Below are 88,317 nucleotides of genomic sequence, written 5' to 3' on the forward strand. Positions count from 1 at the left end.
ATTTAGCGCCGCTCTGGCTCGGCGCCGCCGCCAACGGCAAGCTCGACAGCAGGAGCAGCGCGGCGGCAGTGTGGATCAACAACGTCATGTGAGAGTCCCCGAAAACTGGCGGGCACTCTAGCATGCGGTCAGGTTTACATCCCTTTAACCGCATAAATGCCGGCAGCGTTGCGCCAGTAGCCTTTGTAATCCATGCCGTAACCGAAAATATAGCGATCAATGCACGGCAAGCCTACGAAGTCGGCCTTGAGGTCAGGTCGAGCTTTGCGGTCGTGGTCTTTGTCGATCAGCACGGCGGTGTGTACCGCGCGAGCGCCAGCATGTTTGCAGAAATCGATGATCGCGCCGAGGGTATGACCTTCGTCGAGGATGTCATCAATGATCAACACGTCGCGGTCGATAAAGGAGACTTCCGGTTTAGCTTTCCAGAACAGGTCGCCGCCGGTGGTCTCGTTGCGATAGCGGGTGGCGTGCAAGTAGGACGCTTCCAACGGGAAGTTGAGGTGCGTCAGTAGTTTTCCGGTGAAGATCAGGCCACCATTCATGACGCAAAACACCACAGGGTTGGTGTCGGCCAGCGTGGCATTGATCTCGGCGCCAAGACGAGCGATGGCCGCTTCGACTTCAGCTTCGGTGTACAGGCAATCAGCTTCGCGCATGATTTGACGGATATGGTCGAGATCAGCAGACATGGCGCTCTCCATTGGGTGCGGTGGAAGAAAAGCGGGCAAAGGTACGCATCCGCTTCGGTCAGAGCAAGCATTTCTGGACTAACGTTTCGGACAGTAACAGTTGAATAGATTAATCTAGGCCGTTTTTTTGCCCCCCGTCGGAGTCTTTCCTTATGCCTATCCGTGAGATCCGCCATCCGCTGATCCGCCACAAGCTCGGCCTGATGCGCCGTGCTGACATCAGCACCAAGAATTTTCGTGAACTGGCTCAGGAAGTCGGTGCGCTGCTGACCTATGAAGCGACCGCCGATCTGCCCTTGGAAAGCTACGAAATCCAAGGCTGGGCGGGCACGGTGCAAGTCGAAAAAATCGCTGGCAAAAAGATCACTGTTGTCCCTATTTTGCGCGCAGGTATCGGCATGCTCGACGGCGTGCTCAGCCTAATCCCCGGCGCCAAGGTCAGCGCAGTTGGCTTGGCTCGCAATGAAGCGACACTGCAAGCCCACACCTACCTGGAAAAACTGGTTCCTGAGATCAATGAGCGGTTGGCGATGATCATTGATCCAATGCTTGCGACCGGCAACTCAATGGTTGCGGCTATTGACCTGCTGAAGCGAGCGGGTTGCAAGGAAATCCGCGCCATGGTGCTGGTTGCAGCGCCGGAAGGCATTGCCGCCGTGGAGAAGGCTCACCCCGACGTAATGATCTACACCGCCTCCATCGACGAGCGTTTGAACGAACACGGTTACATCATTCCGGGCTTGGGCGATGCCGGCGACAAGATATTCGGCACCAAGCAGAAGGAAGGCTAATGAAGCCGGATGAATTCAACGATCCACTCTGGCGCACCGTATTGTCCGGCGCGCAGATGCTTTTCGTGGCCTTTGGCGCCTTGGTCTTGATGCCATTGATCACCGGCCTCGACCCAAACGTTGCACTGTTCACCGCTGGGCTTGGCACCTTGTGTTTTCAGGTGGTAACGGGGCGTCAGGTGCCGGTATTCCTGGCCTCGAGTTTCGCGTTTATTACGCCGATCATTCTCGCTAAGGGCCAGTTCGGTCTGGCGGCGACCATGGGCGGGATCATGGCGGCGGGGTTTGTTTATACCTTTCTCGGCCTTGCGGTGAAGATCAAAGGTACGGGTTTCATTGACCGCTTGCTGCCGCCGGTGGTCATTGGGCCGGTGATCATCTCTATCGGTCTCGCCATGGCGCCGATTGCCGCCAACATGGCCATGGGCAAGGGCGGAGACGGTGCGGAGTTGATTCCGTACCACATCGCCATGTGGATCTCGATGCCAGCGCTGCTGACAACGGTGATCGTCGCGGTGTTTGGTCGCGGGATTTTCCGTCTGGTGCCGATTATTTCCGGTGTGCTGGTCGGTTTCGCCCTGGCGTTTTATTTCGGCGTGGTCGATGTCGTAAAAATCGCCGCTGCGCCTTGGCTGGCCCTGCCGAAATTCACGGCCCCTGAATTCAACTGGCAGGCAATTTTGTTCATCGTCCCAGTCGCGTTGGCGCCCGCCATTGAACACATCGGCGGCGTGATTGCAGTGGGCAGCGTGACCGGTCGAGATTATTTGAAAAAGCCAGGGCTGCATCGCACCTTGCTGGGTGATGGGATAGCCACCACTGTGGCGGGCCTGTTTGGTGGACCGCCGAACACCACCTACGCCGAAGTAACTGGCGCGGTGATGCTGACCAAAAACTACAACCCGAAAATCATGACGTGGGCGGCGATATTCGCCATCAGCCTGGCGTTCATTGGCAAGTTCGGCGCGCTGCTGCAAAGCATCCCGATTCCAGTCATGGGCGGGATTTTGTGCCTGTTGTTCGGCTCGATTGCTGCGGTGGGGATGAACACGCTAATCCGTCATAAAGTCGACCTCGCCGAGGCACGCAACCTGGTGATTGTGTCGGTGACGTTGGTCTTCGGGATTGGTGGCGTGCTGATCGGCACCGGCACTGGCCCTAATGACTTCGGTCTCAAGGGCATTGCGCTATGCGCAGTCGTGGCGATTGGCTTGAACCTGTTGCTGCCAGGGAATGACAGCTGGAAGCACAAGAAAAAGCTGGAAGAGATGCTGTAGAGCGCGATGGCGAGTGCTCTTCTGGAGCGCCTCGCCAACAAGAGTATCTACAGAGATTGGCGCCAAGGTCGCACCAACCCCGCCGGACCGAATTTATTCGGGAATGGACTTCACATTCAACATCGTCTGCGTCTGACCCGTCGCCTTCCCGAATGAATTCGGTCCCACCCACCCCTTCAAGTTTAAACATACAAGTTGGCTTGCCAACGAAAGCGTCATTGCAAGCGCCCCAGGGTTTCAGGTCGACATCAGCGACGCGATTACCGGCCTCTTCGCAGGCAAGCCTGCTCCCACACTATGGAAAGCGCTCACGAATCCGTGTGGAACCGAATTTATTCGGGATTGGACTTCACATTCAACATCGTCTGCGTCTGACCCGTCGCCTTCCCGAATGAATTCGGTCCCACAGATTTCGGCGTTGCACAGACGTCTGTGGGAGTTGGCCTGCCAACGAAAGCGTCATTGCAAGCGCACCGGGCATCAGGTCGACATCAGCGACGCGATTACCGGCCTCTTCGCAGGCAAGCCTGCTCCCACACTATGGAAAGCGCTCACGAATCCGGTGGAACCGAATTTATTCGGGATTGGACTTCACATTCAACATCGTCTGCGTCTGACCCGTCGCCTTCCCGAATGAATTCGGTCCCACAGATTTCGGCATTGCACAGACGTCTGTGGGGCTTGCCAACGAAAGCGTCATTGCAAGCGCCCCAGGTTTCCGGTCGACATCAGCGACGCGATTACCGGCCTCTTCGCAGGCAAGCCTGCTCCCACACTATGGGAAGCGCCCACGAATCCGTGTGGAACCGAATTTATTCGGGAATGGACTTCACATTCAACATCGTCTGCGTCTGACCCGTCGCCTTCCCGAATGAATTCGGTCCCACAGATTTCGGCGTTGCACAGACGTCTGTGGGAGTTGGCTTGCCAACGAAAGCGTCATTGCAGGCGCACCGGGTATCAGGTCGACATCAGCGGCGCGCTTACCGGCCTCTTCGCAGGCAAGCCTGCTCCCACACTATGGAAATCGCTCACGAATCCGGTGGGACCGAATTTATTCGGGAATGGACTTCACATTCAACCCGGCGCCGTCCCGTCTCTCAAGGAGCCAACTTGTTGGCGAAGCGGCATAGAAAACTACAACATCAGCGGTGCTCGCTCACACAAGGTCTTCAGCGCGGCAGCCCAATTCGGGTCGTCGTTCAGGCATGGAATCAGCACCAACTCCTCCCCTCCCGCTTCGCGAAATTGCTCTTTGCCCCGGTCGCCGATTTCCTCCAGCGTCTCGATGCAATCGGCGACAAACGCCGGGCACATCACCAGAATTTTTTTCGCGCCGTTCTTCGCCAGCTCGGCAAGGCGCGCTTCGGTGTAAGGCTCGATCCATTTAGCGCGCCCCAACCGTGACTGGAAAGACACCGACCAAGTGCCGTCGGCCAAACCCAGGCGCTCAGCAAATAAAGCCGCCGTGCGCAGGCACTGAGCGCGATAACAGGTCGCTATCACTTGTGCAGAAGCCGTCTGGCAACAATCAGCGCCTTTGAAGCAGTGGCTACCCGTGGGGTCTAGCTTGTGAAGATGTCGTTCGGGCAAGCCGTGAAAGCTCAGCAATAAATGGTCGTGTGCCTGCTCAAGCTGTGGCCGAGCGTTTTCTACCAATGCATCAAGGTATTCAGCCTGATCGTAAAAAGGCTGCAACAGCGAAAACTGGATATTCAACGATTTAGCCTTCACCGCACGTTTCGCTTCCTCAATTACCGTCGTCACGGTGCTGTCGGCAAATTGCGGATATAGCGGAGCGAGGGTCACTTTCTCAATCCCTTGGGCAGACAAACGGGTCAGCACCGTCTCGATAGACGGCTCGCCGTAGCGCATTGCCAGCTCGACCGGGCCCTGAGTCCATTCCTTGACCATCGCTTTCTGCAAACGCTGACTCAGCACCACCAGCGGCGAACCCTCATCCCACCAGATCGAGGCGTAAGCGTGGGCCGACTGCTCGGGACGTTTGACCAGGATCAGCGATACCAGCAAGCGCCGAACCGGCCACGGTACGTCAATAACATAGGGGTCCATCAGAAACTGATTCAGGTAGCTTCGGACATCCGCCACCTTGGTCGAAGCCGGTGAACCTAGGTTGACCAGTAACAGCGCGTGATCGGTCATGCAACATCCTTTGTCAGTGGCGGCCAAGCACATCATTCAGGGCCGCGTTCAAATCGGTAAATCGAAAGGTAAAACCTGCTTCTTGCAGTCGAGCCGGATACGCACGCTGACCGCCTAGTAACAACACGGACATCTCACCTAACAGCGCCCTCAACACCAACGTCGGCAATGGCATGAACGCAGGACGGTGCAGAACAGTGCCCAGCGTTTTAGCAAACTCGCGATTGCGCACGGGGTAAGGCGCGCAGGCATTATAAGGACCTTGGGCTTCGGTTCGATTCAACAGAAAATCAATCAGGGCGATTTGATCCTGAAGATGAATCCACGGCATCCATTGTCGACCGCTGCCAATTGGCCCGCCGAGACCCAGTTTGAAGGGCAATAAAAGACGCTGCAAAAAACCGCCATCATCCGCCAGGACCAAACCCGTACGCACGATGACGACACGTATTCCCAATGCCTCAGCGCGTTGTGCAGTTTCCTCCCACGCATCGCATAGACGACTGGCGAAATCCAAGGCGACCGGCACGGTTTCTTCGTTCAGTTCACGCTCTCCGCCGTCGCCATACCAGCCTACGGCGGACCCGGAGATCAGCACCGACGGTTTCTGCTCACGACGCTCTAGCCACGCCAACAAGTGCTCAGTCAGGCCGATACGACTTTCCCATAGCAGTGCTTTGCGCTTGCGCGTCCAAGGCCTGTCTGCGATAGGTGCGCCTGCCAGATTGATAACCGCATCGACAGGGCCGGCACCCACTTCATCCAGCGTGGCGATACCCCTTACAGAATCGCCGCACAGCCTACGAACCTCTTCGGGCCTGCGGCTCCAAACCGTGAGCTGATGACCCTGTGCCTGCCAGTTTTTGCACAGTTGACGTCCTATCAGACCAGTACCGCCGGTCAGCAATATGTGCATGACGTGCTCCTCGCGTGGCGTTCATCGCAAATCGTTAGTCTATTGATTACCGCCCTCCACCTTCGTGCCGCAGTGGGATGCCCGATGGCGATGGCTCTTGCGCCCTGACTCAACCATAGGTCATAGCGGCCCTCATCGACCTTTTTCCTAGCCGCACGCAACACGTACGGGTAGTTGAGTAATCCTGATCAAGGGCCAGACTCAAACAAGCGAGCGGCATCATTAGCACGAGCCAGCAAGTTATACCGAAAAACAAGATTGTACAGGTTTTAACTACGGCGTAGTCTGTACAAACAAGGTAACGAGGCCCCTATGACTGTACCCATCGCAATCATCGGTACCGGCATCGCCGGACTCTCAGCTGCCCAGGCGCTCCACAGCGCAGGGCATCCCGTCCATCTTTTCGATAAAAGCCACGGCAGTGGCGGCCGAATGTCGAGTAAACGCAGCGATGCGGGTGCTCTGGATTTGGGCGCTCAATACTTTACTGCCCGTGATCGGCGCTTCGTTGAAGTCGTGCAGCAATGGCAAGCCAACGGCCACGTCGTGGTATGGACGCCTCAGCTCTATAACTACCACTCAGGCAAGCTCAGCCCCTCGCCGGATGAACAGACGCGCTGGGTGGGTAGCCCCCGCATGAGTGCAATCACTCGCGCTATGCGCGGCGATCTTCCTGTGACCTTCTCCTGCCGGATCACCGAGGTGTATCGCGGCAAACACCATTGGAGTTTGCAGGATGCTGACGGCGTCACCCATGGTCCCTTCAGCCATGTCGTGATTGCCTTGCCCGCCCCGCAAGCAACGACTCTGCTCGCCGCCGCACCGAAGCTCGCCAGCGTCGCTGCTGGCGTTCAGATGGAACCGACTTGGGCGGTAGCGCTGGCCTTCGATACCCCCCTGCAAACACCAATGGAAGGCTGCTTCGTGCAAGACAGCCCCCTTGACTGGCTGGCCCGAAACCGAAGTAAACCGGGACGTTCAAGCACCCTCGACACGTGGGTTCTGCATGCCACCAGTGCTTGGAGCAAGCAGCATTTGGACCTGCCCAAGGAAGCAGTCATCGAACAACTGCACGGCGCTTTCGCTGAGTTGGTCGGTTGTGCCATGCCTGCCCCCGCGTTCACCCTTGCCCACCGCTGGCTCTATGCACGGCCGGCCGGGGCCCATGAATGGGGCTCCTTGTCCGATTCGGATTTAGGCGTTTATGTGTGTGGCGACTGGTGCCTGTCTGGCCGCGTTGAAGGTGCTTGGCTTAGCGGCCAAGAAGCTGCTCGCCGCCTGCTTGAGCACTTGGAATGAACCACGTTAATCCTCGCAAGTTGCTGCTGTCGAAATGGACAGCAGCCCATCCACTCAATCGTGAAAAACACTTTATGGTGACCGAACTGTTCTGCGACGAAGAAGGCACCGTGCTGGAGATTGAATTGCAGGCGGTTCTCACTCGGCGCACCGAGCGCTTACCTTGGCTCAGCCTGCAAAACGCCGACACCTGGCGCATGGGCTGGAAGTAGTCCATCGCATCATCCCCACTGCGACTCACCCTAAAACCCTTACCCATCCAGCCCCGCTCTGAATCCGTGACAAATATTGTACAAATTAATTGACTTGTACAGCACCGAACCTATGATGCTTTAAAGTTGTACAGAAACTTATACCTGTACAACGCAAGATCAGAGGTTTGTCATGTCCAGTATTACCGCCGTCAGCAAACCAAAAATCGGCATCAGCGCTTGCTTGATGGGAGTCGAAGTGCGCTTTAACGGCGGGCACAAGGAATCCCACCTGTGCACCGAAACGCTGAATGAATATTTTGATTTCGTGCCCGCATGCCCTGAAGTCGCCATCGGCATGGGCATTCCCCGAGAAGCCATTCGACTGATCGGTGATCCAGAGGCACCCCAAGCGATTGGCAGCGTCCACAGTGAGTTAAACGTAACCCAGGCGCTGGCTGACTACGGCGTACACATGGCCACGCAAATGAACGATATTTGCGGCTACATCTTTATGCAGAAGTCACCGTCTTGCGGCCTCGAACGGGTCAAGGTTTATCAGGACAACGGCCTCCCGAGTCCTCGCGGCCGTGGCATCTACGCCCGAGCGTTTTGCGCACTTCAGCCGAACCTGCCGGTTGAGGAAGATGGCCGACTGAATGACCCCGTATTACGAGAAAACTTCGTCACTCGGGTATTTGCTTACGCGGACTGGCAAGCCCTGCTGAGCAGCGGATTAAGCCGTCGCGGGCTGACCGAATTCCACTCGCGCTACAAATACCAGCTCATGGCCAACAACCCGGCGCAGTACCGGGTACTCGGGAAAATGCTCGGTTCCATGGCGAAAACCGACCCCCAGGATATCGCCCCGCTTTATTTCAGCGAATTGATGGCCGCCCTTAAAAAATGCGCCACACGAGGCACCCACACCAATGTCCTGCAACACCTCAATGGTTATTTCAAAAAGACCATGAGTCAGGACGACCGTGAAGAGATGCAGCGCCTGATCAGTCAGTACCGACGTGGTGTGGTGCCCTTAGTGGTGCCGCTCACCCTGCTCAAACATCACTTGCGCCAGCACCCGGACGCCTACTTGGCACAGCAGGTTTACCTCCAACCGCATCCGGAAAATCTCGGTTTGCGCAATGCGATCTAACCCATGAAAAAACTCACTGACGAGGCGCTCGACGCCCAGCCTGACTCGATGCGCGCCGATTACCTTTTGGCCTTGAAACAAGGCTGGCTGCCCATTCGCGAAGTCGCCCGGCAAACCGGGGTCAACGCCGTTACCCTGCGGGCGTGGGAACGGCGCTACGGGTTGGTGGTGCCACAACGCACGCCAAAGGGTCATCGTCTGTATTGCGCCGAGCACGTACAACGGATTTTGTTGATTCTCACTTGGCTCAATCGTGGGGTGTCAGTCAGTCAGGTCAAGCAACTGATTGATGCGCCGCAACCCATCACCAATGACCCGGCGAACGATTGGGACAATCTGCGTCAATCATTGCTGCTTGCCATCAGCCAGCTGGCTGAACGCAAAGTCGATGAAACCTTCAATCAGGCAATGGCGCTGTACCCGCCACGCACCCTGTGTGAACAGCTTCTATTGCCCTTGCTGGCGGAGCTGGAGCGCCGCTGGCAAGGCCAGTTCGGCGCACAACTGGAGCGGGTGTTTTTCTATTCCTGGCTGCGCAGCAAGCTCGGCGCACGGATCTACTACAACAATCGCCAACTGCAGGGCGCGCCTGTGTTGTTGGTCAATCAGTCGGACTTACCCCTGGAACCGCATCTGTGGCTGACCGCCTGGTTGGTCAGTAGCAGCGACTGCCCGGTAGAAGTGTTTGATTGGCCGCTGCCCATTGGTGAGCTGGCGTTGGCGGTGGAATACCTGCAAGCCAGGGGACTGCTGCTGTATTCCAGTAAAGCATTGAGCGTGAGCTTGCTGCCCAAACTCTTGGCCAACATTGCCTGCCCCAAGCTGATTGCCGGACCAACGGTATGCATCCATTCCACCGAGCTGTCCGTATCTATCACTGAGATCCACGGACTGACGCTTGCCGAAGATCCCCTTGCCGCCCAAACCGCGCTGCACGAACTCGGGCTTATTTAAGGAGTGACTATGCAACTGGTTTGGCTGCGCAGCGACCTGCGCCTACATGACAACACCGCATTGAGCGCTGCGATGGAGCGCGGCCCGACCATGGCTGTCTACCTGATCAGCGCCGAACAATGGCTCGCCCATGATGATGCGGCCTCCAAGGTCGATTTCTGGCTGCGCAATCTGTCGCAACTGAGTCATGCGCTAGGGGAAATAAACGTCCCACTGTTGATCCGCCACGCGGACACCTGGGATCAAGCGCCGGGCGTGCTGCTTAAGCTGTGCAACCAACACAACGTGAAAGCGCTGCACCTCAACGACGAATACGGCGTTAACGAGATGACCCGTGACCGGGCCGTTGGCGAAACCCTGCAAGATGCGGGCGTTCATTTTCACAACTATCTGGATCAACTGTTCTTCAAACCCGGAAGCGTGCTGACCAAGTCGGGTAATTATTTCCAGGTTTTTAGCCAATTCCGCAAAGTCTGTTATGCACGCCTGAACCTGTCCATTCCGCCGTTGGTTCAGCGCCCGACAGCTCAAGCGGGCCTGCCCATTTCCAGCGACCCGGTGCCGTCTACCGTGAATGGTTTCACGCCGCCGACTAAAACGGTGCGCGAGTTGTGGCCCGCAGGCGAAGAAGAAGCGCGCCGCCGGCTAGAAGCTTTCACCGACCAACAGATCAATTATTACGAAAGCGAACGCGACTTTCCGGCAAAACCCGGCACCAGCCAATTGTCGGCTTACCTCGCAGCAGGCGTCATTTCACCTCGCCAATGCCTGCATGCGGCACTGCGAAGCAATCATGGCGAATTCGACACCGGCAGCCCTGGTGCAGTTACCTGGATCAACGAGCTACTGTGGCGGGAGTTTTACAAACATATTCTGGTCGGCTACCCACGGGTTTCGCGGCACTGCGCGTTTCGCCCCGAAACCGATTCAGTGCAATGGCGTCACGCGCCTGCGGACTTAGCGGCCTGGCAAGAGGCGCGCACCGGCCTGCCAATCATCGACGCCGCCATGCGCCAACTGCTCGATACCGGCTGGATGCATAACCGTCTGCGGATGGTCGTTGCGATGTTTTTGACCAAAAACTTATTGATCGACTGGCGCTTGGGCGAACGGTTTTTCATGCAGCACCTGATCGACGGCGACTTGGCAGCCAACAACGGCGGCTGGCAGTGGAGCTCGTCGACCGGTACCGACTCCGCGCCGTACTTTCGGATTTTCAACCCGCTCAGTCAGTCAGAACGATTCGACGGCGAGGGACTATTTCTCAAGCAGTGGCTGCCCGAGTTAGCTGATCTCAACAAAAAAGAAGTTCACAACCCGTCCGCTACGGGCGGCCTGTTTGGCCTCGCCGACTACCCCAAGCCCATCGTGGACTTGGCCCTCAGTCGCCGACGAGCGCTGGCCGCCTTCAAAAACCTGCCCCACCGTCAGCCAGGGGGAACATTCCATGAGTGATTACCTACGCCGCTTCGCTCAGAGCTTTGCTGCGCTGGACAAGCATTCGCTGGACCAACTCGGCGAGCTTTACACCGATGACGTGGTGTTTACCGACCCACTGCACGAAGTCACTGGCCTTGGTAACGTTCGGCGCTACTTCGACGAGCTGTACGGCAACGTCAGCCAACTGCGCTTCGAGTTTTACGCATTCGATCAGGTGCGTGAAGGCAAAGGTTACCTGCGCTGGACCATGAGCTTTCGTCATCCACGGCTAAACGCTGGGCACCTGATCCACGTCGAGGGTTGCTCTCATTTGTTATGGAAAGACAAGGTCTATCAGCACCGCGACTTCTTTGATGCGGGCGCCATGCTTTACGAACACGTGCCAATCATGGGCCGAGCCATATCCTGGTTGAAGAGGAGAGTTGCATGACGCCCAATCCAAACGGTCGCAGAATTTGGCTGACTGGCGCCAGCAGTGGCATCGGTCTGGCGCTGGCAGAAGAGTTGCTCAAGGCCGGCCATCGCCTTGCGTTGACCGCACGCTCCCTTGGGCCACTGGAAACGCTGGATCAACTCTACCCCCAGCAAGTCCTGCTGGCACCGGGCGACCTCACTGACAGCGAGCAAATCAAACAGATTGGTGAGCGCATCGCTCAAGTCTGGGGTGCACTGGACACCGCAATTTTGAATGCTGGTACCTGCGAATACGTCGACACCGACACTTTCGATGCGGCCATGATCGAGCGGGTGGTGCGGACCAATCTAATCGCCAGCAGTTATTGCGTTCAGGCAGCATTGCCGTTGCTGCGCCGGGGGAAAAAACCGCACTTGGTGGCCGTCGCCAGCTCGGTGACCTATTTGCCCCTGACCCGAGCAGAAGCCTATGGCGCCTCCAAAGCCGGTCTGCGCTATCTGTTCGAAGCGTTGCGCATCGACCTGGCCCATGAAGGCATTGACGTCACCATTGTCAGCCCTGGTTTCGTCGACACGCCGCTGACGGCCAACAACGATTTTCCGATGCCGATGCGCTGGCCGGTGGACAAAGCCGCCCGGCACATTGCCGAGCGTTTGCAGCGCCCCAATCGTCCGTTGGAAATAGCCTTCCCTGCCGCCTTTATTCTGAGCCTGCGACTGATGGCGATGCTGCCCAAACGTCTGCAACTTGCGGTCGGCAAACGCATGGTTCGCCCGCCGAGCACGGAAAAGGTCATCCCATGAAAATTGCAATCGTTGGTAGTGGCATCTCCGGGTTGACCGCCGCGTATCTGCTCAACCGGCGCAACGACATCAGTGTATTTGAAGCCGCTGATTGGGTGGGTGGTCACACGCACACAGTGGACGTCACCGTAGACGGCGCGCAGCATGCCATCGATACCGGTTTTATCGTCTTCAACGACTGGACTTACCCCAATTTCATTCGATTGCTGAGCACGTTGGGCGTCCCTTTCAAAGCAACAGAGATGAGCTTCTCGGTCTGCGACCCACGCTCCGGCGTCGAGTACAACGGGAATTCACTGAACAGCTTGTTCGCCCAGCGCAGCAACCTTTGCTCACCCTCGTTTTGGCTGATGTTGCGCGACATCTTGCGCTTCAATCGCGAGGCGCTGAATGACCTCCACATGCAGCGCATCGCCGCCGACACCACCTTGGGCGCTTACCTGAAAAGCGGCGGCTACGGCCAACGGTTTACCGAGCACTACATCGTGCCCATGGGCGCGGCGATCTGGTCGATGTCCCTCGCGGACATGCTGAGCTTCCCCCTACAGTTCTTTGTGCGTTTCTTCAAAAACCACGGCTTGCTCTCGGTGAACCATCGGCCGCAATGGTGTGTGGTCGAAGGCGGCTCCAGCCGCTATATCGAACCGTTGATCGCGTCGTTCCGAGACAAAATCCGCCTGAACTGCCCTGTGCATCGGGTCGAGCGCGATGAGCAAGGTGTAGTGATTCACAGCGCAGCTGGCAGTGAGCGCTTCGATAAAGTCGTGTTTGCCTGTCACAGCGACCAAGCCTTGCAGATGCTGGCGAAACCGAGAGCAGTCGAGCAGGAAATCCTGGGCGCCCTGCTCTATGCCGACAACGATGTGGTGCTGCATACCGACATCCAGTTATTGCCGAAACGTCCCTTGGCCTGGGCCAGTTGGAACTATCGCCTCGGCGGTGACGAACAGCATTTGGCGGCCGTGACCTACGACATGAACATCCTGCAAGGGCTGAAGTCCGACACCCGCTTTTGCGTCAGTCTGAACCAGACGGCGGCCATCGACCCGAGCAAAATTCTCGCTCGCTACCGCTATTCCCATCCGCAATACAGCCTGACGGCCGTCGCGGCTCAAGCACGCTGGGAAGAACTGTTTGGCGCGCAGCACACCTATTATTGCGGCGCTTATTGGGCCAACGGTTTTCATGAAGACGGCGTTGTCAGTGGCCTGCGGGTGGCTCAGGCATTTGGGGAACTGCTGTGAACAGCGCCCTTTACAGTGGCTGGATCGCTCATCGGCGGTTCTCGCCAAAAGCCCATGACTTTCGGTACCGGATTGGCCTGTTGTATCTGGACCTGGCAGAACAAGACGGGGTACTCGCGCTGTCGCCGTTGGCCGGTAGCAGCCGATTCGCGCCGTTTTCATTTCGACAAACTGATTATTTGAAGACCTACACCGGGCGCGGCGTGCCGCTGATCGACGCTGTGCGCGAGCTGGTGGGCGCAGCGTTAGGCCATACCCCGCTGGGTAAAATCTGTCTGTTAACCCAAGCCCGCAGTTGGGGCCTGTCGTTCAACCCGGTGAGTTTTTTTTACTGCCATGAGGGCGACGGGCAACTGGCAGCCATTGTGTGCGAAGTCACCAATACCCCTTGGGGCGAGCATTACCACTACGTGTTACCCGCCGACGGCGATGGGCATCAGCACTTCGCAGTGGCCAAGGCATTTCACGTTTCGCCGTTTCTGCCCCGGGATCTGGAGTACCGCATGAGCTTCAGCCCCCCGGCTGAAAAACTGGGTGTGCACATGGCTGACTGGCAAGGCGAACTCAAGGTGTTCGACGCGACGCTCAACCTGCAACGCCGAGCCCTGAACCGCGCCAGCCTGCACCGTTATTTGCTCGAATTCCCCTGGATGACGGCCAAGACCTGTCTGGCGATTTATTGGCAAGCATTACGTTTGCTCATAAAACGAATGCCGATTTTTTCCCATCAGGCTGCTGACGCTGCCTTTCGTATTGCCGCCGCGCAACCCAAGGATCCTCGCCATGAAAAGTAGCAGCATAACGGCTAATTTCAGCACCAACAGCCTGACGGCGAGCCTCCTCCGGCGCGGCGTCTTGCGTCAACTTGCACGGCTGCAACGCGGGCAATTAGTGGTCACTGAAGGCAATGATCGCTACGTCTTCGGCGCAGTCGGTGCGCTGCTGCAAGGGCAAATCACGGTGGTTGATCCCGCCACCTGGGGCATGGTCGCCAGCAACGGCTCGATTGGTGCGGGGGAAGCGTTTATCCATGGCTATTGGACGACTCCGGACCTGACTGCAGTCATTCGCGTGTTAGTCAGCAACCTGGAAGTGCTCGATGCAATGGAAGGAGGCCTGGCCAAACTGAGTCGACCGTTCATTCACGGTTTGCATTGGCTTAATCGCAACACCCGCAAAGGCTCGCAAAAAAACATCGCGGCGCACTACGACCTTGGCAACGAGCTGTTCGAGCAGTTTCTCGACCCGACCATGATGTACTCCGCCGCGCAGTTCCTTAGCGCCGATGACACCCTGGAGCAGGCCCAGTTGAACAAGCTGGAGCGGATCTGCCAGAAACTCGCGCTCAAACCGTCGGATCATTTATTGGAAATTGGCACGGGCTGGGGCAGCATGGCGATTTACGCTGCGCAGCACTACGGTTGCCGGGTGACCACCACCACGCTGTCAAAAGAACAATTCGCCCACACCGAAAAACGCCTCCTGAAGCTCGGGCTGCAAGATCGAGTGACGCTGCTGCTGGAGGATTACCGCGACCTCACGGGTGAATACGACAAGCTGGTGTCCATCGAAATGATCGAGGCCGTCGGTCACCAGTTTTTACCGACCTATTTCAAACAGTGCGCGCAACTGCTCAAGAGCAACGGATTGATGCTGATCCAAGCCATCACGATTCGCGAGCAACGTTACGAACAAGCAAAAAAAACCGTCGACTTTATCCAACGCTATATCTTTCCGGGCGGCGCCCTGCCCTCTGTACAGCGGATGCTGGAGGTGGTGGGTCGCGATACCGACATGAACCTGATGCACATGGAAGACTTCGGCTTGCATTACGCGCGGACGCTGCGGATGTGGCACGAGAACTTTCGTCATGCCCACGGCTATTTGATGGAACTGGGTTACGACGATTATTTCCTGCGGCTGTGGGAGTTTTACCTGTGCTACTGCGAAGGCGGCTTTCTCGAACGCACCATCGGCACTGCGCAATTGCTGCTAGCCAAGCCCAACGCCATGCCGCAACCACTGCTGGGCCGCTTCGATGCCTAAACGCTTAGCCAACGCGCTGCTGTTCCAAATCGGTTGGTTTGCCTGCGTACTGGGCGCAGACAGTCTTTGGCTGTTGCTGGCAGGGGGCGTGCTGGCGGTGCATCTGCTGTGGATAAGTTCGTGGCGGGCGGAAGGTCCGTTGATACTCGGCGTGGCGCTGATCGGCACATTAATCGACAGCCTGCTGCTGAAGGCCGGAGTATTCAGTTTTGCCACTGACGGGCCGTTGATTCCCCCCTGGCTGATGGTGCTATGGGCTGTTTTGGCCATCACACTCAACCACTGCCTGAATTGGACCGCCAAACCTTGGTGGCGCGCCAGTGTCCTAGGCGCTATCGGCGGGCCGATGTCGTATTACGCCGGCTCACAGATGGCCGGCGTTGAACTGCCGCTGGGGCTTTGGCCAAGCATGTTGTTGCTGGGGATTGTCTGGGCGGTGTTGTTTCCGCTTTTGCAGAAGTTGGCAAAAATCTGTAAGCATCGAGTCTGGCTATAGAGGAGGTGTTTTGTCGCGGCGGTCACACGAGTGCTGCGCAACGGCATACACTGCGCGCCTATGACAACCACTAACATCCCACTGACTCAAATCCCAACAGAACCGGCCATCACGTGCTCGACCTGTGCGGCTTGCTGCTGCCAACTGGAAGTGATGCTGATCACCGACACTGGCGTGCCTGACCGTTACATCGATAACGACGATTGGGGTGGCGAGGTCATGTTGCGCCTGGATGACGGTTGGTGCGCAGCCCTGGATCGCAACACCATGCTGTGCACCATCTACGAAAAGCGCCCACTGATTTGCCGCGAATTCGAGGCCGGGGCCGATGATTGCCTGAACGAACGCCGCGGAATAGCCACAGCATATCGGTAAGTATTTCGACCTGCCTCCCACCCCTGTAGAGCCAATTCTGTGCAGGGGTGGGGTTATTTCCCGCCATCGTTCAAACCTAGAACGGCACCGTGTAGTGCAGCGCGTAACTTTCTACACCGCCGTTCGGCTCTTTGATACCGCCGTTGGAATAATGTGTCGCGCGAATGCCCACTTCATTGCCACCGGCGAAACGCAAACCAAACCCGACGCGGTCTTCGAACAAAAACGCGGTACTCAGCTTCTGATCTTCTATGCGGGTACTGGAGAAAACCGCCACGCCAATACCTGCTTCCACATACGGTTTAATGCTTGCCGAACCGAACTCATAAACAAATACCGGCGAGAACGACAGGCTGTTATTACCCGAAGTCTTGTCCCCGGTCCAGTAGGTATAAGCACCGTTCCAATACCCCGTCAGGCGCCCGACGTCGGACTGGAACCAGCTTTTGTCCCAATCAAACTGCACGCCCAGTCGGTATGTCTGCGTCGACTCCCCCGTCTCTCCGACTGACAATTCAAGACCCGCGGCTTGAGCAATAACACTTTGCCCCATTAATGAGGCCGCAATCGCAGCCAAACAAAACAGTCGCTTCATCAGAAACACCCTATTTGCATAACGTTTCAGGAATTTTTTTAATACACAGACTTTTTATAGAAATCCCGGCGCACGCTTAAGTTCCAGCTCAACTCCGCGCCCTTGACACATTTTTTACATTGCGAAGAATCGCACATCGCCAGATTTATTCCATAGCAATGGCAATATGTTTCTAAACAACTCAGGAGAGGCGCTGGTCCAGAAGTGAGTTTCTTGAGCGGGGCCTTGCGCCAATAAGTTGCGCTGACCAAGCAAACGTTGAAGCTGACGCGCTACAGCGCCGCCGGTGTCGATCAAACTGATGGACTCCGGGATCATTTCGCGCAGCAGCGGCTTGAGGAAGGGATAGTGCGTACAACCGAGAATAATAGTGTCACACCCCGCAGCCAATAAGGGCTCGACGTAACTGCGTAGCAAGTTGCGGAGGGTCGGACTGACCAGATCGCCGATTTCGATCAACTCGACCAAGCCCGGACACGGCTGGGTAATCACTTGCACATCGATGGCAAATCGGTCGAGCAATGCGGCGAATTTAGCGCTCTGTAGCGTGCCGGTGGTCGCTAATACACCGACCACACCGCTTCGGGTTGCCGCCGCAGCCGGTTTGACGGCGGGCTCCATGCCAACGATGGGCCAGTCCGGATAACGCTGGCGCAGGTCGGCGACACCGGCCACCGTGGCGGTATTGCACGCCAAGACCAACGCTTTGGCGCCTTTTTCATGGAAAAAATCAGCCATGACCACACAGCGTTGCCGAATGAATTCCGGGGTTTTCTCGCCGTAGGGAATGTGACCGCAATCGGCCACGTACAGCAGCGATTCATTGGGCAACAGGCTGCGTATCTCACCTAATACCGACAAACCACCCACCCCGGAATCGAAAACCCCTATGGGTGCTTCAGGCGTTTTAGTCATGCGCGGAGCCACAGACACTGCACGCCGGATCGCGCTTGACCCTGAGTTCACGAAAACGACTGGTCAAGGCATCAATCAACAACAAGCGCCCCACCATGGGTTCACCGAAACCAGCCAGCAATTTCAACGCTTCCAGCGCTTGCAAGCTGCCGACCAACCCCACCAAAGGGCCAATGACACCGGCTTCGCTGCACGTCAGTTCGTCTTCGTTGCCGTGGCCATAAAGGCAGTGGTAGCACGGGCTTTCGGCGCGCCGCGGATCGAACACCGACAGTTGGCCTTCCAGGCGAATCGCCGCACCGCTCACCAGTGGTTTACGGGCCGCGACGCTGGCCGCGTTCACCGCTTCGCGAGTGCCAAAGTTGTCGGAGCAATCGAGCACCAGATCCACTGACGCAACCACAGCCGCCAAGGTGTCAGCGTCCAATGCGCTGCGATGAGCGATCAGTTTCACTTCGGGGTTGATGGCGGTGAGCCGCTCGATGGCTGAATCGACTTTGCTCATCCCGACGCTGTGACTGTCGTGGATGATCTGCCGCTGCAAATTGGTCAGGTCCACGGTGTCGAAGTCAGCCAAATGCAGCTCGCCGACCCCGGCCGCCGCCAGATACAACGCCACCGGCGACCCAAGGCCACCGAGGCCGACAATGAGTGCGCGGCTGTTTTTGAGGCGTAATTGGCCGTCGATATCAACGTGCTGCAACAGGATCTGTCGGCTGTAACGCAACAGTTCCGCGTCAGTCAGCATGGACGACGGCCAAGGGTGATGCGTTCGTGAGCGCCCAAATCCATGCGACTGTGAATACGTTCAAACCCTTCGCTGGCCATCAGGTCGCGTACGGCAGCGGCCTGATCGTAACCATGCTCCAGCAGCAACCAACCACCCGCTTCGAGGTGTTGCGGCGCCTGCGCAATGATCAGCCGTATGTCATCTAGGCCGTCAACGCCGGCCACCAGCGCACTGCTCGGCTCAAACCGCACATCGCCTGCTGACAGGTGCGGATCGGCGGCCGCGATATAAGGCGGGTTACTAATGATCAGATCGAAACGCCGTTCTTGGAGGGCGCTGAACCAATGGCTGTTCAAGACGGTGGCGTTGTCCAGGTGCAACCGATGACGATTGCGCTCCGCCAAGGCCACCGCTTCAGGCACACGGTCCACGGCCGTCACAACCCAGGCCGAGCGCTCATTTGCCAGCGCCAAGGCAATTGCGCCGGTGCCGGTTCCGAGGTCAAGCACTGTCACCGGCGCCAATGTCGGCGTGGTCGCATGCAGTTCCAGCGCCGCCTCGACCAACAGCTCAGTGTCGGGCCGTGGAATCAGCGTGTGCGGCGCAACTTCAAGGTCGAGTTTCCAGAAACCCTGCTGACCCAGAATATAAGCCACGGGCTCACCGGTTCGTCGCCGCTCCAGGTAGGACGCAAACATCAGCGCCGCTTCGGTGCTGACGATGCGTTCAGGCCAGGTGTGCAAGAAGCTCCGAGGCTTCCCCAACGCTGCGGCCAACAATAACTCCACGTCCAGACGCGCAGTCGGCGAATCCGGTAGCTCGGCGGCTCTTAACAAGCTGGCGATAATCGTCATTTATTCACCCAATGCCGCAAGTTGATCGGCCTGATACTCAGCTAATAGCGGCTCTATCACTGCATCGACCCCGCCCGCCAAAACTTCATCAAGAGAATACAGCGTCAAGTTGACACGGTGGTCCGTGACCCGACCCTGCGGGAAGTTATAGGTGCGAATTCGTTCGGATCGATCGCCGGAACCCACTAACAGTTTACGCTCGCTGGCGATGGCATTGGCAGCCGCGCTGGTTTGCTGATCATTGAGTTTCGCTGACAGCCATGACATCGCCCGTGCACGGTTCTTGTGCTGGGAACGCTCTTCCTGGCACTCGACCACAATACCGGTCGGCAAGTGGGTAATGCGCACAGCGGAGTCGGTTTTGTTGACGTGCTGGCCGCCTGCGCCAGAGGATTTGTACGTATCCACCCGCAGGTCGGAAGAATTGATCTCGATCACCTGCTGTTCGTCGGGCTCGGGCAATACCGCCACGGTGCAGGCAGACGTATGGATTCGACCCTGGGATTCGGTCTCGGGAACCCGTTGAACCCGGTGCGCGCCAGACTCGAATTTCAGTTTGCCGTAAACGTTTTCGCCTTCTACACGAGCAATGACTTCTTTGAAGCCGCCATGCTCGCCGATGTTTTCAGAGAGAATTTCCACTCGCCAGCCGCGACGCTCGGCGTACCGCGAGTACATGCGGAACAAATCGCCAGAAAATATCGCGGCTTCATCACCACCGGTTCCGGCGCGAATTTCCAGGAATACGTTACGGCCGTCGTTGGGATCTTTAGGCAGCAACATGCGCTGTAGCTGACCTTCGAGGTCAAGCAACTGGGCCTTTGCGTCGCGAACTTCTTCACCGGCCATTTCACGCATGTCCGGGTCACTGTCCTTGAGCAACGCCTGTGCCCCTTCCATGTCGCCCACTACTTTGAGCAATTGGTTGTAGGTCGTGACGATCGGCTCGACTTCAGCGTATTCGCGGGAATAGGCGCGGAATTTGTTTTGCTCGGAAATGACCTCAGCATCGCCTAGCAGTGCGGTCAATTCCTCATAACGGTCATTGAGGATGTCCAGCTTATTGAGCAGTGAAGCTTTCATTGCGGGGGTTTATCCGTCGAGCCCTCACCGAGGGCAAAAAGTTCCTGGGCCATGGCCAGCGCGTCGAGGCGGCCTTCGGCTGTCAGCTTTTTCAGTTGCACACTGGGGGCGTGCATCAGTTTATTCGTCAGGCCACGCGCCAACTGCATCAGCACATCTTCTGCGCTGCTGCCGTTGGCCAACATCCGTTGAGCTTTGAGCAGTTCGTCGTCACGCAGACGCTCGCTTTGCTGGCGGTAGGCCTTGAGCACATCCACTGCCGCCAATTCGCGCAAGCGCAGCATAAATTCGTTGGCACCGATGGTCACCAGTTCTTCAGCCGCTTGCGCAGCGCCTTGGCGACTCTTCAGGTTTTCAGCGACCACTTCGTGCAGGTCATCGACGCTATAAAGGTAAACGTCGTCCAACTCGCCGACTTCGGGCTCGATATCCCGAGGAACGGCGATATCCACCATGAAAATCGGTTTGTGCTTACGCAGCTTCAAGGCGCTCTCCACCGCGCCCTTACCGAGAATCGGCAACTGGCTGGCGGTGGAACTGATAACGATGTCACTGTTGACCAACTCAGCGGGAATGTCCGAGAGCAATACCGCATGCGCGCCGAACTCGGCGGCCAGGATACTGGCGCGCTCCAGCGTGCGGTTGGCCACGACAATACGCTTCACGCCCAGCTCATGCAGATGCCGGGCGACCAGCGTAATGGTTTCACCGGCACCAATCAGCAACGCCTGACTGCGCTGCAAGTCGCTGAAAATCTGTTTCGCCAGGCTCACCGCCGCAAACGCCACCGACACCGGGTTTTCACCGATGGCGGTGTCGGTACGCACCTGTTTCGCAGCATTGAACGTGGCCTGAAACAATCGACCGAGCAGCGGGCCAACGGTCCCCGCTTCCCGTGCAACGGCGTAGGCGGACTTCATTTGGCCGAGAATCTGTGGCTCGCCCAATACCAGCGAATCAAGCCCCGAGGCGACCCGCATCATGTGACGAACTGCCGCATCATCTTCGTGCACATAAGCACTGGCGCGCAGCTCTTCCAGGCTCAGATGGTGGTAATCGGCCAGCCAACGCAGAATTGAGTCGGCAGCAATGTTGTCGTGCTCTATGTAAAGCTCGCTGCGATTGCAGGTCGAAAGGATCGCAGCTTCTCGGCTGTCGGTGAGACGGCAGAGCTGCTGCAACGCCTCTATCAACAGCTCAGGCGTAAATGCCACGCGCTCGCGGACATCGACTGAGGCAGTCTTATGGTTAATACCAAGTGCAAGGAAGGCCATTCAAGGTCGCTGATGGTGACGTGAAGCCGGCAATTGTCCTACTTCGCCTGATTCAGAACAACCACCGCAGACTATTGTCCTAATAGGACTGCTCACTTGATGCCGGTAATCTGGGGTGTTTTCACCCATGACAATCGCACGCTGAGTAGTTTTCGCACGGGCTGTGGGTTTGCTCCAAGGCTTGTGTCATGATGATCTGACCGCAGGTAAGTCGTCCTTCCCCTATATATGAATAGATCCTCCGCGTTATTTCTCGCCTTTGTCTTTTTGAACGGCTGCCAGGCTCTGGCTCCCGTTTCCCCGGATGCCACCGCGCCGGCCGTAGACACGACACCCGCGCCTGCCGCCAAACCGCAGGTTTATAGCTCGTTCTCTCAAGAGACGGTTGTCAGCCTGTTGGCGGCGGAGCTAGCTGGCCAGCGCAATCGCTTCGACATTGCCCTGGACAACTACGTCACCCAAGCGGTTATTACCCAGGACCCGGGGGTTTCCGAGCGAGCCTTCCGGATTGCCGAGTACTTGGGCGCCGATCAGGCCGCGCTTGATACCTCGTTGATTTGGGCGAAAGACGACCCGACCAACCTTGAAGCTCAGCGCGCCGCAGCGATTCAACTGGCCCGTGCCGGTCGCTACGACGAATCCATGGCGTACATGGAAAAAGTGCTCCAGGGTAAAGGCGATACGCATTTTGATTTTCTGGCCCTGTCTGCGGCAGAAACCGATGCCGATACGCGCGCCGGCCTGCTGAAAAGCTTTGATCGCCTACTTAAGAAATACCCGAAAAACGGTCAGTTGATTTTCGGCAAAGCATTGCTCCTTCAGCAAAACGGCGATGCCCAGCAGGCCTTGACGTTGCTGGAAGACAACCCACCGACAGACGGTGAGGTTGCACCTATCCTACTGCGCGCGCGCATTCTTCAAGGGATGGACCGTGGCAAAGAAGCCCTGCCAATCCTGCAAAAAAACATCAACAAATACCCCGACGACAAACGTCTGCGCCTAACGTACGCACGGATGTTGGTCGAGCAAAACCGTATGGAAGACGCCAAGGTGGAGTTTTCCAGCCTGGTCCAGCAATTCCCGGACGACGACGAGTTGCGTTACTCGCTGGCGCTGGTGTGCCTTGAGGCCAAAGCCTGGGACGAAGCTGTCGGTTATCTCGATGATCTGATCACTCGCGGCAGCCACGTTGATTCGGCGCACCTGAACCTCGGTCGCGTGGACGAAGAACGCAACGACCCCGACAAAGCCCTGGTCGAATATGCCCAAGTCGGCCCCGGCAACGACTACTTGGCCGCTCAGTTACGTCAGGCCGATATCTTGATGAGTCACGGTCGCACCGCCCAAGCCTCCAAGTTGCTGGCCTCGGCCCGGGATACTCAGCCCGATTACGCGATTCAGCTGTATTTGATCGAAGCCGAGACGCTGGAGAACAACAAGCAGCTCGACCAGTCAGCCCATGTGCTAGAGGTGGCTCTTAAACAATACCCTGACGACCTGAACCTGCTCTACACCCGCGCCATGCTGGCGGAAAAACGCAACGATCTGGCGCAGATGGAAACCGACCTTCGCGCCATTCTCAAGCGTGAACCGGACAACGCCATGGCACTGAACGCATTGGGCTACACGCTTTCAGACCGCACAACGCGCTATGCCGAAGCCAAAGAGTTGATCGAACGCGCTCATCACCTAAACCCGGAAGACCCGGCTGTCCTCGACAGCCTGGGTTGGGTGAATTATCGCCTGGGAAACCTCGACGAAGCCGAGCGCCTACTGCGTCAAGCACTAGAGCGCTTCCCCGACCATGAAGTCGCGGCTCACTTGGGCGAAGTTCTGTGGGCCAAAGGCAATCAACGCGAAGCCCGTAAAGTCTGGGGCAAGGCCCTTGAACAACAACCTGACAGCCCAATTCTGCGCAGCACTCTGCGGCGCCTGACCGGATCCGAGACTCTTTAATTTTATGTTTTTGCGCCACGTTATCGTTTTCAGCTTGATCACCCTGCTCGCCGGCTGCGCCGGTTTTACTAACCGCGAAGCCGTACAAGGCCAGGGCAACCCTGCGCAATGGCGCGAGCATAAAGTACAACTGAGCAGCCTCGACGGCTGGCAAATCAGCGGCAAGGTCGGCATTCGAGCCCCTAAAGACTCGGGCAGCGGCACCTTGTTCTGGTTGCAACGCCAGGACTACTACGACATTCGCCTTTCCGGCCCTCTGGGACGCGGCGCAGCACGCTTGACTGGCCGTCCTGGCGCCGTAGCGCTGGAAGTTGCCAATCAGGGCCGCTTCGAAGCCTCCAACCCCGAAGACCTGTTGCAAGCGCAACTGGGCTGGAAGTTACCGGTCTCGCATCTGGTCTGGTGGGTGCGCGGCCTCCCCGCCCCCGACAGCAAAAGCAAATTGACGCTGGACGGTGACAGCCGCCTCGCCAGCCTTGAACAAGATGGCTGGCAAGTCGAATACCTGAGCTATTCGGAACAGAACGGCTACTGGCTACCCGAACGCATCAAGCTGCACGGCCAAGACCTCGACGTCACGCTAGTGATCAAGGACTGGCAGCCACGCAAATTGGGGCAGTGAGCATGATTCCTGACCGCCTGACGCTGCCTGCACCGGCCAAACTCAACTTGATGCTGCATATTCTCGGGCGACGTGCTGACGGCTATCACGAGCTGCAGACGTTGTTTCAGTTCCTCGATTATGGCGACGAACTCAGTTTTGCCGTGCGCGATGACGGCGAAATTTGTCTGCAGACCGACATTCCTAACGTCCCCCACGACGGTAATCTGATTGTCAAGGCCGCCCGCGCACTGCAAAAACAGTCCGGCAGCAACCTCGGCGTAGACATCTGGCTGGAAAAACGTTTGCCCATGGGCGGAGGAATCGGTGGCGGAAGCTCCGATGCAGCGACGACGCTGCTGGGCCTCAATCACCTTTGGAAACTTGGCTGGGACGAAGATCGCCTGGCCGCTTTAGGCCTGACATTGGGCGCAGACGTCCCGGTTTTCGTGCGCGGACACGCGGCTTTTGCCGAAGGCGTCGGAGAAATATTGACCCCTGTAGACCCCGAAGAACCGTGGTATCTGGTGCTTGTGCCGCAAGTATCTGTAAGTACAGCAGAAATTTTTTCCGATCCGCTGTTGACACGTGACACTCCTCCAATTAAAGTGCGCCCCGTTCTTGAGGGAAACAGTCGAAATGACTGTCAACCGGTTGTAGAGAGGCGTTACCCAGCTGTTCGTAACGCTTTGAATTTGTTAGGCAAATATGTCGACGCAAAATTAACCGGAACTGGAAGTTGTGTGTTTGGGGCCTTCCCAAACAAAGCTGAAGCTGATAAAGTCTCGGCCCTTCTAACAGAGACCCTTACAGGGTTTGTAGCAAAGGGAAGCAACGTTTCGATGTTGCATCGCAAGCTGCAAGAGCTGTTCTAAGAACTGAGTGCTGGGCACTCAGATGCATCAATTACAGGGGCGTCGCCAAGCGGTAAGGCAGCAGGTTTTGATCCTGCCATGCGTTGGTTCGAATCCAGCCGCCCCTGCCATTTTCTATACTCATCCAGGTATACCCTCAGCCGGCAGGTAGTGCGCGTGTCCAAGATGATGGTCTTTACGGGGAACGCCAACCCCGATCTAGCTCGACGTGTAGTACGTCAGCTACATATCCCACTAGGTGATATCTCTGTCGGTAAGTTCTCCGATGGCGAAATCAGCGCTGAGATTAACGAAAACGTTCGCGGTAAAGACGTCTTCATTATCCAGCCGACTTGTGCCCCAACGAACGATAACCTGATGGAACTGGTAGTGATGGCTGACGCCTTCCGCCGCTCTTCGGCTTCTCGTATCACTGCGGTAATCCCATACTTTGGTTATGCCCGTCAGGATCGCCGTCCGCGTTCCGCACGTGTAGCTATCAGCGCGAAAGTTGTGGCTGACATGCTTACCGTGGTCGGGATCGATCGTGTTCTCACGGTTGATCTGCATGCTGACCAGATTCAGGGTTTCTTCGATATTCCGGTAGATAACATCTACGGCTCCCCGGTATTGGTGGATGACATTGAAGACCAACGCTTCGAAAACCTGATGATCGTATCCCCGGATATTGGCGGCGTCGTGCGTGCACGTGCTGTTGCCAAATCTCTGGGCGTCGACCTCGGGATCATCGACAAGCGCCGTGAGAAAGCTAATCACTCTGAAGTGATGCATATCATCGGTGATGTTGAAGGGCGCACCTGTATTCTGGTCGATGACATGGTCGATACCGCCGGCACTTTGTGCCACGCGGCCAAGGCCCTGAAAGAGCATGGCGCTTCCAAAGTCTTTGCCTACTGCACGCACCCTGTGCTGTCGGGCCGGGCTATCGAGAACATTGAAAATTCCATGCTGGACGAACTGGTGGTAACTAATACCATCCCGTTGTCCGCTGCTGCACAAGCCTGTTCACGTATCCGTCAATTGGATATTGCACCGGTAGTCGCCGAAGCGGTTCGCCGCATCAGCAACGAAGAATCGATCAGCGCGATGTTCCGCTAAGGGCTCTGCCCTACGCTGCATCTCGTTGTCGAAAAGCGCCCCGCCCCAACCTATTGTTGGGGCGGGGCTTTTTTGCCCATATCGCCTGAGCGCCGGTCGCAAACGCTGGGCGAATGTGGTTATTTTGGAGAAACACCATGAATGAATTTACTTTAAATGCTGAACTGCGTTCCGACCTGGGGAAAGGTGCGAGCCGCCGCCTACGTCGTCTCGCGAGCCTGGTTCCAGCTGTAGTTTACGGTGGCGAAAACGCCCCGGAATCCATCAGCATGACCGCCAAAGACGTAGCCAAACTGCTCGAAAACGAAGCTGCTTTCAGCCACGTTATCGAACTGAATGTTGCTGGCACCAAGCAGAACGTCGTTATCAAGGCACTGCAACGTCACCCAGCTAAAGGCCACGTGCTGCACGCTGACTTCGTACGTGTAATTGCTGGTCAGAAACTGATCGCTCACGTACCGGTGCACTTCATCAATCAAGAAGCGCCAATCAAGAAAGGCGGCGAAATCTCGCACGTTATTTCTGAAGTTGAAGTGACTTGCTTGCCGAAAGATCTGCCTGAGTTCATCGAAGTCGACTTGGCTAACGCCGAAGTTGGTTCGATCGTTCACTTGTCAGACCTGAAAGCACCAAAAGGTGTTGAGTTTGTTGCTCTCGTGCACGGTAACGACTTGGCTGTAGCCAACGTTCACGCACCACGCGTAGCACCTACTGAAGAAGCACCTGCAGCCGAGTAATTCATTACTTGGTAACGTCGGAGTTGCTCAGGAAGCATCGCGAGCGATAGCCAGGCAAAGCGGGTGAGGTCGCGGAGTTTGCATCATGGTAAATGAGCTTATTTCGCCCGCTGTTGCCGCTGTCTATAGCGGTGTTATCTACAACTCCAAGGAAGAGCCCCTGTCGTGACTGCCATACAACTGATCGTTGGCCTGGGAAATCCAGGCGCCGAATACGAACAGACCCGGCATAACGCAGGGGCTTTTTTTGTTGAGCGTATTGCTGCGGCTCAAGGCGTCAACCTAGTGCCTGAGCGCAAATTTTTTGGCCTGACCGGGCGTTTTAGTCATCTGGGTCAGGATGTTCGCCTGCTGATTCCCACCACGTTCATGAACCGCAGCGGTCAATCCGTCGCGGCGCTTGCTGGCTTCTATCGCATCCCGGTAGACGCCATACTGGTGGCTCACGACGAACTTGATCTGCCACCCGGCGTTGCCAAGCTTAAGCAAGGCGGCGGCCATGGCGGTCATAACGGGTTGCGCGACATCATCGCTCAGCTCGGCAATCAGAATACATTTCACCGCCTGCGGCTTGGCATTGGCCACCCGGGCGATGCCAGTAAGGTCTCTGGTTTTGTCCTGGGTCGAGCGCCTCGCGCCGAACAGGAAAAACTGGACGCCAGTATCGATTTTGCCCTCGGCGTGCTGCCGGATATCTTCGCCGGTGAATGGAACCGTGCGATGAAAAACCTGCACAGCCAGAAGGCTTGACTAACTCCGAGGGGAAACATCATGGGATTCAATTGCGGCATCGTCGGCCTACCTAACGTCGGCAAGTCCACCCTGTTCAACGCCCTGACCAAATCCGGTATTGCGGCAGAGAATTTTCCCTTCTGCACCATCGAGCCGAACACCGGCATCGTGGCGATGCCTGACACGCGTCTTGATGCCTTGGCCGTCATCGTCAAACCGAAGCGCATTCTGCCAACCACCATGGAGTTCGTCGACATCGCCGGCCTCGTGGCGGGCGCTTCGAAAGGTGAAGGCTTGGGCAACAAGTTCCTCGCCAACATCCGCGAAACCGATGCCATCGCTCACGTGGTCCGCTGCTTCGAAGACGAGAACGTGATTCACGTTTCCAACAGCGTCGACCCGAAACGCGACATCGAGATCATTGACCTGGAATTGATCTTCGCCGACCTCGACAGCTGCGAAAAGCAATTGCAGAAAGTCACGCGCAACGCCAAAGGCGGTGACAAGGACGCGGTCATTCAAAAAGGTCTGCTGGAACAACTCATCTCTCACTTCACTGAAGGCAAGCCCGCGCGCAGTCTGATGAAGAACATGAGCACCGATGAGAAGACCGCCATTCGCGGCTTCCACCTGCTGACCACCAAGCCCGTCATGTACATCGCCAACGTCGCCGAAGACGGCTTCGAAAACAACCCGCTGCTGGACGTGGTTCGCGCCATCGCCGAAGCAGAAGGCGCGATCGTGGTACCGGTCTGCAACAAGATCGAAGCAGAAATTGCCGAGCTGGATGACGGCGAAGAAAAAGACATGTTCCTCGAAGCCCTGGGCCTCGAAGAGCCGGGTCTAAACCGGGTAATCCGCGCCGGCTACGAGATGCTGCACCTGCAGACCTACTTCACCGCAGGCGTTGAAGAAGTCCGTGCCTGGACCGTTCGCGTCGGCGCCACAGGCCCTCAAGCCGCAGGCGTGATCCACACCGACTTCGAAAAAGGCTTCATCCGCGCAGAAGTCATCGCCTATGACGATTTCATTCAATACAAAGGCGAAGCCGGTGCTAAAGAAGCCGGTAAATGGCGTCTGGAAGGCAAGGAATACATTGTCAAAGACGGCGACGTGATGCACTTCCGCTTTAACGTCTAAATCAGAACTGCTATTTCCCGACACATCACGACACATGCAAACCCTTGATAAGCCCCGCCAAATGCGGGGTTTGTCGTTTCTGTGTGTATCGTACTGTCCATTGTCGGCTCAAATTAAACCGGGTACGCTACCGGGTATGAGGTTTTGACCGGGTATGAAAATACCGGGTACGACCAAAAACCCGGAGAACCGCACCATGCTTAACGATACCCAGTGCCGCGCTGCCAAGCCTAAGGACAAGCCCTACAAGCTATCCGACGGCAAAGGGCTACACCTCGAAGTCAAACCTAACGGGGTAAAGGCATGGCGGTATCGCTTTGAACTCCGGGAAGGCGATACCACCAGGGAGAGCATGTTCGCTATAGGCGAATACTGCATTGCGCCTGCCGGGGAGAGTGCCGACGAAACGAAGGCCAGGAAGGCCGGCCGGCGTTTTACGCTGGCAGAAGCACGGGATGAGCGAATCAAGGCCCGCGCATTGGTCAAGCAAGGAATTAACCCTGCCCAAAATCGTCAACTAGACCGCATCAAGCTAGAGCAGGAAAACGCCACGACCTTTGAAGCCGTAGCCCGTGAATGGTTAGCCCTTCGGGACTGGGAGGAAATCACCAAGACCAGACGGCTAAACATGCTCGCCCGTGTCGTCTTCCCCAAGATTGGCGCACTGCCGATAAGGGCAATCATCCCCGCGCATATCCTAGACGTACTCAACACCTCAGCAAAGAAAAACGGACTGACAGTAGCCGCCGAGGCCAAGCGCACCATGTCCAAGGTATTCGAGCTGGCAATCTCGACCCTACGCGCAGAGGCCGACCCTGTTCATCCTGTCAGGAACGCCATTCCGAAGAACAAGACCCAACACAAACGCCCCCTTTCTTCCGATGAGATAGGTCAACTGCTGCGGGACGTTGCCGGCCATGGTGGAAGACATGAAACGATGGCGGCATTTAACCTAATGTGGCTAACCCTTTGCCGACCAAGTGAGGTGGTAGACGCTGAGTGGTCAGAATTCGACCTTGATGCCGCGATATGGCGCATCCCCTCGGGCCGAATGAAGAAACGCAAGGAACACGTCCTACCCCTCCCGATACAGGCCGTTGAGTTGCTGCGGGGCATCAAGGGCATTACCGGGCGGCACGTCCACGTTTTTCCTGGACGTGATGACAAGGAAAAGTCCATGGACGTGGCGTCATTTCGGCAAATGCTCAAGGTGCTGAACTGGGCAGGAAGGTACAGCCCACACGCCACACGGACAACCGGCAGCACACGCCTGAACGAGATGGGTTTTTCGTCTGACTGGATTGAGCGCCAACTTGCACACGAGGAACCGAACAAGGTCCGCAGTACTTACAACCATGCCAAACACATGGATGACCGAGCAACGATGATGCAGCAATGGGCTGACATGCTTGACGCCTGGACAGTGAACGAGGGGAGCAACGTAGTACCGATAAAGAGAACCGCAGCCTAACGGCATCAGGCAAACCGGGCAAGGAAGGGGCCGCCACCCCTCCCCCACCCTAACCATAACCATAACGTAAACAAGGATTACATCATGGCTGACAATCATTCTAGCAAGCTGTCACAACACCCAGAAGTTGAGGCAATCGCCAACAGGCTACAAGCAATCGCGGCGCAGTTGGCCGGAGTCAAGCCGACACTTGATACCGCCATTGAGGATGTACCAGCGGCAATCGGTAACACGCTCGTGTTGTTGGGCGGGATGGCCGACCACATGAATAATGAAATTTCTGTGCTCGCAGAACGACTTAGCCTAATTGGTGGCACGGTTTAACCGAGTCAGTAATTATTCTTTAAATTCAATCACTTGACCCGTCATGGACAGTGGGGGTACATTCCTAACCGTATTGAACAAGTCACCCGTGGTTTCAGCAGAGTGCGTCTGAAACTAATGCAGCGTGACTTGAATCGCTCGATATTTTTAAGTATCGAGATATGGAAATCGCATAACTCCCTACGTGTCACACCACGTTCCAGCGCGGTAGGGTAAACGGTTCCCTAGCAACACGTTGAACCAGCATAGGGCTGAGCAGGTGTGAATTAATTAAATGTTCCTGAGTTCAGGATTTATTTAGTTAGTTCACCTGCTAGTCAACTGCATTCATACCGAATTCATATGGCAGGTGAGCTATTCCTATTAGGAGAGCCACCATGACCACGAATACCCAAGGCAAGCGACTTGCCTACCCCGTCAACGAAGCCGTTCACCTTCTAGGCACATCCCGCAGCTCCCTCTATCGCCTCGTCAAGCAAGGGCATTTGCAGCTTGTGAAGTTGGGCGCTCGCCGCAGTGCCATTACCCGCGATTCCATCCTGAAATTTGCAGAGTCCCTGAAAATTCCTGTCCCGGCTGACATGTGAGGGGATGACCGTGAACAAAAAAAAACGGTACCACTCCAAAAAGCAGCACCGAATCAAATACACACACGCCGATGGTACAGGCCGCCAGCCAGGCGGGGCAACGCGCGCACAGTTTACCGACCCACAAAACTCTTCCCCCAACGGGCATGATACTTCGGGCTTGTCCTACATTGGTGTGACGCCCCTCGCCTCGTGGCTGGATAAACTGACCGGCTCAGGTAACGTCGAGGGAGCCGCCCGAAGAGTACGACAGTCCGTCTTAGACGGCCTGACGGTTCGGCTTTGGGTCGGCAAGAAGCGGTTATTGACAATGCTAGAGCCCGTGCATGGATCCGGGGGGCTGATGTTGCACGCCTGGACACAGACATATAACCCACGCGGGCGAACTGCGGCGCAATCGACAACACCCTTCGCCGGACCATATCGACAGCCTGCAAGCCTCATGGACGCCATCACGGGGGAAATATGACTACCGCGCCAGTCGAGAGACGCCGACAGCTAACTAAGGAATGCCGTGAAAACTTTCATCCTGCCAACATTCCTGCTGAGTTAAAGACTCATCGGCGTTGGGTTGTATGGGGGTGGGGAAAGCCGAAAGGGAACGGGAAACTTCATAAGCCGCCCTACTACCCAACGACGGGAAAGCCGCGAGCCTCGGCGGATGACCCAAGTGACGCCGACAACCTTGGAACGTTTGACGAAGCGATTGCAGCATTCAACTCCAACAAGGACTACGCCGGTATCGGGATTGCGATTAGCTCGAGTCTTGGACTCGTTGCGCTCGACTTTGATAACGTCGTTGAATCAGGAGACATTGCTGGCGATGTGTCGCAACTTGTTGACCTGACATATGCTGAGTTTTCCCCAAGCCAAAAGGGTATCCGGGCATTTTACAAAGGCGAGGCCGAACACTTACAGGGGAAACCCCTCGAGATATTCACCAAGAAGGGATATGTAACCGTCACTGGGCATGTGCTCAAAAACACTTTCGGCGATGATGATTTTGACGGCAGGTTGCCCACACTTGAATCCGAGTTACGCCACCGACTTGAACGTATGGCCGGTTCGAGGGGGGATGCAAAGGCTACCGACGATGACGATTTTTTAGCAAATACCGACAACAATTCCCCCGAGACTCCCGAGGAAATCGACAGGCTGAAATCAGCACTAAAAGCAATTCCGGCCGACTGTGCCTACGAGGAATGGGTGAAAATCCTTTTCGCCATCAAGACGACCGGATGGGATTGCGCCAGGGATATTGCTGAGGAATGGTCAAAGACCGAGCCCGATCAATTCAATGAGGACGACTTTAAAAGCGCTTGGCGAAGCGGAAAGGACACGCCAGGAGGTGTGACCGTTGCGTATGTATTTGGGCGTGCCCAAGAGAACGGATGGGAAAACCCCCGCAAGCGCCATACCGATATTGACGCACTTGTAGCCGCGATGACCCCGCAGCTTATTGGGGAGTACGGATCGAAGCCGCCCTATCGATGGCTAATCAAACGCCTACTGCCAAGACTTGGTATATCGATGATCTACGGTGACAGCACTGCGGGGAAAACCTTCCTTGCCATTGACATGGCTATGGCTATTGCTCGAGGGGTTCCTATGTGGTGCGGAAGCAAAGTCGCACAGGGTAAGGTCGTATTCATAGCCGCCGAAGATGCCTCCGGGGTTGCACTGCGCTATCACGCCTACCTGAAAAATGCAGGAATTCGGGAAAGCGAGCTAGACGGACAGTTCACTATTATTTGCCAGGCGCCAAACTTGCTTGATGACAACTACGTGCTGGCGCTTATCAAGGGCATTGGACATGCGGACCTAATTATCATGGATACCCTCGCATCCGTGATGGCAGGGGGCAACGAGAACACCGGCGAAAGCATGGGCAAAGTTATCGATAGCGCTAAACGTATATCCATGGAAACGGGCAGCGTTGTTCTACTGGTTCACCATTCGGGCAAGAACCAGGCGGCAGGCGCACGGGGCTGGTCAGGTATGAGGGCTGGCGTCGATGCCGAGTTCTGCATCACCCAAGATAAGGATGGCAAAACAAGGGTAATCGAGGCCACGAAAATCAAAAACGGTGTTCAGGGGAAAAAGTTCGCGTTCATGTTGCAGCAAGTCGACCTTGGACGGGATGAGGACGGCGAACCCGAATCTAGCTGTGTTGTCCAGTTCCTTGATTCAATTCCAGCAGCAGTGCGTGAGGCAAGAGTGCCAAAGGGACGGTATGAAATTCCGATGCACAAGATCATCAACGAACATCAGCCGCTGACACATGATAATTTCATACAGTTGGGGGTTAATGCTTTGGAGATGGTGGACGGCAAGAGGGATCGGCGCCGCGATAATGTGTGCAAAGCAATACAGGACCTTGATAACAAAAACTTTATCGAAAAGGGTACTGACGGTTTGTACAGATTGCCCAAAACGTACTACCCAAAGCAGGCTATCCATGACGGGGATGAGCCGTTTGATGAGCCGACTGTGAACGAGGGGGATGAGCTTTAACCTGATCTCCCACAGATCCCACACGCCCCCAAAACCGGCAATTTGTGGTTTGTGGTAAATCGACAAATCCGATACCACAAATCCCACACAACCCTATATAGGGTGTGGTGGGTGTGGGAATGTGGGAATACTTTTTTAAACAACGCCCCCCTCGTACATCATTGCCTCTGTAGGTCAGGAATACCCTGCCATCCGTGCTACGCCCACTCACTTCGCAACGGTGCTATGGCAGATTCGGGCGAATCTCGGCCTGAGGGGTTCAGCGCCCCCGCCCACCACCCAAATCGGCTGGAAAGGACCCAAAGGCACACCGCCTGTACGACAGCATCAAACGACCGGGTGGCGTTGTTGTGCTGCCCCGGTTAACCCACACCCATGCAAAACGACACACCAATGAGGGAATATGACAATCAAACAAGCCAGGCAAGCACCTATAATAGGTCGAGGGTGCTGCCAGTGCGGTGCAACTCTCAGGTACACATCGAGCCGATCATGTGTTGCCTGTACTGCGATTCGCCGCGCTGAGTTTCGACAGCACAACCTCGAAGCTGAGAGAGGTCGAGTCAGTGCCAAGCTAAAAGCAATCCGGCAGCACAGGAAGGCCGTCAACCTGTTTGACCGAGAGTTGATGACTAGTATTGAGGCACTGCCTGTTGATGACGAGGGGGATGAACTGTAAAGGAAAGGCCCGCTTAATCGGCGGGCCTATACCGACTAAGACTATTCGGCGCCAGCGTTACTTAGGAAGGACATCAAGCCATTGAAATCGGTGTTGCTCGATGCTTCCATAGTCTTCACTTGGCCCAGCGCCATAACCGTCTCATACCACGCATAGCAGATCACGCGAGTGTCAGTGCCCTTTTTAGCGAAGACGAAGCGTGCCTTGACTTGGGGAGTCGTGCTGTAGCTATTCCCAAGCACAACCTGAGTAGCTATAGCCTGAGATCCCTCCATCTCCTTCGAACAGACCACTTGGTTTCCTGTGGACTCTTCAACCGACAGACCCTTGTTGGCGCACTGGTTGATAATCGCATACCGGGCATCCTCGACGGATGTATTGCGGAAGACCCCCTCAGGCTTACCTGATACGGTCTCTCTGACTTTCGGCGGTTCAGATGCGCAGCCAGTCAAGACGATGGCGCAGATCAAGCCCGTGAGTAGTTTTACGTTTGACATGGAGTCCTTCCCAATATAGTTGAATTTCCATGCTACCACGCAGGCCATATGCCACCAGTTGAGCGTAAGCATTTTCGGCCTTATGTCTGGGCATTGCGGCTTGGATGTTTAGCGACGTTCCGCCGAAAAGGAAGTGAGCAAATACTGTTAAGCGCACGAGGGGATAGCTGCACCTGCACAATCAGCCTCTGCATCGCATATACGGGCTTAAAGCGCCGCTACCCCCTAGTGCGGCCTCGATCGGGCAAACGCTATGGCGCCTAGGGTTAGGTCATTACCGATACGCCATCATGATTGCCGACGCGCTGTCAGAAGATGAACGCTACTACACAAAGGCCTAGGTATCCGACCCTATGGAACACTGTGCAACAATTGCGTAATCGCATGGACTTGACCAACACACGCAGTAATGACGGCCGGCAGAGAACGACCTAATGAGGTCTGTCGCGACGGGCAGAAAGCGGCCAAAAGCAGTCATTGGATGATCTAGAATGTCCGGGGCGATTCCGACTGGAGAAAATCTGATGCCCTTACTTCATAGATACGAATCACTGCTGCTTAAGAAAAGCGTTGCCTTGTCGCAGCCCTATTCACACCGAATGAGTCAACATCTAGCACTAAAGCTTCAATTATTGTCCTCGCTTAAATGGATAAACAAGTTCTCCGTACTAGATGAGATCGCTCTATTAGAGAAGCTACCAACTAGCTGTCCTACGGGCACTAAACCAGCTGAAAAATTTAGAGGCCCCATTCTGGGCAGATTTTGGCACAAGCATTATTACGACTCGAGACACCTTGCCCAAAATATTCACAACAAGTGGTTTGGCGATTACACGCTTAAACACGGACTATTCAGGGAAAAACTACACGAGGTATTCATGGCCGAAGAGGACGATACGGACATGGAAAGATATCGCTTAGCTATGGCCAGTCGAATATCAGATGCTGTCGCTTATGGTGGGATCGCATCAAGGCGAAAAAGAAGTGCACTCACGGGAGAATGGTTGATCTACTATGTTCATAACGAGCTTAACTACTATTTAGATCTAGCTGACCATCAAGATGCAAAAAGCCCTAAAAAATTGTTCGACCGTTTGAAGGACGAATGCGAACGGGAACTCCCATTCACATTCGAATGAATCACCTATCATTATTGTGCACCCTACCACATCTTTGCCAGCGCCTCATAAACCACACTCAACAAGGATCTCGCTATGACTGAGCAAACCTCACAAAACAAAAAAAGAAATTAATCGTATTTTTTCAAATGTGGGATCCCTATCGGCAGATAGTGATCGAATAGGGACAGATTTATTTTTAGGGCTGACCGTCTGCACCTAACCGGTTTCTGCCTATCACCATCTGCAGCGTGGGTCGGCTGCGGTCTATGGGCTGATCACATGCGCACATGTACCTTGAATTGTCTCGGTTTTGGTGTGGTTCAGTTTAAGTGGTGAGCCAAGTGCCAAGAATATCTTCAGTGCTGAGAAAGCATCATTGGCCGCATACAGCAACTGAGACTTCTGTAGTGGACACATTGCCCAGTTCGAAGTGGTGACAGATTTAGATTTGTTCAGGTTCTGGCCCAGCACCACGGCAACAGCGGCTTTGGCGCCTAGACTTTGCCGATACCCGAGTGCGCGCAGTGATTGAGTCAATTCTATCTCACCTTGGATCAGAACTCCGAGCTTCCGCCTCAGGTGGTTTCGATCAGACTTCAAGCCAAACCCGACTTTGACGATGTCTTTCGAGCCAAGAACGGCTGTCAGGAACTCAATTGGTGGTGGTACCGATAGGGACAATATAAGCCCGGTCATTCAGGGCGATCTGCACCACGTGTGGCCACTCGCTCTTTCCTCCTTTGATAAATATTGGTTTCGACTCGGTATCGAAACCAACCACCCCAGCAGCCTGAATCATTTCTAGGGCGTTTGTAAACTGATCATGTGATTCAAGTATGACGATCTGACCAAGTTGCAGCCCTTCAAAAGCAGGCAACAGGACGATCTCATCTTTTGTTGGGTGGGGCTTAAGGGTGCTCTTCTTGGAGGCATTGCCGCTCATATTGACATCCTTTTTCATTTCAAATTCTAAGCTCAATAAGGCGGATCGTGACGAATGGGTTTTTATGGATTGCGACTGGGCCTTTACTCTTGCCTATGCAACGCTCGCGATGTTTCAGCCGACCTAGAAACCCTGGCCCCAGACTTCCGTCAGCCCGTACTCAGCGAGCTATATGCACGCGCGGACATAGTTATCGACATTACCAACCTCTACGTAACTGGCGTGTCTAAAAAGTTTACCCAAGCCATCGAGGGGTACTGCCGCTGAGCTGAAACGCCATGAACTATCTAAGGAGCCGGATCGGGTGCTTTAGGTCGACTTCTGCCGGTCACAATAGCCTGGGCGGCAAGAATCAGGCGTTCGTCTTTCCTCCAGCCACGCGCTACCCTCTACACTGCTAAACACCGTCGCAAAAGAAATTGCTGCAATGGTGCCCAACCGTTTTTTACTTCCACCCTCCTCGTGAACACTGCACTCCAGATCAGCAGCGCACATTCGCCAAAAATGTTCTGCACCCGTTGATGTCTATTTATAATAAGGCATTTTTATCCGAACTACGCAGGATCCATGTGAAGACAGCAAAAGCAATTACCAAAAAGAAATCCGGCCGTGGGTTTGAGATGTCCTCGTTTTGTGGGTGGGATGGAGAGATTTTAGTCCTGAACATACTTGGAACTCCGAGCGCCAAAAAGGATGCCATCGGCAAGTCGAAAGGAAGTCAACTCAAGATTAGCGTCACCGCCGCACCCGTAGCAGGCAAGGCGACTGACCACATGGTTAAGTTTCTCGCCCGAGAGTTTGACGTCTCGGTTTCTGACATCACGGTTGTGTTCGGTCGTTTTAATTTGAACAAGCAGATGCGTATAAGGGCGCCCGGAAGCTTACCTGCCGTAGTGGCCAAGGCCCTGTCAGAAGCAGAAAACACCTGACCATTCGCTACGGGCGCGATGCAGTCTAATGAGCCGCCCTGCTGTCATGGACTGTCCCAGTGTCTGCTCGCCGACAAGATTTCATCGACTTGACTACCCGTTTGCATTCGTACTGAACAGCCTGTTTAAGCTAAGTATTTTCTGCAAAGTGCCACGTTGCAATGCAACTTTGGCCATGAGCGGCTACTTGGAAAATTTTCTCGTTCCGGCAACGTTGAAAATCACGGCAACGGCAACGGTAAAGGGCGAGGGCGAGGGCGAGATAGCTCACGACTGTTTTGGCAAGTTGATTGCCGGTACGCACCGGGTGATTTCACTGGGATCATGGTCGCAGTTTGTCAGCATGGAGGCGATGATAGTTGTCGGTCAGCGAGGGCCGCTTTCGACCCAAAGCCGCCTTTCACTGAGGGCAGAAATCGCCCCAAAGCGGACGGTCCCTATGCGCAGAAAACTAGGAGCGACCGCGCAAGCTCGGATATGTGTTAGTCCTTGGCTACCGATGCCATCCGAGCCTTTGCGCCCTTTTTACACTTGGAGCACCCTTGAACTAGATCTTGCGTGATCTGGTAGTAGTAAGGGATTAAAATATTCAACCCGCAACTTGTTATTGTATCGAAAGAAAGCGCTTTGGTAATAATTTCCTTGCCTTCGAACATTAGCTCCTTATCAGTAACCAAAATGTCGCTAAGCGCCAAACCCTCAGGATTGTAGATTCTGACATCGCCCGGCTGCCTCTCATAGGCCTCAATGTTATCGCCCGGCTTGCCATACGCTAAATCTGTGGCTTCGATCCAATTAATCGGTTCGGCAGTCTGACACCAGGTAATTAATTTTTCTAGTTTCTCAGGAGTATAGGTTCTTGAAAAGTCCCCATGCTCCTCGCATTGTCCAAACTCTGCAAAGTTACCAAAATTATACTGGTACGAGTAGTCGCCAGCTGTTAAGGGCAGCCTAAAGTACTGATGGGGAAATGCTTCTTGCGTCCGAGTTCTACGAAGCAAGCCGAAAGTAATGTCATAAAGCTGATACAGACAATATCCTTGCCGATCTGGGTATCCAAATATCTGTATATTGTCAAATCCCTTGATATCAGAATTATAAGCGCTAGCGAAATTCTCATTCCCGAACAGGAAATATCCCTTGGAAAGAATGAACACTGCGTTAGGTAGCACGCTCTTATCATAGTTTTGTGCGTGAAGCCTAAGCTCTGATACTAGATCAGACCAGTCCATATCGGAGTCATAAGCAAATATAATTCCAAATCCTTCCTCTTGGATTTTATCTTCTTGCCTTACAAAATTTGGACTGGCATCTAGCCTCCGCAACCGCTTGAATGAGGCAATATTCTCAATGGCACTCTTTAATTCTTTTTTAGAGAGTCTTGACTTAACCTGGACAGCACCATAGCAATATTCTACAGGTAAAACCTCGTAGACGTCTTGCCGCTGCATGAGCGTAAAAGAGTCGAAGAAGTTGTAGAAAAGTATATCGATTTCGTTACTCAAGTGTCCGCTAGTTGACGCAACGCGAACGCTCGTATCTGATACGGCATAACGCCGAGGTAAAAGCTTGTTTTCTAGAAAGAAAGCTCTGAGCAGTACTTCCCTAACTGTACCAACGTCCCTTGGATGCTTGATGTCTTTTGATATTTCATAATCGCGCAGCATTTTGCTTTGCAAATTTATGAACTCTCGCTCTAAACCATGAAACTCTTTATCCTTAGAGCGAAGCTTATTCGCTCGCAAGGCTTGGTTTGAGCACCATTCTTTAGTCCGCGCCTCCCTACTGGCAAAATCAACTCGGTCTTGTTTCTCTGCGGCAGTTAGCCGCTTTCTCTTTTCTAGGCTCTCTGGCATATGACCTAACTTCCTTAAATTGAATAATGCAGATCTGTTGGATTTTATCAACTTTAGAGAGACAAATCCTCGAGTCAGAAAAATCCTCTCGAAACTTTCATTCGCGAGCCCTAATAAATCAACCCTGATTTCGTAGTCACTTGACCGGGTGGTGCTGGGCAAAAGCAGGTTTCCGTGATCGTCCACTTTTGGCCGATCGCTGCCGGTCGCAGATGCAACCAAGTGATCAAGTGGTGTGCAGTTTCGCGACAATCATACAAGGCAGCTGCCAGCGACAATGTACAATTTCTAAACCGGGTACGCTACCGGGTACAATTTGAGGCCGCGAGTTGTGAAACCCGGTAACGGCAATGGCTTGAACGCCATACTTCCGCTTTAACGTCTGACAAATTCCGTGGAATTCCACGGCGCTTGGCGAACCTAAAAACCCCCGTAATCGCTTGCCGATACGGGGTTTTTTTTGTTACCAGCGAAGCCAGCGCGGCCCGAGTAACGCGCCGATAGCTGCCGGGACCAACATGCCCAGCAAATACCAGGCACCCCAAAATGGAACTTCCATTTCTGGGCAATGCAAACAATAGGCAAGCGTAGCCATCGCACCGGCCAGCAATCCGCCACAGGCACCTGCCAATGCCAGGCGCGTGGGCGCGGACCCGCGTAGGGCCCAGAAAACCGCGATGAAGCCCGGAATCGACAGCAGGGTAATGTTCAACGCGCACACCCGCCATGTCTTGCCAAGGACAATTTCGACACGCTCACCGGGCGCAGCAGTCAGGAGAACATAGAGGGTGCCGACCCACACCGCTGCAACCGCCGCAACGATCAGGCGTTGTCCCGAGCCAGCCGTTATCCCAGGTCTTGCCAGCCGCACCACGGTACTTAGCGCACCGATCATCAGGCACAAAGGAAACGCTATCTTCGCCCAGAAGACTGGCGTTGCCGACACCTCAGCCAGATCTGGGCGAATACCCAGCTTCATCGCCACCAGCAAAGTAGCCGCCGCTAAACCGACCAATACAGCGACGCCGAAGCGTTTGGCCAGCGTATTCCGGTCGACTGGGGTAATGCCCGAGGCGAGCATGGTAATAAAATCATCAGTTTTCATCGTGCACCTATAATCCTCGCCGCCAGCGCCTTGAGCCCGCGATGTATGCCTACCTTTACGGCGGACTCCGACAAACCTGTCATCTGTGCGGTTTCAGTCACCGACAACCCTTCAAGCTTCACATGCACGATGGGTAGACGCTGACGCTCAGGCAGTTGCTCCAGCAACTTGCTCAGGTCGCGACTGGCCTGCGCGGGCTCAAGCTCGGGCTCGGCAAATAGCTCGGACACATCGTCGAGACAATCGTTGAACACCTCACGGCGTGACCGGCTTCGAAAAAAATCAGTGAGCTTGTAGCGCGCAATAGCAAAAACCCACGCTGTCAGAGGCTGATCGGCTCGGTACGTATGGCGCCCATTGTGAACAGCGAGCAAAACCTCTTGCAGCAAATCCTCGACTTCATCAGGTTGTCGTTGAAGTTTCGCTCGCAAAAAGCCACGTAAATGACCGCTTAACTCAGACAGGAATACGCGATAAGCCCGTTCGTCTCCGTTTAAACCGGCGAGGAACACGCTTTGGAGATGGAGCTCCCGGCTGCGCAACGTATTGTTATCTGTAGTTCGTTCCATCGTCCGCCCTGGTTACACGAAGGGTAAATATATTTCATACCTGCATAACGGCAATGCCAGTAACGGGCAGCGGATCATGCTTGCGTTGAACGGCGTAAGGCAATCAGCGGATTTATTTTCACGCACCTGAGAAATTTTTTGCGATTGCTGTAACCGGATATGAACAGTCAGCGAACTACCTTTCGGATCGCAAGCACAGCGCACTTTCGCACTGACACGACGACCGCTCATTATTGTCCGGAGAAATAACCATGAACACCCTGAAACTTGCCGCCCTCGCCGTTGCTTTCTCTTCCTTCGCAGCCGGTGCTATGGCCGCAGAGACCCCTGCTGCTGCTGGCGCCATGGAAAAATGCTACGGCGTCTCGATGGCCGGTCATAACGATTGCAAAGCCGGTGCAGGCACTACCTGTGCAGGCACCGCCAAAATGGATTACCAGGCCAACTCTTGGAAAAACGTTCCAGCGGGTACGTGCACGTCCATCAAGACCCCAAAAGGCATGGGCACTCTGACACCTATGTAACTTCTGCACCACGGGGCACACGCCAATCATGAAGAATCAATTCCAGATGGGGGCCGGGCTCGGCCTCAAACCGGTTCACTACCAGGACGCCCTCGACTGCACGGTTGAGGGGCTCTGGTTCGAAGTTCATCCGGAAAACTACATGGTCGGTGGTGGCCCCCGCTTGGCGTGGCTAGAGGCAATTGGCAACCGGCACCCGCTGTCATTACACGGCGTATCACTCTCGCTGGCGGCCGATTGTCCGCCGGATGCAGAGCACTTAAAGCGCTTGAACACGCTCGCTGATCGCATTCAACCCGCCTTGATTTCCGAGCACCTGGCGTGGTCCGCCTGGCGCGGTCAATACCATCCTGACCTGTTGCCATTTCCCCGCACAAGCGAGGCATTGCAGCGCATAGCAAGCAATATCCACTGCACACAAGATGCCCTTGGACGTCGTATTGCCATTGAAAATCCGACCCACTATTTACACCTTGCTGGTCATGACTACAGCGAAGTCGATTTTCTGACTGAATTGAGTAAAAGGACTGGCTGCGGCTTGCTGCTGGATGTCAATAACGTACACATCAGCGCCCACAACCTGGGCTTCGATGCGGCAACTTATCTGGATGCTTTTCCGGCCACGGCAATCATGGAGATACATCTGGCCGGGCACACTGAGGATCCGGGAAATTCAACGTTATTGATCGATACTCACGACGCGCCCATCGCTGAGGATGTCTGGTCTTTGTATGAACGCTTGATTAATAGAATCGGTATGCGCCCCACATTGATCGAACGTGACGACCATATCCCTGCTTTCGATGTTCTGCTCGCCGAACGCGACAGAGCGCAATCACGCCTGAATCTTGGGCAAAGCCTGCAACGGGGGCTGGCGATATGAAGCCATCCCTCGAACACTTTCAAGATGCGTTCGTAGAAGCACTCTACGGTGCCGATTCATCCGAGATGCAAGCGCTTACCCAACAGCCCGGTTTTGCGGTTTATCGCAATACAGTGCTCAAAGGTGCAACCGACGCGTTGCTCGCCAACTTCCCGACCATAGAACGACTCGTGGGCACCGACTGGCTCCGGAGCGCCGCCGCAATCCATGCCCGAATTTCGCCGCCAACGGACGCCCGGTTGTTGCACTACGGGGCCGAATTTCCGCATTTTCTCGACGGCTTTGAGCACGCACGAGAAATGCCCTATCTGGGCGACGTCGCCCTTCTAGATCTGCTGTGGACACACGTGCATTGCGCCAAAGATGAACCCGTCTTGGAAATGAGTACCTTGGCCCAACTGTCGCCGACAGACTTGGCCAACAGCCGACTTACACCCCGTGCGGCTTGCCGCTGGGTTTGGTTACCTGACTGTCCGGCGTACACGATCTGGCGTGTCAATCGTGAACAGCTGGAGATGCCTGACGAACTCACCTGGCAGGGCGAAGGTGCGCTTCTGACGCGCAAGGTTGGCGGCGTTCATTGGCAGGCTGCCAGTGCTGCCGAATGTGCCTTTCTCGATGCGTGCGCGGCAGACCTGCCCCTCGATAAAGCTGCCGATCGAGCCAGTGCAGTCGAGCCTGACTTGAACCTGGAAAACCTGATCATCCGCTTGGTGAGCGCTGACGCATTCGTCGCGGCGAATTCAGGTCGACCTTTCTAAAAACGTACCTACGTAACCGATGGAGCACCTCATGGACGTTATCCACACCCACCCATCTGCTGTCGATAGATCCCTGCGTGGACTCTGGAACCGCGTCGCAGGCCGACTGGAGTCGCTGATTGGCGATTCGCTGTTGGCGTTGATAGCTCGTCTGTCGATTGCCGCTATTTTCTTTATGTCAGGACGAACCAAAGTCAGTGGCTTTCTGACGATCACACCAAGTACCTACGAACTGTTCCGCACGGAATACGCCCTGCCGTTGATCTCTCCAGAACTGGCTGCGCACCTTTCAGCCTACAGCGAGCACTTGTTTCCGGTGCTTCTGGTGCTGGGGTTGTTTTCCCGACTGTCAGCGTTGGCGTTGCTGGGCATGACATTTGTCATTGAGGTGTTTGTGTACCCTGACGCCTGGCCGACGCATCTTTCCTGGGCGGGTCTGCTGCTGCTCATCGTCGCGCGTGGCGCAGGATCACTTTCGCTGGATCGACGACTGGGCATCCGATGATCCGTCATTGGCGAAACCCAATGGGAGGCCTCTGGTGTAGAATGCCGCCTTGGGTGTCGCCGCAAAATCGCGGTAGGCAGGTTTAATTATGCGTAGGTCGGGCCGCCACGCGGAGCTGCCGTGCCTATGAGTTCTGATCCTTCGCGTGTTCGTAACACCCAAGAGCCTATTGAATCACCCTCCGCCCTGGCGTTTATCTCTCGTTTTTTCGCCGCTGAGTCAGCAGGTGGCTTGATCCTGATGGCCTCTGCTCTGGCGGCGCTGATCGTGGCGAACTCGCCTTGGTCTGCCGTTTACTTTTCGACTCTGCATATCAAAATCGTGGGGCTGTCGATTGAGCACTGGGTGAATGATGGCCTAATGGCCGTCTTCTTCATGTTAGTGGGTCTTGAGATCAAGCGTGAAATGCTGGCCGGCCAGCTGTCAAGTTGGAGCCAGCGCGCGCTTCCCGGTTTCGCCGCACTGGGCGGCATGGTGTTTCCTGCGTTGATCTACCTCGCCGTCAACTGGGGCAACACCCAAACCATGGGCGGCTGGGCCATTCCTGCAGCTACCGACATCGCGTTTGCCTTAGGCGTACTGTCGCTGCTCGGCAAGCGCGTTCCCCTTTCCTTGAAAATCTTTCTGTCGGCGTTAGCGATTCTTGATGACCTCGGCGCCGTACTGATCATTGCCCTGTTCTATACCAGTGGCCTGTCCATCAGCATGCTGCTGGCATCACTCGCTGTTATCGTTTTCCTGGTAATACTCAACCGCTGCGGCGTGAGAAGACTTCTTCCCTATTTGGTAGCTGGCGCCCTGCTGTGGTTTTTCATGCTTCAATCTGGCATCCATGCAACCCTGGCGGGGGTTATTCTTGCCCTTTGCATTCCGCTGGGCGATCCAAATAGCGAGCGCAAGTCGCCCCTTCTTTACCTCGAAGAAAAAGTGCATCCATGGGTCGCGTTCGCCGTGGTGCCCATCTTCGGCTTTGCCAATGCCGGCGTATCCCTTGCTGGTATTTCGCCCAATAATCTAATCGACCCAGTACCGCTGGGGGTCACTTTAGGGCTATTGGTAGGCAAGCAGCTTGGGGTATTCGGGCTGGCAGCACTGGCCATTCGATTAGGTTTGGCAAAGCTTCCCGAAAACTGTGGCTGGTTTCAGTTGTATGGGATCGCCCTTTTGTGCGGTATCGGATTCACGATGAGCCTTTTCATCGGGGCGCTGGCATTCTCAAGTGCTCCGCATCTGGTAGATGAGGTGAAGGTAGGCGTGCTTATGGGCTCGATTCTGTCCGCCATTTTGGGGGTTATCGTTCTTTTGCGGGCCGGACGCTCAAAGACCGTCGCTTGATCAGATTCCGTGTACGTCCGGCGCCTGCAGCGCCAGCTTCAACCGCTCCCCGGTCAACGGCGTGTTTCGAAGCCGCTTACCCGTCGCGTTGGCTATGGCGTTGGCTATGACGGCGGACGTTGGGCCTTGCGACGCTTCGCCAACCCCGAGGAACGGCATGCCAGGGCGGTCGATCATATGAACCTCAATCGACGTAGGCACTGACGAGAAACGCAAGATCGGGTAAGTGCTCCAATCGTAGCTGGTGATGTTTTGCGCGTTCCAAGTGGTTTGCTCGAACATCGCCCAGCTTGCGGCTTGAATGATGCCGCCCTCGATCTGATTACGCGCGCCATCGGGGTTGACCAACTGCCCGCAATCACACGCCGCAACAACCCGTCCTATCTGCACACTCCCGGTTTTCGGTTCCACCGACACTTCCATCGCAATGGCAAAATACGCCATCAGGTTCTTGTATTGGGCGAACGCAAAGCCGACGCCGTGTCCGGTGGGCAGCTTCACGCCGGGTTGCCAGCCAAACTTTTGCGCGGCCAGCGTAATGACGTCGCGCCCTCGTGGATCGTGGAGGTGCGCCAAGCGAAACGCCACCGGATCAGCGTTAGCTGCCAATGCGAGTTCATCCATGAAGCTCTCGATGCTGAAGACGTTGTGGTAAGCGCCCAGCGAACGCATGGCCGATACCCTGATCGGCATCATCGGCAGAAAGTGGTACTGCACCCGCAGATTGGGCAGGGTGTACAGCGGGACACTGTTGCGTTGGCCGTCGCCTTCGGGCATTGGGATCGGTTGGGGCGGTGCGGGGGTAAATGGCTTGGACAGCAGCGAAGCCGGGATAAAACGCCCGGCGTTCGCGATGCGGAAATTGTGGGTGTTGCTCCAGACCTCAAAGGTCCAATCAACGATTCTTCCAGCGGCGTCGAGCGAAGCGGCAACCTCTGTAGTCATGGCCGGACCGAACGGCTCGCCGGTATGTTCTTGCTCGCGCATCCACTGCACGCGCACCGGACGTCCGGGTAATGCGCGTGCAATCAATGCAGCATCAGCGGCAACGTCGTCGGCGCCGTTATGCCCGTAACAGCCGGAACCTTCGACGTGAACGCAGCGGATGTTCTGGAGCGGCATCGACAGCATTTCCGCCAAACCCGCACGCATGGGGTAAACGCCTTGAGTGTGGGTCCAGACCGTGAGCTGGTCACGGTCGAGGTGCGCCACTGCGCAAGACGGTCCGATGGAGCCGTGGGTCAAATACGGTTTGCTGTATCGCGCACGCACGGTTTTAACCGCTGGCGCGGCAGGACCGTGCTGATCAGCGACCGGTATTTCCTGAATCGGAGAATTGATCAAGTGCTGATGAATCGTCGTCTGATCAGCCAGCGGCGGACCGAGTGTCCAAGTGGCGGCGGCGGTCAATGCGCGCATTGCCAGAATGGCTCGCCACTCATCGTCTGCCACCACCGCCAAGTAATTACCGTCGCGCACGACCTTGATCACCCCCGGCATCTTCTCTACCTCGCGGGTGTCGAGGCTGACCAAGGTCGCGCCAATCGACGGCGCACGCACCACCCGCGCATGGAGCATGCCGGGCAGGCGCATGTCCTGCACGTAACTGGGACCGCCCGTGACCTTGCCGGGAATATCGACTCGGGGCATCGATTGGCCGATGACGGCAAAGGTTTTCGGATCGTTCAACGCGGAAACAGCGCTGGCCGCCTGGTGCAGTTCGACCCGCCCCACCACCTCGCCGTAACTGATACGACGGCCGTCGAATGAAGTGATGATGCCGTCTTTCACAGCTAACGTCTCGAGGTCGACGTCCCACTCGATAGCGGCGGCTTGCACCAACAGGCTACGCACTTGAGCGGCTGCGTGGAAGATCGCCGTGCCGCTGTCGGCAATCGAATGGCTGCCGGCGGTGTAGCCTTCGTTCGGGGTTTGGGCGGTATCGGCCGTGATTAGTCGCAGGGTATGTGGCGCGACGTCCAACTGCTCGGCGGCAATCTGAATGAGTGCCGTGCGGATGCCGGTGCCCAATTCAGCTTTGCCGGTAAACACCGTGATCTGCCCTTGCCCATCGATCTTGATCCACGCATCCAGGTTCGGCTCGGTCTTCAAGCTACCCGGCAGGCTCGGCGTGCTGGTGGTGAACGTCCCAGCTTCGGTGGTCGACGTTACGGCGAATACCCGGGAACTCGCCAGCAATGAAAAACTGACCAGCAGCGAACTGGCAACTAAAAAGTGCCTGCGGCCGGGATTGCTCAATACGTCTTGCGCGTCATCGGGCCTCATGACGGCGCCTGCGCATTAGTCGCCGCGTTTGCTTCAGCCACCTCATGGACCGCTGCAAGAATCCGCATGTGCGTACCGCATCGGCATAGGTGGGGTTGCAGGTGTTCGCGAATGTCCCCGTCGCTGGGCGTTGGCACTTTGTCGAGCAGTGCCTGGGCGCGCATCACCATTCCGGCAATGCAGTATCCGCACTGCGCGGCTTGCTGGTTGATAAATGCCTGTTGCAACGGACCCGGATGCTCGACAGTGCCCAAGCCCTCGATGGTGCGAACCGGCCGCTCGCCCACCGCCGACACCGGCAATAAACATGAGAACACCGGCTTATCGCCGACGATCACGGTACAGGCACCGCACTGACCCAAGCCGCAGCCAAATTTGGCGCCGTTCAGTTGCAACTGATTACGCAGCACGTAGAGCAGCGGCGATGACGGATCGACATCAATCGTGTGCTGCACGCCGTTCACAGTAAGCGTGGTCATGGCGTTGGGGTCTCCTTGCGAATCTTGGCGACCGAGGTTTCATCCACCGAATTCCACGGTCTCTGGGCGCTGTAACGCGCGCGTAGGTAATGAGCGAGGTCGGCAATTTGCGTGTCGGTCAGGCTGTCCGCAAATGCGGGCATAAAGTGCGCGGCGTCACTGCCTTGCCAACCATTGCCGTCGAGGATCATGCGCACCGTGTTGTTCGGGTTGTCGGCATTGATCGCCGTACCTCGCGCCAACGACGGCCTGCCGCCCATTGCCGACATCGGCGCGCCAGCCTCATGGCAGGCAGCGCACGCACCAACAAATAACGCATGCGCCCTTTGTTGCGAGGGCGCGATGACCGGATTGGCCTGTTCCACGGCCGTGCGCATCGGTGAGGCAGGGTTTTGCAGCGACAGCAGGTACGCCGCCATCGCCTCGACATCCCCACGGGGCGCCTCGGCTAGTTCACGACTCACCGACCGCATCGGTCCAGCCGCCGCGCCGTGCTCGGACGCTAAACCGGTTTGCAAGTAGGCGACCAATTGCGTTTGGGTCCACGGCACCGGCGCGCCCGATAACCGGGTCAACGCGGGCGCGTCCCAGCCATCGATAGAACCACCGGCGAACGCTTGGCCGGCCTTTTCAGCGCCCAGTAGGTTCAGCGGCGAATGGCAGGCGCCGCAGTGCCCGAGGCCGTCCACCAGATAGCGTCCGCGATTCCACTCGGCGCTCTGTGCGGGGTCGGCAGGTACTTCACCCGGATGCAAAAACAGCAGGTTCCAGCCCGCCAGCAGCGGACGAATGTTCAGCGCAAAGATCAGGTGATTGTCCGGCGCGATGGCGTGCACCGGCGGTCGGCTCATCAGGTACGCGTAAATGTCCGCGATGTCGGCGTCACGGGATCGGGTGAAGTGCTGATACGCAAAGGCCGGGTACAGCAAATGCCCGTCCCGCGAAACGCCATTGCGCATCGCACGCTTGAACGCATCCAGGGACCAAGTGCCAATACCGGTTTCGTCGTCCGGGGTGATGTTGGTGGAGTAGATCGCGCCGAAGGGCGTCTGCAGTTTCAGGCCACCGGCCAACAATGCGCCGCCTTTGGCGCTGTGGCACACGGCGCAGTCGGCCAGCGCGACCAGCTGAGCGCCGTGCTGAATGACGTTAGGGCCGATTTCGACCATCGGTTTCTGGCGGGCGGCAGCGCTAAGGACAGGCATCTCCGGCTCGCTCGCGAACCAAAACCCCGCACCGGCACAGAGGACAACAAACACCGTTGCGATTGCGATCCTGGTTACATTCATCCGACCTCCAGGCGCCTCCACCCGCTGAGGGCGCTCTGTTAAGGCCTACGCCCACGCGATCAGTTCAATTGAAAACGCGCGGTATTGTCACTCAGCGCCCGGCTGCCTTTGCTGAGCATGTCGGCCGCTTGATTGACGGCCCGTGCGCCATCCAGCAAGCGCCCGGCAGCTTGATCGACCTGTTGAATATTACTGCTCACTTCATCCGCCGTGCTGGCCTGTTCTTCGACCGCCGTGGAGATCTGCGCCAAGGTGTCGGTTACGCCCTGCACTGCACTGGCGATCTCACCCAAACGCTGGCCCAACCCGGTCACCGCTGCCGCATCATTGACGGCCTGACCGCACGCCGCGTCCATCAGCCCCACGGCCTGACTGACGGTGTTGCGCAAGCTGTCGACGGTACCCGCGATTTGCGCAGTCGACGCCTGAGTGCGCTGTGAAAGACTGCGCACTTCGTCGGCAACCACTGCGAAACCTCTGCCCTGCTCGCCAGCTCGCGCCGCTTCGATGGCTGCGTTGAGTGCCAACAAGTTAGTCTGCTCAGCGATACCGCGAATGGCGTCCACCACCGATTGAATTTGTTGCCCTTGCTCACTGACACGTCCCAACGCTGCGGCCGTGTCGGTCAGGCGCTGGTTAAGCTGCTGGATACTTTCGGTGGTCCGAAGGCTGTCACGACTGCTTTCTTCTGCCACATGTCGGGTGTGCTGGGCACTGGCAGATGCTTGCTCGCAACTTTTCGCCACGCCTTGGGAGGTCGCCGCCAATTGGGTGGCCGCCGTCGCGATCTGGCTGATCTGTAGCTGTTGATCTTCGACTTCGTTCAGCGTGCGGCTGGACTGGGTATTGAGCGTTTGTACCGCGCCGCTCAATTGCAGGGTTTCGTGATCGACACCCAATAGACTGGTGCGCAATTGCACCACCGCGACGTTGAGTGCGGTGCTGATCGCGGCCAGTTCATCGCGCCCTTCCACCGGCACTTGAACGCAGAGGTTACCGTCACGCAGCGATTGCGCCAGGGTCGTGATGCCACTGGCGCTGCGGCGGATAGAAGCCTGCAAACACACAAACAAATACAGCGCCGCCAATAGCAAGAAACCGAACACGGCGGCGACTGGAATGAACTGCTTAATGGACTGGTCGTGGTAATAGCCCAAGCGATCATCCAATGACGCCAACGATTGGTGGCGCAATGCGGCCAGGTCACTCAGCAATGCGTCAATGCTGCGCTCGAAACCATCGGTTTTGAGGCTGATACTGCCGCCAAACACCCCGTCATCCAGCACTTTTAATTCACTGTCCAGCCGCTGCTGGCTTTTGCGGTACTGGTCGGACCACGGCTGCATTTCTTGCGGTAGTTTGGCTTCCAACGACGCGCCAGTTTTGTTCAGCTGATCACGCGCGTCGCTGAGGCGGCTGCGCAGGTCACGCATCTGCAAGCGGCTTTGCATGGTGAACTGGCCGGACGAGATCGACGTTTGCCCGACACTGGCCAGCCGACCAACACGCTCGATGAGGTCCGGCGTTTGCTGTGTAGCTATTTGCATCAACACATAGGTTTCACGCCATGGGTCGATGTTCAGGCCGCTGTCCAAAACGATTTGTTCACGCAGGTTTTGCAGTGCGGTCAACGCCGTGGTGAAACGCTCGTATCCGTCCGGCCACCAGCCTACCGTGCGTAGGGCCGCAGAATCCAAACCCGTGGTGGCATTTTGTAGCGTCTGGTAACGATTGAGTGTGTCGGCTTGCGCACCATTGCTGTGCAAATCAATGCCCAATTGCACGAGCGCCTGACCCACAACAGGGTTCGCGGCATCGAGTGCGGCCATCGCTTCACGTGCCGCCGGGGTCGGCTCGTGGAGAATATCGGCCGCCTTCCAACGTGCGGCTCGGTCGCGTTGCGCCGCCAACAGATCATCCAGCGAATCTAGCGCCAATAACTGCCGAACACCCGCGCGCTCCCCAGATATTAGGGCCAACTTGTCGCGATAATCCTGGCCGATCATCCATAAACTGCCCACCAACGGCAGCATGAACAATAGGAAAAGCAGCTGAAACTTTCGAGCAAATCCAAAACGCCCTAGCAGGCGGATCCCCGGGGACAAAAGCGTCAGCATTTTAAACCTCTCATTTGGACACCCTCCCATCGCTTGTGGCCATGGAGGCGCCAACTGCAAAAAACCCGGCGGATCGCCGATATATTCGATTTGGAAGCAAGAACCAGACCGCTAATACGGAACGGTTAGCCCTTCAATTGCCACCTGAACGCAGCGCTAGTGGGTTGACCAACTTGACCACTATTGCCATGCCTACTAATGCCGGTAGATGCTCGGCCTGCATGCGTTTCATTACCCGCGACCGATACAGATCCACGGTTTTTGCACTGATACCCAGTTGCTCCGCAATTTCCCGGGTCGTGTAGCCTTGCACCAGCGGCAGCAATACGTCGCGCTCGCGGGGCGTCAACGTCAGCAAGCGCGCTTGCAATGCCGCCTGACCTTGAGCGTCTGACGGGTGTGCATCCGCGCTTTGCAGCGCTTGTTGCACGCTGTCCAACAACAGCTGTTGGTTGTACGGTTTTTCAATGAAGTCATGGGCGCCGGCCTTGAACGCCCGAACCACAATTGGCACATCAGCGTGGCCGCTGACAAAAATCACGGGCAAACGCAGGTCCCGCGCACGCATCTCTTCCTGCACATTCAGGCCGCCCATACCCGGCATCCGCACGTCCAGCAACACGCACGCATTCAACTCGGCATCGCACGCTTCCAGAAAAGCCCGCCCGCTGGTAAACGGCAGCGCTTTGAGGCCCACCGACTCCAACAACCAGACAGTCGAGTCGAGCATGCCTTGGTCGTCATCGACCACATACACCACTTGCTCCGCGACGCGGGTCATTCACTCACTCCTGATGCGGTTGCCGACGGACCCACGCGAGGCAAATAACACAGCAGCATCAGGCCAACCGGCAGGCGCCGGGCCTTTAGCTCGCCACCCAGCCCTTCGATGATGTTGCGACTCATGGATAATCCCAGGCCAAGGCCATCGACTTTACTGGTGTAAAACGGTGTGAAAATCTTTTCCAGTTCCGGCTCGCTCACCCCCGGTCCTTGATCCTGAACACTCAGCTCGATGCGCCCGTCACGCGCCACTTCAGCCGCTAATACAATGGTCGATGATCGACCGGGATGAGCCTCGCGGTTGGCCTCGATGGCGTTGCGTAATACGTTAAGCAACACCTGCTCCAACAACACTCTATCGGCGTAGATCGGCGGAAGATTATCCGGCAATCGCTCTTTTATCGTGACTTGGCAATCGTTCGCTTCCCACCCACACAAACGAACCACCCCACGGGCCACTTCGCTGGCGTCCAAGGCCTGCATTTGCCGCCGCCCTTTGCGCAGAAAAGCCCGCAGCCGCTTGATCACTTCAGACGCGCGATTGGCGTGGTCGGTGATGTGCTCTAAACCCTGGGCCACCCGCTCGGCGGCCTGCGGGTGAGTGCCCAAGGCCTGCAAATAACGCTGGCTGGCGCTGGCGTAGTTGACGACCGCCGCCAATGGCTGATTGATTTCATGAGCAATGCCAGAGGCCAATTCGCCCAAGGTCACTAGCCGCGCCGTGTGCGCCAACTCATCTTCGAGACGCCGCTGACGCTCATCCGCCTGAACTCGAGCAGTGATATCCCTGGACACGCTGACCACCTCGACCACGGCACCGGTGTAGGTTTCGCGGATCGCCCGGCTGGCGGTTTCGAACCACAAGTAATGCCCATCGCGGTGGCGGATTCGGTAGGTCATCGTGTGATAACCCTCCTGGGTCAGCGCATCCCGGGCCCGGTTAATCAGTCCCGCCAAGTCCTGCCCATGAAACAAACCCTGTGCCAATAAACCACGCAGTTCCTCGGGCCAATAACCCAGCAACGTCCAGGCCGCGGGTGACGCATCAATGAAATGACCTTCAGGCGTGTGCCGGGAAATAAGATCAGTGGTGTTTTCGGTGATCAATCGATACAGCCGTCGCGCTTTGGCCGCTTCACGCTCGGCCACAACCTGCTCAGTGGCCTCTCGGCAGCGCGCCAACACCTGGTTTCCCTGGGGAACGGGAATAAACGTCCATAAAAAAATTCGTTGCTCCCAACAGGCTTCAACGTCTTCGATCGCCCGTTGCTGTTCCAGGCAGGCGCGTACCAGCGCAAATTGATTCACCGGCAACAGCGCCGTTACGTCGGTGTTGGGCCACTGCGCCAGTACTTTCAGCAGCGCTGGGTTGAGTTCAATCGGACGCGCCTGACCATCGAGCAATAGGCTGGGTTGCGGGTCGTGGCTCAACAGCACCGAGGTGTGCAAAGGGAAAGTCCGGGGGGAAGTCATCAGATGCCCTGTCGTAAAATGAGTACGCGGATGTCCGCCTCATTCCTTGCGAAGGCAGCCAAACGGTGGCAAAAAAATACATATAGTATAAATACTATATGATTAAGGTATTACTTCCATACCTGACAACGATTGATATATAAAACACGCCGGACTTAAAGCTACCCGATACGGCAAATGCCTAAAGGGTCAGCGACAGAGCTAACAATCAGCCAACCGAGTACCTCTACATGTCGATCTTCGAGCAAGGGCTCGCCCCTGCGGCGGTCAATCATATCGCGTTGTCTCCGCTCAGCTTCATCGAGCGCACTGCCCACGTTTACCCTAACTATCCTGCTGTTATCCATGGTTCGATTCGTCGTACCTGGGCGCAAACCTATGCCCGCTGTCGGCGCCTGGCTTCGGCGCTTGAAGGTCGTGGCATTGGCAAAAACGATACTGTGGCACTGATGCTGCCCAATATTCCGGCCATGTTGGAAGCGCACTTTGCAGTGCCGATGATCGGCGCCGTCTTGAACCCGCTTAACGTACGTCTGGACGCCGAGGCGATTGCCTTCATGCTGGGGCATGGCGAAGCCAAAGTGTTGATTACTGATCGTGAATTCTATGATGTCGTGCACGCCGCGCTGAGCATGCTGGAGCATCCACCGTTGGTGATTGACGTGGATGACCCCGAGTATGGCGAAGGTCAGGCCGTCAGCACGCTGGATTACGAGGCCTTGCTGGCTGAAGGCGACCCGGACTTTGCCTGGCAGTGGCCAACGGATGAGTGGGACGCGATTTCGTTGAGCTACACCTCTGGCACCACTGGCAACCCGAAGGGCGTGGTGTACCACCATCGCGGCGCTTACTTGAGTTCATTGGGCAACCAAATGACCTGGAGCATGGGCAACCACCCAATTTTCCTCTGGACGTTGCCGATGTTTCATTGCAACGGCTGGTGCTACCCGTGGACCATTACCGCCATGGCCGGCGTGCATGTGTTTTTGCGCCGGGTCGACCCACAAAAAATCCTGACCTTGATTCATGAGCATCAGATCACCCACTTCTGCGGCGCGCCCATCGTGCTCAACGCGTTGATCAACATGCCGGACTCAGCCAAAGCCGCCATCGATCACCCGGTACACGCCATGGTCGCGGGTGCAGCGCCGCCCGCCAAAGTGATTGGCGCGGTGGAAGAAATGGGCATTAAAGTCACCCACGTGTATGGCCTGACCGAGAGCTATGGCCCGGTCACGATTTGTGCTTGGCACAGCGAATGGGATGAGCTGCCACTGGACGAGCGCGCCCAGGTCAAGTCTCGTCAGGGCGTGCGTTACTCGACGCTGGAAGGGTTGATGGTCGCAGACCCGAAAACCCTGGAGCCGACCCCACGCGACGGCGAGACCATCGGCGAAATATTCATGCGTGGCAACACGATCATGAAGGGCTACCTGAAGAACCCGAGCGCCACCGCCGAAGCGTTCGAAGGCGACTGGTTTCACACCGGCGACCTGGCTGTGTGTCACCCCGACGGTTATGTCGAGATCAAGGACCGGCTCAAAGACATCATCATTTCCGGCGGCGAAAACATCTCCACCATCGAACTCGAAGGCGTGCTGTATCGCCACCCAGCGGTACTCGAAGCCGCTGTGGTTGCGCGCCCCGACGAGAAATGGGGCGAAACGCCCTGCGCGTTTGTTACCCTCAAAGCCGATCACGAGCACGTTCGCGAAGCCGACATCATCAGCTTCTGCCGCGAACACCTGGCCGGCTTCAAGGTACCGCGCACGGTGGTGTTCAGCCTGTTGCCGAAGACCTCCACCGGCAAAATTCAAAAGTTCGTGCTGCGCGAAACCGCCAAGAACCTTTAACTGTTAAAACGAGGTTCACCTGATGCCTGAATTCAACGCCCCCGTGCGGGACATGCGCTTTGTCCTGCACGAAGTATTTGACGCCCCAGCGCTGTGGGCACGCTTGCCCGCCTTGGCCGAAACCGTCGACGCTTCCACCGCAGACGCCATTCTTGAAGAAGCGGCCAAAGTCACCGGACAGCTGATCGCCCCACTGAACCGCAGCGGTGATGAAGAAGGGGCGCAATGGCACGCGGGCCAAGTCAGCACGCCCGCCGGTTTCAAGCAGGCCTACGCCACCTATATAGAAGGCGGTTGGGTCGGCCTGTCCGGCAACGATCAGTTCGGCGGCATGGGCATGCCGAAAATGCTTGCTGTGCAATTTGAAGAAATGCTTTACGGCGCAAACTCCAGTTTCGCGCTGTACTCGGCCCTCAGTTCCGGCGCGTGCCTGGCCATCGACGCCCACGCCAGTGAAGCCCTGAAAAGCCTGTACCTGCCGCCGATGTATGAAGGTCGCTGGGCGGGGTCCATGTGCCTGACCGAAGCCCATGCGGGCACCGACCTGGGCATCATTCGCACCCGCGCCGAACCAAAAGCCGATGGCAGTTTCAGTATCAGCGGCAGCAAGATATTCATCACTGGCGGCGAGCAAGACCTAACCGAAAACATCATCCATTTGGTGTTGGCCAAATTGCCCGACGCACCGGCCGGGCCTAAAGGTATTTCGCTGTTTCTGGTGCCGAAAATATGCGTTAACGCCGACGGCTCGCTGGCTGAGCCCAACGCAGTCACTTGTGGCTCGATTGAACACAAGATGGGCATCAAGGCCTCGGCCACCTGCGTCATGAACTTCGACGGCGCCAGCGGCTGGCTGATCGGCGAGGCGCATAAAGGGCTGGCGGCGATGTTCACGATGATGAACTACGAACGTCTGTCCATCGGTATTCAGGGCATTGGTTGCGCCCAAGCCTCCTACCAAAGCGCCGTTGCCTACGCCCGGGAACGGATCCAAAGCCGCGCCCCGACCGGCGCCGTCGCCAAGGACAAAATCGCCGACCCGATCATCGTCCACCCGGACGTGCGCCGCATGCTGCTCAGCATGAAGTCCATGACTGAGGGCGGCCGCGCGTTTGCCAGCTACGTTGGGCAACAACTGGACCTCGCCAAGTTCTCCGACGACGCCCAAGAGCGCCAAGACGCTCAATCGCTGGTCGCCCTGCTCACACCCGTCGCCAAAGCGTTTTTCACCGACACTGGGCTGGAGAGCTGCATCCACGGCCAACAAGTACTCGGCGGCCACGGCTACATTCGCGAATGGGGCCAGGAACAACTGGTGCGCGACGTGCGCATCGCCCAGATCTACGAAGGCACCAACGGCATTCAGGCGCTGGACCTGCTAGGGCGCAAAGTCGTCATGGACAAAGGCGTCGCGCTGCGTCAGTTCACCGCCGAAATTCGAACCTTCGCCGACCAACCAAACGTGACTTATTCGGCGCAATTGCTCGACGCGGTAGAACGCCTGGAAAACCTGAGCGACTGGTTACAGGAACGGGCGGACAGCAACCGCAACGAAATCGGCGCCGCCTCGGTCGAGTACCTGCACCTGTTCGGCTACGTCGCCTACGCCTACCTCTGGGCACGCATGGCCCACGTCGCCGAAAGCAAACGAACTGAAGACGAGACGTTCTATGGCGCAAAAATCGCCACGGCCCAGTTCTACTTCAGCCGGATGCTGCCGCGAATATTAAGCCTGGAACACAGCATTCGTGCCGGGAGCGAGTCGTTGTACGGGTTGAATGCCGAGCAGTTTTGACGAATTGAAGAGATAGAGGCTGCGCGATTGCTCGCTGAGAGCGTGGAAAAATGTGGGGTTTAACCGTAGCGAGGGCTAACCGCTTGATCGCACGGATAAATTTTCAAGAACAACGCTTGACACATTTCCCGTATCCGCGAATAATGCGCGCCACTTGGCTACATAGCTCAGTTGGTTAGAGCATAGCATTCATAATGCTGGGGTCCGGGGTTCAAGTCCCTGTGTAGCCACCAAGTACCGGTTTACAGACGTCTACAGCAGTCTATAAACCACCTCAAGAAGCCCGCCTAGTGCGGGCTTTCTTGTTTCTGGCTATCTCTCCTTGTATCCCCCTATCTCTTCCCTCCGTGTATCCCCACGTGCATCCTTTGAAAATAATTGAACCGAGGGGATACACGCCATGAAACGCACTGAAATCAAGCGGCGCCCCTTGTCGGACAAGGCTCTCAGCGGCCTAGAGCCCGATTCGAAGGAATATCGCGAGCTGGACGCCAGCGGCCTGTATTTCCGCGTAAAACCGGACGGACAGAAGTCTTGGCAATTGCGCTACAAGAAGTCGGACGGCAAATGGTCCTGGCTTGGGCTTGGCGGTTACCCCGAAATCAGCGGCGCATTGGCAAGGGCAAAAGCGGCGGATCTTCGCTCGGACGCCGCAGAAGGGAAAAACCCGATGGCGACCAAGCAGGAGCGCAAGGCTGCCGAGGTTGAGGCCGCAAACGACACCTTCGAGACACTAGCCCGCGAATGGCACACTTCCCGCATCAGCAACTGGGACGCAGGTACGGCCAAGCGTGTGATGGGCGCCCTTGAGCGTCATGTATTCCCGGAATTCGGAAAGCGTCGATACACTGGAATTCTGTCGATGGAATGGATGGATCTTCTACGCGGACTTGAGAAGCAAGGCATCCTGGAGCAAATGAGCCGGGTGCGTGCTTACTGCGAGGACGTTTACGACCTGGCCCGAGTAACTGGCCGTGCCGTAAATAATCCACTGGAAGGCGTCCACAATTTCCTCTCGTCTGGCAAAGCCGAAAACTACGCCCACGTCTCGATTGAAGAACTACCCGCCCTCCTTCGCGCCATTCGATCCTATCCGCACGCCCAAGACGTACAGCTTGGTCTGCGTCTGCTTACCCTGCTGGCGGTGCGTCCAAGCGAGTTGCGCGAGGCGCAATGGTCTGAATTCGATTTCGACAAAAAGCTTTGGACGATCTCAGTAGATCGCAAAGGCCGCAAAAAGGGCTTCGAACACTTGGTGCCGCTCTGCCGCCAGTCCGTGGAAGCGTTAACGGAACTGCGGGCACTCACCGGCTCATATCCTCTGCTGTTCCCTGGCCGGAGTGATCGCACCAAGTCGCGCAGCGATACGGTTTTCCTGATGGCACTGCGCCGCTTGGGTTACGAAGGTCGCCAGACCGGCCACGGCTTCCGCCATATCGCCAGCACCACGCTGAACGAACATGGTTTCTCTGCCGATCATGTCGAGGCCCAGCTAAGCCACAAGGCAGGTTTCAGCGCCCACGAAGCACGGTGCTGAAATCAGCTATGAGGCGGAACACGTTCATGTCCGTTTGGGCGCTTCAAGCTCGATAGACAGCACCGCTCTATTCGATACAGCCCCCCCATGCGCAAACAGCTACTTCCGTAATATTTACACGCGGCATCCAAGGAGCAGTATCCACGGACAAGCCGGTGTCGGGCGCCGCTTGGTTACGGGCAAGGTTACGACGATGGATACGGGGAAGCTGAGAACCAGCAGGCTTACAACACTGCTGGCGCTGCGGTCATCAAGTTAATTAAGTATAGGCGGAAGGTCTGACAATATACTGGCGAGCTCTCGCCAAGGATAAAGACTGGTTGCTAAGGATCTGCATCCGGATAAATGCACAAACGGTTTAGCAGCGTCCTTCGCCCCACAAGACACAAGACAAAAATCGCAGATGACGAATTTACCCATCATTGACCACCGGTGGTTCCAGGTGATCAATCGATCGCCTACGTCTTCGTTTGCGCTCTTTGACACATTCAGTTGATGAAGGTACTTCTCATCGGACATCGTCTGTACTCCGCATTCAGGTCGACATGCTTCGTCGACTATCCGCGTTAGACAACATCCCCTACTGGAACTCTCAACTATTGGCTGATCTCGGTATCAGACACGCCAGCATGAGTGAGGCGCTCCCTTAGGAGCTGATCCAGCGTGAGATCCAGCCTTTTAGCCTCTGCCGGTGATGACCTTGCACAGACATTAAGTGCCACCACCCACTGTAAGTCAAAGTCGCTCACGCGATCGGAACCACCGATACCAAGCGTATGCGTCCTCCTATTTTGTACGTTACTAAAAAGCCCATGAAGTAATCCTTTTCCTAGTCTTGCATAAGCGACAAATTCGCAACCTATGCCTGCCTGAGCTACTGTTTTAGATAAGCCTGCTTGGCATCCTCCGTCATTGAAACACCTTCAATTGCGCTTAACCCTTTAAAATCCACCAGTGCGGCAATGTAGCCATCCGCGACACCCTTCTCGTACAGACGATCATCCTCGTTCGCTTGTTCAAGAATCGCATCTATCCGCAAGCGCACTGCTCGCCTAAGCATAGTGATATTCATCTTCGCACCCAGCATGTGTCTTCCGCAGCTTCTACTATTCACTCAATTTTAGCTAACGAAGTTGAACTGTATTGAACCATTTGTCAGAAGTTGTAAAAGCCGTATTACAGGCAATCAGCCCCACAAAGCATGAGAAAAAAGGAGCGGCGCGAGACGGTGTGTCCCGCCGGCGGGACAATTGATGTACTTAATCAATCAAGCATTGGCGGGAACTCAGAAAGGATTTCAGCCAGCTCGCGCTACGGATAAAGCTTGTCCCTGCCCGCTATGCATCCCGGAAGATTCGTAAAAGACATTCCTGCAAGAGACGCGGGTTGCGAAGCCAGGCACGTATAACAGACGACAAGATTGCCCATCATCAACCACCGCCCATTCCAACCGATCAGCTGCTCGCCAAGGTCGGCGCTGTCGCTCATAGTTGAAGATAACCAGTAAGCGCGTTCTGGGTCTGACAGCGGAAAACCTCCCTGTTATTTCGTGCGGACCAAAAGTCGATGTCATCCTCATCATAGACGTCAAATAGAATGTCACTTTCATCCAAAACGCTTTGAATTCCTCTGATGTCCATCGGTCAACCAATTCACGAGTATGAAAAATCCTTTTGACTCGGCTGGACACAAATTATGCAGATTGGAACTGAAACATAATGACTATACGGACGCCTGAAGAGGCAAGGAGTTGGCTTCGAGCGCAGGGAATTAGCGTTTCGGACTTTGCTCGAACTCATGGCCTTGATCCTGCTACGACTTATCAGGTGCTGTACGGAATTAAGAAAGGGTTCCGGGGTAAGTCTCATACGTCTGCGGTTGCGCTCGGGATGAAGCTTTGCGTAGAGCCTGAGTCACGACCTGATGAACCATTGGTACGTCGGGATCTCTCGGATGATATTTAGCGCACCCCTACCGATAGACCAGGGAGTTATATACAAAGTGGAAAGATGTGAAGTTTGTGATAACCATGTGCGCGGTTCACACACTAGCCAATCGCTCGTACACTCATAGAAATACCTAGACGAGCTAGAAGGAATTCCCATGCACGGTATGAGTGCAAGATTGAAGGAAGAGCGAAAACGCCTCGGCCTTTCGCAGCAAGCATTGGCGACTATCGGTGAAATAGAACCAAACGCTCAGGGCATGTACGAGCGAGGTGCGCGGTTTCCGAATGCCACCTATCTGTCTTCAGTCGCAAAAGCAGGTGTGGATATTTTATTTGTGGTGACGGGAGTCAAGAAAGTACGGCCAACGGATAGCATGACCATTATGGACACTAAGGTATTGCATGAGCTGGACGGCCTGCCGAAAGACGTACAAGACGACATCAAAAAATTGATTTCGACCCTTTTCGAACAAGATTCACAGGAATAGGCCGCAACCTCACTTATTCCTTCGTCAGTGAGGTTGATATAGATAGGGCATGGCAGTGAGAGGGATGACAGGGGAGTATCCGTCGTAGGATTGTCACTTCACCAGGTAGGGTGCTGCAACTGAATAGCCTGTGCCTATTGGCTCAAGATGGTTATGAGAGGAGCTAGCGTTTTCAAGGTCTTGCTGAAGTTCCGCAATGAAACTTGAAATAGTACGACTGGTATTGAGCGACGCAGTGGTGATTCCGGTGACAACCAGACTCTCCCTGTCTCCACCTTCTTGAAAAACGCGCACGGTCAAAGACGAATCGGCCGAGAGAGTGCATTCAAAGCGGTTTGGCAGGAAGCTTTGCTCCACAATATGTCGTAGTTCCAGTGTCGAAATCATTTTAAAATAATCCTAACAAAAGTCAGCCCAAATGACTCTCGCCTCAGATGATAAGGAAGCCGTAATTATTTACGACTTGATGAGCTTGCCTGAGGTAAATCTGGCCCGGCGCTCACAAGCCAGTGTAGGCTAATCATCCAAAAGCATTGGATTAATTTAGGTCGCAATCCATATGAGTTCGTCCACTACGCCTTCCACGATTCAGAGGAAGTCATCGGTACCAGCGAGCTATTGTGGTGAAACCGCCACAATCGAGACGCCAGCGGAGTACCGCTCATCTGGAAGGTGGTGGGGATTGCCAGGACGGCGTTGAGAGCATTGTGATGACGAAACAGCCACCAGCAGCGAGCGCCGTGTATCCCCCGGTGTATCCCTATAAAACACACACAGAACAAAACCCTTTAAATACAGCCACTTAACGACCCAGTTCAAATGACTGTGTACCACCAAGTACTGTTTCATGGCATCGCTCGATGCTCATGAAACAACAAGAAGCCCGCCTCGTGCGGGCTTTCTTGTTTCTGGCTGGCTCTCTTTTTTCACCCGATCTATCCCCTCCGCGTATCCCCACGTGTGTCCTTTGATAGTTATCGAACAGAGGGGATACACACTATGAAATGCAAAGAAATCAAGCGGCGCCCTTATCGGCGGCCTTTAATTCCGCGTAAGGCCTGACGGTAAATGGTCTTGATGTTTTGAGTGCGCTGGAGCATCTGCGTCGCTTGAGACTCGAGGGCGATACCCCGTCGCAGGTGTTCTATCAACTCAAATCGCTTTTCCACACTGGAAAGCCTTGGTTCGGCCCGTATAAAAGGCAACCACACTACTTTGGCCGACTACACAGAAAGCAAGGTGGAGGCAAGGCTCAAGATACAGATCAGTTACGCGAGGTGGCCAATATCGAGAAAGCGATGGAGTACATCGAGCGAATCATGAAGCCAGGCGTAGCGCTGACCGAGCAAATGATTCGAGAGTTACATGCGATGACTGTCGATGACCTTCTGCGAGAAGGCGACAAAACGCCCGGAGCTTATCGCAACGGAGCTGTTCGAATATCTCAATCTGAACACCTGCCTCCAGATTTCATCCAGGTTCAAGCTTGTATGCAGGATCTGGTGGAATTCGTGAATCGTGAAGATTCTCCGAAATATGACTTTATGAAAGTTGCACTGGCGCACCACAGGTTTGGATGGATACACCCCATTGGCAATGTTCGGGTTGTGAGGCTGCTCACCTATGCACTCTTGATGAAATATGGCTTCAACGTAAACAAGGGAGGTCGTGTCTTAAATCCAACGGCCGTATTTTCCAACAATCGCGAGCGTTATTACGCGATGCTTTCCATGGCCGACAAAGGCACAAAGGAAGGTAACGTATCTGATCAAGAAACTCGTCGATCAGGGAATGCTCCTTCCGCTTAATCCCGGAGCCAGGCAGTACACGATGGGATTTTCGAACAATTATCTGATTCGAGGCGTGATCAAATCACTGAGAGAGCAGGGCTTCATACCGGCGCCCCTGGAAAACCCTTAACCGTCGTCCAGCCGTTTCTGGGGAAGGCCTCTAGAATCAGTACCGCTTGTCGGCATTGGTTTTCAAATGGTCCACAGCACCCCATTTGGTCAGCTTGATAGTTATCATGACGGTCTCCTAAAGATCGCGGGCCAACTTGAGCGCGGCCCTAATGTCTTTGGCCTGGCTCGCCTTATCACCACGAGCCAGAAGGATGATGAGTTCATACCCGCGCTGAACGAAATACATCAGGCTCGTGGCGAGTTGGCAAAAGCTCAATGGATGGCAATCGCTTTTTAGGAAAAAAGCAGCGCTTCAGCCAAGCACGATTCTCAGCAGCTTGGAACCTGACATGTATTCCACTTGGCAAACCCAACAGTCACACCTTCACCTCGTTGGGCGTATGTGTCTTAAGCCAGTCGGCCAAGACTTCATTCATGCGTGTTTGCCAACCCGGGCCGGATGCTCTGAACTGCGCCAAGACCTCTGGATCAAGACGCAAGTTGACATGCTCTTTGGTGATCCCTGACTTGGGACGTCCACGCTTTGGCTGAAGCATCTCTTTCACTTGGGCTTTGCCGAACAAATACGGCAGCACGTCACTAGCCTGCCTGGCCTTTGCGAAATCCTTGGCGGACCACTCTGGGTTGGTCGAATCAACCCTTTCAGGATTGGGTTTCTTGGTCATAGCTTTTGACCTCCCGCTTATTGGCTTTACGAAAACTGATGACGTGAACTGCATCGCCCCGAGGGGTGAACACCACAACATACAGTCGATCTTCTATGAATCCCATTGCCTGGTAGCGGCACTCTCCGTAGTCAAATCGCTCATCTTCCACGATCAACGCAGTAGACCATTCGAATTCCAGCACCTGTGCGAATGGGAGTCCACGCTCTTCAATGTTTCGTGCGTCTTTGGCTGGGTCATAAGTAATCTGCATTTATTTATTGTAGCCACAATAATTGATATCGACAATTGGCTGCGAGCCCTAACCGATACCATGCGTCGAGCCTGTCGTGCGACCGTCGCTGCAGATCAGCGATCAGGCTTAGAACCCGAACAAAAACGCTATGGCGCAGCCGTTTTTTGATGACAAAAAACCAACCTGAACAACGTGTAGAAAAAACTTTACTCAGGCCTGACCTGAGGCTGACAAACCTGACAAAGCGCCGATGTTACCTTTGGTCGGCTGCGGGATTTCCCGTAGCAGGCCCGTCTGAATGGTCGAAAATTCAGAGATAACAGTTGGTTACTTGTCCACCTCGTCGCTTTGCTACGACTTGCCCAGGCTTTCCAAGTGTCCAGGAGGTAACGATGTCTATTGGTGCAATCTCAGCTTCGATTTCAACCGCCACCGCTTCCACTCAGGCAGCTACGGCGTCGAGCCAGGCAGCTACGCAAACCGCGACTGCCAGCACGACCGCAGCCACGACTGCCACGACTGCCACAACTGCCAGCAACACCACGGCAACCAGCAAACCTCATCATCACCACCACCATTCAGCACAAAGCAGCACCGCCAGCAGCTCAACCGCAACGCCTACGTCTTCACCGTCTGTAGACAGCAACGGCCAGGCCATTGGCCAGACCATCAGCGTCACTGCATAAAATGCTGTTGAAATAACTGAACGAAGCAAACCCCGCTTCAGCGGAGTTTGTCTTGGGCTGTACCTGTCTGTATCGACGTCAGCCATGATCGCTTTGAGCCGTATCGCTGAGACCCGCCCACTGCGGGTTTTATTGTTTCTGGAGTTCCTATTCTTCAGTCACCCCACTCCCATCTCGCCCATCCTCAACAATAAAACATCGCCCCTTACAATATTTCCGCCGATGAAACGTCTTCAATGTCATGGACCCCTCGCACAGCCAGAACCTGATGACCGATCGAAACAGCGACATCACCGCGACTGTCTTGCGCGAACGCACCAAGCTGGGGAATTTCATCCGGCGGCGGGTGCGCGACGCCACTGAAGCCGAGGACATTTTGCAGGACGTGTTTTATGAGTTCGTCCAAGCCTATCGCCTTCCGGCAACGATTGAGCAGGCCAGTGCATGGCTTTTCCGGGTGGCGCGAAATCGGATTATTGATCGGTTTCGCAAGAAGAAAGAACTGCCCATCAGTGGGATGAACGAAGACCTCGATGGCGACGATGAGGCGTATCGACTGGACCTCGCGCTGCCGTCGATGGACGCCGGGCCGGACGCTGTATTCGCCCGCTCGGTTGTACTTAACGCCTTGCAAGATGCGTTGGACGAACTTCCAGAGAATCAGCGCGATGTGTTTATCGCCCACGAAATCGCGGGTATCAGTTTCAAGGAAATCGCGGCGCAAAGCGGCGTTGCGGTGAACACTTTATTGGCACGAAAGCGCTATGCCGTCCTGCATTTGCGCAGTCGGCTGCAAACGGTTTATGACGAACTTGACTCGTAACGGAGAGCACACATGAAATATCGACTGAGAATTGCGGCACGGGTGCTGTTGGGGATCGTGGCGGTGGCCATGCTGGGCTGGGTGGTCATGGCGCTGTGGAACTGGGTGATTCCAGAGTTATTCACAGGTGGGCGAGTGATCGACTATGGGCATGCGTTAGGGTTGCTGTTGCTCAGCCGGATCTTGTTTGGCGGATTCCGTGGGCGCGGTGGCTGGCACGGTCGTCGGGACTGGCGCAAATGGGAAGCGATGACGGCCGAAGAACGCGAGCAGTTCAAACAGACTATGTTCTCCGGGCGACACAAGCGCTCCGAGGGTTAATCGCGGCAGATCATTAAGTGCCAGCAACAAAGCCGGGAGCGCTCCCGGCTAATACCTTGATACATTTCCCCGCCGTGCTATAGGATGCACGCAGGAGATGGCATTCCTCCTCTAACCGCCTTGTGCTGATGATGCCTACGTGAATCCTGAACAAGGCGCGTAGGTGTGCGCCTTGTTCCTTATGAGAACAGGCCCTTGAATACGACCTACCAGCTCCCCTTCGATAAAACCTCGCGCCCCTGGCATCAGCCTGCTCTCCAATGGTCGGGAGCGTTACGCCTATGCTGAAGTCAATTTTCGCCATCGCTTTCGGAGCGTCCGTAGGCGCGTTGATGCGCTGGCAATTAGGCATGAAGCTCAACTCGGTGTTTCCGACGCTTCCCCCCGGTACGGTGGTCGCCAACATGGTCGGTGGCTACATCATCGGTCTGGCAGTGGCATTCTTTGCGGCAACCCCGACCCTCAGTGCCGAGTGGAGACTGCTGGTCATCACCGGCTTTTGCGGTGGTCTGACCACGTTTTCCACTTTTTCGGCCGAGACCATTATTTTGATTCAACAAGGGCGGCTGCTCTGGGCGCTCAGTTCGATCGCCGTGCATGTACTCGGCTCCCTTGCGATGACCGCACTAGGATTGCTGACCTTTCAACTCATCAGCGGACGCTGAAGGAAGACCCCATGAATGGCTTTCAAGTGATTTTCTACACCCAGCAGAACCGTCGCCATGACGGGAAAATGCTCGGGGAATGGATTGTCGACCTGGCAAAAGAACTGGGTCTGCGTGGCGCAACAATGGTGTCTGGCATCGAGGGGTTTGGGCACACAGGCAAGATCCATTCAGCTCACTTTTTCGAGCTGGCCGATCAACCGATGGAAGTACGACTGGCAATGACTGACGAGGAGGACCAGCGGCTATTTGAGCGTTTGGCCATCGAAGACGTCGCATTGTTTTATATCAAGATGCCCATTGAACTGGGCTTTGTCGGTAAAGCCGTGGAAAAATCCAACTAATCCCTTACACCTGAGCTTTTCAGGTATCCCGGCATCACAGCGCGTCATCTTAAAAAGTCCGCATTGTCGTTGGATTCTTAGACTGCCACCGTGGCGCATTGACGCCTCGGCGTGGACGAGTCCATCCAATGACCGTCAGGGTTGAAGTTCAGTCAGGATGCGATAAGCCAGGCGAACTCGGGCTTCATTGGGAAAGTTCTTGTTCGCGAGCATCACGATACCGAGCTTTTTCGCTGGCACGAACGCCACATACGCACCAAATCCGTTGGTTGATCCGGTCTTGTTTATCCAGACAGATTGCTGCGGCGGCAGAGGCGGATTTAGCGCTGTGACGGCGTTGCTCTCGTATGCCATCTTGTTCGAGTTGCCTTCCAATAATGCGTCCAGTGAGACTGGATAGCGGTATTGCTCCCAGATCAGGTCCTGCGTCATGGCCCTCAACTGGAAGTAACCGGTGTGGGTGTCGGCCATCGCGCGCTTGAGCAATGGACTCGTTTCTGCAAGGCCCATGTTGGCTTCGACGAAGCGAATCATGTCTTTGGAAGTCGTTTTCACCCCGTAGGCTTGGGCGCCGAGCACGCCAAGACTGAGTCTGACGGGCTTGTCGTTCTTGTCGTAGCCTTGAGCGTAGGCGGGCAACTTGTTCGCCGGAACGGTGATGAAGCTGTTGGGCATGCCGAGTTCGGGAAACAGCCGATGCTCCAAGGCTTGGTCGAAAGGCATTCCCATGCTCTTGGCGGCAGTCATTCCGAGCATTCCGACGCTTGGGTTGGCATAGGTTCTGTAGGTGCCGGGGGCAAACGTCGGTTGCCATGCTTTGAAGTACGCCATCATCTGCGTGGCGTTCTGTATGTCATCGGGAAACTGCAGTGGGAAACCGCCGGCCGTATGCGTCGCCAGATTGATCAGTGTCACGTTGTCAAACGGGCTGCCCTTGAGTTCAGGCACATAGGCGCTTGGGCGATCAGTCAGCAGTAGCTTGCCGCTGGCTTGAGCGTAAGTCGCCAGGGTTGCCGTGAACGTCTTACTGATCGAACCTATTTCAAACAGCGTACTGTTGCTAACCGGCTGCTGCGTTTCTCTGGAGGCAACGCCATAGTTGTAGAACTGCGGCTTGCCGTCCACGGTGATTGCGATGGCCAATCCAGAGACTTTATACCGCTGCATGACATCCTGAGCGGCGTCTTTAACGAGGGTATCGATCTCTTGTTGTCCGGCATTCGCCACGCCAACACTGCCGAAAAAGACGCAACTGCTTAACAGACATAGGCCGCGGAGTGTTTCCATCATGCACATTTGAATGTTCCTTATTCATTGTTATTTGATCGAGTTCAATTCCAGCAACCCACGCTCCCAAATCTGTCGAGTCCTGACCCAGACGATTTCCTGCCAGTCTTTATCCGCCGGATAAAACTGCTCCAACAGACCGAGCTTGATGTCTCGTCCGACGTTATCAAGGGGATCACCGTACAGGTGCAGCCATTGATCGTCGCGCAGGTGGCGATGAACAACTTCGCCCGGATAGGTGCCGCATTCGATGACGAAGGGCATCATGCGAACCTGGGGCAACGCATCGATCAGGGCTTGCGAGGTGTAACCGGTTGCGGTGGCTGCGATTCCGGTTTCACTCAAATGTTCGGCACCGGTCAGCAGGGTGTAGAGCCAAGGACCGTAGGCCGCCTGGGCATCGGCTAATGCGAAGTAGGCCCGCTCGGCGATGGTCAATAACATCGGATGACCGTAAGCACCTGCGCCGGTATGCAGGTCAAAACACATGACTGTTTTGGCGTTTGAAAGATGTTTCTGGATGATGGCGTGCAGAGTTGTATTAGACCAACTGGGCGACAGTCCGCCGTAAAACAGTCCATCCGGATGACTGTGTTGGCCGCCTTCGACAATCGACATCACCGTCGGCCAGCCGTGTTTTTGGACCTGCTCATCGAGCAACGCATCGGCGCGTTCTCGCAGCGGTCCGCGCAATTCAGTGCACGCGTAGATGTAATGAAGTGCGGCGTAGGCGTGGTTGGCTGGCAGTGGACGATTGAAGTCGAGATGATTTCGGTTCAGGTCGATATTGTCTTCGTTGACCCGGCGCAGCCAAGCGGTGCCCCATGGATTGATCAAATGGATCATCACGATGGCCGTGTCAGAGGGCAGTGGGCGACCGCCCAGCAGTTGTAGCCATTGAGCCTGGCAATTGGAGCCGTAGAAGCCTTCAACCCCGTGGGTTCCGCTGATTGCGACTAACAAGCGAGAGGCGCCGGGATCGCCGAGCACCGCTACGTCGGTGCTTAACGGCTCGCCGAAGGGGCCTGGAAGCGGGTGCGAATATTCAGTGAGGCTCGCGCCCGCAGCCGTCGCCGCCGCTAAAAACTGTTCACGTTGAGCGCGGTAACTGACGTGTGTCGGAAAGTCGGTGTGCATATCGGCCCCTTATGGTCTGCGAGCCAGTCTATTTTGATCGGCCGATGGACACCATACTTCCAACGCAGCGAACCAGACTTCTTTAGGTAATCAACCGCCCACGCTACGGCGACTGCGGCGTAATTGCGTGTCCGATTTGAACCCGGCTATCTCGGCTGCCTGTGTGACGTTTTTTCCGGACATCAACGCAATCTCAGCCACCGCCAAGCGGATGCTGCGCAGGTAGTGCAGCGGTGAAATGCCGGAGTGAAGGGCGAACAAGCGCGTCAGGTGTCGGGACGACGTGCAACTGACGGCGGCCATGGCCTGCAGCGTCCAGTCTGCCTGAGGGGTTTGGTTGATTGCGTCTTGCAGGCGATGCAACGCCGGGTGCATATGGTGTCGATATTTCAGAAAGGGAGAAATAGCCGGGTCGTCCACACCTCGGCGTAACGCAACGACCATGGTTTCAGCGATGCGGGCGGCCAGCGGTGCGCCGCAGACCTGTCCGACCATGTGTAGCGCAAGGTCGATGCCGGTGGTAATACCCGCACTAGAGTAAACCGAAGGCTGCGTTGAGCGGGGCGAAGCTTTCGTCGGTATTTCCAACCAGAATGATCCAGGTGGGATGACGCAGGGTTTGCGGCAGCGGCTCAATGTGCGCGAGCATGATACCAACCGAAGAACGCATCTCCGTTTGCGGCCCCACCGCTCGGACCGCAAAACTGGGAGGTTTGCCCATCCGTCCGAGGGACTGGTTAGCCAGCCGAAACGCTTGCGCCGGGCCAGCCCAATCCAACAGAACGCTATCCGGCAAAAGGACGAACAAGACCTCGATAAGCAACTGGCCGTCGTGGGTCATCGATGTTCTGCAGCGATGGCGCCAATGGTTGCGATCAACTGGGCTTGCGTGGGCGGATCGACCGGACGATGCCGAACCACCGCGCTCATGGGGTTCTGAGCCAGCGTACTGCCGCCGACATCGACATGGGACGGACGAACCGGGCGCGGAGCAAAGCCGCCACCACAATTGGGGCAGACATTGCCCAACACCTTATCCACGCAGTCCGCGCAAAACGTGCACTCATACGAGCAAATCATCGCCTGGGCACTGTCGGCAGGTAGTGCAACATTGCAGTGTTCGCAGCTCGGTCTGAGTTCAAGCATGGAAGTCTCCATAACGCTAAAAGTTACCCATCAGCCGACCCACAGGCTGGTTCGGCCATGGCGCCATTATTCGTCAACATCCGGGTATGTTCCAGCCAAAACCGGCTCGGTTTCGAACACTTTAGGACATCGCCGTTAACGCCTCAAAAACAGGCTAATTCTTGCGTAACTTAGCCGTCCCTGCTGGCCCCGCGTGGCTCATAATGGCCGCGTATTTTGCCTTCCGGCATGGCGTGATTGAGGCGACATTGATGTCAACACCCGCTCCCCTTTCAAATCCCGGTAAAACCAGCCTGTTAGACCGTGTTTCATGGCCCGATATCATTGCCGGATTGTCGCTGGCGGGCTTGTTGCTGCCAGAAGCGGTGGCATACTCGAGTATCGCCAACCTGCCCCCACAAGCCGGGGTCATTGCCTTGTTCGCCGGGCTGGTGTGCTACGGCTTAATGGGTACCAGTCGATTTGCTATCGTTTCCGCCACCTCGTCTTCAGCGGCGGTGCTGGCCGCCGCTTCAGCTACCATGGCTGGACCGGACAACGGCCTGAGGCTGATGATTGCGGTAGCGTTGGTCCTCGTGACGGGGTTGTTTTTCACCTTCGCCGGGCTGGCACGAGCAGGCAGCATGTCGGCGTTTATCGCTAAGCCGGTGTTGCGCGGTTTTGCCTTCGGCCTGGCGATTGTGATCATTTTCAAACAGGTCGCCAGTGTGGTGGGCGTTCACCCGCAACACAGTGACCTAGTGCGTTTCCTCGCGGAATTATTTGGCGAAATCGGCCAATGGAATTGGGCTGCTGGGGCAGTGGCGCTGGTGGCGTGGGGGCTTCTGCTGCTGTTCGCCCGGATACCACGTTTGCCCGGAGGCCTAGTGGTGATCGTCATCGGCATTGCCGCCGGTCAATGGTTGAATCTGGCGCAATATGGTGTCGGTCTGGTGGGCACTATCGACCTGCAACTGACCGCCCCGACACTGCCTTCGTTGTCGTACGCGCAATGGCTGCGCATCGGTGAGCTGAGCGTCGCCATGCTGCTGATCCTCTACGCAGAGTCTTATGGTTCGATCCGTAGCTTCGCAATGAAGTATGGCGACAATGTTTCGCCCAACCGTGATTTGCTGGCATTGGGCGCCGCCAATCTGCTGTCAGGTCTGTTCCATGGCATGCCGGTGGGCGCGGGGTATTCGGCGACGTCGGCAAACGAGGCGGCAGGTGCGACGTCCCGTCTGGCAGGTTGGAGTGCAGCGCTGATTTTATTGATCGTGGTATTGACGCTGTTGCCGAGTATCGCGCTATTACCCGAGCCGGTACTGGCAGCGATTGTCGTGCAAGCCGTCAGCCACACACTGCGGCCCTCAGTTTTTGCGCCTAACTTCATCTTGCACCGTGACCGAACGGTGGTCATCGCCGCAGTTCTGGCGGTCTTGGCCTTGGGGGTGATGGATGGCTTGCTCGCCGCCATCGCGGTCAGTTTGGTGATGATGTTGCGACGGATGTCTGAGTCATCGGTGACGATACTCGGCCAGCTCAATCATGGTCATGATTTTGTCAGTCGCGCCCTGCATCCGAACGCACAAGCGGTTAGCCATATTTTGATTTTGCGCCCCGACACGGCTCTGTTCTTTGCCAATGCCGAACGGGTTCTGGCGCAGATACGCAACTACATCACCGCCGCCGGGGACACGGTGCATACCTTGATTATCAGCCTGGAAGAGTCGCCGGATCTGGACAGCTCAAGCGTGGAAGCGTTAACGGAGTTCTGCACGGCGCTCATCAGTGAGGATAAGCATTTGCTGTTTGCACGCCTGAAACCGCCCGTTCAACAGGTGTTGGTGCGAGCCGCCATTCCCGGATTGCCGATAGAGACGTTATGCGCCCTGAGCGTCGATGACGCCGTTAACGTCGCGCAACGCCTTTATCCCTGACGTGCGTAGGCATGGCGGTTAATGGGGGCGGACACACTGGATCTGCGAGAAGCTACCGCCGCTGACCGTCACCACATTGTTGTTGGTCTTCTCCAGCTCGGTAGGCGGCGAGAGGTGAAGATCTCTGACGGCAGCTGTCGGGTTTTCCCACAATATCTTTTGCAGGCTCACATAACCAGACGCTTCACCGTCGCCGGTGACGATGCGGATTGAGCTGCCACCGGGGCGATAGTAAATGGTGGCAATCGAACCGGGGCAAATGTAAGCACTGTCAGCCATAGGCTTGGGAAGCAAGCCGTTCGCGATGCTGCCGATAAAACTGTAAACCAGCCAGCTCACCGTAAAGATCGCACAGAGGGTCAATATAATGCGTGCCGGGCCGTTAAGGGTACGACGTGGGCGCACGGGTGCGGGGGTTGGCGTGATCGCTTCAGACAATGGGGCCAACGGGCCCTCGGGCACGTCAATCGGCAGCGGCTCGCTGACCTCGACGGCAGCCACTACGGCGACGGCCATTACGCTGTCGAGTGGCGATTCGGCGATCACCCGCGGCCGCACGGGTTCCGGCACCGGTGCGATGACCCGCAGGCGTGGCGCCGGCCTCGGAAGCTGGGTGCGCCGGACGCGGATGATGCGCGCTTGCAGGACCACGAACGCCGCGCACAGCAGCGGCACCATCACGTTCAACGCTGGAGACTGGGTGTTGACCCAGCCCACGATTGCTGGGTCGGACACGGCGATATCGCCCGCAACGTACCCCAGCAATGCGCCGCCCACCGACACCAACATCGGATTGAGTCGAAGCACGTGGACGATTTGGATACTGCCGAACATCAGCAATGGCACGCTTAAAAACAGGCCCAGTACCAGATAGAACACACTGCCTTGCGCGACGGCGGCGAGACCGACGACGTTGTCCATGCTCATCACCAAGTCGGCGATCAGCACGGTGGCCACGGCACCGGATAACGTAGTCGTAACGTTTTCGACAGGGCTGCTGTCGTCATCCATGCGCTCTTCGATCAACAGCTTGATGGCGATGAAGATCAACAAACCGGCGCCGGCGATTTTCAAAAAAGGGACCAGCAGTAACCACCCGGCAAGGGTGGTCAGCAAGACGCGCAACATGATCGCGCCGCTGGTGCCAATCATCACCGCTTTTTTGACCTGTTCGGCCGGCAGCCCACGGCAAGCCAGCGCAATCACCAGCGCGTTGTCTCCAGACAAAATCAGGTCCAGCAAACCGATCTGGAAAATCATGCTGAGCGCGTGCAGTAAACCTTCAAACACCATGGAGCTTGATCACTCGCGTCATTACTTGTGGGGCGTCGTTGCAGGGCCCGAACGGAACTGCTTGAGGAACTCGGCGTCCGGGGTCAACACCAACATCGGCTGGCTGTCGGCCAACGCTTGCCGGTACGTCTGCAACGAGCGGTACAACTTGTAGAACTCGGGGTCTTTGCTAAACGCTGCCGACAACACCTGGTTAGCCTCGGCGTCGGCCTCGCCGTGGGTAATTGCCGATTGACGCTGCACTTCGGACAACAACACGGTCCGGTCCCGGTCGGCTTTGCCCTGAATCTGTTGCGCCCACTCGAAGCCCTGGGCGCGAAGTTCTTTCGCTTCACGGTTACGCTCGGACTTCATCCGGTCGTAGATCGCTTGGCTGGCCTCGAACGGCAAATCGGCACGGTGCAGTCGCACTTCGGTGACGTCGACGCCCAGCGCGCGCGCCTTGTCAGCAACGTCTTTCTGAATAATCGCAACTTCCGGCCGACGCTCGTCCGACAGCAATGACCGCAGCGACACTTGGCCTAATTCCCGGCGCAACGACGAGCTGACCATTTGCGTCAGTTGAGCATTGGCCTGGTCCAGGGTGCCCACCGCCTGGTAGAAACGCAGCGGGTCGCTGATCCGAAAGCGAGTGTAGGTGACCACTTCCACACGCTTCTGGTCACCGAGAATGACCTGTTCGGCAGGCGAGGTGAGCATTTGCAAACGGCTGTCGTAGAACACCAGCGAGTCACTGAACGGGATTTTGAATTTCAGCCCCGGCGCACCGGCCACGCCCATGGGCGCACCAAATCGAATAATCAGTGCTTGTTGGGTTTCATCAACCACATACACCGATGAACCCAAGGCCCAGAGTACGGCGATGCCTAGACCTGCCAGAAGCCACTTCAGCGTCGAACTCACGATTTGGCGTCCTTTTGCACGGTCTTGCCAGGGTCGGAAAGCGGCAGGTAAGGCACTACGCCGGACATGCCTTTGCCTGAAGAATCGATAATGACTTTGGAGGCTTTTTTCAGCACTTCGTCCATGCTTTCCATGTACAAACGCCAAGCCGTGACGTCTTTGGATTGCACGTAGCTGTAATACACAGACAGGAAGCGCTTGGCCTCGCCTTCGGCCAGGTTACCGACTTGGGATTTATAGGCCTCGGCGTCTTGGGTGATTCGCGCCGCGTCGCCGCGCGCACGGGGGATGACATCGTTAGCGTAGGCTTCGGCTTCGTTACGCGCGCGCTCTTGGTCGGCACGCGCACGCTGAACATCGTTGAAGGCGTCGATAACTTGCGGTGGCGGGTCAACCCGTTGCAGCTGAACCTGAGTGATCAAAATGCCGGCTTGCTCACTGTCCAGCAACTGTTGGAGCAACTCCCGAGTTTCATCGGCAATTTGTGCGCGCTTGTCGGACATAGCCGCCTGAATAGGCGTGCGGCCAATGACTTCGCGCAAAGCGCTTTCAGCGGCAATTTTAACCGAGCGCTCGGGTTCACTGATTTTGAACAGGTAAAGCCCCGCGTCTTTTATTCGCCAGAATACTGTGCAATCGGCTTCGACGATGTTTTCGTCGCCGGTCAGCATCTGTTTGTCCCGCGAACCACTATTACCCGTCGTCAACGCGGTGCTAGCAGTGCCCAGCTGCAGTTGGTTGACTTGAGTCACCTTCGGCAACAGCACGGTTTCGATGGGGAAAGGAAAGTGGTAATGCAGGCCAGAGTCAGTGGTATCCGCCCAACGACCAAAGCGCAGCACCACGCCCTGCTCGTCCGGTTGAACCTTGTAAATGCCCGAGAAGATCCAGGCCAATACGATGAGCCCCCCGATCAACAACAAGCCGCGTCCTTTGAGATCCAGAACGGCGATGCTGTAATTGATCCGTTCGCGCAGGCTCGCCGCCGAATGGGTGGCTTCGACCAGAACAGGCGCCGGGCTATCGGTCATGCAATTGCTCCTGTCCATTGAGGACCTGGGACCCTTACCGCAAGTGGTGGGGTCGCCGAAGCCGCGCAGAATACCTGAACCGCTGACCGTCGTCACTGACATGGATCATGTTAAAAACCGGACCCAAAACCGAGTGGAAAACAGCAGAATTGATACCCTGCGTCGCTGAGTCCTGAAGGTTAAACGCCCGAAAAATGCTGGCCAATCTGCGCCGTCGCGTACCAACTCATAAGGGTACTTGCCAACGGACTGCCTTCGGCGCCGGACCAGTCGGCAAAGTCTTCTTCGGCAACGGGCATGTACGGGCCATGCTTCACTTCGAAGATCACCCCGCCGACGTCCAGCGAAAGCACGGCATGCCAGCAACCTGCAGGAATCTCCAGAACAGCGCAATCTTCGCCCAGCACGGTGCGCTCGATCACAGCACCGGCGTCATCGAAATTCAAGACGACGAAACGACCGCTCAGTGGGTAGAGCAATTCCCACGTATGGGGGTGACGTTGCGCACGAACGTAAGTGCCAGGCTCCATGGCGATTGCCAGGCGCTGGATTGGGTCGCTCAGCTCCACATGAAGATTGCGGTTGGCGCGCAGGCGAGATGATTGCTGGGCCTGAGCGGCGAGCGCATCCAGGTCGGCGGGGGTGATCTGCTTCATAAGGACTACCGATACGAATAAAGGCGCGATTATGGCCCAGCCCGTCTGCGCATTCAAAGAGCTGCGCGGGATAAACACGTATTACGAGTGGGCGTGTCGAGCCTGTCTGCGCAGGAACATAAGGGCGGCAATGGGGAATCCCAGTCCGACAATGACCAGGCTACCGACCATGCCTTCACGGCCAAAAATACCGTACGCACACCCGAACAGCAGCGCGGCCACTGCCGGAACACCCAATACGCAGATAATTAATGCATGGGCGCCAAAAAACGCTTTAAGGGCCCTTTGGCGTTGAACACGCAAATCAGCCAAAGGTGCATCCAGATAACGATAGTTACCAAGTACAGGCTGAGATGGAGCAGATCCTTGGTCAGGCCACTTCCGTTCATTACACACACCCCTCACTGTTGAATCGCTCTAAGGCCAGTGACCCATCTGACGCAACAGTCAGACGTTACTTACGCCGTCGCACAGGATACATGATAGGACTCCGGGCATAATTCACCATGTTTAGAGGCCATCAGCGCCCTTGAGTTTTTCGGTTTCTTAAAGGCCTTTTAGATCGTTCCGCAGACTGAACACACAACGGTGGCAAGGCCTGCTTGCAGACGACGTCTGTCGAATCCTGCAAAGGGTTGCGGCAAATCAATTGCCCTTTGCACGACTAATTTGTAGGCTACACCGAATGATACATAGCTTGTTACATCACTGCTAAGCGGCGGTGGCAACTTTTTTTGACGCACTCACGCGATAGCCATTCCCTGTGACTGCGAGCGCAAGCGTAACTCCGGAGGCAAGTAACATGACTGCAATTGTCAGTCTACCAATCAGGTCGTGGGACCAACCGATTAGCAGTGCCGACCAAGCCCTCGCCCTTGAGGCGTTGGAGTCGGGCAATGTTGTCCTTCTGCCTCAACTGCCATTCGTCGTTCGTGAGGATGAACGTACACTGCTCAAATCCACTGTGATTCAGGGCATCAAGAACGTCAGCCTAACACCCGCCAACGGCACGTTTAAAGGCAGCAAGGGCACTGAAGCTGAACAGCGCCAGCTACAGTCGATGATGACGCGCTTCGCGATGTCGACCAAAACCTTGACTACCAACCTGCTCGGCCATTACGAAGACAGCCTGCAACAAGCTCGCACCAGCTTTCGACCAGTGGAGATCTCTGGGCGCGCTAGCTCGTGGCGCAAGGATGACACTCGGTTGCACGTTGATAATTTCCCGTCGTCACCGACGTCGGGCAAACGCATTCTTCGTGTCTTCAGCAACGTCAATCCGCAGAATCAACCTCGCGTATGGCGGCTTGGCGATCAGTTCGAGGCGGTTGCACAGCGCTATTTGGCGTCATTGCCAAAACCTTTGTGGGGCGCCAGTACGGTGATGAACGCGTTGGGCATCACCAAAAGCCCGCGCAGCGCCTACGATCACTACATGCTGCGTCTGCATGACCACATGAAAGCCGATCAGGAATACCAGACTCAACCGTCGCACCAGGAACATCGATTTGCCTCAGGCACGACTTGGATGGTCTTCACCGATCAGGTGCCCCATGCAGCCATGAGCGGTAAATTCGTTTTGGAGCAAACGTTTTTACTGCCAGTCGAACACATGCAACATCCCGCCCAAGCGCCGCTTCGAGTGCTAGAACGTCTGACGGGCCGCACACTGGCGTAACCCTTCTAACCGCCTCCAAGCAATCGAAACCCGCATCCATTTGGGTGCGGGCTGTCTTATTGATACTTCGGTGCCCCCCATTAGTTGGCGAAAACGCTCACTTGGCGCCCCATTAAGCGGCTGCCCTGCGCGTCAAAGCACTTAATCTAACGACATCCAAAAGATCGTGCTTTGCTTTAACGACTTTCTGTAGCAGCCTACCCAATTGAATGCCGATATTGGCTGCTCACTATTCAATAAGTCGCCGCCTCAATGAAGAAAAACTACGCGCCGCTGAGTAATTTGGTCGACCTGATGCTCGATGCCGTCTGCGTTGTCGACACGGGTGGCCGCTTTGCCTTTGCCAGCGCTGCGTGCGAACGAATTTTTGGCTATACCCCTGAGGAAATGGTCGGGCGATTGATGATAGATATGGTCTTGCCCGAAGATCGCGAACGTACGCTGGCGGTTGCCAAAGAGGTCTCGTCGGGGAATGCCAAGTCCTACTTCGAAAATCGCTATGTGCGTAAAGACGGCAAAGTTGTTCACATCATGTGGTCGGCGCGCTGGTCAGAGCTTGATCAACTGCGGATCGGCGTCGCGCGTGACATCACGGAGCGCAAACAGGCTGAAACCTTGCAAGCAGCGTTGTATTCGATTTCTGAAGCCGCTCACGCCGCCGAAGATTTACTGACGCTGTTTCAGCGCAGTCATCAGATCGTTGGCGAACTGCTGCCTGCCCTTAGCTTCTCCATAACCCTGCGTGATGAAAACACCGGCGAGTTGAGTTTCGCCTACCACATGGATGAGCTGGACCAGCCGACAACGCCGAACTCCGTCGCCCAAATCCTGAGTACCGAGGTGGTCCGTACCGGACAATCCCGGTGCCTGAACTCGGAGACCACCGACGCCATTTCCGCGCTGTTAAACAACGTTGTGGAGACCGATTTACTGTGTTGGCTTGGCGTGCCACTGCTCGCTCAACGCGGCACTATTGGCGCACTGGTCATCAGAAGCGAAGCGGGTAGCTTACGGGACACCCAGAAGGATCTTGAGCTGCTGCAATTCATCTCCACTCAGCTTGCTGCGGCCATTGACCGCAAGCAAATGGAGGCGCGGCTGCAGCACATGGCCCAAAACGATCTATTGACCGGCCTGCCCAATCGCGGGCTTTTTCATGATCGGTTGCAAGTGGTGCTCACTCGAGCGCGACGCGAACAAAGCCAATTCGCCCTGCTGTACCTCGACCTAAACAACTTCAAACAGGTCAACGACACCTTGGGCCATGCGGTGGGCGATTTGCTGCTGCAAGAAATTGCCCGACGCCTGAGATGCTGTGTGCGCGAATCAGACACCGTTGCGCGGATGGGTGGCGATGAGTTCGTGCTGCTGCTGGGGAACATCCAACGAGCGGAAGATGCGTCGCTCGTGGTCGAAAAAATCCATCGCTCACTGGATCAGCCATTAGAGGTCGATGGCCATGTCATGAGCGCGCGCATGAGCATCGGCATCGCGCTGTACCCTGAGAATGGCGTGGACGGTAAACAGCTGCTCAAGCACGCCGATGAAGACATGTACCGTGCAAAAAAGACACTCAACGGTGCCTCTCACGGCCTGCCAACATCCCTCCAGCTCGACGCCGAGTCGCCGCTCGTGGAGCCCTGAACACACGCGATATCCCGTTACTCTCCCAACGGACGCAACCGGTACTGCGGCGGCAACTGCTCGAAACCAGTGATGGTGGCGTTCAGGCTTTTGAAACGCCCATCCTTAATGCCGTAGATGCAGCCATGGATCGACAGCTTTTGCCCCCGGTGCCAGGCGTTTTGCACAATGCTGGTGTGACCGACGTTCGCCACCTGCTGAATCACGTTCAGCTCACACAATCGGTCGACACGCTCTTCTTCGGTCGATAACGCGGCCAAGGGTGCGCGGTTTTCGTAATACAGGTCCCGAATCGACCGCAGCCATCCGTCAATCAGCCCCAACTGGCAGTTCTGCATCGATGCACGCACGCCGCCGCAGCCATAGTGGCCGGTCACCAGGATGTGTTTAACCTTGAGCACGTCCACTGCATATTGAATCACCGACAGGCAATTGAGGTCGGTGTGCAGCACCACGTTGGCTACGTTGCGGTGTACGAACAGATCGCCTGGCAACATGCCGACAATTTCGTTGGCGGGCACTCGGGCATCTGAGCAACCGATCCACAGGTATTCCGGCGCTTGCTGGCGAGCCAGCTTGGCGAAAAACTCCGGGTCTTTATCCTTGATTGCATCGGCCCAGCGCTCGTTGTTGTCAATCAGGTCTTGTAGTTCGTTCATGTGTTTACGCCTCGAAGATGATGCCCAGCTTTGACTGGCGCACAGCCGTTCAGGTCACGTGGATGTACCGCGGCCGGATCAAAGAACAAAAGGAATCTTCATGGATGTGATCGGTCAACGTTAATAAGGCCCCAAAACACGAGGAATTGCCATGACTGAATCACGTCGCCCGTATGGCTCACCGCAGCCGGAACCGATTGACGATAATGAAGACCGAATGGGTTCAATGGAAGAACTTCACTTCGAGGAAGATGAGCCTACCGCTCGCATCGGCGATCTGATACCTGAAGAGGAACTTGCCCACGAGATCCCCGATGAGCGTGTCCGAGAAGCGGGAATGACCGGGGCCTCGACCTCAGACCACCACTCAACCGACGACGACATGAGCCCGGAAACCCTGATCGACGAGGACGGAGCGCGCTCACCTCACGAAGCGGGCGACGACACTCCGGCGGATTGGGAGCTGAGTATCGTCGGCGAAAATGATATTGGCGGTGGCGACGGTCTGGACGAGGCCGAACTGGCGGATATCGATCCGCTGGACGGTAAACCACAACCTCGAAATCCTGAGTGACGGTTACTCGAACAAGGTGCAGGCCATGACCAACGCATCTTCATGGCCACCCGCTGCTGGGTAGTAATCGCGGCGGCGGCCAATCTCGTTGAAGCCAAAACTTTCGTACAAACGATAGGCCGACAGGTTGCTGGCCCTGAGTTCGAGAAAACACTCGCGCCCATTAAGCTCGTAGGCACGGGACATTAGATGCTCCAATAAGCGCAGCCCTAAACCCCGGCCTTGGCTTTCAGGTTTGACGGTAATGTTAAGCAGGTGTGCTTCATCGATGATGACGTTAATCACGCCATGGCCGACTTGCTGAGCGCCTTCGAACATCAGCCATATTTCATAAGATTTGAGCGCATCGAGGAAAATACCCCGGGTCCACGGGTGGGTGAACGCCGCATATTCGATCTTCAATACCGCGTCCAGGTCGGCCTCAGTCATACGTCGAAAGGTCAAGGAGTCGGCCGTTGCGCCAGTGTTTTTCGAAGCGTTAGTCATTCAATCGTCTTCCATCGTGTCATCAGCCGTCGCATGGCTAGCCAGACATCAGCTTTGCGTTGCGGCTCGTCCATTAATAGTTCCAGACCTGGCAAGGCCCAGGCGCTGCCAAGCCCTTCGACCTGCAGTTCACGGTTGTAAGATTCGGCGTTGGCTTCGCCGGCAAACCTGATCGACGGCAAACCAATGAGCCATAGGCAAGCGCAGGGCTCATCTTCCAAACGAGCGCTAACGAAGCCTTGGACGAAATCACGCGCAGACTCAGGTCCTTGGTCAAGCTGCCCACGTACCAACAGTGGCCAACGAACCGGCTCGCCAATGATCCGCGGGCTATCGCGCAAACCCGCCGCACGCAGCATGTCCTTGAGCAACAGGTACGCCGGATCGCGACTTTGAAACGCTTCGCCTGTGGGTAACTCGACCAGTAGCAGACAACGGCCGGCCCGGAGCAATTGCAAGGCAAAACGCGGCGGCGCAACAAACGCCGCTTTGATCGGCGCGGATGCTGCTTGTGCAACGTCGATCACGGCGTTATTTCGCGTGCTGGCCAAGGATGGACGGGGTACTTCGACCTTTGGGGGCTCGATCACCGGCTTGGCGTTGAGCGCAACAGCTGCGGGAGCCACTGCCACCGACGCCGGAGACAGCTGCTTGATGCCCGGTTCGACAGGCGGAGGCAACGGTGCCAGTAATTCCGGGCGCGAAGGTGCCGCAAAGGGAAGCGCAGTGCGCGGCAGCCAGTTGACCACCTGCATGGCGTTTAGATAAGCGCGGCGGCGGGACTCATTAAGCAAAGGTCGGCCATCTGTGGATAAGTAAAGATGAGGATTCTACCGCCCTTCGCCGATTCCCGCCGCAGTTGATCACCCAGGGGTGAAATGTTGACCGACCGATGCAGTACAATCGCTGCTTTTATTTGCCAACAGCCGGCCATCCGATGATCGAACCTAAGCGCGTCTTGCGCGCCCTTGCCGAGCACTGGGCGTTATTAGAGCCACTGTGCGAACACTTCGACCAAGGCACGTTAAGCCTGACCGAGTTGCGCCTGCAATTGGCGGCTCAGCAACTGGACAGCACGCCGCAGGACATCACCCACCTGCTGGACGTGTGGATTCGTCTGGACATTCTGGTTCCGGTGGCCAAAAGCCCGAACCGTTTTGAACTGAACGCTCAGATTCACGACTTTCTGTCTTACCTGCGGCACGAACATCGCCTGGGTTTGTGCTTGGAAATTGAAGCCTACCTGCGCCATTTGGAGCGGTTGGCGGGTTACATCCAGGACGCTTTTGATATTCGCGACGCCAGTGATCTAGCGCGTCAACTGCGCCTGCTCGACATGCGCGTGCGCGATGTTCTGAAGAAGCTCGCCAATGATGAACAGGCGTTGATCGCAGTGGCCGAAAGAGCCAAGACCAGCGACCGACAGATTCCTCTTCGTCAACGGTATGCCGAGGTACTGGCGACCTGGGACGAATACATCGAACCGATGATCCAGTTGGTTAACGCCGATGGCGCGTTTGAACAAGGCGTGCGCAAGGTCGAAAACGTCCTGCTGCGCCTGCTCACTGAACAGCAGCGCCTTGGCCATCTGGTGGATGACGACATGCTGCTGCGCACGCATGCGCGCATCCTTGAGATGCAGACCAGCGCTCAGTTGACCTTGCGCCATGCGCGGGAGCTGTTATTGCCGCTGCGCGAAGAAGCGCGTCGGCATAACGCCGTGACCCGTGGCGCAGCGCTGGCGTTGTCGGCGATTCGCAAACGCGGCATCGATGCGGTGCCCCACGCGGCCATGCCTATGTTCACACGGCCGCAAAGCACGTTTCTGGGCAGTGCTAGCCAGGTTGAAGCCTATGTCTATGCCTTGGCCCGTTTCGAACCGAAACCGGCGAAGTTTCCCACGGCCAACGTCAGCACCCGTAAGGGCGAGCCACCCCGGGCTCCACGCACCGTTAAAGAAATGCTGGAGCGCTGCGAAGATGCATTGCCACTGCCCGACCTGATGGTTTGGTTACTGGAACAAGAACCGAACGGTCCCACCGACGAATTGCTGTACTGGTTCTCGCGCCTCTCACGGGACAAACGCTTCAGCCGCGAACGCCTGGATCGTCGCGATTATCACACTCAGGAGCACCAGGTCAGCCTGCGCTCCTTCGCCCTGCTCTCTAGCCGAGATGAGCACCTAGAGAATTCTGCGAGCACCTCTCATGCATATTGATCTATCCGAAATGTCCCAGTTGGCGCCGATTTTTCGTGAGCTATTGAAGGGCTATCACGTCAGCCGCCGCGACCCTGAGCTGTACGCGCAGCTGTCCAATAGCCAGGATCAATACCGCACGTTGTTTAAGGCCCTGGGCTACGAATTGGTCTGCGACACGCGCGGTTTTTATTACTTCGTACCCGACCTCGCAGCAGCTCAGGTCAACAAGACCGCGCAACGATTGGCGCTGTTCACCTTCATTATTGTCGAGCACTTGGCTGACCAGGGTCGTGACCCGGTGGCCGTGCTGGACGGTGGCAGCCTGGGCCGCGATGAGTTACCTACGCTACTAGAGAAATACCGCGATCTGTTCGTACAAGCTGAAGTGCAAACCCAAGAAGAGCTGGAAGAAAAGATCATGCGCCGCATGACCCAGCTCGGGTTCGCCAGTGAGGAAAACGGCATCTACCGTTTCTTGCCGCCGATGCATCGCTTTCTGGATGTATGCCTGTCGGTGCAGCAAGACCGCGATCTAGCGGCCAGCCTGCACAGCGTCTTGCCATTGCCGACGCCGATACTGATAGACGACGACGGCGCACTGCTCGATACAGAAGATCCGCTAGACCTCGCCGCGTTCGACGAGCCGGAAGAAACCGAAGCGCAAGCTTTGGCGCGAGCCATTGCCGCCGAACAACAGGAGATGGATGCATGAGCCAGGAACGCTACGGCATTCGCCGCTTTGCACTTTTAAACACGGCGGGTTATAGCCTCGGCCTGTTCCCGCTGGAACACCCCTTGTCGGTGTACGGCGCAAACAATTTGGGCAAAAGCGCCTCTATCAACGCCCTGCAATTTCCGATTCTGGCACGCATGTCAGACATGAGTTTCGGCAAGTACAGCCTCGAACAATCTCGACGCTTTTATTTTGCCACCGACACCAGCTATATCCTGGTGGAAGTAGCCCTACCCCACGGCCCACACGTGATTGGCGTGGTCGGTCGCGGCCCTGGCGGCGGTTTCGGTCACCAGTTCTTCGCTTACGCGGGCAAGTTGGACCTGGCGCATTACCAAAAGAACGACACCTGCCTGCGGCAAAAAGAGTTGTTCAGTAATCTGGAAAGCCAAGGCCTGAAAGCGTACGAATTGAAACCCGATGAGCTACGCCGCTTGCTAGTGGGCGGCCATACATCGATCCCGCTGGACTTGACGCTGATCCCTTTACGGTCCACCAGCGAACAGAGTCTAAAGACGTTCCGCGCTCTGTTTATCAACCTGCTGCACATGCGCGAAATCACAGCAGCGAAACTCAAGCAGCTATTTTTGGACGCCTTCGAACACAGCCTGCGCTCGGGCAGTGTCGACTACATTGCCGCATGCGAAGAAGCCTTCCGCGACGTGCGCCGGATGGAACAGGATTACAACGCGCTGGTGCTGGCGGGTTCGTTGGTCGAATCGTTGTCTGCCGGCGTTAAACAGCGAGAAGCATTGCGCGGAAAATTGCATCGTATTTCGCCGCTTCTCGATTCACTGCTAGGCACTTGGCAAGACTATTCCAGCGCGCGCAAAGACGAACTGGTAATTCACGCCGAGCATTACCGTAACGAGCAGGACTCTCTGCAAAACGATCAGCGCGGCGGCACTCAAGAACTGATGCGCCTTGAACGCGAGATCAGCGGAATACAGCGCTGGATCGGTGAGCTGTCGGTGCTCAAGAACCGCTTTGCACTGGTCAACGACGTCAAGATGCTAGAACAGCAGCTGCTGGCGGCCAAAGACGCTCACGATGAATTAGCCGGCGCGCTGGCCCAGTCGCGGCAGTTCAGCGCCGAGGACTTGGAAGAGCGTTTGCGCGATCTGGAAAAACGCCTGAAGTCGGTGAAGCAGCAGCTCGATCACGCCGATAACAATAGCTATGCGCGGCTGCGCGAAGAGTTTTCGCAACCGGACGTTGAGCGTTTGATGCGTCTGTTCAACAGTGCGTTGTTCAGCCTGCCGCTTGGCGAACAAGGCATTGCGCTGGATGATGGCGACGCGTGGGTCAAGTCACTGGAACGGATACTCGACAGCTTTAAAGGCGAGCGCTTCGAAGTGCCAGGCCTGACGATCAATCTGTCACACATCGAACCGCCCGCGTTGCAAGCCTTGGCTGATCGCGCGGCGTTACGCGATCAAAAAGAGCGTCTTGAAAAAGAACTCAAGCAGTTGAGGGTTCAGCAAGCGGTTGCTTCCGATCGCGCCGCGAGCAAGACCCAAACCGAGGCGCTGTACCAGCAGGTACTGGACGCACAAAAGGCGCTGGAAGATTTCCGCCGCAGCCAGACCTTAAGCGCCGAAGAGCCGGAAAAACTAGAGCAACTGGCACAGATGGAAGCCGCTCAAGACGAACTTAAACGATCAAGCGACGCCTTCACCGAACGCGTCCAGCAACTGTCCGCCAAGCTGCAATTGGTGGGTCGACAGATCGGTGACATGGAAGCCAAACAGCGAACCTTGGATGACGCGCTACGTCGCCGTCAGTTGCTGCCTGCGGACATGCCGTTTGGCACACCGTTTATGGAAGTGGTTGATGATTCGCTGGAAAACTTGCTGCCCCTGCTCAATGACTATCAGGACAGCTGGCAAAGTCTGCAGCGCGCCGATAATCAGATTGAAGCGCTGTACGCTCAGATTCGGTTGAAGGGCGTTGCTAAGTTCGACAGTGAAGACGACATGGAGCGGCGGCTGCACTTGCTGATAAACGCCTATGCACATCGCCAGGACGAAGCGCTTACCCTCGGCAAAGCGCGCCGCGCCGCCGTGACCGACATCGCACGGACGTTACGTAATATCCGCAGCGATTACGACAGCCTGGAACATCAATTGGCACTGTTTAATCGCGAGATAAACAAACGACAAGTATCTAACCTGGCGAGCTTCCGTATCGTTCTCGCACCAAACAAAGACGCGTTGAAACACATAGATCAGATCATTCACAGCGCTGGTCAATATGAAGAAGGCGAGACGTTGTCAGTGTTCGACCTGAGTCAAAGTGCCGATCAAGACAATAAGAACGAAGAAGCCAAAGAGTATCTGGCGCGGTTGGTGGCAGCAAATCACAACCAGCTGGGCTTGAAGGATTTGTTCGAGCTGGCGTTTGAGATCACCAAAGTCAACGGCTTACCGGTGATCCATACCGACATCGACGGAGCGGCGTCTAACGGTACCACCATGACGATCAAGGCACTGACCAACATGTACCTGTTGCTGCACTTGATGGATCGCGATCAGGCTGGACGCATTCGCCTGCCTTACTACTTGGATGAAGCGGCAGATATCGACGAGAAAAACCAAGCGGCGTTGCTGGAAACGAGTCTGCAACTCGGCTTTGTTCCCATCCTGGCCAGCGTGAAGCCGCAGGTCTCGGCTCATGTAGCCATCGACCTTGAAGGCGGCAGCGGGCCTAACGGGATCTACATTGATGAAGCTGACTGGAAGTACATCCGTCGGCATGATGACGCGGTTAAAGCAGTGGTTGATTCAGAGCCAGAACTGGCTTAAGCCTTGTGTAGGAGCCAACTTGTTGGTGAAGAATTATTCGCGCGGTGTCAGGTATGCCGCCTCGCGGACAAGTTCGCTCCTACAGCGTATATACGGGATGTGATCAATGCTTGCGAATTAGCTTGGCAGGTTTTTGCTGCGGACAAACAAAACCCCTGAACGCGTAAGCGATCAGGGGTTCTGGAATTTAATCTTGACGATGACCTACTCTCACATGGGGAAACCCCACACTACCATCGGCGATGCATCGTTTCACTGCTGAGTTCGGGATGGGATCAGGTGGTTCCAATGCTCTATGGTCGTCAAGAAATTCAGTAGCCAGTGCGTGCCCTCCTGCGAGTTCACGTGCCAGCGAATGGGGATGTGATAGATCTGTGGGTTTCGAATTTTCGGTTGTGTCGTCTTCACACACCTCAATTTGCTTCATCGCAAATTGCTTGGGTGTTATATGGTCAAGCCTCACGGGCAATTAGTATGGGTTAGCTCAATGCCTCACAGCACTTACACACCCCACCTATCAACGTCGTAGTCTTCGACGGCCCTTCAGGGGACTCAAGGTCCCAGTGAGATCTCATCTTGAGGCTAGTTTCCCGCTTAGATGCTTTCAGCGGTTATCTATTCCGAACATAGCTACCCGGCAATGCCACTGGCGTGACAACCGGAACACCAGAGGTTCGTCCACTCCGGTCCTCTCGTACTAGGAGCAGCCCCTCTCAAATCTCAAACGTCCACGGCAGATAGGGACCGAACTGTCTCACGACGTTCTAAACCCAGCTCGCGTACCACTTTAAATGGCGAACAGCCATACCCTTGGGACCGGCTTCAGCCCCAGGATGTGATGAGCCGACATCGAGGTGCCAAACACCGCCGTCGATATGAACTCTTGGGCGGTATCAGCCTGTTATCCCCGGAGTACCTTTTATCCGTTGAGCGATGGCCCTTCCATACAGAACCACCGGATCACTAAGACCTACTTTCGTACCTGCTCGACGTGTCTGTCTCGCAGT

At 56.0% G+C, this 88,317-nt stretch carries 87 protein-coding genes, 2 tRNA genes, 2 rRNA genes, 2 pseudogenes and 1 riboswitch (2 of these 94 cut by a window edge); of the genes and pseudogenes, 52 read left to right on the forward strand and 41 right to left on the reverse strand.

Annotated features, from left to right (window positions below; all coding sequences use genetic code 11):
• Nucleotides 1-88 carry the beginning of a hypothetical protein gene (locus tag RHM65_RS01280; RefSeq protein WP_322167747.1) on the reverse strand. Its footprint begins 419 nt before the window's first position, so the window shows 88 of its 507 coding nt (coding positions 1-88); it begins with the start codon at nt 86-88; the stop codon falls past the left edge of the window.
• 46 nt (nt 89-134) lie between these two features.
• Nucleotides 135-692 carry a hypoxanthine-guanine phosphoribosyltransferase gene (locus tag RHM65_RS01285; RefSeq protein WP_322167746.1) on the reverse strand — a complete coding sequence of 186 codons (558 nt, stop codon included), beginning with the start codon at nt 690-692 and terminating at the stop codon, nt 135-137.
• A gap of 152 nt (nt 693-844) precedes the next feature.
• Here RHM65_RS01285 and upp point away from each other — a divergent pair, with 152 nt between their 5' ends.
• Nucleotides 845-1,483 (forward strand): uracil phosphoribosyltransferase, encoded by a 639-nt coding sequence (upp, locus tag RHM65_RS01290; protein ID WP_322167745.1) that lies wholly within the window; start codon nt 845-847, stop codon nt 1,481-1,483.
• Entirely contained in the window at nt 1,483-2,760 is a 1,278-nt protein-coding gene (locus RHM65_RS01295) for a uracil-xanthine permease family protein (RefSeq protein ID WP_322167744.1), read from the forward strand. The genes upp and RHM65_RS01295 overlap by 1 nt, the downstream gene beginning before the upstream one ends.
• Nucleotides 2,761-3,897: 1,137 nt before the next feature.
• Here the strand turns inward: RHM65_RS01295 and hemH are convergent.
• Together hemH and RHM65_RS01305 are read right to left on the reverse strand one after the other, a co-directional pair.
• Complete coding sequence (gene hemH, locus RHM65_RS01300; RefSeq protein WP_322167743.1) at nt 3,898-4,923, reverse strand: ferrochelatase; 1,026 nt, start codon at nt 4,921-4,923, stop codon at nt 3,898-3,900.
• A 13-nt stretch (nt 4,924-4,936) separates the two neighbouring features.
• Nucleotides 4,937-5,839 carry a TIGR01777 family oxidoreductase gene (locus RHM65_RS01305; RefSeq protein WP_322184174.1) on the reverse strand — a complete coding sequence of 301 codons (903 nt, stop codon included), beginning with the start codon at nt 5,837-5,839 and terminating at the stop codon, nt 4,937-4,939.
• Between the two features lie 312 nt (nt 5,840-6,151).
• Here RHM65_RS01305 and RHM65_RS01310 point away from each other — a divergent pair, with 312 nt between their 5' ends.
• The 12 genes from RHM65_RS01310 (at nt 6,152) to RHM65_RS01365 (ending at nt 16,258) form a co-directional block, all read left to right on the forward strand.
• Entirely contained in the window at nt 6,152-7,138 is a 987-nt protein-coding gene (locus RHM65_RS01310; protein WP_322167741.1) for an NAD(P)/FAD-dependent oxidoreductase, read from the forward strand.
• The gene (locus RHM65_RS01315) at nt 7,135-7,350 is read left to right on the forward strand and encodes a TIGR02450 family Trp-rich protein (RefSeq protein ID WP_322167740.1); all 216 of its coding nucleotides are present in this window, start codon (nt 7,135-7,137) and stop codon (nt 7,348-7,350) included. Before RHM65_RS01310 ends, RHM65_RS01315 begins: the two co-directional genes overlap by 4 nt.
• 181 nt (nt 7,351-7,531) lie before the next feature.
• Nucleotides 7,532-8,485: a DUF523 and DUF1722 domain-containing protein gene (locus RHM65_RS01320; RefSeq protein ID WP_322170740.1), complete on the forward strand. Its 954-nt coding sequence runs from the start codon at nt 7,532-7,534 to the stop codon at nt 8,483-8,485.
• Between the two features lie 3 nt (nt 8,486-8,488).
• Nucleotides 8,489-9,439, forward strand: coding sequence for a MerR family transcriptional regulator (locus RHM65_RS01325; protein WP_416194755.1), 951 nt, complete (start codon nt 8,489-8,491; stop codon nt 9,437-9,439).
• Between the two features lie 9 nt (nt 9,440-9,448).
• On the forward strand, nt 9,449-10,894 hold the full coding sequence (gene phrB, locus RHM65_RS01330; RefSeq protein WP_322167739.1) for a deoxyribodipyrimidine photo-lyase: 1,446 nt from the start codon (nt 9,449-9,451) through the stop codon (nt 10,892-10,894).
• Nucleotides 10,887-11,309 (forward strand): nuclear transport factor 2 family protein, encoded by a 423-nt coding sequence (locus tag RHM65_RS01335; protein WP_322167738.1) that lies wholly within the window; start codon nt 10,887-10,889, stop codon nt 11,307-11,309. The genes phrB and RHM65_RS01335 overlap by 8 nt, the downstream gene beginning before the upstream one ends.
• Nucleotides 11,306-12,097, forward strand: a complete 792-nt coding sequence (locus RHM65_RS01340; RefSeq protein ID WP_322167737.1) for an SDR family NAD(P)-dependent oxidoreductase — start codon at nt 11,306-11,308, stop codon at nt 12,095-12,097. The genes RHM65_RS01335 and RHM65_RS01340 overlap by 4 nt, the downstream gene beginning before the upstream one ends.
• Nucleotides 12,094-13,341: an NAD(P)/FAD-dependent oxidoreductase gene (locus RHM65_RS01345; RefSeq protein WP_322167736.1), complete on the forward strand. Its 1,248-nt coding sequence runs from the start codon at nt 12,094-12,096 to the stop codon at nt 13,339-13,341. Before RHM65_RS01340 ends, RHM65_RS01345 begins: the two co-directional genes overlap by 4 nt.
• Nucleotides 13,338-14,135, forward strand: a complete 798-nt coding sequence (locus tag RHM65_RS01350; protein WP_322167735.1) for a DUF1365 domain-containing protein — start codon at nt 13,338-13,340, stop codon at nt 14,133-14,135. The genes RHM65_RS01345 and RHM65_RS01350 overlap by 4 nt, the downstream gene beginning before the upstream one ends.
• Entirely contained in the window at nt 14,125-15,387 is a 1,263-nt protein-coding gene (locus RHM65_RS01355; RefSeq protein ID WP_322167734.1) for a cyclopropane-fatty-acyl-phospholipid synthase family protein, read from the forward strand. Before RHM65_RS01350 ends, RHM65_RS01355 begins: the two co-directional genes overlap by 11 nt.
• Nucleotides 15,380-15,883, forward strand: a complete 504-nt coding sequence (locus RHM65_RS01360) for a DUF2878 domain-containing protein (protein WP_322167733.1) — start codon at nt 15,380-15,382, stop codon at nt 15,881-15,883. Before RHM65_RS01355 ends, RHM65_RS01360 begins: the two co-directional genes overlap by 8 nt.
• 60 nt (nt 15,884-15,943) lie before the next feature.
• On the forward strand, nt 15,944-16,258 hold the full coding sequence (locus RHM65_RS01365; RefSeq protein ID WP_322167732.1) for a YkgJ family cysteine cluster protein: 315 nt from the start codon (nt 15,944-15,946) through the stop codon (nt 16,256-16,258).
• A 76-nt stretch (nt 16,259-16,334) separates the two neighbouring features.
• On the opposite strand, the gene RHM65_RS01370 is transcribed toward RHM65_RS01365, so the two are convergent.
• The 6 genes from RHM65_RS01370 to hemA all read right to left on the reverse strand — a co-directional run bounded on the left by RHM65_RS01370 (nt 16,335) and on the right by hemA (nt 21,709).
• The gene (locus RHM65_RS01370; protein WP_322167731.1) at nt 16,335-16,853 is read right to left on the reverse strand and encodes an acyloxyacyl hydrolase; all 519 of its coding nucleotides are present in this window, start codon (nt 16,851-16,853) and stop codon (nt 16,335-16,337) included.
• A gap of 114 nt (nt 16,854-16,967) precedes the next feature.
• The gene (gene murI, locus RHM65_RS01375; RefSeq protein WP_322167730.1) at nt 16,968-17,768 is read right to left on the reverse strand and encodes a glutamate racemase; all 801 of its coding nucleotides are present in this window, start codon (nt 17,766-17,768) and stop codon (nt 16,968-16,970) included.
• Complete coding sequence (locus RHM65_RS01380; protein ID WP_322167729.1) at nt 17,761-18,516, reverse strand: molybdopterin-synthase adenylyltransferase MoeB; 756 nt, start codon at nt 18,514-18,516, stop codon at nt 17,761-17,763. The genes murI and RHM65_RS01380 overlap by 8 nt, the downstream gene beginning before the upstream one ends.
• Nucleotides 18,510-19,352, reverse strand: a complete 843-nt coding sequence (prmC, locus tag RHM65_RS01385) for a peptide chain release factor N(5)-glutamine methyltransferase (protein WP_322167728.1) — start codon at nt 19,350-19,352, stop codon at nt 18,510-18,512. Before prmC ends, RHM65_RS01380 begins: the two co-directional genes overlap by 7 nt.
• Complete coding sequence (prfA, locus tag RHM65_RS01390; RefSeq protein ID WP_322167727.1) at nt 19,353-20,435, reverse strand: peptide chain release factor 1; 1,083 nt, start codon at nt 20,433-20,435, stop codon at nt 19,353-19,355.
• On the reverse strand, nt 20,432-21,709 hold the full coding sequence (hemA, locus tag RHM65_RS01395; protein ID WP_322167726.1) for a glutamyl-tRNA reductase: 1,278 nt from the start codon (nt 21,707-21,709) through the stop codon (nt 20,432-20,434). Before hemA ends, prfA begins: the two co-directional genes overlap by 4 nt.
• Before the next feature lie 228 nt (nt 21,710-21,937).
• On the opposite strand from hemA, the gene RHM65_RS01400 reads away from it, so the two are divergent.
• The 12 genes from RHM65_RS01400 (at nt 21,938) to RHM65_RS01455 (ending at nt 33,744) form a co-directional block, all read left to right on the forward strand.
• Nucleotides 21,938-23,665 (forward strand): tetratricopeptide repeat protein, encoded by a 1,728-nt coding sequence (locus tag RHM65_RS01400; protein WP_322167725.1) that lies wholly within the window; start codon nt 21,938-21,940, stop codon nt 23,663-23,665.
• 4 nt (nt 23,666-23,669) lie between these two features.
• Complete coding sequence (gene lolB / locus RHM65_RS01405) at nt 23,670-24,287, forward strand: lipoprotein insertase outer membrane protein LolB (RefSeq protein ID WP_322167724.1); 618 nt, start codon at nt 23,670-23,672, stop codon at nt 24,285-24,287.
• A 2-nt stretch (nt 24,288-24,289) separates the two neighbouring features.
• Nucleotides 24,290-25,141, forward strand: a complete 852-nt coding sequence (ispE, locus tag RHM65_RS01410; protein ID WP_416194754.1) for a 4-(cytidine 5'-diphospho)-2-C-methyl-D-erythritol kinase — start codon at nt 24,290-24,292, stop codon at nt 25,139-25,141.
• Between the two features lie 35 nt (nt 25,142-25,176).
• A tRNA-Gln gene (locus tag RHM65_RS01415) sits at nt 25,177-25,251 on the forward strand.
• Between the two features lie 46 nt (nt 25,252-25,297).
• Nucleotides 25,298-26,239 (forward strand): ribose-phosphate pyrophosphokinase, encoded by a 942-nt coding sequence (locus RHM65_RS01420; RefSeq protein ID WP_297840316.1) that lies wholly within the window; start codon nt 25,298-25,300, stop codon nt 26,237-26,239.
• 137 nt (nt 26,240-26,376) lie between these two features.
• Nucleotides 26,377-26,976 (forward strand): 50S ribosomal protein L25/general stress protein Ctc, encoded by a 600-nt coding sequence (locus RHM65_RS01425; protein ID WP_322167723.1) that lies wholly within the window; start codon nt 26,377-26,379, stop codon nt 26,974-26,976.
• Between the two features lie 165 nt (nt 26,977-27,141).
• On the forward strand, nt 27,142-27,726 hold the full coding sequence (gene pth / locus RHM65_RS01430) for an aminoacyl-tRNA hydrolase (RefSeq protein WP_322167722.1): 585 nt from the start codon (nt 27,142-27,144) through the stop codon (nt 27,724-27,726).
• Between the two features lie 21 nt (nt 27,727-27,747).
• Entirely contained in the window at nt 27,748-28,848 is a 1,101-nt protein-coding gene (ychF, locus tag RHM65_RS01435) for a redox-regulated ATPase YchF (RefSeq protein ID WP_322167721.1), read from the forward strand.
• Between the two features lie 196 nt (nt 28,849-29,044).
• A complete protein-coding gene (locus RHM65_RS01440; protein WP_322184177.1) occupies nt 29,045-30,319 on the forward strand; it encodes a tyrosine-type recombinase/integrase in 1,275 nt (424 codons plus the stop codon).
• 84 nt (nt 30,320-30,403) lie between these two features.
• Complete coding sequence (locus tag RHM65_RS01445) at nt 30,404-30,643, forward strand: hypothetical protein (protein ID WP_322184179.1); 240 nt, start codon at nt 30,404-30,406, stop codon at nt 30,641-30,643.
• A gap of 377 nt (nt 30,644-31,020) precedes the next feature.
• Entirely contained in the window at nt 31,021-31,230 is a 210-nt protein-coding gene (locus RHM65_RS01450) for a helix-turn-helix transcriptional regulator (RefSeq protein WP_297840332.1), read from the forward strand.
• Nucleotides 31,231-31,695: 465 nt separating this feature from the next.
• On the forward strand, nt 31,696-33,744 hold the full coding sequence (locus RHM65_RS01455; protein WP_322184181.1) for an AAA family ATPase: 2,049 nt from the start codon (nt 31,696-31,698) through the stop codon (nt 33,742-33,744).
• Nucleotides 33,745-34,464: 720 nt separating this feature from the next.
• Here RHM65_RS01455 and RHM65_RS01460 read toward each other — a convergent pair.
• Nucleotides 34,465-34,920 carry a hypothetical protein gene (locus tag RHM65_RS01460; RefSeq protein WP_322184183.1) on the reverse strand — a complete coding sequence of 152 codons (456 nt, stop codon included), beginning with the start codon at nt 34,918-34,920 and terminating at the stop codon, nt 34,465-34,467.
• Between the two features lie 524 nt (nt 34,921-35,444).
• On the opposite strand from RHM65_RS01460, the gene RHM65_RS01465 reads away from it, so the two are divergent.
• Nucleotides 35,445-36,059, forward strand: a complete 615-nt coding sequence (locus RHM65_RS01465; protein WP_322184185.1) for a hypothetical protein — start codon at nt 35,445-35,447, stop codon at nt 36,057-36,059.
• A 246-nt stretch (nt 36,060-36,305) separates the two neighbouring features.
• Here RHM65_RS01465 and RHM65_RS01470 read toward each other — a convergent pair whose 3' ends face one another.
• Together RHM65_RS01470 and RHM65_RS01475 are read right to left on the reverse strand one after the other, a co-directional pair.
• Nucleotides 36,306-36,737 carry a hypothetical protein gene (locus tag RHM65_RS01470; protein ID WP_322184187.1) on the reverse strand — a complete coding sequence of 144 codons (432 nt, stop codon included), beginning with the start codon at nt 36,735-36,737 and terminating at the stop codon, nt 36,306-36,308.
• On the reverse strand, nt 36,694-37,002 hold the full coding sequence (locus RHM65_RS01475) for a hypothetical protein (protein WP_322184189.1): 309 nt from the start codon (nt 37,000-37,002) through the stop codon (nt 36,694-36,696). Before RHM65_RS01475 ends, RHM65_RS01470 begins: the two co-directional genes overlap by 44 nt.
• Before the next feature lie 503 nt (nt 37,003-37,505).
• On the opposite strand from RHM65_RS01475, the gene RHM65_RS01480 reads away from it, so the two are divergent.
• Nucleotides 37,506-37,913 carry a DUF167 family protein gene (locus tag RHM65_RS01480; protein WP_322184191.1) on the forward strand — a complete coding sequence of 136 codons (408 nt, stop codon included), beginning with the start codon at nt 37,506-37,508 and terminating at the stop codon, nt 37,911-37,913.
• 482 nt (nt 37,914-38,395) lie between these two features.
• Here the strand turns inward: RHM65_RS01480 and RHM65_RS01485 are convergent, their stop codons facing one another.
• The 3 genes from RHM65_RS01485 to RHM65_RS01495 all read right to left on the reverse strand — a co-directional run bounded on the left by RHM65_RS01485 (nt 38,396) and on the right by RHM65_RS01495 (nt 41,443).
• A complete protein-coding gene (locus RHM65_RS01485) occupies nt 38,396-39,769 on the reverse strand; it encodes a DUF6602 domain-containing protein (RefSeq protein ID WP_322184193.1) in 1,374 nt (457 codons plus the stop codon).
• Nucleotides 39,770-40,232: 463 nt separating this feature from the next.
• Nucleotides 40,233-40,874, reverse strand: coding sequence for a DUF1109 domain-containing protein (locus tag RHM65_RS01490; RefSeq protein ID WP_322167711.1), 642 nt, complete (start codon nt 40,872-40,874; stop codon nt 40,233-40,235).
• A complete protein-coding gene (locus RHM65_RS01495; protein ID WP_322167710.1) occupies nt 40,871-41,443 on the reverse strand; it encodes a sigma-70 family RNA polymerase sigma factor in 573 nt (190 codons plus the stop codon). Before RHM65_RS01495 ends, RHM65_RS01490 begins: the two co-directional genes overlap by 4 nt.
• Nucleotides 41,444-41,694: 251 nt before the next feature.
• Here RHM65_RS01495 and RHM65_RS01500 point away from each other — a divergent pair, with 251 nt between their 5' ends.
• The 5 genes from RHM65_RS01500 (at nt 41,695) to nhaA (ending at nt 45,451) form a co-directional block, all read left to right on the forward strand.
• Nucleotides 41,695-41,967: a DUF2282 domain-containing protein gene (locus RHM65_RS01500; RefSeq protein ID WP_322184196.1), complete on the forward strand. Its 273-nt coding sequence runs from the start codon at nt 41,695-41,697 to the stop codon at nt 41,965-41,967.
• Nucleotides 41,968-42,013: 46 nt separating this feature from the next.
• The gene (locus RHM65_RS01505; RefSeq protein WP_322170731.1) at nt 42,014-42,850 is read left to right on the forward strand and encodes a DUF692 domain-containing protein; all 837 of its coding nucleotides are present in this window, start codon (nt 42,014-42,016) and stop codon (nt 42,848-42,850) included.
• A complete protein-coding gene (locus RHM65_RS01510) occupies nt 42,847-43,611 on the forward strand; it encodes a DNA-binding domain-containing protein (RefSeq protein ID WP_322167708.1) in 765 nt (254 codons plus the stop codon). Before RHM65_RS01505 ends, RHM65_RS01510 begins: the two co-directional genes overlap by 4 nt.
• A gap of 31 nt (nt 43,612-43,642) precedes the next feature.
• Nucleotides 43,643-44,116 (forward strand): DoxX family protein, encoded by a 474-nt coding sequence (locus RHM65_RS01515; protein ID WP_322167707.1) that lies wholly within the window; start codon nt 43,643-43,645, stop codon nt 44,114-44,116.
• A 126-nt stretch (nt 44,117-44,242) separates the two neighbouring features.
• Nucleotides 44,243-45,451 (forward strand): Na+/H+ antiporter NhaA, encoded by a 1,209-nt coding sequence (gene nhaA / locus RHM65_RS01520; RefSeq protein ID WP_322167706.1) that lies wholly within the window; start codon nt 44,243-44,245, stop codon nt 45,449-45,451.
• On the opposite strand, the gene RHM65_RS01525 is transcribed toward nhaA, so the two are convergent.
• The 6 genes from RHM65_RS01525 to RHM65_RS01550 form a co-directional block, all read right to left on the reverse strand.
• Nucleotides 45,452-47,737, reverse strand: coding sequence for a xanthine dehydrogenase family protein molybdopterin-binding subunit (locus tag RHM65_RS01525; protein WP_322184198.1), 2,286 nt, complete (start codon nt 47,735-47,737; stop codon nt 45,452-45,454).
• The gene (locus tag RHM65_RS01530; RefSeq protein ID WP_322167704.1) at nt 47,734-48,216 is read right to left on the reverse strand and encodes a (2Fe-2S)-binding protein; all 483 of its coding nucleotides are present in this window, start codon (nt 48,214-48,216) and stop codon (nt 47,734-47,736) included. The genes RHM65_RS01525 and RHM65_RS01530 overlap by 4 nt, the downstream gene beginning before the upstream one ends.
• Complete coding sequence (locus tag RHM65_RS01535; RefSeq protein WP_322167703.1) at nt 48,213-49,421, reverse strand: cytochrome c; 1,209 nt, start codon at nt 49,419-49,421, stop codon at nt 48,213-48,215. The genes RHM65_RS01530 and RHM65_RS01535 overlap by 4 nt, the downstream gene beginning before the upstream one ends.
• A gap of 143 nt (nt 49,422-49,564) precedes the next feature.
• The gene (locus tag RHM65_RS01540; RefSeq protein ID WP_322167702.1) at nt 49,565-51,622 is read right to left on the reverse strand and encodes a methyl-accepting chemotaxis protein; all 2,058 of its coding nucleotides are present in this window, start codon (nt 51,620-51,622) and stop codon (nt 49,565-49,567) included.
• A gap of 133 nt (nt 51,623-51,755) precedes the next feature.
• The gene (locus RHM65_RS01545) at nt 51,756-52,403 is read right to left on the reverse strand and encodes a response regulator transcription factor (protein ID WP_322167701.1); all 648 of its coding nucleotides are present in this window, start codon (nt 52,401-52,403) and stop codon (nt 51,756-51,758) included.
• Nucleotides 52,400-53,878 carry a PAS domain S-box protein gene (locus RHM65_RS01550; RefSeq protein WP_322167700.1) on the reverse strand — a complete coding sequence of 493 codons (1,479 nt, stop codon included), beginning with the start codon at nt 53,876-53,878 and terminating at the stop codon, nt 52,400-52,402. The genes RHM65_RS01545 and RHM65_RS01550 overlap by 4 nt, the downstream gene beginning before the upstream one ends.
• 230 nt (nt 53,879-54,108) lie before the next feature.
• Between RHM65_RS01550 and RHM65_RS01555 the strand changes: the two genes are divergently transcribed.
• From RHM65_RS01555 to RHM65_RS01570, 4 genes and pseudogenes are all read left to right on the forward strand, one after another.
• The gene (locus RHM65_RS01555) at nt 54,109-55,731 is read left to right on the forward strand and encodes an acyl-CoA synthetase (protein WP_322167699.1); all 1,623 of its coding nucleotides are present in this window, start codon (nt 54,109-54,111) and stop codon (nt 55,729-55,731) included.
• Nucleotides 55,732-55,753: 22 nt separating this feature from the next.
• Nucleotides 55,754-57,526, forward strand: a complete 1,773-nt coding sequence (locus RHM65_RS01560; protein ID WP_322167698.1) for an acyl-CoA dehydrogenase C-terminal domain-containing protein — start codon at nt 55,754-55,756, stop codon at nt 57,524-57,526.
• Nucleotides 57,527-57,682: 156 nt separating this feature from the next.
• Nucleotides 57,683-57,759, forward strand: a tRNA-Met gene (locus tag RHM65_RS01565).
• Between the two features lie 167 nt (nt 57,760-57,926).
• Nucleotides 57,927-59,033 (forward strand): annotated as a pseudogene (locus tag RHM65_RS01570) (tyrosine-type recombinase/integrase); the annotation flags it as partial.
• Between the two features lie 904 nt (nt 59,034-59,937).
• Here the strand turns inward: RHM65_RS01570 and RHM65_RS01575 are convergent.
• Nucleotides 59,938-60,150, reverse strand: a complete 213-nt coding sequence (locus RHM65_RS01575) for a hypothetical protein (RefSeq protein WP_322184200.1) — start codon at nt 60,148-60,150, stop codon at nt 59,938-59,940.
• 631 nt (nt 60,151-60,781) lie between these two features.
• Between RHM65_RS01575 and RHM65_RS01580 the strand changes: the two genes are divergently transcribed.
• Entirely contained in the window at nt 60,782-61,027 is a 246-nt protein-coding gene (locus RHM65_RS01580) for a DNA-binding protein (protein ID WP_416194753.1), read from the forward strand.
• 139 nt (nt 61,028-61,166) lie between these two features.
• Complete coding sequence (locus tag RHM65_RS01585; protein WP_322167696.1) at nt 61,167-61,499, forward strand: helix-turn-helix transcriptional regulator; 333 nt, start codon at nt 61,167-61,169, stop codon at nt 61,497-61,499.
• A gap of 93 nt (nt 61,500-61,592) precedes the next feature.
• On the opposite strand, the gene RHM65_RS01590 is transcribed toward RHM65_RS01585, so the two are convergent.
• Nucleotides 61,593-61,886, reverse strand: a complete 294-nt coding sequence (locus RHM65_RS01590; protein ID WP_322167695.1) for a DUF1652 domain-containing protein — start codon at nt 61,884-61,886, stop codon at nt 61,593-61,595.
• A 671-nt stretch (nt 61,887-62,557) separates the two neighbouring features.
• Between RHM65_RS01590 and RHM65_RS01595 the strand changes: the two are divergent.
• Nucleotides 62,558-63,419 (forward strand): annotated as a pseudogene (locus tag RHM65_RS01595) (Fic family protein).
• A gap of 358 nt (nt 63,420-63,777) precedes the next feature.
• Here the strand turns inward: RHM65_RS01595 and RHM65_RS01600 are convergent.
• Entirely contained in the window at nt 63,778-64,086 is a 309-nt protein-coding gene (locus tag RHM65_RS01600; RefSeq protein ID WP_322167694.1) for a BrnA antitoxin family protein, read from the reverse strand.
• Nucleotides 64,064-64,339 (reverse strand): BrnT family toxin, encoded by a 276-nt coding sequence (locus RHM65_RS01605; RefSeq protein WP_322167693.1) that lies wholly within the window; start codon nt 64,337-64,339, stop codon nt 64,064-64,066. Before RHM65_RS01605 ends, RHM65_RS01600 begins: the two co-directional genes overlap by 23 nt.
• 374 nt (nt 64,340-64,713) lie before the next feature.
• Between RHM65_RS01605 and RHM65_RS01610 the strand changes: the two genes are divergently transcribed.
• From RHM65_RS01610 to RHM65_RS01630, 5 genes are all read left to right on the forward strand, one after another.
• Nucleotides 64,714-65,007, forward strand: coding sequence for a hypothetical protein (locus RHM65_RS01610; protein ID WP_322167692.1), 294 nt, complete (start codon nt 64,714-64,716; stop codon nt 65,005-65,007).
• Nucleotides 65,008-65,275: 268 nt separating this feature from the next.
• The gene (locus tag RHM65_RS01615) at nt 65,276-65,830 is read left to right on the forward strand and encodes an RNA polymerase sigma factor (RefSeq protein WP_322167691.1); all 555 of its coding nucleotides are present in this window, start codon (nt 65,276-65,278) and stop codon (nt 65,828-65,830) included.
• 12 nt (nt 65,831-65,842) lie between these two features.
• Nucleotides 65,843-66,151 carry a hypothetical protein gene (locus RHM65_RS01620; protein WP_322167690.1) on the forward strand — a complete coding sequence of 103 codons (309 nt, stop codon included), beginning with the start codon at nt 65,843-65,845 and terminating at the stop codon, nt 66,149-66,151.
• 84 nt (nt 66,152-66,235) lie between these two features.
• A riboswitch (Fluoride riboswitch) is annotated at nt 66,236-66,296 on the forward strand.
• A gap of 136 nt (nt 66,297-66,432) precedes the next feature.
• Entirely contained in the window at nt 66,433-66,816 is a 384-nt protein-coding gene (crcB, locus tag RHM65_RS01625) for a fluoride efflux transporter CrcB (protein WP_322167689.1), read from the forward strand.
• Nucleotides 66,817-66,827: 11 nt separating this feature from the next.
• Nucleotides 66,828-67,160 carry a DUF190 domain-containing protein gene (locus tag RHM65_RS01630; RefSeq protein WP_322167688.1) on the forward strand — a complete coding sequence of 111 codons (333 nt, stop codon included), beginning with the start codon at nt 66,828-66,830 and terminating at the stop codon, nt 67,158-67,160.
• Between the two features lie 135 nt (nt 67,161-67,295).
• Here RHM65_RS01630 and ampC read toward each other — a convergent pair whose 3' ends face one another.
• The 5 genes from ampC to RHM65_RS01655 all read right to left on the reverse strand — a co-directional run bounded on the left by ampC (nt 67,296) and on the right by RHM65_RS01655 (nt 70,730).
• Nucleotides 67,296-68,462, reverse strand: a complete 1,167-nt coding sequence (ampC, locus tag RHM65_RS01635) for a class C beta-lactamase (RefSeq protein WP_416194783.1) — start codon at nt 68,460-68,462, stop codon at nt 67,296-67,298.
• A gap of 15 nt (nt 68,463-68,477) precedes the next feature.
• Complete coding sequence (locus RHM65_RS01640) at nt 68,478-69,584, reverse strand: DUF2817 domain-containing protein (RefSeq protein ID WP_322167686.1); 1,107 nt, start codon at nt 69,582-69,584, stop codon at nt 68,478-68,480.
• Nucleotides 69,585-69,674: 90 nt separating this feature from the next.
• On the reverse strand, nt 69,675-70,079 hold the full coding sequence (locus RHM65_RS01645) for a helix-turn-helix domain-containing protein (RefSeq protein WP_322167685.1): 405 nt from the start codon (nt 70,077-70,079) through the stop codon (nt 69,675-69,677).
• A 37-nt stretch (nt 70,080-70,116) separates the two neighbouring features.
• Nucleotides 70,117-70,425 carry a hypothetical protein gene (locus RHM65_RS01650; protein ID WP_322167684.1) on the reverse strand — a complete coding sequence of 103 codons (309 nt, stop codon included), beginning with the start codon at nt 70,423-70,425 and terminating at the stop codon, nt 70,117-70,119.
• Entirely contained in the window at nt 70,422-70,730 is a 309-nt protein-coding gene (locus RHM65_RS01655) for a DUF1272 domain-containing protein (protein ID WP_322167683.1), read from the reverse strand. Before RHM65_RS01655 ends, RHM65_RS01650 begins: the two co-directional genes overlap by 4 nt.
• A 251-nt stretch (nt 70,731-70,981) precedes the next feature.
• Between RHM65_RS01655 and RHM65_RS01660 the strand changes: the two genes are divergently transcribed.
• Nucleotides 70,982-72,649: a SulP family inorganic anion transporter gene (locus RHM65_RS01660; protein WP_322167682.1), complete on the forward strand. Its 1,668-nt coding sequence runs from the start codon at nt 70,982-70,984 to the stop codon at nt 72,647-72,649.
• An 18-nt stretch (nt 72,650-72,667) separates the two neighbouring features.
• Here the strand turns inward: RHM65_RS01660 and RHM65_RS01665 are convergent, their stop codons facing one another.
• The 5 genes from RHM65_RS01665 to RHM65_RS01685 form a co-directional block, all read right to left on the reverse strand.
• Entirely contained in the window at nt 72,668-73,942 is a 1,275-nt protein-coding gene (locus RHM65_RS01665) for a TerC family protein (RefSeq protein WP_322167681.1), read from the reverse strand.
• A 21-nt stretch (nt 73,943-73,963) separates the two neighbouring features.
• Nucleotides 73,964-74,845, reverse strand: a complete 882-nt coding sequence (locus tag RHM65_RS01670) for a protease modulator HflC (RefSeq protein WP_322167680.1) — start codon at nt 74,843-74,845, stop codon at nt 73,964-73,966.
• A complete protein-coding gene (gene hflK, locus RHM65_RS01675; RefSeq protein WP_322167679.1) occupies nt 74,842-75,876 on the reverse strand; it encodes an FtsH protease activity modulator HflK in 1,035 nt (344 codons plus the stop codon). The genes RHM65_RS01670 and hflK overlap by 4 nt, the downstream gene beginning before the upstream one ends.
• Before the next feature lie 179 nt (nt 75,877-76,055).
• Nucleotides 76,056-76,532 (reverse strand): WbuC family cupin fold metalloprotein, encoded by a 477-nt coding sequence (locus tag RHM65_RS01680; protein ID WP_322167678.1) that lies wholly within the window; start codon nt 76,530-76,532, stop codon nt 76,056-76,058.
• A gap of 81 nt (nt 76,533-76,613) precedes the next feature.
• Nucleotides 76,614-76,844, reverse strand: coding sequence for a hypothetical protein (locus RHM65_RS01685; RefSeq protein WP_322184202.1), 231 nt, complete (start codon nt 76,842-76,844; stop codon nt 76,614-76,616).
• Nucleotides 76,845-77,334: 490 nt separating this feature from the next.
• On the opposite strand from RHM65_RS01685, the gene RHM65_RS01690 reads away from it, so the two are divergent.
• Both RHM65_RS01690 and RHM65_RS01695 read left to right on the forward strand, forming a co-directional pair.
• Nucleotides 77,335-78,210, forward strand: a complete 876-nt coding sequence (locus tag RHM65_RS01690; RefSeq protein WP_322167676.1) for a Kdo hydroxylase family protein — start codon at nt 77,335-77,337, stop codon at nt 78,208-78,210.
• Nucleotides 78,211-78,462: 252 nt separating this feature from the next.
• Nucleotides 78,463-79,854, forward strand: a complete 1,392-nt coding sequence (locus RHM65_RS01695; protein WP_322167675.1) for a diguanylate cyclase domain-containing protein — start codon at nt 78,463-78,465, stop codon at nt 79,852-79,854.
• 17 nt (nt 79,855-79,871) lie between these two features.
• On the opposite strand, the gene can is transcribed toward RHM65_RS01695, so the two are convergent.
• On the reverse strand, nt 79,872-80,513 hold the full coding sequence (can, locus tag RHM65_RS01700; RefSeq protein WP_322167674.1) for a carbonate dehydratase: 642 nt from the start codon (nt 80,511-80,513) through the stop codon (nt 79,872-79,874).
• Nucleotides 80,514-80,664: 151 nt separating this feature from the next.
• On the opposite strand from can, the gene RHM65_RS01705 reads away from it, so the two are divergent.
• Nucleotides 80,665-81,087 carry a serine kinase/phosphatase gene (locus RHM65_RS01705; protein WP_322167673.1) on the forward strand — a complete coding sequence of 141 codons (423 nt, stop codon included), beginning with the start codon at nt 80,665-80,667 and terminating at the stop codon, nt 81,085-81,087.
• Nucleotides 81,088-81,090: 3 nt separating this feature from the next.
• Here RHM65_RS01705 and rimI read toward each other — a convergent pair whose 3' ends face one another.
• Together rimI and RHM65_RS01715 are read right to left on the reverse strand one after the other, a co-directional pair.
• On the reverse strand, nt 81,091-81,573 hold the full coding sequence (gene rimI / locus RHM65_RS01710) for a ribosomal protein S18-alanine N-acetyltransferase (RefSeq protein WP_322167672.1): 483 nt from the start codon (nt 81,571-81,573) through the stop codon (nt 81,091-81,093).
• The gene (locus RHM65_RS01715; protein WP_322167671.1) at nt 81,570-82,367 is read right to left on the reverse strand and encodes an energy transducer TonB; all 798 of its coding nucleotides are present in this window, start codon (nt 82,365-82,367) and stop codon (nt 81,570-81,572) included. The genes rimI and RHM65_RS01715 overlap by 4 nt, the downstream gene beginning before the upstream one ends.
• Before the next feature lie 143 nt (nt 82,368-82,510).
• Between RHM65_RS01715 and mksB the strand changes: the two genes are divergently transcribed.
• Genes mksB through mksF form a run of 3 tightly spaced genes read left to right on the forward strand, consistent with a single transcriptional unit; the run spans nt 82,511 to nt 87,310 of the window.
• Nucleotides 82,511-83,791 carry an Mks condensin complex protein MksB gene (gene mksB / locus RHM65_RS01720; RefSeq protein WP_322167670.1) on the forward strand — a complete coding sequence of 427 codons (1,281 nt, stop codon included), beginning with the start codon at nt 82,511-82,513 and terminating at the stop codon, nt 83,789-83,791.
• Complete coding sequence (gene mksE, locus RHM65_RS01725; RefSeq protein ID WP_322167669.1) at nt 83,781-84,485, forward strand: Mks condensin complex protein MksE; 705 nt, start codon at nt 83,781-83,783, stop codon at nt 84,483-84,485. Before mksB ends, mksE begins: the two co-directional genes overlap by 11 nt.
• Complete coding sequence (mksF, locus tag RHM65_RS01730; protein ID WP_322167668.1) at nt 84,482-87,310, forward strand: Mks condensin complex protein MksF; 2,829 nt, start codon at nt 84,482-84,484, stop codon at nt 87,308-87,310. The genes mksE and mksF overlap by 4 nt, the downstream gene beginning before the upstream one ends.
• 191 nt (nt 87,311-87,501) lie before the next feature.
• Here the strand turns inward: mksF and rrf are convergent.
• Together rrf and RHM65_RS01740 are read right to left on the reverse strand one after the other, a co-directional pair.
• Nucleotides 87,502-87,617 (reverse strand): 5S ribosomal RNA (gene rrf / locus RHM65_RS01735).
• A gap of 141 nt (nt 87,618-87,758) precedes the next feature.
• A 23S ribosomal RNA gene (locus tag RHM65_RS01740) occupies nt 87,759-88,317 on the reverse strand (it continues 2,332 nt past the right edge of the window).

It is taken from the genome of Pseudomonas sp. CCI4.2 (assembly GCF_034350045.1).
Lineage (GTDB): Bacteria > Pseudomonadota > Gammaproteobacteria > Pseudomonadales > Pseudomonadaceae > Aquipseudomonas.

Coding starts and splice junctions, on each gene's coding strand:
- RHM65_RS01655 (WP_322167683.1), bottom strand. CDS start 70,730: ATGCTTGAACTCAGACCGAGCTGCGAACACTGCAATGTTGCACTACCT.
- RHM65_RS01600 (WP_322167694.1), bottom strand. CDS start 64,086: ATGACCAAGAAACCCAATCCTGAAAGGGTTGATTCGACCAACCCAGAG.
- hemH (WP_322167743.1), bottom strand. CDS start 4,923: ATGACCGATCACGCGCTGTTACTGGTCAACCTAGGTTCACCGGCTTCG.
- RHM65_RS01640 (WP_322167686.1), bottom strand. CDS start 69,584: ATGCACACCGACTTTCCGACACACGTCAGTTACCGCGCTCAACGTGAA.
- RHM65_RS01315 (WP_322167740.1), top strand. CDS start 7,135: ATGAACCACGTTAATCCTCGCAAGTTGCTGCTGTCGAAATGGACAGCA.
- RHM65_RS01540 (WP_322167702.1), bottom strand. CDS start 51,622: ATGCTGACGCTTTTGTCCCCGGGGATCCGCCTGCTAGGGCGTTTTGGA.
- crcB (WP_322167689.1), top strand. CDS start 66,433: ATGCTGAAGTCAATTTTCGCCATCGCTTTCGGAGCGTCCGTAGGCGCG.
- murI (WP_322167730.1), bottom strand. CDS start 17,768: ATGACTAAAACGCCTGAAGCACCCATAGGGGTTTTCGATTCCGGGGTG.
- RHM65_RS01630 (WP_322167688.1), top strand. CDS start 66,828: ATGAATGGCTTTCAAGTGATTTTCTACACCCAGCAGAACCGTCGCCAT.
- RHM65_RS01495 (WP_322167710.1), bottom strand. CDS start 41,443: ATGGAACGAACTACAGATAACAATACGTTGCGCAGCCGGGAGCTCCAT.
- RHM65_RS01325 (WP_416194755.1), top strand. CDS start 8,489: ATGAAAAAACTCACTGACGAGGCGCTCGACGCCCAGCCTGACTCGATG.
- RHM65_RS01590 (WP_322167695.1), bottom strand. CDS start 61,886: ATGATTTCGACACTGGAACTACGACATATTGTGGAGCAAAGCTTCCTG.
- RHM65_RS01285 (WP_322167746.1), bottom strand. CDS start 692: ATGTCTGCTGATCTCGACCATATCCGTCAAATCATGCGCGAAGCTGAT.
- RHM65_RS01310 (WP_322167741.1), top strand. CDS start 6,152: ATGACTGTACCCATCGCAATCATCGGTACCGGCATCGCCGGACTCTCA.
- can (WP_322167674.1), bottom strand. CDS start 80,513: ATGAACGAACTACAAGACCTGATTGACAACAACGAGCGCTGGGCCGAT.
- RHM65_RS01365 (WP_322167732.1), top strand. CDS start 15,944: ATGACAACCACTAACATCCCACTGACTCAAATCCCAACAGAACCGGCC.
- RHM65_RS01605 (WP_322167693.1), bottom strand. CDS start 64,339: ATGCAGATTACTTATGACCCAGCCAAAGACGCACGAAACATTGAAGAG.
- nhaA (WP_322167706.1), top strand. CDS start 44,243: ATGAGTTCTGATCCTTCGCGTGTTCGTAACACCCAAGAGCCTATTGAA.
- phrB (WP_322167739.1), top strand. CDS start 9,449: ATGCAACTGGTTTGGCTGCGCAGCGACCTGCGCCTACATGACAACACC.
- RHM65_RS01335 (WP_322167738.1), top strand. CDS start 10,887: ATGAGTGATTACCTACGCCGCTTCGCTCAGAGCTTTGCTGCGCTGGAC.
- RHM65_RS01695 (WP_322167675.1), top strand. CDS start 78,463: ATGAAGAAAAACTACGCGCCGCTGAGTAATTTGGTCGACCTGATGCTC.
- RHM65_RS01660 (WP_322167682.1), top strand. CDS start 70,982: ATGTCAACACCCGCTCCCCTTTCAAATCCCGGTAAAACCAGCCTGTTA.
- RHM65_RS01535 (WP_322167703.1), bottom strand. CDS start 49,421: ATGCCTGTCCTTAGCGCTGCCGCCCGCCAGAAACCGATGGTCGAAATC.
- RHM65_RS01680 (WP_322167678.1), bottom strand. CDS start 76,532: ATGAAGCAGATCACCCCCGCCGACCTGGATGCGCTCGCCGCTCAGGCC.
- RHM65_RS01585 (WP_322167696.1), top strand. CDS start 61,167: ATGCACGGTATGAGTGCAAGATTGAAGGAAGAGCGAAAACGCCTCGGC.
- RHM65_RS01450 (WP_297840332.1), top strand. CDS start 31,021: ATGACCACGAATACCCAAGGCAAGCGACTTGCCTACCCCGTCAACGAA.
- RHM65_RS01560 (WP_322167698.1), top strand. CDS start 55,754: ATGCCTGAATTCAACGCCCCCGTGCGGGACATGCGCTTTGTCCTGCAC.
- RHM65_RS01470 (WP_322184187.1), bottom strand. CDS start 36,737: ATGACCGGGCTTATATTGTCCCTATCGGTACCACCACCAATTGAGTTC.
- RHM65_RS01620 (WP_322167690.1), top strand. CDS start 65,843: ATGAAATATCGACTGAGAATTGCGGCACGGGTGCTGTTGGGGATCGTG.
- ychF (WP_322167721.1), top strand. CDS start 27,748: ATGGGATTCAATTGCGGCATCGTCGGCCTACCTAACGTCGGCAAGTCC.
- RHM65_RS01360 (WP_322167733.1), top strand. CDS start 15,380: ATGCCTAAACGCTTAGCCAACGCGCTGCTGTTCCAAATCGGTTGGTTT.
- prmC (WP_322167728.1), bottom strand. CDS start 19,352: ATGACGATTATCGCCAGCTTGTTAAGAGCCGCCGAGCTACCGGATTCG.
- RHM65_RS01530 (WP_322167704.1), bottom strand. CDS start 48,216: ATGACCACGCTTACTGTGAACGGCGTGCAGCACACGATTGATGTCGAT.
- ispE (WP_416194754.1), top strand. CDS start 24,290: ATGATTCCTGACCGCCTGACGCTGCCTGCACCGGCCAAACTCAACTTG.
- hflK (WP_322167679.1), bottom strand. CDS start 75,876: ATGACCGATAGCCCGGCGCCTGTTCTGGTCGAAGCCACCCATTCGGCG.
- RHM65_RS01475 (WP_322184189.1), bottom strand. CDS start 37,002: ATGAAAAAGGATGTCAATATGAGCGGCAATGCCTCCAAGAAGAGCACC.
- RHM65_RS01485 (WP_322184193.1), bottom strand. CDS start 39,769: ATGCCAGAGAGCCTAGAAAAGAGAAAGCGGCTAACTGCCGCAGAGAAA.
- RHM65_RS01665 (WP_322167681.1), bottom strand. CDS start 73,942: ATGGTGTTTGAAGGTTTACTGCACGCGCTCAGCATGATTTTCCAGATC.
- RHM65_RS01610 (WP_322167692.1), top strand. CDS start 64,714: ATGTCTATTGGTGCAATCTCAGCTTCGATTTCAACCGCCACCGCTTCC.
- RHM65_RS01380 (WP_322167729.1), bottom strand. CDS start 18,516: ATGCTGACTGACGCGGAACTGTTGCGTTACAGCCGACAGATCCTGTTG.
- RHM65_RS01295 (WP_322167744.1), top strand. CDS start 1,483: ATGAAGCCGGATGAATTCAACGATCCACTCTGGCGCACCGTATTGTCC.
- RHM65_RS01305 (WP_322184174.1), bottom strand. CDS start 5,839: ATGCACATATTGCTGACCGGCGGTACTGGTCTGATAGGACGTCAACTG.
- hemA (WP_322167726.1), bottom strand. CDS start 21,709: ATGGCCTTCCTTGCACTTGGTATTAACCATAAGACTGCCTCAGTCGAT.
- upp (WP_322167745.1), top strand. CDS start 845: ATGCCTATCCGTGAGATCCGCCATCCGCTGATCCGCCACAAGCTCGGC.
- RHM65_RS01645 (WP_322167685.1), bottom strand. CDS start 70,079: ATGGTCGGACAGGTCTGCGGCGCACCGCTGGCCGCCCGCATCGCTGAA.
- RHM65_RS01615 (WP_322167691.1), top strand. CDS start 65,276: ATGACCGATCGAAACAGCGACATCACCGCGACTGTCTTGCGCGAACGC.
- rimI (WP_322167672.1), bottom strand. CDS start 81,573: ATGACTAACGCTTCGAAAAACACTGGCGCAACGGCCGACTCCTTGACC.
- RHM65_RS01580 (WP_416194753.1), top strand. CDS start 60,782: ATGACTATACGGACGCCTGAAGAGGCAAGGAGTTGGCTTCGAGCGCAG.
- prfA (WP_322167727.1), bottom strand. CDS start 20,435: ATGAAAGCTTCACTGCTCAATAAGCTGGACATCCTCAATGACCGTTAT.
- RHM65_RS01345 (WP_322167736.1), top strand. CDS start 12,094: ATGAAAATTGCAATCGTTGGTAGTGGCATCTCCGGGTTGACCGCCGCG.
- RHM65_RS01355 (WP_322167734.1), top strand. CDS start 14,125: ATGAAAAGTAGCAGCATAACGGCTAATTTCAGCACCAACAGCCTGACG.
- RHM65_RS01370 (WP_322167731.1), bottom strand. CDS start 16,853: ATGAAGCGACTGTTTTGTTTGGCTGCGATTGCGGCCTCATTAATGGGG.
- RHM65_RS01490 (WP_322167711.1), bottom strand. CDS start 40,874: ATGAAAACTGATGATTTTATTACCATGCTCGCCTCGGGCATTACCCCA.
- RHM65_RS01505 (WP_322170731.1), top strand. CDS start 42,014: ATGGGGGCCGGGCTCGGCCTCAAACCGGTTCACTACCAGGACGCCCTC.
- lolB (WP_322167724.1), top strand. CDS start 23,670: ATGTTTTTGCGCCACGTTATCGTTTTCAGCTTGATCACCCTGCTCGCC.
- RHM65_RS01690 (WP_322167676.1), top strand. CDS start 77,335: ATGACTGCAATTGTCAGTCTACCAATCAGGTCGTGGGACCAACCGATT.
- mksE (WP_322167669.1), top strand. CDS start 83,781: ATGCATATTGATCTATCCGAAATGTCCCAGTTGGCGCCGATTTTTCGT.
- RHM65_RS01340 (WP_322167737.1), top strand. CDS start 11,306: ATGACGCCCAATCCAAACGGTCGCAGAATTTGGCTGACTGGCGCCAGC.
- RHM65_RS01525 (WP_322184198.1), bottom strand. CDS start 47,737: ATGAGGCCCGATGACGCGCAAGACGTATTGAGCAATCCCGGCCGCAGG.
- RHM65_RS01545 (WP_322167701.1), bottom strand. CDS start 52,403: ATGACCCGCGTCGCGGAGCAAGTGGTGTATGTGGTCGATGACGACCAA.
- RHM65_RS01510 (WP_322167708.1), top strand. CDS start 42,847: ATGAAGCCATCCCTCGAACACTTTCAAGATGCGTTCGTAGAAGCACTC.
- RHM65_RS01425 (WP_322167723.1), top strand. CDS start 26,377: ATGAATGAATTTACTTTAAATGCTGAACTGCGTTCCGACCTGGGGAAA.
- RHM65_RS01400 (WP_322167725.1), top strand. CDS start 21,938: ATGAATAGATCCTCCGCGTTATTTCTCGCCTTTGTCTTTTTGAACGGC.
- RHM65_RS01575 (WP_322184200.1), bottom strand. CDS start 60,150: ATGCTGGGTGCGAAGATGAATATCACTATGCTTAGGCGAGCAGTGCGC.
- RHM65_RS01460 (WP_322184183.1), bottom strand. CDS start 34,920: ATGTCAAACGTAAAACTACTCACGGGCTTGATCTGCGCCATCGTCTTG.
- RHM65_RS01705 (WP_322167673.1), top strand. CDS start 80,665: ATGACTGAATCACGTCGCCCGTATGGCTCACCGCAGCCGGAACCGATT.
- RHM65_RS01550 (WP_322167700.1), bottom strand. CDS start 53,878: ATGACTTCCCCCCGGACTTTCCCTTTGCACACCTCGGTGCTGTTGAGC.
- RHM65_RS01455 (WP_322184181.1), top strand. CDS start 31,696: ATGACTACCGCGCCAGTCGAGAGACGCCGACAGCTAACTAAGGAATGC.
- RHM65_RS01445 (WP_322184179.1), top strand. CDS start 30,404: ATGGCTGACAATCATTCTAGCAAGCTGTCACAACACCCAGAAGTTGAG.
- RHM65_RS01465 (WP_322184185.1), top strand. CDS start 35,445: ATGCCCTTACTTCATAGATACGAATCACTGCTGCTTAAGAAAAGCGTT.
- mksB (WP_322167670.1), top strand. CDS start 82,511: ATGATCGAACCTAAGCGCGTCTTGCGCGCCCTTGCCGAGCACTGGGCG.
- RHM65_RS01515 (WP_322167707.1), top strand. CDS start 43,643: ATGGACGTTATCCACACCCACCCATCTGCTGTCGATAGATCCCTGCGT.
- RHM65_RS01650 (WP_322167684.1), bottom strand. CDS start 70,425: ATGACCCACGACGGCCAGTTGCTTATCGAGGTCTTGTTCGTCCTTTTG.
- mksF (WP_322167668.1), top strand. CDS start 84,482: ATGAGCCAGGAACGCTACGGCATTCGCCGCTTTGCACTTTTAAACACG.
- RHM65_RS01440 (WP_322184177.1), top strand. CDS start 29,045: ATGCTTAACGATACCCAGTGCCGCGCTGCCAAGCCTAAGGACAAGCCC.
- RHM65_RS01555 (WP_322167699.1), top strand. CDS start 54,109: ATGTCGATCTTCGAGCAAGGGCTCGCCCCTGCGGCGGTCAATCATATC.
- RHM65_RS01500 (WP_322184196.1), top strand. CDS start 41,695: ATGAACACCCTGAAACTTGCCGCCCTCGCCGTTGCTTTCTCTTCCTTC.
- RHM65_RS01480 (WP_322184191.1), top strand. CDS start 37,506: ATGTCTATTTATAATAAGGCATTTTTATCCGAACTACGCAGGATCCAT.